General features: G+C 39.2%; 121 protein-coding genes, 2 riboswitches and 1 other annotated feature (1 of these 124 cut by a window edge). Of the genes, 23 read left to right on the plus strand and 98 right to left on the minus strand.

Features of this window, described 5'->3' with window-relative positions; genetic code table 11:
- Positions 1-2,337, minus strand: partial view of a vitamin B12-dependent ribonucleotide reductase gene (locus JFV29_RS19005; RefSeq protein WP_201185786.1) — the 5' portion only. The gene continues 234 nt to the left of window position 1, outside the view; the window shows 2,337 of its 2,571 coding nt (coding positions 1-2,337); the start codon lies at positions 2,335-2,337; the stop codon falls past the left edge of the window.
- 389 nt (positions 2,338-2,726) lie between these two features.
- Positions 2,727-3,563 carry a lipoate--protein ligase family protein gene (locus tag JFV29_RS19010; RefSeq protein ID WP_201185787.1) on the minus strand — a complete coding sequence of 279 codons (837 nt, stop codon included), beginning with the start codon at positions 3,561-3,563 and terminating at the stop codon, positions 2,727-2,729.
- 216 nt (positions 3,564-3,779) lie between these two features.
- Here JFV29_RS19010 and JFV29_RS19015 point away from each other — a divergent pair, with 216 nt between their 5' ends.
- Positions 3,780-4,163 carry a rhodanese-like domain-containing protein gene (locus JFV29_RS19015; RefSeq protein WP_053346934.1) on the plus strand — a complete coding sequence of 128 codons (384 nt, stop codon included), beginning with the start codon at positions 3,780-3,782 and terminating at the stop codon, positions 4,161-4,163.
- A 177-nt stretch (positions 4,164-4,340) separates the two neighbouring features.
- Here the strand turns inward: JFV29_RS19015 and gcvPB are convergent, their stop codons facing one another.
- The 3 genes from gcvPB to gcvT are packed head-to-tail and all read right to left on the minus strand — an operon-like array spanning position 4,341 to position 8,262.
- Entirely contained in the window at positions 4,341-5,798 is a 1,458-nt protein-coding gene (gene gcvPB, locus JFV29_RS19020) for an aminomethyl-transferring glycine dehydrogenase subunit GcvPB (RefSeq protein WP_201185788.1), read from the minus strand.
- A complete protein-coding gene (gcvPA, locus tag JFV29_RS19025; RefSeq protein WP_201185789.1) occupies positions 5,791-7,137 on the minus strand; it encodes an aminomethyl-transferring glycine dehydrogenase subunit GcvPA in 1,347 nt (448 codons plus the stop codon). Before gcvPA ends, gcvPB begins: the two co-directional genes overlap by 8 nt.
- A gap of 18 nt (positions 7,138-7,155) precedes the next feature.
- Positions 7,156-8,262, minus strand: coding sequence for a glycine cleavage system aminomethyltransferase GcvT (gcvT, locus tag JFV29_RS19030; protein ID WP_201185790.1), 1,107 nt, complete (start codon positions 8,260-8,262; stop codon positions 7,156-7,158).
- Positions 8,263-8,415: 153 nt separating this feature from the next.
- Positions 8,416-8,499, minus strand: a riboswitch (glycine riboswitch).
- A 3-nt stretch (positions 8,500-8,502) separates the two neighbouring features.
- Positions 8,503-8,590, minus strand: a riboswitch (glycine riboswitch).
- A 370-nt stretch (positions 8,591-8,960) separates the two neighbouring features.
- Between gcvT and JFV29_RS19035 the strand changes: the two genes are divergently transcribed.
- Positions 8,961-10,649: a DEAD/DEAH box helicase gene (locus JFV29_RS19035; protein WP_190271218.1), complete on the plus strand. Its 1,689-nt coding sequence runs from the start codon at positions 8,961-8,963 to the stop codon at positions 10,647-10,649.
- Entirely contained in the window at positions 10,627-11,424 is a 798-nt protein-coding gene (locus JFV29_RS19040; RefSeq protein WP_201185791.1) for a YqhG family protein, read from the plus strand. The genes JFV29_RS19035 and JFV29_RS19040 overlap by 23 nt, the downstream gene beginning before the upstream one ends.
- Positions 11,425-11,515: 91 nt before the next feature.
- On the opposite strand, the gene JFV29_RS19045 is transcribed toward JFV29_RS19040, so the two are convergent.
- The 9 genes from JFV29_RS19045 to JFV29_RS19085 all read right to left on the minus strand — a co-directional run bounded on the left by JFV29_RS19045 (position 11,516) and on the right by JFV29_RS19085 (position 16,535).
- A complete protein-coding gene (locus JFV29_RS19045) occupies positions 11,516-11,716 on the minus strand; it encodes a YqzE family protein (protein WP_053346940.1) in 201 nt (66 codons plus the stop codon).
- 231 nt (positions 11,717-11,947) lie between these two features.
- Positions 11,948-12,334, minus strand: a complete 387-nt coding sequence (gene comGG / locus JFV29_RS19050; protein WP_056526035.1) for a competence type IV pilus minor pilin ComGG — start codon at positions 12,332-12,334, stop codon at positions 11,948-11,950.
- Entirely contained in the window at positions 12,327-12,806 is a 480-nt protein-coding gene (gene comGF, locus JFV29_RS19055; protein WP_201185792.1) for a competence type IV pilus minor pilin ComGF, read from the minus strand. The genes comGG and comGF overlap by 8 nt, the downstream gene beginning before the upstream one ends.
- The gene (locus JFV29_RS19060; RefSeq protein ID WP_056526040.1) at positions 12,754-13,092 is read right to left on the minus strand and encodes a hypothetical protein; all 339 of its coding nucleotides are present in this window, start codon (positions 13,090-13,092) and stop codon (positions 12,754-12,756) included. Before JFV29_RS19060 ends, comGF begins: the two co-directional genes overlap by 53 nt.
- On the minus strand, positions 13,079-13,537 hold the full coding sequence (comGD, locus tag JFV29_RS19065; protein ID WP_201185793.1) for a competence type IV pilus minor pilin ComGD: 459 nt from the start codon (positions 13,535-13,537) through the stop codon (positions 13,079-13,081). The genes JFV29_RS19060 and comGD overlap by 14 nt, the downstream gene beginning before the upstream one ends.
- Entirely contained in the window at positions 13,530-13,838 is a 309-nt protein-coding gene (gene comGC, locus JFV29_RS19070) for a competence type IV pilus major pilin ComGC (protein WP_053346945.1), read from the minus strand. Before comGC ends, comGD begins: the two co-directional genes overlap by 8 nt.
- A gap of 108 nt (positions 13,839-13,946) precedes the next feature.
- Positions 13,947-15,005, minus strand: a complete 1,059-nt coding sequence (comGB, locus tag JFV29_RS19075) for a competence type IV pilus assembly protein ComGB (protein ID WP_201185795.1) — start codon at positions 15,003-15,005, stop codon at positions 13,947-13,949.
- The gene (gene comGA / locus JFV29_RS19080) at positions 14,965-16,050 is read right to left on the minus strand and encodes a competence type IV pilus ATPase ComGA (protein WP_053346947.1); all 1,086 of its coding nucleotides are present in this window, start codon (positions 16,048-16,050) and stop codon (positions 14,965-14,967) included. Before comGA ends, comGB begins: the two co-directional genes overlap by 41 nt.
- Positions 16,051-16,172: 122 nt before the next feature.
- Positions 16,173-16,535 carry a Spx/MgsR family RNA polymerase-binding regulatory protein gene (locus JFV29_RS19085; RefSeq protein ID WP_201185796.1) on the minus strand — a complete coding sequence of 121 codons (363 nt, stop codon included), beginning with the start codon at positions 16,533-16,535 and terminating at the stop codon, positions 16,173-16,175.
- Between the two features lie 215 nt (positions 16,536-16,750).
- Here JFV29_RS19085 and JFV29_RS19090 point away from each other — a divergent pair, with 215 nt between their 5' ends.
- Together JFV29_RS19090 and JFV29_RS19095 are read left to right on the plus strand one after the other, a co-directional pair.
- Positions 16,751-17,452 carry a helix-turn-helix transcriptional regulator gene (locus tag JFV29_RS19090; protein ID WP_201185797.1) on the plus strand — a complete coding sequence of 234 codons (702 nt, stop codon included), beginning with the start codon at positions 16,751-16,753 and terminating at the stop codon, positions 17,450-17,452.
- A gap of 85 nt (positions 17,453-17,537) precedes the next feature.
- Positions 17,538-17,780 carry a DUF2626 domain-containing protein gene (locus tag JFV29_RS19095; RefSeq protein ID WP_053346950.1) on the plus strand — a complete coding sequence of 81 codons (243 nt, stop codon included), beginning with the start codon at positions 17,538-17,540 and terminating at the stop codon, positions 17,778-17,780.
- Between the two features lie 56 nt (positions 17,781-17,836).
- On the opposite strand, the gene JFV29_RS19100 is transcribed toward JFV29_RS19095, so the two are convergent.
- The 4 genes from JFV29_RS19100 to JFV29_RS19110 all read right to left on the minus strand — a co-directional run bounded on the left by JFV29_RS19100 (position 17,837) and on the right by JFV29_RS19110 (position 21,027).
- On the minus strand, positions 17,837-18,934 hold the full coding sequence (locus JFV29_RS19100; protein ID WP_201185799.1) for a class I SAM-dependent methyltransferase: 1,098 nt from the start codon (positions 18,932-18,934) through the stop codon (positions 17,837-17,839).
- A gap of 118 nt (positions 18,935-19,052) precedes the next feature.
- Positions 19,053-20,246 carry a M20 metallopeptidase family protein gene (locus tag JFV29_RS19105; protein ID WP_207205153.1) on the minus strand — a complete coding sequence of 398 codons (1,194 nt, stop codon included), beginning with the start codon at positions 20,244-20,246 and terminating at the stop codon, positions 19,053-19,055.
- Positions 20,236-20,394 (minus strand): hypothetical protein, encoded by a 159-nt coding sequence (locus JFV29_RS30025; RefSeq protein ID WP_207205154.1) that lies wholly within the window; start codon positions 20,392-20,394, stop codon positions 20,236-20,238. The genes JFV29_RS19105 and JFV29_RS30025 overlap by 11 nt, the downstream gene beginning before the upstream one ends.
- A 6-nt stretch (positions 20,395-20,400) precedes the next feature.
- The gene (locus JFV29_RS19110) at positions 20,401-21,027 is read right to left on the minus strand and encodes an MBL fold metallo-hydrolase (RefSeq protein WP_201185800.1); all 627 of its coding nucleotides are present in this window, start codon (positions 21,025-21,027) and stop codon (positions 20,401-20,403) included.
- A gap of 233 nt (positions 21,028-21,260) precedes the next feature.
- Between JFV29_RS19110 and JFV29_RS19115 the strand changes: the two genes are divergently transcribed.
- Complete coding sequence (locus JFV29_RS19115; RefSeq protein ID WP_082527590.1) at positions 21,261-21,434, plus strand: DUF2759 domain-containing protein; 174 nt, start codon at positions 21,261-21,263, stop codon at positions 21,432-21,434.
- Positions 21,435-21,475: 41 nt separating this feature from the next.
- Here JFV29_RS19115 and JFV29_RS19120 read toward each other — a convergent pair whose 3' ends face one another.
- From JFV29_RS19120 to JFV29_RS19140, 5 genes are all read right to left on the minus strand, one after another.
- Complete coding sequence (locus JFV29_RS19120) at positions 21,476-22,648, minus strand: YqgU-like beta propeller domain-containing protein (RefSeq protein WP_201185802.1); 1,173 nt, start codon at positions 22,646-22,648, stop codon at positions 21,476-21,478.
- Positions 22,649-22,818: 170 nt separating this feature from the next.
- Positions 22,819-23,985, minus strand: coding sequence for a M14 family metallopeptidase (locus JFV29_RS19125; RefSeq protein WP_201185804.1), 1,167 nt, complete (start codon positions 23,983-23,985; stop codon positions 22,819-22,821).
- A 155-nt stretch (positions 23,986-24,140) separates the two neighbouring features.
- The gene (locus JFV29_RS19130; RefSeq protein WP_201185806.1) at positions 24,141-25,991 is read right to left on the minus strand and encodes an LTA synthase family protein; all 1,851 of its coding nucleotides are present in this window, start codon (positions 25,989-25,991) and stop codon (positions 24,141-24,143) included.
- A 225-nt stretch (positions 25,992-26,216) separates the two neighbouring features.
- Positions 26,217-27,188 carry an ROK family glucokinase gene (locus JFV29_RS19135; RefSeq protein WP_201185809.1) on the minus strand — a complete coding sequence of 324 codons (972 nt, stop codon included), beginning with the start codon at positions 27,186-27,188 and terminating at the stop codon, positions 26,217-26,219.
- A 13-nt stretch (positions 27,189-27,201) separates the two neighbouring features.
- On the minus strand, positions 27,202-27,411 hold the full coding sequence (locus JFV29_RS19140) for a YqgQ family protein (RefSeq protein ID WP_053346956.1): 210 nt from the start codon (positions 27,409-27,411) through the stop codon (positions 27,202-27,204).
- Between the two features lie 238 nt (positions 27,412-27,649).
- Between JFV29_RS19140 and JFV29_RS19145 the strand changes: the two genes are divergently transcribed.
- Complete coding sequence (locus tag JFV29_RS19145; protein ID WP_201185811.1) at positions 27,650-28,507, plus strand: hypothetical protein; 858 nt, start codon at positions 27,650-27,652, stop codon at positions 28,505-28,507.
- Here the strand turns inward: JFV29_RS19145 and JFV29_RS31480 are convergent.
- From JFV29_RS31480 to JFV29_RS19170, 5 genes are all read right to left on the minus strand, one after another.
- Positions 28,502-30,049, minus strand: a complete 1,548-nt coding sequence (locus tag JFV29_RS31480) for a rhomboid family intramembrane serine protease (RefSeq protein WP_201185813.1) — start codon at positions 30,047-30,049, stop codon at positions 28,502-28,504. The two genes, JFV29_RS19145 and JFV29_RS31480, sit on opposite strands and share 6 nt — an antisense overlap.
- Before the next feature lie 164 nt (positions 30,050-30,213).
- On the minus strand, positions 30,214-30,402 hold the full coding sequence (locus JFV29_RS19155) for a hypothetical protein (RefSeq protein WP_053346959.1): 189 nt from the start codon (positions 30,400-30,402) through the stop codon (positions 30,214-30,216).
- Between the two features lie 78 nt (positions 30,403-30,480).
- Positions 30,481-31,053 (minus strand): 5-formyltetrahydrofolate cyclo-ligase, encoded by a 573-nt coding sequence (locus JFV29_RS19160; RefSeq protein ID WP_053346960.1) that lies wholly within the window; start codon positions 31,051-31,053, stop codon positions 30,481-30,483.
- 202 nt (positions 31,054-31,255) lie between these two features.
- Complete coding sequence (gene rpmG / locus JFV29_RS19165; protein ID WP_028391797.1) at positions 31,256-31,405, minus strand: 50S ribosomal protein L33; 150 nt, start codon at positions 31,403-31,405, stop codon at positions 31,256-31,258.
- 109 nt (positions 31,406-31,514) lie between these two features.
- Positions 31,515-32,129 (minus strand): hypothetical protein, encoded by a 615-nt coding sequence (locus JFV29_RS19170; protein ID WP_201185815.1) that lies wholly within the window; start codon positions 32,127-32,129, stop codon positions 31,515-31,517.
- Between the two features lie 429 nt (positions 32,130-32,558).
- Here JFV29_RS19170 and JFV29_RS19175 point away from each other — a divergent pair, with 429 nt between their 5' ends.
- Positions 32,559-32,951: a hypothetical protein gene (locus tag JFV29_RS19175; RefSeq protein ID WP_201185817.1), complete on the plus strand. Its 393-nt coding sequence runs from the start codon at positions 32,559-32,561 to the stop codon at positions 32,949-32,951.
- Positions 32,944-33,435, plus strand: coding sequence for a hypothetical protein (locus tag JFV29_RS19180; RefSeq protein WP_201185819.1), 492 nt, complete (start codon positions 32,944-32,946; stop codon positions 33,433-33,435). The genes JFV29_RS19175 and JFV29_RS19180 overlap by 8 nt, the downstream gene beginning before the upstream one ends.
- 70 nt (positions 33,436-33,505) lie before the next feature.
- Here JFV29_RS19180 and phoU read toward each other — a convergent pair whose 3' ends face one another.
- From phoU to JFV29_RS19225, 9 genes are all read right to left on the minus strand, one after another.
- On the minus strand, positions 33,506-34,159 hold the full coding sequence (gene phoU / locus JFV29_RS19185) for a phosphate signaling complex protein PhoU (RefSeq protein ID WP_201185821.1): 654 nt from the start codon (positions 34,157-34,159) through the stop codon (positions 33,506-33,508).
- Positions 34,160-34,178: 19 nt separating this feature from the next.
- Complete coding sequence (gene pstB, locus JFV29_RS19190; RefSeq protein ID WP_242486921.1) at positions 34,179-35,012, minus strand: phosphate ABC transporter ATP-binding protein PstB; 834 nt, start codon at positions 35,010-35,012, stop codon at positions 34,179-34,181.
- 16 nt (positions 35,013-35,028) lie between these two features.
- Positions 35,029-35,907, minus strand: coding sequence for a phosphate ABC transporter permease PstA (gene pstA / locus JFV29_RS19195; RefSeq protein WP_056528691.1), 879 nt, complete (start codon positions 35,905-35,907; stop codon positions 35,029-35,031).
- A 3-nt stretch (positions 35,908-35,910) separates the two neighbouring features.
- On the minus strand, positions 35,911-36,849 hold the full coding sequence (gene pstC / locus JFV29_RS19200; RefSeq protein ID WP_446728258.1) for a phosphate ABC transporter permease subunit PstC: 939 nt from the start codon (positions 36,847-36,849) through the stop codon (positions 35,911-35,913).
- Between the two features lie 88 nt (positions 36,850-36,937).
- Positions 36,938-37,903, minus strand: a complete 966-nt coding sequence (locus tag JFV29_RS19205; RefSeq protein ID WP_053346968.1) for a PstS family phosphate ABC transporter substrate-binding protein — start codon at positions 37,901-37,903, stop codon at positions 36,938-36,940.
- A 355-nt stretch (positions 37,904-38,258) separates the two neighbouring features.
- The gene (locus tag JFV29_RS19210; RefSeq protein WP_201185825.1) at positions 38,259-40,427 is read right to left on the minus strand and encodes a peptidoglycan D,D-transpeptidase FtsI family protein; all 2,169 of its coding nucleotides are present in this window, start codon (positions 40,425-40,427) and stop codon (positions 38,259-38,261) included.
- A 198-nt stretch (positions 40,428-40,625) separates the two neighbouring features.
- The gene (locus tag JFV29_RS19215) at positions 40,626-41,840 is read right to left on the minus strand and encodes an MFS transporter (RefSeq protein WP_201185826.1); all 1,215 of its coding nucleotides are present in this window, start codon (positions 41,838-41,840) and stop codon (positions 40,626-40,628) included.
- A 907-nt stretch (positions 41,841-42,747) separates the two neighbouring features.
- Complete coding sequence (sodA, locus tag JFV29_RS19220) at positions 42,748-43,356, minus strand: superoxide dismutase SodA (protein WP_053346971.1); 609 nt, start codon at positions 43,354-43,356, stop codon at positions 42,748-42,750.
- Positions 43,357-43,497: 141 nt separating this feature from the next.
- Positions 43,498-43,983 carry a DUF456 domain-containing protein gene (locus JFV29_RS19225; protein ID WP_056528682.1) on the minus strand — a complete coding sequence of 162 codons (486 nt, stop codon included), beginning with the start codon at positions 43,981-43,983 and terminating at the stop codon, positions 43,498-43,500.
- Between the two features lie 163 nt (positions 43,984-44,146).
- On the opposite strand from JFV29_RS19225, the gene JFV29_RS19230 reads away from it, so the two are divergent.
- From JFV29_RS19230 to ispG, 3 genes are all read left to right on the plus strand, one after another.
- Positions 44,147-44,908 carry a DUF1189 domain-containing protein gene (locus JFV29_RS19230; RefSeq protein ID WP_201185827.1) on the plus strand — a complete coding sequence of 254 codons (762 nt, stop codon included), beginning with the start codon at positions 44,147-44,149 and terminating at the stop codon, positions 44,906-44,908.
- Positions 44,909-45,242: 334 nt separating this feature from the next.
- Positions 45,243-45,575 (plus strand): LysM peptidoglycan-binding domain-containing protein, encoded by a 333-nt coding sequence (locus JFV29_RS19235; RefSeq protein WP_201185828.1) that lies wholly within the window; start codon positions 45,243-45,245, stop codon positions 45,573-45,575.
- A gap of 208 nt (positions 45,576-45,783) precedes the next feature.
- Positions 45,784-46,896, plus strand: coding sequence for a flavodoxin-dependent (E)-4-hydroxy-3-methylbut-2-enyl-diphosphate synthase (gene ispG, locus JFV29_RS19240; RefSeq protein WP_180319946.1), 1,113 nt, complete (start codon positions 45,784-45,786; stop codon positions 46,894-46,896).
- A gap of 193 nt (positions 46,897-47,089) precedes the next feature.
- Here ispG and JFV29_RS19245 read toward each other — a convergent pair whose 3' ends face one another.
- Complete coding sequence (locus tag JFV29_RS19245) at positions 47,090-47,545, minus strand: DUF308 domain-containing protein (RefSeq protein WP_201185829.1); 456 nt, start codon at positions 47,543-47,545, stop codon at positions 47,090-47,092.
- Positions 47,546-47,713: 168 nt separating this feature from the next.
- Between JFV29_RS19245 and JFV29_RS19250 the strand changes: the two genes are divergently transcribed.
- A complete protein-coding gene (locus JFV29_RS19250; RefSeq protein ID WP_056528677.1) occupies positions 47,714-48,298 on the plus strand; it encodes a 5' nucleotidase, NT5C type in 585 nt (194 codons plus the stop codon).
- A 33-nt stretch (positions 48,299-48,331) separates the two neighbouring features.
- Here the strand turns inward: JFV29_RS19250 and JFV29_RS19255 are convergent, their stop codons facing one another.
- The 3 genes from JFV29_RS19255 to JFV29_RS19265 are packed head-to-tail and all read right to left on the minus strand — an operon-like array spanning position 48,332 to position 50,390.
- Positions 48,332-48,757 (minus strand): Fur family transcriptional regulator, encoded by a 426-nt coding sequence (locus JFV29_RS19255; RefSeq protein WP_056528676.1) that lies wholly within the window; start codon positions 48,755-48,757, stop codon positions 48,332-48,334.
- Between the two features lie 13 nt (positions 48,758-48,770).
- On the minus strand, positions 48,771-49,604 hold the full coding sequence (locus JFV29_RS19260; protein ID WP_053346978.1) for a metal ABC transporter permease: 834 nt from the start codon (positions 49,602-49,604) through the stop codon (positions 48,771-48,773).
- 21 nt (positions 49,605-49,625) lie between these two features.
- Positions 49,626-50,390: a metal ABC transporter ATP-binding protein gene (locus tag JFV29_RS19265; RefSeq protein WP_116820721.1), complete on the minus strand. Its 765-nt coding sequence runs from the start codon at positions 50,388-50,390 to the stop codon at positions 49,626-49,628.
- Positions 50,391-50,604: 214 nt separating this feature from the next.
- Here JFV29_RS19265 and JFV29_RS19270 point away from each other — a divergent pair, with 214 nt between their 5' ends.
- Positions 50,605-50,865, plus strand: coding sequence for a DUF2624 family protein (locus tag JFV29_RS19270; RefSeq protein WP_053346980.1), 261 nt, complete (start codon positions 50,605-50,607; stop codon positions 50,863-50,865).
- A gap of 107 nt (positions 50,866-50,972) precedes the next feature.
- On the opposite strand, the gene JFV29_RS19275 is transcribed toward JFV29_RS19270, so the two are convergent.
- Both JFV29_RS19275 and JFV29_RS19280 read right to left on the minus strand, forming a co-directional pair.
- Positions 50,973-51,869, minus strand: coding sequence for a deoxyribonuclease IV (locus JFV29_RS19275; protein WP_098176713.1), 897 nt, complete (start codon positions 51,867-51,869; stop codon positions 50,973-50,975).
- Between the two features lie 15 nt (positions 51,870-51,884).
- Complete coding sequence (locus tag JFV29_RS19280) at positions 51,885-53,198, minus strand: DEAD/DEAH box helicase (RefSeq protein ID WP_201185830.1); 1,314 nt, start codon at positions 53,196-53,198, stop codon at positions 51,885-51,887.
- A 790-nt stretch (positions 53,199-53,988) separates the two neighbouring features.
- Between JFV29_RS19280 and vrrA the strand changes: the two genes are divergently transcribed.
- The gene (gene vrrA / locus JFV29_RS19285) at positions 53,989-54,681 is read left to right on the plus strand and encodes a VrrA/YqfQ family protein (protein WP_201185832.1); all 693 of its coding nucleotides are present in this window, start codon (positions 53,989-53,991) and stop codon (positions 54,679-54,681) included.
- A gap of 116 nt (positions 54,682-54,797) precedes the next feature.
- Positions 54,798-55,742 (plus strand): 4-hydroxy-3-methylbut-2-enyl diphosphate reductase, encoded by a 945-nt coding sequence (locus JFV29_RS19290; protein WP_201185834.1) that lies wholly within the window; start codon positions 54,798-54,800, stop codon positions 55,740-55,742.
- Between the two features lie 45 nt (positions 55,743-55,787).
- Here the strand turns inward: JFV29_RS19290 and JFV29_RS19295 are convergent, their stop codons facing one another.
- The 26 genes from JFV29_RS19295 to rpsU all read right to left on the minus strand — a co-directional run bounded on the left by JFV29_RS19295 (position 55,788) and on the right by rpsU (position 80,280).
- Positions 55,788-56,906 carry a Nif3-like dinuclear metal center hexameric protein gene (locus tag JFV29_RS19295; RefSeq protein ID WP_201185842.1) on the minus strand — a complete coding sequence of 373 codons (1,119 nt, stop codon included), beginning with the start codon at positions 56,904-56,906 and terminating at the stop codon, positions 55,788-55,790.
- Positions 56,903-57,610: a tRNA (adenine(22)-N(1))-methyltransferase gene (locus JFV29_RS19300; protein WP_201185846.1), complete on the minus strand. Its 708-nt coding sequence runs from the start codon at positions 57,608-57,610 to the stop codon at positions 56,903-56,905. The genes JFV29_RS19295 and JFV29_RS19300 overlap by 4 nt, the downstream gene beginning before the upstream one ends.
- Positions 57,611-57,832: 222 nt before the next feature.
- Positions 57,833-58,198 carry a cytochrome c550 gene (cccA, locus tag JFV29_RS19305; protein ID WP_098177900.1) on the minus strand — a complete coding sequence of 122 codons (366 nt, stop codon included), beginning with the start codon at positions 58,196-58,198 and terminating at the stop codon, positions 57,833-57,835.
- 234 nt (positions 58,199-58,432) lie between these two features.
- Positions 58,433-58,963, minus strand: a complete 531-nt coding sequence (locus tag JFV29_RS19310; RefSeq protein WP_201185847.1) for a hypothetical protein — start codon at positions 58,961-58,963, stop codon at positions 58,433-58,435.
- 289 nt (positions 58,964-59,252) lie between these two features.
- Positions 59,253-60,386, minus strand: coding sequence for an RNA polymerase sigma factor RpoD (rpoD, locus tag JFV29_RS19315; protein ID WP_053346989.1), 1,134 nt, complete (start codon positions 60,384-60,386; stop codon positions 59,253-59,255).
- Between the two features lie 39 nt (positions 60,387-60,425).
- Positions 60,426-62,234 carry a DNA primase gene (gene dnaG, locus JFV29_RS19320; protein ID WP_053346990.1) on the minus strand — a complete coding sequence of 603 codons (1,809 nt, stop codon included), beginning with the start codon at positions 62,232-62,234 and terminating at the stop codon, positions 60,426-60,428.
- Between the two features lie 48 nt (positions 62,235-62,282).
- Positions 62,283-62,738, minus strand: a complete 456-nt coding sequence (locus JFV29_RS19325) for a YaiI/YqxD family protein (RefSeq protein WP_056528775.1) — start codon at positions 62,736-62,738, stop codon at positions 62,283-62,285.
- 532 nt (positions 62,739-63,270) lie between these two features.
- Positions 63,271-64,080 (minus strand): pyruvate, water dikinase regulatory protein, encoded by an 810-nt coding sequence (locus tag JFV29_RS19330; protein ID WP_056528772.1) that lies wholly within the window; start codon positions 64,078-64,080, stop codon positions 63,271-63,273.
- Positions 64,081-64,108: 28 nt separating this feature from the next.
- Positions 64,109-64,747, minus strand: coding sequence for a helix-turn-helix transcriptional regulator (locus JFV29_RS19335; RefSeq protein ID WP_056528664.1), 639 nt, complete (start codon positions 64,745-64,747; stop codon positions 64,109-64,111).
- A gap of 163 nt (positions 64,748-64,910) precedes the next feature.
- Entirely contained in the window at positions 64,911-66,980 is a 2,070-nt protein-coding gene (glyS, locus tag JFV29_RS19340) for a glycine--tRNA ligase subunit beta (protein ID WP_201185848.1), read from the minus strand.
- Positions 66,967-67,863: a glycine--tRNA ligase subunit alpha gene (glyQ, locus tag JFV29_RS19345; RefSeq protein WP_053346993.1), complete on the minus strand. Its 897-nt coding sequence runs from the start codon at positions 67,861-67,863 to the stop codon at positions 66,967-66,969. The genes glyS and glyQ overlap by 14 nt, the downstream gene beginning before the upstream one ends.
- A gap of 188 nt (positions 67,864-68,051) precedes the next feature.
- Positions 68,052-68,226, minus strand: a binding site (T-box leader).
- A 58-nt stretch (positions 68,227-68,284) separates the two neighbouring features.
- Positions 68,285-69,037 carry a DNA repair protein RecO gene (recO, locus tag JFV29_RS19350; protein WP_056528660.1) on the minus strand — a complete coding sequence of 251 codons (753 nt, stop codon included), beginning with the start codon at positions 69,035-69,037 and terminating at the stop codon, positions 68,285-68,287.
- Positions 69,038-69,070: 33 nt separating this feature from the next.
- The gene (locus JFV29_RS19355; RefSeq protein ID WP_083450815.1) at positions 69,071-69,214 is read right to left on the minus strand and encodes a YqzL family protein; all 144 of its coding nucleotides are present in this window, start codon (positions 69,212-69,214) and stop codon (positions 69,071-69,073) included.
- Positions 69,215-69,313: 99 nt separating this feature from the next.
- Positions 69,314-70,243 (minus strand): GTPase Era, encoded by a 930-nt coding sequence (gene era / locus JFV29_RS19360; RefSeq protein WP_053346995.1) that lies wholly within the window; start codon positions 70,241-70,243, stop codon positions 69,314-69,316.
- Positions 70,236-70,664: a cytidine deaminase gene (locus JFV29_RS19365; RefSeq protein ID WP_397443371.1), complete on the minus strand. Its 429-nt coding sequence runs from the start codon at positions 70,662-70,664 to the stop codon at positions 70,236-70,238. Before JFV29_RS19365 ends, era begins: the two co-directional genes overlap by 8 nt.
- A 9-nt stretch (positions 70,665-70,673) precedes the next feature.
- Positions 70,674-71,051: a diacylglycerol kinase family protein gene (locus JFV29_RS19370; protein ID WP_098177895.1), complete on the minus strand. Its 378-nt coding sequence runs from the start codon at positions 71,049-71,051 to the stop codon at positions 70,674-70,676.
- A complete protein-coding gene (gene ybeY, locus JFV29_RS19375) occupies positions 71,029-71,505 on the minus strand; it encodes an rRNA maturation RNase YbeY (RefSeq protein ID WP_201185850.1) in 477 nt (158 codons plus the stop codon). The genes JFV29_RS19370 and ybeY overlap by 23 nt, the downstream gene beginning before the upstream one ends.
- Complete coding sequence (locus JFV29_RS19380; protein WP_201185853.1) at positions 71,502-73,673, minus strand: HD family phosphohydrolase; 2,172 nt, start codon at positions 73,671-73,673, stop codon at positions 71,502-71,504. The genes ybeY and JFV29_RS19380 overlap by 4 nt, the downstream gene beginning before the upstream one ends.
- Positions 73,674-73,865: 192 nt before the next feature.
- Entirely contained in the window at positions 73,866-74,828 is a 963-nt protein-coding gene (locus tag JFV29_RS19385; RefSeq protein ID WP_057218726.1) for a PhoH family protein, read from the minus strand.
- Between the two features lie 3 nt (positions 74,829-74,831).
- Complete coding sequence (gene yqfD, locus JFV29_RS19390) at positions 74,832-76,019, minus strand: sporulation protein YqfD (RefSeq protein ID WP_201185855.1); 1,188 nt, start codon at positions 76,017-76,019, stop codon at positions 74,832-74,834.
- A gap of 15 nt (positions 76,020-76,034) precedes the next feature.
- The gene (gene yqfC / locus JFV29_RS19395; RefSeq protein WP_053347001.1) at positions 76,035-76,319 is read right to left on the minus strand and encodes a sporulation protein YqfC; all 285 of its coding nucleotides are present in this window, start codon (positions 76,317-76,319) and stop codon (positions 76,035-76,037) included.
- A gap of 124 nt (positions 76,320-76,443) precedes the next feature.
- Entirely contained in the window at positions 76,444-76,947 is a 504-nt protein-coding gene (locus JFV29_RS19400; protein WP_053347002.1) for a hypothetical protein, read from the minus strand.
- A gap of 22 nt (positions 76,948-76,969) precedes the next feature.
- Entirely contained in the window at positions 76,970-77,977 is a 1,008-nt protein-coding gene (gene floA, locus JFV29_RS19405) for a flotillin-like protein FloA (RefSeq protein WP_397328346.1), read from the minus strand.
- A 43-nt stretch (positions 77,978-78,020) separates the two neighbouring features.
- Entirely contained in the window at positions 78,021-79,340 is a 1,320-nt protein-coding gene (locus JFV29_RS19410) for an NfeD family protein (RefSeq protein ID WP_446728269.1), read from the minus strand.
- Positions 79,341-79,648: 308 nt separating this feature from the next.
- Positions 79,649-80,092 (minus strand): GatB/YqeY domain-containing protein, encoded by a 444-nt coding sequence (locus JFV29_RS19415; RefSeq protein ID WP_057218734.1) that lies wholly within the window; start codon positions 80,090-80,092, stop codon positions 79,649-79,651.
- A 14-nt stretch (positions 80,093-80,106) separates the two neighbouring features.
- The gene (rpsU, locus tag JFV29_RS19420; protein WP_028391853.1) at positions 80,107-80,280 is read right to left on the minus strand and encodes a 30S ribosomal protein S21; all 174 of its coding nucleotides are present in this window, start codon (positions 80,278-80,280) and stop codon (positions 80,107-80,109) included.
- A 235-nt stretch (positions 80,281-80,515) separates the two neighbouring features.
- Here rpsU and JFV29_RS19425 point away from each other — a divergent pair, with 235 nt between their 5' ends.
- The gene (locus JFV29_RS19425) at positions 80,516-81,448 is read left to right on the plus strand and encodes a Na/Pi symporter (protein WP_201185857.1); all 933 of its coding nucleotides are present in this window, start codon (positions 80,516-80,518) and stop codon (positions 81,446-81,448) included.
- A 29-nt stretch (positions 81,449-81,477) separates the two neighbouring features.
- On the opposite strand, the gene deoC is transcribed toward JFV29_RS19425, so the two are convergent.
- The 13 genes from deoC to gpr all read right to left on the minus strand — a co-directional run bounded on the left by deoC (position 81,478) and on the right by gpr (position 96,690).
- Positions 81,478-82,149, minus strand: coding sequence for a deoxyribose-phosphate aldolase (gene deoC, locus JFV29_RS19430; RefSeq protein WP_056528625.1), 672 nt, complete (start codon positions 82,147-82,149; stop codon positions 81,478-81,480).
- A 161-nt stretch (positions 82,150-82,310) separates the two neighbouring features.
- Entirely contained in the window at positions 82,311-83,648 is a 1,338-nt protein-coding gene (gene mtaB / locus JFV29_RS19435) for a tRNA (N(6)-L-threonylcarbamoyladenosine(37)-C(2))-methylthiotransferase MtaB (RefSeq protein ID WP_201185859.1), read from the minus strand.
- Between the two features lie 6 nt (positions 83,649-83,654).
- A complete protein-coding gene (locus tag JFV29_RS19440) occupies positions 83,655-84,407 on the minus strand; it encodes a 16S rRNA (uracil(1498)-N(3))-methyltransferase (protein ID WP_201187957.1) in 753 nt (250 codons plus the stop codon).
- A 144-nt stretch (positions 84,408-84,551) separates the two neighbouring features.
- Entirely contained in the window at positions 84,552-85,493 is a 942-nt protein-coding gene (gene prmA, locus JFV29_RS19445; RefSeq protein ID WP_201185861.1) for a 50S ribosomal protein L11 methyltransferase, read from the minus strand.
- Between the two features lie 32 nt (positions 85,494-85,525).
- Complete coding sequence (gene dnaJ / locus JFV29_RS19450; protein ID WP_053347011.1) at positions 85,526-86,644, minus strand: molecular chaperone DnaJ; 1,119 nt, start codon at positions 86,642-86,644, stop codon at positions 85,526-85,528.
- A gap of 326 nt (positions 86,645-86,970) precedes the next feature.
- Positions 86,971-88,806, minus strand: a complete 1,836-nt coding sequence (gene dnaK / locus JFV29_RS19455) for a molecular chaperone DnaK (RefSeq protein ID WP_053347012.1) — start codon at positions 88,804-88,806, stop codon at positions 86,971-86,973.
- 38 nt (positions 88,807-88,844) lie between these two features.
- Positions 88,845-89,441, minus strand: a complete 597-nt coding sequence (gene grpE, locus JFV29_RS19460; protein WP_053347013.1) for a nucleotide exchange factor GrpE — start codon at positions 89,439-89,441, stop codon at positions 88,845-88,847.
- A gap of 99 nt (positions 89,442-89,540) precedes the next feature.
- Complete coding sequence (hrcA, locus tag JFV29_RS19465; RefSeq protein WP_201185863.1) at positions 89,541-90,569, minus strand: heat-inducible transcriptional repressor HrcA; 1,029 nt, start codon at positions 90,567-90,569, stop codon at positions 89,541-89,543.
- A 125-nt stretch (positions 90,570-90,694) separates the two neighbouring features.
- The gene (hemW, locus tag JFV29_RS19470) at positions 90,695-91,846 is read right to left on the minus strand and encodes a radical SAM family heme chaperone HemW (protein ID WP_057218741.1); all 1,152 of its coding nucleotides are present in this window, start codon (positions 91,844-91,846) and stop codon (positions 90,695-90,697) included.
- A 79-nt stretch (positions 91,847-91,925) separates the two neighbouring features.
- On the minus strand, positions 91,926-93,761 hold the full coding sequence (gene lepA, locus JFV29_RS19475; protein ID WP_056528610.1) for a translation elongation factor 4: 1,836 nt from the start codon (positions 93,759-93,761) through the stop codon (positions 91,926-91,928).
- A gap of 181 nt (positions 93,762-93,942) precedes the next feature.
- Complete coding sequence (locus JFV29_RS19480; protein WP_056528609.1) at positions 93,943-94,266, minus strand: YqxA family protein; 324 nt, start codon at positions 94,264-94,266, stop codon at positions 93,943-93,945.
- Between the two features lie 20 nt (positions 94,267-94,286).
- Positions 94,287-95,486 carry a stage II sporulation protein P gene (gene spoIIP, locus JFV29_RS19485; RefSeq protein WP_201185865.1) on the minus strand — a complete coding sequence of 400 codons (1,200 nt, stop codon included), beginning with the start codon at positions 95,484-95,486 and terminating at the stop codon, positions 94,287-94,289.
- A gap of 85 nt (positions 95,487-95,571) precedes the next feature.
- Positions 95,572-96,690, minus strand: a complete 1,119-nt coding sequence (gene gpr / locus JFV29_RS19490; RefSeq protein ID WP_201185868.1) for a GPR endopeptidase — start codon at positions 96,688-96,690, stop codon at positions 95,572-95,574.
- A gap of 276 nt (positions 96,691-96,966) precedes the next feature.
- Here gpr and rpsT point away from each other — a divergent pair, with 276 nt between their 5' ends.
- Complete coding sequence (gene rpsT, locus JFV29_RS19495) at positions 96,967-97,233, plus strand: 30S ribosomal protein S20 (protein WP_034308554.1); 267 nt, start codon at positions 96,967-96,969, stop codon at positions 97,231-97,233.
- An 81-nt stretch (positions 97,234-97,314) separates the two neighbouring features.
- Here rpsT and holA read toward each other — a convergent pair whose 3' ends face one another.
- Positions 97,315-98,328, minus strand: a complete 1,014-nt coding sequence (gene holA, locus JFV29_RS19500) for a DNA polymerase III subunit delta (protein ID WP_056528604.1) — start codon at positions 98,326-98,328, stop codon at positions 97,315-97,317.
- A 343-nt stretch (positions 98,329-98,671) separates the two neighbouring features.
- On the opposite strand from holA, the gene JFV29_RS19505 reads away from it, so the two are divergent.
- Positions 98,672-98,806, plus strand: coding sequence for a YqzM family protein (locus JFV29_RS19505; RefSeq protein ID WP_081108861.1), 135 nt, complete (start codon positions 98,672-98,674; stop codon positions 98,804-98,806).
- 77 nt (positions 98,807-98,883) lie between these two features.
- Here JFV29_RS19505 and JFV29_RS19510 read toward each other — a convergent pair whose 3' ends face one another.
- The 3 genes from JFV29_RS19510 to JFV29_RS19520 all read right to left on the minus strand — a co-directional run bounded on the left by JFV29_RS19510 (position 98,884) and on the right by JFV29_RS19520 (position 102,493).
- Positions 98,884-101,190 (minus strand): DNA internalization-related competence protein ComEC/Rec2, encoded by a 2,307-nt coding sequence (locus JFV29_RS19510; RefSeq protein WP_201185870.1) that lies wholly within the window; start codon positions 101,188-101,190, stop codon positions 98,884-98,886.
- A gap of 17 nt (positions 101,191-101,207) precedes the next feature.
- Positions 101,208-101,768, minus strand: coding sequence for a ComE operon protein 2 (locus tag JFV29_RS19515; protein WP_053347022.1), 561 nt, complete (start codon positions 101,766-101,768; stop codon positions 101,208-101,210).
- Positions 101,769-101,851: 83 nt separating this feature from the next.
- Entirely contained in the window at positions 101,852-102,493 is a 642-nt protein-coding gene (locus JFV29_RS19520) for a helix-hairpin-helix domain-containing protein (protein ID WP_201185872.1), read from the minus strand.
- A gap of 105 nt (positions 102,494-102,598) precedes the next feature.
- Here JFV29_RS19520 and comER point away from each other — a divergent pair, with 105 nt between their 5' ends.
- Positions 102,599-103,429 (plus strand): late competence protein ComER, encoded by an 831-nt coding sequence (gene comER / locus JFV29_RS19525; RefSeq protein WP_223305467.1) that lies wholly within the window; start codon positions 102,599-102,601, stop codon positions 103,427-103,429.
- A gap of 101 nt (positions 103,430-103,530) precedes the next feature.
- On the opposite strand, the gene JFV29_RS19530 is transcribed toward comER, so the two are convergent.
- The 8 genes from JFV29_RS19530 to JFV29_RS19565 are packed head-to-tail and all read right to left on the minus strand — an operon-like array spanning position 103,531 to position 108,543.
- The gene (locus JFV29_RS19530; protein ID WP_057218743.1) at positions 103,531-104,274 is read right to left on the minus strand and encodes a class I SAM-dependent DNA methyltransferase; all 744 of its coding nucleotides are present in this window, start codon (positions 104,272-104,274) and stop codon (positions 103,531-103,533) included.
- A complete protein-coding gene (gene rsfS / locus JFV29_RS19535; protein WP_057218744.1) occupies positions 104,271-104,627 on the minus strand; it encodes a ribosome silencing factor in 357 nt (118 codons plus the stop codon). Before rsfS ends, JFV29_RS19530 begins: the two co-directional genes overlap by 4 nt.
- Entirely contained in the window at positions 104,627-105,199 is a 573-nt protein-coding gene (gene yqeK, locus JFV29_RS19540) for a bis(5'-nucleosyl)-tetraphosphatase (symmetrical) YqeK (RefSeq protein ID WP_116820732.1), read from the minus strand. Before yqeK ends, rsfS begins: the two co-directional genes overlap by 1 nt.
- On the minus strand, positions 105,189-105,758 hold the full coding sequence (locus tag JFV29_RS19545) for a nicotinate-nucleotide adenylyltransferase (RefSeq protein WP_053347026.1): 570 nt from the start codon (positions 105,756-105,758) through the stop codon (positions 105,189-105,191). The genes yqeK and JFV29_RS19545 overlap by 11 nt, the downstream gene beginning before the upstream one ends.
- 11 nt (positions 105,759-105,769) lie before the next feature.
- Positions 105,770-106,060: a ribosome assembly RNA-binding protein YhbY gene (gene yhbY, locus JFV29_RS19550; protein WP_053347027.1), complete on the minus strand. Its 291-nt coding sequence runs from the start codon at positions 106,058-106,060 to the stop codon at positions 105,770-105,772.
- Positions 106,054-106,896, minus strand: coding sequence for a shikimate dehydrogenase (gene aroE / locus JFV29_RS19555; RefSeq protein WP_201185874.1), 843 nt, complete (start codon positions 106,894-106,896; stop codon positions 106,054-106,056). The genes yhbY and aroE overlap by 7 nt, the downstream gene beginning before the upstream one ends.
- A gap of 19 nt (positions 106,897-106,915) precedes the next feature.
- Positions 106,916-108,025 carry a ribosome biogenesis GTPase YqeH gene (yqeH, locus tag JFV29_RS19560; protein WP_376102761.1) on the minus strand — a complete coding sequence of 370 codons (1,110 nt, stop codon included), beginning with the start codon at positions 108,023-108,025 and terminating at the stop codon, positions 106,916-106,918.
- Entirely contained in the window at positions 108,022-108,543 is a 522-nt protein-coding gene (locus JFV29_RS19565) for a YqeG family HAD IIIA-type phosphatase (RefSeq protein ID WP_056528576.1), read from the minus strand. Before JFV29_RS19565 ends, yqeH begins: the two co-directional genes overlap by 4 nt.
- A 464-nt stretch (positions 108,544-109,007) precedes the next feature.
- Here JFV29_RS19565 and JFV29_RS19570 point away from each other — a divergent pair, with 464 nt between their 5' ends.
- Positions 109,008-109,148: a sporulation histidine kinase inhibitor Sda gene (locus JFV29_RS19570; protein ID WP_201185876.1), complete on the plus strand. Its 141-nt coding sequence runs from the start codon at positions 109,008-109,010 to the stop codon at positions 109,146-109,148.
- Positions 109,149-109,205: 57 nt separating this feature from the next.
- Here JFV29_RS19570 and JFV29_RS19575 read toward each other — a convergent pair whose 3' ends face one another.
- Positions 109,206-109,991 (minus strand): phosphatidylserine decarboxylase, encoded by a 786-nt coding sequence (locus JFV29_RS19575; protein ID WP_056528573.1) that lies wholly within the window; start codon positions 109,989-109,991, stop codon positions 109,206-109,208.
- A 135-nt stretch (positions 109,992-110,126) separates the two neighbouring features.
- Between JFV29_RS19575 and pssA the strand changes: the two genes are divergently transcribed.
- Entirely contained in the window at positions 110,127-110,666 is a 540-nt protein-coding gene (pssA, locus tag JFV29_RS19580; RefSeq protein ID WP_056528566.1) for a CDP-diacylglycerol--serine O-phosphatidyltransferase, read from the plus strand.
- A gap of 64 nt (positions 110,667-110,730) precedes the next feature.
- Here pssA and JFV29_RS19585 read toward each other — a convergent pair whose 3' ends face one another.
- Both JFV29_RS19585 and sigK read right to left on the minus strand, forming a co-directional pair.
- The gene (locus JFV29_RS19585) at positions 110,731-112,521 is read right to left on the minus strand and encodes a M3 family oligoendopeptidase (RefSeq protein ID WP_201185878.1); all 1,791 of its coding nucleotides are present in this window, start codon (positions 112,519-112,521) and stop codon (positions 110,731-110,733) included.
- A 660-nt stretch (positions 112,522-113,181) separates the two neighbouring features.
- A complete protein-coding gene (sigK, locus tag JFV29_RS19590; protein WP_053347035.1) occupies positions 113,182-113,904 on the minus strand; it encodes an RNA polymerase sporulation sigma factor SigK in 723 nt (240 codons plus the stop codon).
- 192 nt (positions 113,905-114,096) lie between these two features.
- Here sigK and JFV29_RS19595 point away from each other — a divergent pair, with 192 nt between their 5' ends.
- Positions 114,097-114,288: a hypothetical protein gene (locus JFV29_RS19595; RefSeq protein WP_201185880.1), complete on the plus strand. Its 192-nt coding sequence runs from the start codon at positions 114,097-114,099 to the stop codon at positions 114,286-114,288.
- A 403-nt stretch (positions 114,289-114,691) separates the two neighbouring features.
- Here the strand turns inward: JFV29_RS19595 and JFV29_RS19600 are convergent, their stop codons facing one another.
- Positions 114,692-114,832 carry a YrzI family small protein gene (locus JFV29_RS19600; RefSeq protein WP_201185881.1) on the minus strand — a complete coding sequence of 47 codons (141 nt, stop codon included), beginning with the start codon at positions 114,830-114,832 and terminating at the stop codon, positions 114,692-114,694.
- Positions 114,833-115,343: the final 511 nt, after the last annotated feature.

The following is a 115,343-nucleotide window of genomic DNA, read 5'->3' on the forward strand; positions in this document are numbered from 1 at the left end:
AAGCGTAAGAACCTGACTGTCACGGCTTCCATCTACATATACCGTACCGCCTTTTGCTCCGCCTTTGTATAGACGTTCATATACTTTTTCTACTTGTTCAACGGTATATCCTTTAGGAGCGTTAACCGTTTTACTAATCGAACTGTCAATCCAGCGTTGAATAATGCATTGAACGTCAGCATGTGCTTCAGGAGCCAATTCCATTGCAGAAATGAACCATTTCGGAAGCTTTTCTGGATCCGCTTTTGGATGACGATCCAAGTATTCCTGTACGATGTCAGCCTTAACCTCAATGAATTTACCAAGACGACCGCTACGGAAATAGGTGAAAGAGAAATATGGTTCAAGACCAGTAGATACCCCAACCATCGTACCTGTACTGCCTGTAGGAGCAACAGTCAATAAATGAGAATTACGGATGCCATGTGCAGCAACACTTTCTCTGATATCTTCTGGCATTTTTTCCATAAACCCAGTTTGAGTGAAACGCGTTCTAAGCTCATTCGTTTCTTCATCAGTTGACCCGATTAGGAACGGGAAACTGCCCTTTTCTTTAGCAAGGTCTACTGAAGTCCTGTAAGCTGTAGTTGCAATCGTTTCAAACACCTTGTCTACCAGGATATTCCCTTCTTCAGATCCGTACTCCGTTTCACAATAGATTAACAAATCATGTAGACCCATAACACCAAGACCAACCCGTCTCTCGCCGAGTGCTTGTTTCTTGTTTTCATCTAAGAAGTAAGGGGTCGCGTCAATGACGTTATCCTGCATACGCACACCCACTTCTACGGTCTGCTTAAGTTTCTCAAAGTTAACTGTTTTGTTATCTTTATCAGCCATTTCTGCTAAATTGACAGCTGCTAGGTTACACACAGAGTATGGAGCCAGTGGCTGTTCACCACATGGGTTCGTTGCTACAACTTGTTGTCCGTATGCTTTTGCATTTGTCATCTCGTTAGCATTATCAATAAAGAAAATACCCGGCTCTGCAGAATAAGTAGCACAAATATTAATTAAGTTCCAAAGCTCTTTAGCTCGGATTTTACGGTAAACACGGACTTTGCGGCCCATTTTTTCCCACTCACGTACATCACCGACATTGTGCCATTCTTCATTATAAATCGCCATTTCTTCAGCATTATAGCTTTCAACATCCGGGAAACGCAATTCATATTCGCCATCTTGTTCGGCAGCTTCCATAAATTCCTTAGTCAAGCAAATCGAGATATTGGCGCCTGTTAGAAAATCGGCATTATGGACACTGTACGTTCCGCCTGTACGAACCTTTTCCTCGGCCTCTCTAATGATTTTCTCGCTAAATCCGCCTAAACCCGGAATCTCTTTATAGTTGATGATACCTTGGTACATAGCCGTTTCCTGTTCGGTATGCGGAGTGAATTTTAATTTATCTGTAGCGTACTTTTTGATGGTTTCATCTTTTGTGTTTTCCACTAAGTAGCGAAGAATCCGTGGATTTTGCATTTTCGAAATAATGAACTCAGCAATATCTGGATGCCAATCCGCAAGCATAATCATTTGTGCACCGCGTCTGCTTCCGCCCTGTTCAACAAGATGGGTCAATTTCGCAATATCATCAAGCCATGAAACTGAACCGGAGGATTTTCCATTTACCCCTTTTGCCAATGTATTTCTTGGACGAAGTGTCGATCCGTTCGTACCTACACCGCCTCCGCGGCTCATGATTTCCATGACTTGCTTTCTATGTTCGGAAATTCCTTCGCGTGAATCCGGAACAAATGGCATTACATAGCAATTAAAATAAGTAACATCCGTGTTAGAACCGGCTCCATATAATACACGTCCTGCTGGGACAAAATTAAGGTTCTTTAATTCTTCATAGAACTTATTGAACCATTCCGTTCTTTTTTCCTCAGTCTTTTCCACTGAAGCCAATCCCGTTGCATTACGTTTTGCAATTTGTTCATAGTATATTTCAAGCGGCTTTTCAATGATATCAAGCGGTCGATTTACAATCCCCGTTGCCACTTCTTCCGGGTTATCTAATGCTCCGCGAAATTCATCATCCACTAATACCTTAGCTTTTTTCGTTTCCCAATCTATTTCAACGATGTAACCAAGACCCCGTGCAGGGAATTTCGGATCTTCCTTAATCGTCAATACTACAAAATCGCCAGTCGAGAGCGTAATTTTTTCAGTATCCTTAAAAGAATAGCGGTCAAGCATAACTAGACGGGACACGCCTTTATGCGTCATTTTCATATCAGCTGTTACAGGATGGACCTGGGGAAATAAAGAAATATCCTTATTCAACCTTTCTAGATCAACCTTTAAAGCTTCTTTTATTACAACCGACATAATTCCCTCTCCTTTATATGTTTCAAGATCCGTTCTTGCTGCAAAAATTTATATGTAGTCTTACATGTCCGTTTCGCTTAACAAGTTACCCTAAATTTATCATAGCGAAACTCAAAAATCAATATATAGTGTCGTAATAAATATTTCGACTACTATATATTGTGTTTGTGTTGATTAACTTTTAATTTTGTCAAACGATAAATCAATTAATATAGTTAGTAAAAGGGAGGAAAATGTCGATTTATAATAATTTTTCATCAGATTTCAATTAATTTGAACCTTGCTTTTTCCCTGTCCTTGTTAGTGCTTATCGTTGCAAGGAAAAGCTTATTTGTTTGCAAAAATCTGAAAAAACATTTTTATTATCTGTTCTAATTATCCTGCTTCTTCTATCTCAAAAAATTCCATTCATCGCTTTCATATTTGCTTTCTGCAATGGCTTTCACTTCCAGCAATTGCTGTTCAGTGAGGACGTATGGCTCTAATTCGATCGAAAGTCCATCGGCAAAACCTTTTTCAAAAGCATCTTTTGCTTCTGGGATGGTAATCTTTCTTCCGGCAATGTCATTTATGGCCACGGCTTTGTTTTTTAAGTTTTTTTGCATTCTCTCTTTAACCCTGTCATTTGAGAATTTAAACACGCTAAAGAGCTTTTCATCATCAAGTTCAAGTAAAATGGCCCCGTGTTGAAGGATGACGCCCTTTTGCCTTGTTTGTGCACTGCCAGCTACCTTACGGCCCTCAACGACCAATTCATACCAGCTTGGCGCATCAAAACAGACGGAAGACTTGGGTGCTTTTAAAGCCGCTTTCTCCTGATCGGTTCGAGGTACAGCAAAATAAGCATCCAATCCAAGATTCCTGAACCCCATTAATATTCCTTCAGAAATAACTCGATATGCCTCAGTAACAGTAGTAGGCATTCCCGGATAGGATTCTGGGACAATTACGCTATAAGTCAATTCATGTTCGTGCAGTACAGCACGTCCTCCTGTTGGTCTGCGAACAAAACCGAGGCCCTGCCTTTTAACTTCTTCTATATCAATTTCAGATTCTGCCTTTTGAAAATAACCAATCGACAATGTAGCTGGGTCCCAACCGTAAAAGCGGATAATCGGTGGTATTTCCCCTTTACTCTGCCAGTTTAAAAGAGCTTCGTCCATCGCCATATTAAAAGCCGGTGAACAATATCCAGAATCTATAAATCCCCATTTTTCTTTTGTCATCCTTACCCCTCATTTCATGTAGACTGTTTAAAAGTAAGTCAGTAATTCCGTCATAAAAAAACTCACATTTAGTAGTTTAACAGACTTTAACACTCTAAAAAAGAAAGTACCATTAAGTCGATAAAGAATTTTACGAAAATATTTTTTGATTATTAGTTAAAGCAATTATATAATAAAGATTGTCTGTATTCGTTAGGTAGAAGGGAGTTTTTATGTTTGGAATTATTATATACACTGCTCATCATCATAGGAGTGGTTATTGCGTATTCACTTTTTAATTGGTACCGCCAGCGTAAAATCGTTAAAACGTTAACACAGGATGAATTTATTGCTAACTACAGAAAAGTACAACTAATCGATGTGCGGGAACCAAATGAATTTGATAATGGTCATATCTTAGGCGCAAGAAACATCCCTATGACTCAAATGAAAACACGCCTGGTCGAAATTAGGCCGGACAAGCCTGTATACTTGTACGCTCAAAGCGAAATCATCAGCGGAAGAGCTGCAGCCATGCTATACAAAAAAGGTTACAAAGAACTGTTTCACCTAAAAGGCGGTTTCAAAATGTGGACCGGTAAAATTAAAGCAAAGAAATAAGAACCCATCTCCGCATGGGCTCTTTTTAATTAAAAAGCTATCATACTAAAAATTGAAATGAAATGCCGTCTTAAAGCTTATTATGTCTTATTGTATATTCATTTCCAGCTGGTCATTCTCTATACATATAATGAATAAAAATCCCCGCTCAGATGGCGGGGATTTTTATTTAGGCTATTAAGCTTGATAACGGAGGACTGGTTTTCTTGCAGCAAGCGTTTCATCCAGCCTTTTAATAACTGTTGTATGTGGCGCTTCCTGTACGATCTCCGGAGTTTCTTCCGCTTCCTTAGCTATCTGAATCATCGCATCAATGAACGCGTCGAGAGTTTCCTTTGACTCCGTTTCAGTCGGTTCTATCATCATTCCTTCTTCCACGTTCAACGGGAAGTAAATAGTAGGTGGATGATAGCCGAAGTCTAGTAATCTTTTGGCAATATCGAGTGTTCGGACGCCCAACTTCTTTTGCCGGCGGCCACTAAGCACAAACTCATGCTTACAATGGCGATTATATGGTAAATCAAAATATGGTTCCAACCTACGCATCATATAATTCGCATTGATGACCGCATTCTCCGTGACAGCCCTAAGACCATCAGGACCCATAGAACGAATGTACGTATAAGCCCTCACATTTATTCCGAAGTTTCCGTAATAAGGTTTAACTCTTCCGATGGATTGCGGGCGATCATAATCCAGCATAAATTGCTCATCTCGTTTGACCACGAGTGGTTTAGGCAAGTAGGGAATCAAATCCGATTTTACTCCGACAGGACCAGATCCCGGGCCACCGCCACCATGTGGACCTGTAAATGTTTTATGGAGATTTAAATGGACCACATCAAAGCCCATATCACCTGGACGGGCTTTAGATAGGACTGCATTAAGATTGGCTCCGTCATAATAAAGCTTCCCACCAGCATCGTGGACAAGTTTTGCCATTTCCAAAATATTCTCTTCAAACAATCCTAATGTATTGGGATTCGTCAGCATTAAAGCCGCTGTATCCGAACCTACCACGCGCTTTAAATCTTCAAGGTCAACTAAGCCATTTTCATCTGATTTTACCGTAATCGTTTCGAGCCCCGCAACAGTGGCGGAAGCTGGATTCGTACCGTGTGCCGAATCAGGAACTATCACTTTCGTCCGTGCTGTATCGCCGTTTGCTTCATGGAAGGCACGAATCATCATTAATCCTGTCCATTCACCATGTGCACCTGCTGCTGGCTGTAAGGTCACTTGATCCATCCCTGTGATTTCTGTTAAATATTCTTGCAAGTCAAATAATAGTTCCAAGGCTCCCTGTACAGTCGCCGGATCTTGATATGGATGGATATGGGCGAAACCGTTAAAACGCGCCACATTTTCATTTATCTTCGGGTTATACTTCATCGTACAAGAACCGAGTGGATAAAAGCCCGAATCCACCCCGTGATTCCGTTTGGAAAGAGCTGTATAATGACGCATGATATCTAATTCCGATACTTCTGGAAGCTCAGCCTCTTCTTGACGGATGTATTCGGCAGGAAAAATCTCTTCAAGTGAAATTTCTTCAACATCCATTTCCGGTAGACTGTACCCTATTCGACCGGACGTACTGATTTCAAAAATGAGTGATTGATCTTGATTATTCATGTTGATCCCCCAATTCCTGCGCAAGTGCATCAATTTCTTCTTTTGTTCTAAGTTCTGTTACAGCCACAAGCATATGGTCTTTCAGCTGTGGATAAACAGTCCCTAAGTCGAAGCCGCCGATAATTTCTTTTTCAAAAAGACTTTGATTAATTTCTTGGTAAGATGCCGGCAGTTTAATGACAAATTCATTAAACGATGGTCCCTCAAACACCACTTCTATTCCTTTTTCCTTTATAGCTTTTTTTGCATAATAGGCTTTTTGTATATTATTCACTGCCATTTCTTTGACACCCTTTTTCCCAAGTGCGGTCATCGCAACAGAAGCTGCCAAAGCATTTAACGCCTGATTGGAACAAATATTGGATGTGGCCTTGTCACGACGAATGTGTTGCTCACGAGCTTGAAGCGTCAGCACAAATCCCCGTTTACCATCTTCATCCACTGTTTGCCCGACGAGACGGCCTGGCACTTTACGAACAAGTTTGTTCGTGACCGCAAAGTATCCGCAATGCGGTCCGCCAAAAGCTGCTGGAATACCGAATGGCTGAGCATCGCCTGTTACGATATCAGCACCAAGGGCACCTGGAGGGGTCAATGCACCTAGTGCAAGCGGGTTACTCGAAACGATAAACATGGATTTCACATCATGAATGATTTCTTCCATTTCTTTCAACGGTTCAATACGTCCAAAGAAGTTTGGATATTGCACAATGACTCCCGCAATATCGTCTTTCGCCAATTCCTTTAAGGCAGCTAGATCTGTCACACCATCTTTAAATGGAATTTCAATGACTTCCACTCGCTGACCTTTCGCATACGTCTTAACGACTTCCCTTGATTCAGGATGTACTGCCGCTGAAATTAGAATTTTCTTACGTCGTGTATGACCGGATGCAAGCATCGCTGCTTCCGCTAATGCCGTCCCTCCGTCATACATGGAGGAGTTGGCTACATCCATGCCTGTCATTTCACAAATCATCGTTTGATATTCAAAAATGGCCTGAAGCTCCCCCTGTGAAATTTCTGGCTGATAAGGGGTGTAGGCTGTATAAAACTCCGAGCGGGAAAGAACATGATCGACGATGACCGGTGAATAATGGTCATACACGCCCGCACCAAGAAAGGAAGCATAGTTTTTAAGATCAGCATTCTTAGAAGCAAGTTTTGATAATTCTTTCATTAAGGCTGGCTCTGATTTAGCTGGTTTAATGTCATATTCGCCTTGAAAGCGGACACTTTCAGGAATATCGTTGAAAAGGTTCTCAACAGAAGGGACCCCTATTACCTCCAGCATTTGTTGTTTATCCTGCTCTGTCATGGGTAAGTAACGATGTTTCATCTTAATGACCATTCCTCTCTATTTACGTGGTTTTTTATAAAAAGGTGTTTGTATAATAACAGCTTTCAATCGTTTTGAACGAATTTCCACTTCGACTTCAGAATCCATCACTGAAAAATCTTTATCGATAAGTACCAATCCTACATTTTTCTTCAATGTTGGTGATTGAGTGCCAGTCGTAACTTCACCAATGACTTTATCCCCACTGTATACCTTATAGCCATGACGAGGAATGCCGCGGTCAATCATTTCAATTCCGACAAGCTTACGTTGTGCCCCTTTTTCCTTTTGTTCAGTAAGAACGGCTTTCCCGAAAAAGTCGGCTTCCTTATCCACTTTAACCGCAAAACCAATCCCGGCTTCAATTGGGGTAATATCCGGTGAAAGCTCCTGTCCATAAAGCGGAAGTTTAGCTTCAAAGCGGAGTGTGTCACGTGCCCCTAAACCTATCGGCTGTATCCCTTCTTCTTTTCCTGCATCTAGAATAGCTCTCCAAAGGGCCGGGCCATTTTCACTGTTGCTATATATTTCAAAACCATCTTCACCCGTATATCCTGTACGTGAAACCATCGTGGAAAGCCCATTTATCAGGACATTTTCCTTGAATTTAAAAAAGCCAATTTCACTCAAAAGTGTATCATTAGATAGTTTTTGTAATATTTTCTCTGCCAAAGGTCCCTGCAGTGCCAACTGTGTATAATCGCTTGATACATCCGAAAGTTGGACATCCTCTGAACAATTAGCTTGTAGCCAGTTAAAATCTTTTTCTGTATTGGCGGCATTGACCACGAGCAGATAGTCGTCTTCTGCCTTTTTATAAATGATAAGATCGTCAACAGTACCGCCGTTTTCATAACACATAGCCGTATAAATTGCTCCGCCCTGTTTTAGCTTTGATACATCATTGGTCATCATTTTTTGTAAAAAGGCAAGACTCCCTGGGCCCTTCACATCAACCTCACCCATATGGGAAACATCAAATAAGCCAGCTTTTGTACGAACTGCTTCATGTTCGTCCTTGATACCCGAAAATTGGACAGGAAGTTCCCAGCCGCCAAAATCGATCGTTTTTCCTCCGTATTCACGATAAACCTCAAATAGTGGCGTTCTTTTTAAATTGGTCAAAAAATGACCCCCCTTAGATTTTTTAGATTTACTTTGCTCACTTTTCTAAAAGCTTCTTTCCATTTTGTCAAATCTTCTTATACTTCTCAGCCTGATTCATAATGTGGAAAAAAGGGCACAAAAAAGGACAGAGAAAGCCCTAAAGAGCTTTTTCTCTGTCCTGAAACCTGAAAGTTTACCTATATAATAGGTTTTCCCCTTTGGTGGCCGTCCTGCAACGAGCGGCGCTCTCCAGAGTTGCGTCCAATAAGAGTTCTTTTGCCTGAGAGATTCACTGCTAAGTTTGCTCCTTCGGCGCTACATTCGTAGTCTCTCCCCTTATCTTCACCCGCATATAAATGTGTCTCCACCAATTAGGAAAGTAATTAATCCTACTGATAGTTAGTAAAACCTCTGTGCATTTACAAAATGCTTTCTCTACCAACTCTCCTTAAAACTTCAGAACTTAATGAATGATCTCTAGTCTGTTAATCTGGGATAAAGTAAGAGGCGGTTGCCCATACTATGAAAAACATGAACTACATTCATCTTTTAAGCGTTTTGGGAAATTGGAATTTTCTAAATATACTTACATCCTACCTTAAGAAACTTTTCTCTGCAATATCTTTTACAGAGAAATATTTTTCTTACTTCACATATAAAATGTTCGGGTTTCAACCTTAAATAAGAAAATTATGATTTTAGAAGGAGTAGTTTCAATGAAAATTAATATATCCTTCAGTTCTGATTGGAATGACGAGTTTCTACAAAAGATGGAAAATGACGGTCCATGGGGTAATTGGGAGCTTTATAAATTGGCTGTTCAAATGGAAGAAAACCTCATTATTCCTGATTTTGAAGGTTTACAGGCACCCAAGCATCTTCCACAGCTCACCCCGCTTCCCCACCAATTGGAAGCGGCAAAGCAGGTAGTTGAAAAGATGAATGGAAAAGCCATTTTAGCTGATGAAGTAGGTCTCGGGAAAACAATCGAAGCTGGCTTGATTCTAAAAGAATATATGATCCGAGGTCTTGTTAAAAAAGTATTAATTCTTGTCCCCGCTTCACTTGTAAGTCAATGGGCTTTTGAATTGAATACCAAGTTTCATATTCCGGCTGTTGTTCAAAGAAAAAGCTATGTGTGGGAATCATGCGATGTTGTTATATCATCCATTGATACAGCGAAACGAGCTCCCCATCGAGATATCATTTTTAATCAGCAATATGACTTTATCATTATTGATGAGGCTCATAAACTTAAAAATAATAAAACGAAGAACTATGAATTTGTCCAAAATCTGAAAAAGAAATTTTGTTTATTGCTGACAGCTACGCCAATTCAAAATAAAGTCGAAGAAATTTTCCATCTTGTTTCGTTATTGAAACCGGGACACTTGGGAAATGCAACACTCTTTTCTGAGAAATATAAAGGCAAAGGCCGAAATGTTATTGAGGATGAGCACCTAAAGGAACTCGTCAACACTGTTATGATTCGGAACCGACGGGCTGATACTGGAATTGAATGGACAAAAAGGCAGGTGGAAACAATCATCATTGAATTTTCTCCAACTGAACAAGCCTTGTACGACGCTGTTTCCAAATTTAAGCCTATTTCAGATGGATCGAAGGGAAGTTCTTTTTCAGCACTCACCCTCCAAAGAGAAGCATGCAGCAGCAGAGAAGCCGTTTTTTATACATTGAAAAACATGAAAGCCAAATATGAACAGCCTTCCCCTGACTTTTTAGCAAAGCTAGATGAGCTGTTTGAGAAGGTAAATGAAACAGAACAAAACTCCAAGGCTGAAAAAGCTTTAGAACTCATCAAGAAAATTGATGACAAAGTGATTATCTTTACCGAATACAGAGCCACTCAGCTATATTTACAATGGTATTTACAACAGAATGGAATTTCCTCAGTTCCCTTCCGCGGCGGCTTTAAGCGTGGAAAAAAAGACTGGATGAGAGAATTATTCCAAAAGCAGATTCAAGTTTTAATTGCTACCGAAGCCGGTGGGGAAGGAATAAACCTTCAATTTTGCCACCACTTGATTAATTTTGACCTGCCATGGAATCCAATGAGACTTGAACAAAGAATTGGACGGATTCACCGACTTGGCCAGGAAGAAGATGTCATGATATATAACTTTGCAACGAAAAATACAGTTGAAGAACATATTTTGAAATTATTATATGAAAAAATCCATTTGTTTGAAAAAGTAATTGGTGAATTGGATGATATTTTAACGAAGCTGGATATTACCAACATCGAAGAATATTTAATTGACGTGGTCGGCGAGTCCCGAACTGAGGGTGAAATGAAAATCAAGATGGATAATTTTTCATCGATGATTCAATTCGCTCAAACTATGAAGGAAGGTGAGATTCATGCAGCAACAGGAAATTCATGATTTTTTAATAACTTTCTTTGAAGCTAATGATTGTGAAGTACTAGAGAATGCCCCATCCCATATCACTGTTCAACTGACGATTGAAATGGATAAAGAGTTAATGAATCGTCCCTTTTATTGGCATTATCTTGAAAAAACTGGCGGGATTCCAAACCCAGCCCAGATTACTTTCATTACTGATCCTGATCAGGCTCCACCCAATATGAAAGGAGAACGAATTCACTTTGGTTCGCCCCGTCTCCATCAAATTATCGAATCAACAAAAAGGCTGGCTGGATATACTAGACTTTTCGAGGATACACTCCCCTCAAATGGTCGCCATAATCCATTGTTCCCCTGGCTTACACTAAATGTTAAAATATCTTATCAATGTGATCGAAAAAAAGATACCTTTATGTCTGTTGGATTGAATTTAATCTCCGGGGAGATCATGGAAGGATTTCACAATCGTGTTTTACCGGTTAAAGTCACCCCAAAGATACCGGATTACTCCTTCACCCTCTCACCATTAATCATGCCAAAGAGTGGGTTAGCAAGACTTGATACATATATCCGAACCAGCTTCGAGAACGATGACCATTCTTGGGCGGAAGAAGCCATGGAGCGCTGGCAGAATGACTTAAATTTATTGGAGCATTTTTATAAGGATATGGATGAAAAAAGCGAAAGTTATTTCACTGAAAAACAGGCATTACAGTCCCAATATGAGCCAAATATCCTAATATCAATCATCAATGGCGGTTTATTTTACTTATCAGATAGAGCGTTAGGATAAATGGATCTATTTTTTCAGAAATGATTTCTCTACTACAACCGCCTAGCTAGGTTTGCCTGACTAAAAAAAAAAAAAACAGATGTCCAAAAGCTTAGGACATCTGTTTTCTTTTTTTGATTTTTTTTCTTACAAACATCGACAAAGCGAAAGGGACAATACCAAACCAGTGGGACACACCAGTATTTTTATCCTCTTTCCGATGACGACGTTTTTCTTTCCGTTCTTTCTTGGTCAAATTAAAATATTCGACAAGCTGCTGTGTAAGATATTTGATATAAGCGTTAGTAGACATACAATATCACCCTAAATAAAGTATGCCCCGCTTATGCTTCTTTTATTCTTTCTAGTTTACCCGAGATGGTTACTATTTGGGCCTGCTTGTTGTATCGATGGCAAGTTCCTCTTTTCCATTTAGTGGAAACCTGACATTAGTCTAATCATTCCGTTCGATATCCCATTCTCAGTCAGCCAAAAACGTTTTCATCCTTCCTGAATCCGCACCATCAGGTTGCCTTCATACGTGTTATACGGACTGTTTTTCTATCCATTCTACAACTCTACCTAACTCTTTGTCATATTGAATAATGATTCTACCAACTCGGTTATCTTTAGTCGAGGAAGCAAATTCAATAAAGGCATAACGGGCATCTTGTTTCGTTAATATATAATGGACATCACCATTGGGATATGAGATATCCCCCTGAAGGTTCTTCGGTATATCTTCACCCCATCCAGCTGTTACCTCATTAACGGCTAGATGCACTAAATGATCGGCCACAAGCGTTTCTTCCACTTCTTTATAAAATTTTTTATCGATGACAAATTGATCGATCATTAATATCGTGAACATGATAAAAACACTCGCTACAATCATGACCATCGGGAAAACGACCCCTTTTTGATTATTCATCAACTTTCGTCTCACTTTTAAAGAAAGGATGAAACCTGCGAATAACAGTATTCCCTGCTTTATCCGTTATATTTAACACAATGATCTTACCATCCTTCTCAACCTTAAATTTTGAAATGTTCTGCAGGATGACCTCATGACCTTTTCCATTCACTCGCCTACGGAGCTTATCTTCATATTGTTCAATAAAAGATAACTGGTCACCTGAAAGTAAATATAATTTATTTTCTATTACATCCTGACTTTTAGCACCCCTGACCTCCTGTTGCATTTGCATCGTAAAGATCTCCCACTCTTTAGGATGCAATTTGTCTTTTGATTCCAACTGTGTGTGAATAATTGAAAAAAGTTGTAAGATGAAAATAGAGGTGGTCATTAATATCATTAAAGAAAAAAGCATTTCAATTATTGTAAAGCCATCATTTTTTCGCAGCATCACAAATGGATTCTGATTTACCCACTTCATTTTCATATCGTACACATCCTTCAATCATACCTGGGAAATCCTTCTGTTCCTTCCATGTTAGTTCATACAATCTTTTCTGATAATGGATTTCCTGGTCGACAGCATTTACCTCCCCATCCATGAAGGCAGTCAATCTTTCATATAACAAATAGTGGGCTTCTGTCCTTAAGACAACATTTTTCCGATTGGTCATTATCTCCTCAAGTATCGGCAGAATCGAAATGACCAAGACTATACAAATCGAAAAAGCGGCTATCATTTCTAAGTAGACGTAACCTCTACTGTTTCTCAATCCTAAACCTCCCTTTACCGATATTAAGGATTAACTTGTACTTCACTTTTGTCGTATCAATCATCATCGTCCCTGCTTTTGAAGCATTTCCATACTGATTAAAATGAAACGTAAGTCCTAATGTTCCACTTAAGAACTGTATATCCTTTGGTATGCTTCTCTCAAGCACAACCCCCTCCTTATAGGATGTTACCGTGTAAATCCTATTCGTATTATCCATATGAAGGTAAATCAGACTTTCATGGCTGATGGCATACTGCTGCGCATAGAAAATGTCCTCTTTCAATTGAGAAATGAAAATCTTATTTTCCATTCCTTTAATAAAGCTTGGATATAAATTTAGACCGATGCCACTTAGCAGTACAAAAATAACGAGGACGATGAGGGTTTCTGACAGGGTATAACCTCCACAGGAAGGCCGCACAATCAATTTGCTGCTATTCAATTACCGTAACCTTTCCCTTGTTATCCAGACTAATACCATCCCCATTCGGACATGATTTTTGTTTAAGATACCCTTGACTTTCCATTTCATCAATACTAGCAGGAAGTTTGCCATTATCTATTTCATAGGCTTGCACCTGTGCTTGAGCCATCTTAACAAACGCTTCACAACCTTTAGAGTGAATCGTCGATTGATGCTTTGTTATATTTGGGATTGTAATAATCAATAGAATGGAAATTACGAGTAAAACAATAAGCATTTCAATTAATGTAAAACCTCTTTCATTCAACACTTTCTTCATATCATTCTGCTTCTAAATAAATGAAAATAGATTAGAAATTTCACACACCTATCCTATTTCCAAAATTATTTAAGCGCAGATTCACCTCCAGAATTTATTAAGAATATTCTATATCCCCTCGAGCAGAGAAAACATTGGCAGTAAGACCGCTAAATAAATGGAAACAATCAGCAGACCAATCAATGAAAACATAAGAGGCTGAATGATTTTCAAGATTGAATTCATTCTTTCTTCAATTTTCTCTAGCAAAAAACGACTGTAATGAAGTAACTCTGAATCAAGCCTGCCGTACTTTTGACCATTTGCGGCTATTAATGGTAAATTTCTATCAAAGTAAGGCAGCTCCTGAAAAATCATTTCTAGCGATCTGCCTTCAATTAAATCATCTTTAATAATTGAGCAAAGTTTCTGGTAAAAAGGCTGCTGCTGATTTATGGAGAATAATTTGATGCTTTCGTTAATGGAAAGCCCTCCAGAGAGTAAGCCACTGAATTGGCTTGCAAAAAAATACGTTTCATATAACTTAATGAATGTGCCTGCGAGAGGAATGTTTAATAATATTCTTCGCTGCCTTAAGGGGCATAACTTGTTAAACCAAAATTGTTTGAGTAAAAAAAAGAAAAGGAGCAATGCGAGCAAGATGAAGGGGATGACAGGGAGGATAACTGAAGAGGCTACCAGTAATTTCAGGATGATATTCTGTTCAACATCCATCGTAAAAAAGATTGTCTGGAATTTTGGAAGGAGGACACTCTGCAGGATATAAAACACGATGTTCACAAAAAAGAATAAGAAAATTGGATACACCATCAACTTTTTCACTTTATCCAAACCTTCTGTCCTTTTCTTCCAGTATCTACCTCCTTCTATCAACGCCCTATTGAGGTCGCCGCATTGTTCTCCATAAAATATATAACTTACAAGTTGTGGATGAAAATTAAGATGGGTTAACACTTGATGCAACGGATGCCCGTTCCTTAAATCCTGAATAGCCTGAGTAAAATCCTCAGCTTTCTTCTTTGATTCCTGAAACTCCAGAAAATGTATCGCCTCGGCTAAGGGATAGCCATGACTTAATAATTCCCCCAGCTTCGAGATAAAGACAGCTTGTTCTTTTATCCTCCATTTACTTTTTGCCTTCATCGTATACCAGCCGTTCAAATTCATGTGAATCCACATAGCCCATTGCCACCGCTTTTCCTATCTCATCCTTTAATTGGCGGTAGGAGACCGTCCCCTTCCCTTTTTCCTCTTTCGTCATCTTCAATACTTCTGCCAAGCTTTTTCCATATAGCAGTTCATACACACTTGCCCTTTTATTACGAGCAATCATTTGGCAAGCAGATGTACAAACCTCTTTACATTGCAGACATGTTAGTTCAACTAGCCGCTGAGCGGTCACACCAATCAAGCTCTGTTCTATCTCAAGCAAGCTGATTCCAAATTCGAGCAACCTAGAGATAGCTCCTTGTGCATCCCTTGTATGCATGGTCGTGAGGATTAAATGACCCGTTAATGCAGCGCGAACTGCAATTTTTGCTGTTTCAGAATCCCTGATTTCCCCGACCATAATCACGTCAGGATCATGCCTAAGCACAGCTTTTAGACCAACAGAGTACGTAATACCTGCCTTTTCATTAATTTGAACTTGTAGGACCTTTTCTGACACATTTTCAATGGGATCTTCAAGGGTAATGATGTTCCGGTTGATCATCTCTTTTGAATGATGAAGCAAGGAGTATAATGTCGTGGTTTTCCCGCTACCAGTCGGACCGGTAAATATGAGCATGCCATGGGAATGTTTCAGAAGGGCAACCAGTTTTTGAACGGTGTTTGGAAATAGGGATAATTGTTCTAGAGGAAGGATATTCTGCTGGGGAATCAAGCGGATGACCAAACTTTCGAGATGTGCAGTTGGTAATGTGGAAAGGCGAAGTCCAACCACTTTTTTTGATAAATTGACGGTAATTGAACCACTCTGAGGTCTTCTTTTCTCACCTATATCCATAGCGGCAAGGAACTTTAAATGGGAGATCAGTCGTTCCGTTTCAAAGAATGACAATGTTTCCTGAGGAACGAGTTTGTTGTCAATCCTGAATTGAATTAGAGGGCCCTCTCTGCGTGGTAAAACGTGAATATCCGATGCCGATAATTGAATGGCACGGGAAAGGATTTTTTCTGCTTTCTTTTCAATCGATATCAAATCTTTCATCACCTCCTAAGTATCTTGTAGTAGTGTTTCGACATTGCACGACAAATTCCTCCTTATAAAATAAAAAAATCCCCGAAAAAAGATTCGAGAATAAACCATATGCTCATTTTCAAATTTTGCTTTTATGAAACCAAATTTCTTAACGCATCTTCATTATGTCCAACCACAAGCTTTTCTCCATAAATGAGGATGGGTCTTCTTAATAATTTAGGTTCTTTTGTTAATAATTGGATGACATCAGAAAGTAGCATTTCGTCAATATTAACGTGTAAGCATTTATAGGCTTCACTCCTTGTTGCTAAAACCTCATCAAGTCCTTCCGTTGTCAATTCAAGGATTCTTTTTAACTCTCCTTCTGTTGGAGTTTCTTTGAATAAATGACGTTCATCAAAGGATACTTGATTGGTTTTTAACCATTTTTTTGTTTTTCGGCAAGATGTACAGCTTGGGTATGAAAAGAAAGTTAACCGTTTTAACCGTCCCATTCTTAACACTCTCCGTTCACATTTTGTTTTTTAAAGATTCTATAAAACAATTGTATAACATTTGTTTAAGTTTTGTATATTAATTTGTACTATATCTCTGTTTGAAATGTGAACTTTTTCTTAACTTAAGGGAGATTGCTGTTTCTGTTATTCCATTTTTTCTGCCTGTATTATAATGGAATATAGTTAAACTATTGGAACAGCAGGAGGGTATAATGGAACAAACGTTAAGAATTACAAACGTGTTAGCAGATCCCACCCGATATTATATATATCAATATATCGTTAACAACCATCAAGATGTATCTGTACAGCAAATTGCCGATTCTTTTAAAATTCATCCAAATGTAGCACGACTACATTTATCTAAACTTGAAGATGTGGACATGCTTACCTCGGATGCACGTAAGACAGGGAAAGGGGGACGCCCTAGCAGGCTTTATCGATTATCCGATAAAGTCATTCAACTTCATTTTCCATACAGGGACTATCAGCTTCTTTCAAGAATTGCCATTAAGACGATGATGTCATTAGGAGAACAAGGAAAAAAGGCTCTTTATGAAACAGGGAAGGTATTTGGCGAGGAATTAATGAATCAGCAGCTAACCCTAAGCTCAACGTCGATTGACGATCTGACTTTTGATGAAAAAGTCAGCATGCTTAAAAATGCAGCTACCATTGCTGGGTTCTCGCCTGAAATACAGGCAAGCGAAGAAGAAAACAGCATTCTCTTTCGAATCTTCAATTGTCCTTTTAAAGAAGTTACCAATGTCGAGCCTAGTACGATCTGTGCAATGCACAACTCATTCTTAAAAGGTATGTTTGAAGCATTGTTTGACAATGTCAAGATTGTGGAATTAGGAAATATGATGGGAAATTGTGTAGCATGTTCTTATCAGGCTTCGGTTCTCGCATAGAAACAAAAGGCATCCTTTACATTACCTTACAATTTCATTTATAATTATTTTGAATGCACACGACTAGACAAAAGGAGGGATTCGGATGGAACGCATGTTCAGAGTATGTGGTTTTTGGACAGGAATTATGGCAATATTCTTTTATCTTGGCCATATGCATCAAACTTCTTTACTTTTCTTCGCACAAACCGGCTTTTTTGTACTCTTAAGTTATTTAAAATTATCTGAGCGCATGTATATTTATGTTTTTGGCGCCTATCTTACCGTTTTCTTTGCAGGATTTTCCTACTGGAGCGTATTTATGATGACGCCAGGTACTGCACATTAAGGAACAGAGCAATTTACATAACCCATGAATCTTGATTCATGGGTTTCTACATGTCCTTATTCAGGAAATAGTCTCACTTTCTCGGCTAAATTCTTCGATTGCAGCAACACCCTAAAATACTCACTATGGCCACCAGGAACAATTAACCCCCGTATTGCTCGGTTCCGCTTTGCTGTTATTGAGAAAGGATCCGTCTCTTGGTGGTCTTTCAGTTCTTCAAGAATCCCTGTTTTGAGTAAAAATTCATTTTGCTGAAATAGTCCTTCCATAGAAAAATTCACATTTTTTCCGCTTTCGATTAATGTGTCAAAATGAATATGTGATGTCAGATCCATCTCACCCGGATACTCAAGTACTTTTTTCATCATTTTATGCTGATAATACCCTCTTAAGCTTCCCTGAAGATGGGCTGGTTCCTTCCACTCCTGTTCCGTATAGCCATAATCGATTGTAAGAAGAACACCTGATTGAATATGCGAAACGATTTTCTCATATTCTTGTATCATTTTAAGTGGTACTTCATAGCGCTGTTTTTCATTTAACATGATATTCTTTTTTGATAGGTAGTTAAGAATATCTTGATTTTTCAAAGGTTCCTTTATTTCTACTAATTGTCCTTCCTCTACAGTGATAAATACCTCTACTAGCGCTCCCTTATACATTTCAATGACATGTACAGGCAACGCATCAAAAAGTTCATTAGAGAAGACAATTCCATTTACATTCGGCAAATTTTCTAAACTATCCATAAAAGCAACCTGGTTAAACACCCCTACACGCTCTTGCTGAACCTTTCTGTGGTAAGGGCTACTGTCTACTAGGATATAGGTGAGTGAGCTCCACAGCACCGGCTCTGTTTCTTTTATAAAGGCCAGGATATCATAGGCAAGCTTCCCATCCCCTGCACCGATTTCGATTATTCTCGGAGGCAATCCGCATTCTTTTATCAAATAGATAAACCACCTGGCTAGTGCCCTCCCAAATGCATCCCCAACATTACCAGAAGTATAAAAATCCCCAGTTGTACCGATTTTCTTCTTTTCACGCATATAATAACCTATATTTGGTGTATATAAGACGGCTTCCATATAATCATGATAGGAAATTCTATCTTGGGGACTGTTTACAATCATTTCTTTCAGGAGATTTTTCATTTTAACACCTCTTCTTTGATCCCCTTCCACAATAAGCTCATGCACAAAATAGTTTTTGATTATATTACTTCTTTGTTCAATAAACGTGTAATTTGATCTGCTCAAAAAAAAAGCAAACTCAGAACATATCTTTTGATACTATAGCTATAAAAGCCTTCCCCGTATCTATTAGTGCGATTTCGTCAAAATCAAATCGAGGATGGTGATGAGGAAAATGGGTGTTGTCATCCTCATTTCTTGCACCGATTTTAAAATATGTACCTGGTTTCTCTAGTAAGAAATAAGAAAAGTCCTCTGCTCCCATGGAAGGGGAAAATTCAACTACAGCTTCTTCAGAAAAAGTATTCACAAAAATGTTTCGAACCATCTTTGTTTCCTTCCTATGGTTGTATAAAGCAGGATAACCATTCAGATAGTCAATTTTATAGGCTGCATGATTTGCCTCGGTAATCCCTTTCACTATCGAGCGAATTTCTTCTTCGATTTGGAATCTTACTTCTTGATTAAATGTACGTACAGTCCCTTCGAGTTTGGCCGTATTCGCGATGATATTAAAGGCCGAGCCAGCATGAAAAACTCCTATAGTTACAACCGCAGATTGTAGAGGGCTTATTCTTCTGCTCACGATTTTTTGCAATGCTTGGACAATCTCACTTCCAATCACAATCGAATCAATGGCTTCCTGAGGTCTAGCCCCGTGACCGCCCTTTCCTTCAATGGTGATTTCAAATGCGTCCACTGCAGCCATTTTGTACCCGCTACCCACCGCTATTTTCCCTACAGGTATATCTGTGGCTAAATGCGCCCCATAAACGGCATCCACGCCCTCTAAGGCCCCATCTCCCAGCATATCCTTCGCACCGCCTGGTGGCTTTTCTTCTGCATGCTGGAAAACAAAAATAATACGCCCCTTTAATTTTTCACGGAACTTGCTTAATGTTCGGGCTGTTCCTAATAGAGCCGCAGTATGACCATCATGACCGCACGCATGCATAACTCCTGATTTTAAAGACTTATAGGGTGTCTCTTTTTCATCCTGAATGGGCAATGCGTCAAAATCCGCTCGCAATGCAATGGTTTTACCAGGATTCTCCCCGGATAATATGCCTATCACACCATTACCACCAACATTTTTCCTAACTTCTAATCCAAAACTAATTAGTTTCTCTGCAATAAAATGCGAGGTTTCCGTTTCTTGAAAAGATAATTCAGGATACTGATGCAAATGCCTTCGCCAATTTACAATGTCAGTAAAACCACTTTCTAAATCTAACAAGGCCTTCTCCAATATACCTTTGTTCTCACTCTCCATAATCCCAACCTCCTTTCATGTTTTTAAAACCTAGAAAAGCAGCACGATTTATTTTAATATTCAGTATAATTGCGAAAGTAATATTTTTCAATAAATTTACATTTTTAAATTCAACAATAAAAAAAGGTGCCAAACCTGGCACCTGCAAAAGTTTTTATCTCAAAAAGGGGTTTGTATTCTTTTCATCTAAGATCGTCGTAACTGGCCCATGACCAGGAAAAACAATAGTATCATCAGAAAGCGTTAGCAGTTTTGTATCAATGCTTTTTAAAAGCACTGCTTCGCTTCCGCCAATTAAATCGGTTCTGCCAACACTTCCCTGGAACAAAACATCCCCGGAAAAGAGCAACCGCTCTTCCTTCGCATAATAAGACACGCTGCCCGGTGAGTGCCCAGGGGTTTCGAATACTTCAAAAGTGAACCCACCAATAGTAAGTTCCTGCTCATTTACGAGAATATGGTCGGCCGGCTTCATCCGCATTGGGTTTTCCGGGAACCACTTCTGTGAACCATTTAATGCAGGATCAAGCAGCCACTTTGCTTCCTTTTCATGAATATACGCAGGTATCTCATAATAGTCGCGGATTGCATCAAGTGCTCCGATATGGTCAAAATGAGCATGTGTTAATAAAATCGCTAGCGGCTTTAACTTTTTAGTTTGTATGTACTGAATAATTTTCTGCGGCTCCTCACCCGGATCGAAAATAATGCAGTTCTGTCCATCGGAAACTACATAGCAATTCGTTTGCAGCGGGCCTAAAGGAATTTGAGTCCATTTCATTTTCATCAACTCCATTATGATTTTCTACCCTTATCTTACACCAATTTAAGCTGCTATTGTTAATCCAGTTTACTCAAGCCATAGAAGTGTCACCTTTTAAACCTCGACAAACAATTGAAAAAATATTAAAATATTAACAAATGCAATCTTTTCTACATATTTTTGGTAGTTACTTTATTCTCTGGGTATATTATTAGAGATTAGGTTTTCATTACTTAAAAGGGGGTTTTGATATGATATTAATGGTTGTTTTCGGACTTGTGGCTATCCTAGGTGCAGCAGCTGTGGTTACCTCATTAAAACACAGAAACTTCTTAGGATTCATTTTTGCAGCAGGTAGTGCAGTCGTGTTTGGTTGGTTTACTGTTATGACTGTCATCAACAGCGGTTTTCCTGTTGCACATTAAAGAAAAAAGCTCGCCATGCGGCGGGCTTTTGTTTTAGGTCATTAACTTTCTTTAAATAATCTCTGTATTTGATGGGTTTTCATATCAATGATTTTCTCAAATTGATATCCATATAAGCATAGGCTGCCATCAAGCGAACAGCTTAATGGTTCATTTTCCATGTCCTTCATCAATTCTTCTTGTGTGCCTTTTTCCCAATTTAATTTAGTTAAGGTAAACCTGCCATCATATTGGTCAACATCTTTTGATTCATTAGGAATAAAGGTTATAAATTCCTTATTTTTTTCAATGAAATCATAGGATGGAATCACCCAATCTGAAAAGCTTTTCAATAGCGGTACGGAAAAAGAGTGGATCGGTTTGTTTGTCTCATCATAAAAAGCATATGTACCCCGATCTTGTTTTTCTGTCTCCACTTGAATCGTCATTAGCGCCTGTTTCATTTTTTTAAAGTGAATAACATCGAGCATTAGGCTTTCTACTCCATCATCATTCAGCGCTTTTCTTTCTAAAGGAGCCGTCAAAGCGGGTTCTTCCCTATTCCAATCAAGAAACATCAGTTCTTTTTCACTTGACCACTGAGCAAATGGCTGCGGAAAGTCGAGCGTTTCCATTGTTTGCTTTTCTGGATTTAACACATAACTGCTGTATGTCCAGTCTTCATTAAAACTAGATAAAAACAACATGCCATCTTGATATGAATTCCACTCATAAGTTAATTCATAGGCTGGTATTGCCACAGAATACAGCGGATTTCCTGTTTGATCAAGGATCGCTATTGATGCTTTACCTGAAGACGTGAAGGACGATACCAAAATATGCGTACCAGCTGGACTGATTGATACTTCAGAAAGCGCAAAAGACGGCTGATAAAAAATGGAAGTATCATTCGTTTCCAAATTCCATACCATCAACTGTGATAAATCATTACCATCCTGCTTCACAGAATATAAAATGGTTTTAGAATCAAGCCATCCATAAATAGCTTCGATCTTTTCTGTTTTTGAAGCTGGGATCTTTAATGTGCTTAATGAAGTTTCTTGGTTAGATTGGGAGTGTTCTTTTTCCGTATCATTTACGGGTTTACTAAGGTCCTTGGAAGGCTCACAAGCCGAGATAAGTAGGATAGTGGAGATAAATAATGCGACGAAACACAACATCTTACAGATAGACAGCTGCTTACAAAGAGCTGCTTTGGATACTTTAATCTCCACACACCTCCCACTTCAAAACTAAAACGCCTGGCATATGTGAGCGAGACATTAGAAAGAGTAAAGATTTCCAATCGAAACCCTTACGACTTTCATTATAAAGTAAAAAAGAGAAAATGTGGCGAATAATTATCTTATATTTTCGTGGAAGTATATTCCTTCGAAAATCGTCATCACATATACAGCCCTGCCATTAAAATCTTCACTGAATCTTCATATATGGTAGGCATATGCGATAGTGGAAGTGGATTAATTCCCTTACCCAATTCAATTGTGAATCCTACCCGCTTGAACTCCTGAATAAACCAATCCTTATACCCTGCATGGCTGTCAACATATTGGACAGCACGGTATCCGCTCCTCTCCTCAAACTCTTTTGCTATATTTGCTGCCTGCTCTGGTTCATGTCCTTCATATCCCCAATAAAACTCTTTTCCCTGTGTATGAAGCGCTATCACTCTTTCAAAATTTCGTCTTTCAGCCAACTCCTTCATGGCCACTGCTTCTGGCTCTGATAAACAGGTCTCTCCTGGAAAATCCCTCGGTGCAGGCGCCTTTGGAACCTTCCTCTTCTTTTCAATCTCCCAATTAGCTGGATATTGATTATTCAGATCTACTCCACGGATATTGGCTTTCCAGGCATAAAATGCAGGGTTATCATTATTTATTTTCAGCACATCAACCTTTTCCTCTGCAGCCACCGCCCCCTTAAGAACAAGATCAACCCCATCCGGGTTTACCATTGGAACCATCGAAATAGTCACATCTCTATAGAAGGGCAGGCAATCCATTCCGCAAAGAGAACTACCATTCGTAACTGAAAGTAGCAAATCATTCAACCATTTCATCAAGACCGCCGATGTAATCCATTCATTTGCATGAAAAGAACCGTTGTAATGAATAACCTTATCACCTTTACCTATTCTTACTTCAAGGAGCTCTTTCCCTAACACACTCACACCTATCGATTCAACTTTTATAAAAGGGTAATGAAAAGATAAAATTTCTAGGTCATCAAGAAGCGACTGATAATCATAGAGCTTTTCGGTGACAAGGAGAGGTTCCATGATTCGAACGGGTACAGAAAATGGTCTTTGTTCAACATGATTTACCATTAATAACGCATCAATAGGCAGTTGATATTGTAAAGCAATAGCTGCTAAATCGATATCTAGCCGGGTTTCCTTCTGAAGAATGAAACCGGGAATTTCCACATCCAGGCCTTCTGGCAAAATTCCTTCATGAATATCGGGATTGGCATCCTCAATTAATTCTTTTGGAATTTGAAACAAATCACTGTAATACGCCAACCTATCACCGCTTCTGCTCACAACTCTCATAGCCTTCGCCCCTTTCATTGTTTAATCTTTATGAAACGAAAAGCCGAAAGATGTTCACCAAGCTCCAGCGTTTTATAAAAGGATACGGTTACCCTGAATTCCAGTTGAATTATCTTTGAAAAACAAAAAACCTGGTTTTCACCAGGTTCCTTACATCAATGCTCATAAAATCGAAGCAAATCTCCGTATATGATTTTGTCTGAGTATTCAAGCTCTTGCTTTGCCTTTTCCAAATAGCTTTCACATGATTCCTTTTCCGTAGGCTCTCCGGTTTTTTTATCATAGCAGGTATCCATAGTATAGAGATAATTCTTCATGATGAAGCTGCTATCGCGAAGAACGGTAAAATCAATTTTCTCCTTAGAAAATAAGTCTTTTCCGAATTCGATATAATCATCATTTTCAATACCCAGTAAATGAAGGAGAGTAGGCCTTACATCAATCTGACCAGAAACGGTGGAAATGGTTTGTCCCTTCTCCCCAGGAATATGAACGATCAATGGGACACGCTGAAGTTGAATGGATTCGAACGGCGTGATCTCTTTCCCAAGGAACTGGCTCATCGCTGAGTTGTGATTTTCCGAAATTCCATAATGGTCGCCATATAATACAATAATAGAATCTTCATATAAACCGTCACGTTTCAAATCCGTGATAAATTGTTCTAGCGCTTCGTCAGTATAGCGGACAGTCGGAAAATATTGATTCAATGTTTTGGAATTAGAATTGTATTCTTCCAGTGTCCTGTCTTCTTCATTCAAAGTAAATGGGAAATGATTGGTTAAAGTTATGAACTTTGCATAAAAAGGCTCCGGCATTCCCTTTAAGTGAGCAATTGATTGCTGGAAAAATGACTTATCATTCAAACCCCAATTGACCGAATTTTTTTCTGAAACCTTATAATCATCACTATTATAAAAACGCTGGTACCCAAGAGATTCATACATCAAATCACGATTCCAAAAACTTTTGTTATTGGCATGCAAGGAAGCTGTATAGTAGCCATTTTCCTTTAATATTTCAGGAGTAGCTTTGTATTCATTCTGGGCATGTGTAAAAAATACCGCGCCTCGTCCTAATGGATAGAGAGAATTTTCAATAATGAACTCGGAATCGGACGTTTTTCCTTGACCAGTTTGGTGATAAAAGTTATCAAAGTAATAGCTCTCTTTAATAAATTTATTCAAAAACGGGGTGATTTCTTCACCATTCACGGTTTTATTGATGACAAAGCTCTGGGTGGATTCCAATGATACAAGAATCACATTTTTTCCTTTGGCAAGCCCATAGAAGTCATCATTCTCTGCTTTATGATTGGCGCGAACATAATTTTCAATCTCAGTCAATTCACTGCCATCTGCTAAAGCACGCTGAGCCGATGATTTTGTCTGTAATATTGCATCATACAGGTGGTAATGGTACGTACCGATGTTTTTAACGAGGATTTCACGGTCAAAAGTACGAGTAAGGAGTTCAGGACGCTCCGCTTCTGCTAACGCTAGGTTAAAAAACGTAATTCCTATCGTCATTAGTAAATAGAATTTCCGATCCTGCAGATTGTTCGCTCGATTATAGAATAATTTCAGTTTGGATTTTAAAAGTATTATCAAGAAAAGAAGATCAACAAAATACAAAAGGTCACTCGCATTAATCAGTTCATGAACACTGCTTCCAAGGTCGCTCATATTGCTCGTCTGAAAAAGCACTGGAATGGTTAAAAAATCATTAAAAAAGCGAAAAAAAACAAGGTTGGCAAACAGTACTAAGGTAATTAAGAAACTCATGGTTAACAAATAGGCTGTTCGTCTGGTTTCTTTCAAAAAAATATTTACGCCAAGAGCAAGCAAAAGGAAGCTGACCGGATTAATGAATAATATGATTTCCTGAATCCAATTTTCAATATCTATCTCAAAACTTGTTTTATAAGCGATGTATGTTTTAAGCCAAAGTGATAAAAACACAACCCAAAATAACGAATATTTCTGTTTCTTGAAGTCCCTTTTCAATCTGGTCCCTCCTAATAAAAAAAGCGTTGGAGCTATAATCTTTTACTTCCAAACAACAAAACACTTTCCATCACGATTCATTGTTCACTTACAACTGATAGTTAGTAGAAAAATTGAACTTCATAACTGAGATGAAGCCTTACAATTTGTTAGATGCACAAACTTATTTGAAAATTGCATTAATTAACCTTATAACCCTGTTTGTACAGGGTTATAAGGAAAGAATCATGGATTTAATTGATTTTTAATAAGCCAAGCTGCTCCAATTACCCCTGCATCATTGCCTAGTGTTGCAAGGCTAATTTCCGTTGATTTACAAACCCGCTTAAATGAATATTTTTCAAATGCCGAACGGACATTGGCGAGCAGAATGTCTCCGGCTTGTGAAACGCCTCCACCAATAACGATTTTATCTGGATTCATGACATTCCCAACATGTGATAAGGCTAACCCTAAGTAATTGCATACCTTATCTACCACAGCTTTAGATAGAGGATCACCTGCATTTGCACATTGGAATAACAATTTAGAAGAGAGCATAATTCCCTCGTTGATTTTCTGCTGAAGAAGGGACATTTGCTCGGAATTGTGCAAAGCCTCTAAAGCCAGTCGGACGATTCCTGTTGCTGAAGCAACCGTTTCCAAACAACCCGTTTTCCCGCAATTGCATGGAGCTCCACCATCTGTTACAACGGTTATATGTCCAATTTCACCCGCCGCCCCACTTGTACCATGGACGATTTGCCCATTATGGATGATTCCGCCACCTACACCTGTTCCAAGAGTAACACATACAAGGTCCTTGGCTCCATTACCCGCGCCTTTCCACATTTCCCCCAATGCTGCCATATTGGCATCATTATCGATTACAGCTGGAAGAGATGTCTCCACTTCCAATAGATCTTTTAAAGGATAGTCTTTCCATCCTATATTGATGGCTTCATAAATGGAACCGTTAACAAATTTCACAGGACCAGGGGCGCCCATTCCTATACCTAACACCTTACTTTTCGGTTCATTGAGTTCTTCAAGCTTCGCATCAATCGCTTTGGCTATGTTCATCGTAATGAATTTGCCATTTTCGGAGATGTCAGTGCTGATTTCCCATTTATGAATAATCTCTCCGTATAGATTAATTAGAGCAAGCTTGGTAGTTGTACCGCCTAAATCGACACCCATCAGCCACTTTTCCATCATTCTCACCTTTTTATCAATTTTTTTTCTGCTTTTCCCTTTCAAGAGACAATTGCTGCCTAATTAAAAGTATCGCCATTTGATAGTCTTTTGTGTCCATCATCTGCATTCGATGAATTTCTCTGATTTCTGCTTCCATCAGTTCAAGCTCGGCTAAACGATCACCAATATAAATAAATGTCCCGAATCTTTTCAAATATTGTTGAAGATCATAAAATGTTTTCATAATAAACCTCTTTACTCTATTCTATAGGAAAGTATAACGAATCCGCCGCTATGTAACAAGCGCAGATTTCCCCTTATGATAATTTTTCCCATCCCCTCATAGATGTCCAACTCTATTCATATGATGAAACATTAGGAAAGTGAACGTTCATTGAAGGTCTTTTGAAATTTCCATATTTCATTATTCGAACCAACCTAGTATTTTGAACAGACATCATACGTTAAAACGGAGGGGAAAAATGAAACTACAATTGAAGTATACTGCTTTATTAGTATTAACTACCATTTTTGTCATCCTTTATTTTTCAAATAAAAATCAGGTAGAGGAAACCATTATTTATTTTCCTATCGATACCTCTCTCCATTTTGAACAAGCTGCCACTCATTTGACGCCGAAAAAAATAGGAGATTCAACATACTCTATAACTTGGAAGGTCAATTCTTCGTTGGACCGGTCTGCCTACCTACGCCAAGATGTCTCCCTGCTATACAAAAATGGGAAATTGACTGGATCTTTAAAAAATTGGAGACAAAATAAACAAGGACTCTCCCAAAAAGCTAAATCCAAAGAAAGCGAAAGCGGGCGTTATGAAGCCGTAACTTTTCACTATGCCGAGGTACACCCAACTGAAACCATTTTTACCAGTGCTCAACAACTAAGTAAAGATAAACTTTATACCGTAACTACACCAACTTTTCAATATTTCCATAGACCTCTTTCCGAAGTACAGAACGAATGGAAAAAAACGCTGGACAACTTGACCGATGAAATTACTCAAAACAGTTTGGAGGAAGCTAGTAATACATTTCAAATTAATCAAGATCAGTACAAAATTATCTCATTAACCGAGTTACCCTCAAAAAAAAACCAATGGCTTTCTGCCTTTCCCCAATTCCAACGTGAAGAAATTGTAGGAAAGCTTTGGGAAGGACTTTATAAAAATTATGTGTTAGGCGTAAAAAAGGAGGACGGCTCTACTGTGAGTTCACAAGGTAGCACCATCCCCCAATTGCTTGTAGCAAAGAATCAAAGTGAAATACTTGTCTTGTTTACACTGGAAGACGGTACCCCTATTATGCTACGTCAGAAGCTATAGTTGATTTTCAATTTCTGTTAACAATTTAGTATATGATTTTTTCTCTGGAGCAAGCTCAATTGCCTTTTGAGCTTGTTCTTTAGCTTGATCATACAACCCTAGATTCACATAAACTAAGGCCAGATTGTAATGGGCTTCATGTAATTCAGGGTTTTGTTCAATCGCTTTTTCATAATAATCACGAGCCTGATTTATATCCTCTGCACCAAAAGATAAATTTCCTAGTATAAAAAGTGAAAGCGGTGCGTCAGAATTTTCATTCACATATTTGACCAATATATCCTCCGCTTTATCTTCTTCTTCATTGTCAATGTATTCCAGGGCCAACCTAGCCATGGTTTTATCATCTATAGCTGCACTATTCTGATGGTTAAAACCGAATTGCAGCAAGATATATGTCAGTATTGCCGTTCCTATTAAAAAGGCCAGCTGACGCAAGAGATTTTTAGCTTTTGGAAGGTGGACCACTCCAGCAGCCAAGAAGCCGCCAATCAATCCGCCAATATGCCCTGCATTGTCAATGCCTGAAACAGTGAAACCATAAACCAGATTAATAATAATTAAAACGATGACCGAAGAGCCCATAGATCGCATAAATAATTTCGGATATACAATTCCAAAATACAGAAGTGCCCCAAAGCAGCCGAAAATAGCACCGCTCGCTCCTGCTGAAAGATTTGGTGTCATAATAAAGCTGCCCAAAGTCCCGGCAAACCCAGCAAAAATATAAATGAATAAGAACCTGGCGTTTCCATAAATCCTTTCTACTTCAGCACCGATTAAATACAACGAAAATGTATTCATAAGTAAATGGATAAAGCCAATATGAACGATCATCGGGCTAAAGAATCTCCACCATTCCCCTTGCATGATGTAGGGAGAATATTTAGCTCCAAACTCAATCAGCGTCTTCGAATTGGTGCTTCCACCATTGAACTCCATCAAGATAAAAACAGCTATTTGTATCGCAATGAATATATATGTAAAGAATGGTTTAGAATTTTGAAACACTTTTTGCTCAGCCTTAGTCTTTTTAACGGATTCTGTGATGGCGGCCTGCTTTAACGTGAGAACTTTTTCTTCATCTAAATCTTCAGCTTTCAGATCGTGAATGATTAGCGGTTTTTTTAGGACATGCTCAAGATTTTGTAACGAAGCGGGAAACGTTTCACAAGCTAAAATAAACGTGTTAACCTTCGTTTTTTGAAATGATGCAGGCTGCAAACTAAATTCATAATCATCTACTGGAGCAAATTTACTCACGTAGATACTTAATATCGAAATAGGTTTTTTGTATAATTTCCTTCGGATTTTTTCCCCATTCTGCAAGGTTCGGTCAATATCGCGTTTCAGCCAGTTTGCCCAATCCAAATCATGACGAATAAGTCTGATGACCGGGAACTCCTTATTTTTATCGCTTTCGAGCCAAATCTCCTGATGATTTTCCGTGACAGTGATCATTCGATAATCATATTGGGTTGACAACTGCCTTACAGTCTCCCAAAACAAATAATCCTCTTTAAATCCCAATACCTTCCCCACTTTCCAATGAATCTTTTCCTTCTAAAATTCCTGTTTCATTTAATTAAAACTATAGACGAAATTAAGAAAAAAGTAAAAAAAGAGACTGTTTAATTCCAATCTTTATCTCCTTTTAAATAAAAAAGGAACCCTTATTCAGGTTCCTTTTTAAAAGGCTGACATCATCATTTGGTCTGACTGAACATGCTTTGCATCATTTTATCCCTGACAATTGGCATATCCAAGGATTTGGTCACTAGAAACCTTCTTACTAAGCCGTTAGATAGCGCAACATTTATCAAGCGATACCTGTTTTGATAGCCTGCATAAACCACTAATCCAACCAAGAAAATCTGAACAATTAATCGAAGCATAACAATCCCTCCTACCGTTAGTGTGATACAGGATAGGATTTTTATGAGCTAAAAATGATAATTAATGAACTTCATCTTCTAATGGGCATATGTCCGTAAAACCTTTGTTGGGGTAATAAGTTTACCCACCGCGATATCATGCACCTCAATAGGCAGATCATCTATTATTTGAACTTCGTATGTAAGAGCTAATGTAGCTCCTCGGTAATAAGAGAGAAAACGGTCATAATAGCCGCCCCCAAACCCCAGTCGATATCCTTCTTTTGTAAAAGCAAGACCTGGTACAACTAATACATCTAATTCCTCAATAGTAGCTTTATTTGTTTCAGCTACAGGTTCAAGTAGTCCATAATAAACAGATTCCAGCTGATTAAAGGACATAATCTTTTTGAACTCCATCGTCTTCTTTTCAGGGTCACATTTTGGAACGGCTACTTCTTTTCCCTCACTCCATGCTTGCTCGATAATACGGACAGTTGGAACTTCCGGAGGAATTGAAATAGTAATCCCAATGGTTTTAGCTTTTTTCCATTCATCAAGGGAAAATAAGTTTTCAGCAATTTTATTCGATAATTCTTCGTGCTCCTCTTTGGTTAGCTCCATTAAACGAGATCTAACTTCCTGCCGGAGCTTTTTCTTATGTTCTCTCATCTTTTCCGACTCCTTTAGTCTACTTCTATTATTATCTCATAATATTTATTCATTTACTAAATACGAAGTAGAAAATTGTCGAATTATTCCGTGCATATTAGAAAAAGGTTTAATAAAAGGGGCTAGATTCTTTCAAAAATCGAATATTAAAGCGGAGACAATCAAAAAAGCATAAAAAAAACAACAGGAAAAATCCTGTTGCTTACTTTGTTTCACGGTGAGTGGTGCTGCGTTTTTCTCTTGAGCAGTATTTTTTAAGCTCAAGACGGTCTGGATTGTTACGTTTATTTTTTTTAGAAATATAGTTACGGTCTCCACATTCAGTGCAAGCTAACGTAATATTCACGCGCATGTGTATTTCCCTCCAAACATATTGACTTTTTCACATAGGACTTTTCTATAATAGCATTATTTGTTGTGAATTGCTAGTATGTTTTCGGGAAATACAACATAAACTTTTTTTATAGTTTATTACCCATGTTTTGCATCGCCAGGAGAAGCTGATTATTTATGATTTTCGCTTCTTCTCTAGTTTCAGCATGAATGGCCCAAGCGACTGCCTCTACACATTCCTTCGGCAAGATCTCCGTCTCTAAGGTAAACATACTCGTGACCTCTCCCTTGGCAAGCGGTGAATAGGCAAGTAGTCCTTCTTTCAGTGATTTAAAACACCCCTCTTGATAAAGGCTTCCTTTACCTTGAATGCAATATTGCGAGATACTTTTACCCTTTACCAATCCCCCTAATAAAGCAATCGATTGAGGAGCAACATGTAAAATTGCCCTTTCATTTGGACTGTAAAAAGCCACTGCCTGCCTTTCGAAAGCGTTTTCATAGTGAAAAAACACCTTCGGATGTTTAGGCTCAAATGAGGTATTCCTTATCGTAAACTTTGAAAAGGTTACCTGTCCCTGAGTATAAGTTTGTACAAGCGTCCGTATCTCCCCATTAGGATGACTCATTATATCCTCTTCAGGATACCAATCAAAACTCTCGTCCATCCATAGCCCAGCCTTTAACCCCTTTCGATATAATTCCTGGTTATCCTGCGGCATATACGCGGATAGTGAACTCATACAATCATCCCTTTCTCTAATTAATTTATATATAACTTATCGTTAGGCGCTGACAGCGAAACTATCCTTTTTAGATTCTGCACACCATATTCTTCTTTGGTTTTCACTTATAATTAACTATTCAAAATATTTCGTCTTTTCTTTTTATTCTATCTTCATGTTAGCATTGAATTGGCTTATGAACAATAAACACATTTTGTCGAATTTTATTTAAGTTGGCTAGCAAAGGGTTTTTCCCTGTTTTAAAATCAAAAATTTTCCACCTCAGTAAAAGGCATCATGCTTTTCGACAAAAATTCGATACAAAAAAAACTTAATATGAAGTTACATGTTATTTTAGTTGATATAAAAATATGAAAATCACCAATTTTTTAAAAAATATGTGTAAAATATAAGTAAATGTCGAAAATTCTCTTCTGAGGTGAAAGCATGGAAGCCCTTATTATTCTATTATTCTCATTAGCCATCGTTATACTAATGATATCTTTTTTCAAACAAGATAAGATTGCCAAGTTAGAAGAAGATCTAGAGCAAATGACCTTAACCTATATGCAGGATATCTACCAATTAAAGAAGAAAGTGAAGATTCTTGAGGAGGAATTTGTTATTCAGGATGAGCTGATTAATCCTGAATCCAAATTCCAACATGCTGTTTCTACCAATGAATTGGAGCCTATTCATAAAATTTTAAAAAGCCAGGTTCTTTCTTTATACAGCCAAGGCCTTTCTTTGAATCAAATCGCTAAGCAATCCTCTTTAACAAAAGAACAAACCATCTCTGTCATCGAACAACATAGATTGCGGGGAAACGAAGATGAATAAAGCAACACTGCAGGGTCTTTCCGCCGGTATCATTTTTTCCACCGCAATCTTTGCTGGCTTTTATTATGGCACAGGGGCGAATGCAGGCCACGCTCCGACTACGGAGGAAGCTAAGGAATTGCTCGTAAAAAAAGGATTTATCGTGTCATCTCCGACGGATGAAGGCGAAATAGCGGGCAAGCCATCGAAGAATGAGGACAAAGAAAAACAGAAAAAACAAGATGTAAGTCCGATTCAGGAAACGAAAGAGAAAGAGGTTTCCAAAAAGGAAGACACAATCGTCCCCTATACTTTAAAAGTGAAATCGAATATGACCACTACAGAAATTACCCAGATTCTAGCTAAAGAGAAAATCATCGATGATGCTGCTGGCTTTGAAGCTTATATGAATGAACATGATTTCTCTAAAAATGTTCAAATCGGCGTCTTTGTCGTTACAAATAATATGACATACAGACAGTTGGCCCATACTTTAACTCATTAAAAAAAAGAGAGACTTTTTAATTGGACTTTGTCCGAAAAAAAAGTCACTCTTTTTCCATTTAGGAATGTATTCATTCATTCCTGCCAATATATCTCCCTCTTACCAGAAAGTAGATATTTTCAGCTATATTCGTTGTATGGTCAGCCGTTCTTTCTAAATAACGGGCAATTAAAGAAAGCTGTGTGATCTGCTGAAGGTTTTTTTCATCTGAAAGTCGAAGGAGACTTCGAATCATCTCTCCATAAAAGCGATCGACCTCATCATCCATTTCAATGATTTCTCTTGAAAGAACAACATCTTCCTTCTCAAATGCATCTATCGAAAGTTCAATCATCTTTAATGTAATATCATGCATCTGCTTTAATGGTGTTAAAGGCAGAATAAATGGCTGGTCACCGATTCGGATGGCTGATTTAGCGATATTGACGCCAAAGTCCGCCATCCTTTCAATATCTGAAGCTATTTTTATAGCAGCAATGATTCTCCGCAAATCAATCGCAACCGGCTGTTGCTTAGCAATCAGTAAAATCGCAAAGTCATTAATTTCCTCTTCTAGTAAATCAGCTATTGTATCATTATCAATAACTTCAAGAGCCTCTTCAAGATTCTTGTTTTCCAAAGCGGTGAATGATTTTGATATCGCACCTGAAGCTAAATTAGCCAACTTCACTATTTTCTCTTGCAATTCTTTTAATTGAAGCTCAAAATTTTCACGAACAACCATTGTCGCATCTCCCTTTCATTCAGCCAAAACGTCCGGTAATATAATCTTCTGTTCTCTTATCATTCGGGTTCGAAAAGATGGTGTTAGTGTCTGAATACTCGATGACTTCCCCATTTAAGAAGAAGGCCGTTTTATCAGAGATACGAGCTGCCTGCTGCATATTATGAGTAACGATGATTATACTGAAATCTTTTTTTAGCTCTTGGACTAATTCTTCTATTTTCAAAGTGGAAATAGGATCAAGAGCAGAAGTCGGTTCATCCATTAAAATGACATCAGGTTCAATCGCCAGACAGCGAGCGATACAAAGGCGCTGTTGCTGTCCACCAGAAAGTCCATACGCATTTTCATGCAGACGGTCTTTCACTTCATCCCAAATGGCTGCCCCTTTTAAACTCTTTTCTACGATTTGGTCTAGAATCTTTTTATTTTTGATACCGTGGATTTTTGGTCCGTATATAACATTTTCATAAATTGATTTAGGGAAGGGATTAGGTTTTTGGAAAACCATACCAACCTGTGTCCTTAAATCTTCTACCTTGTAAGACTGATCTAGAATATTACGGTTCCTATATTTAATCTGCCCAGTTGTTTTAACATCTGGAACAAGTTCAATCATCCGATTTAACGTTTTGATGTAGGTAGATTTTCCACATCCTGAAGGCCCGATAATGGCGGTCACTTCATTTTGATACATATCTAGATTAATATTTTTTAAAGCATGGTTTTCACCGTACCATAAATTGAGATTTGACGTTTCATACACCGTTTCCTTTAAGAAAACAGAATCTGCATTTTCATTTTCTATTCCAACTGTTGGAGCCTTTTTGGGTCCCGTTAATGTCATATTCATTCTTTCCTTCCTCCAATCAGTATCTTTTCTGGAATTTGTTACGGATTATGACAGCTATCGAATTCATTAAAATTAACAGGGCAAGTAAAACGATGATACCTGCAGCCGCAACCTGCTGAAATTCTTCCTGTGGCCGGGATGTCCAGTTATAGATTTGCATCGGTAGCACCGTAAAAGTATCCATGACCGATTGCGGTAAAAAGGCGATGAACAACGGGATACCAACCACCACTAATGGAGCCGTTTCGCCAATCGCCCGGGATAAAGCTAGTATTCCACCTGTCAAAATACCAGGTATCGCAGCTGGAAGAACCACTTTTAAAATTGTCTGCCACTTTGTTGCACCCATTCCATAAGAAGCTTCCCTTAAGTCACGCGGTACAGAACGTATGGCTTCCTGAGCTGCAACAATGATGACTGGCAAGACGAGTAGGCTCATCGTCAAACCTGCTGCCAACACGGAGCGATCCAAGGCTAGAGCCCTAACGAAAACCGTCAAACCGAGCAATCCAAATACAATTGACGGAACACCTGCCAGGTTGGATATATTCAACTTAATAAAAGATGTGATCCAATTCTTTCGTGCATATTCCTCTAAATAAATCGCCGTTCCCACACCGAGAAGTAGGGAAACTGGGGTAACGACAGCCATTAACCATATCGAACCTATAAGAGCTGCCTTTACACCAGCCTCTTCCGGTCTCCTTGAAGCGAAATTCTGGAAGAAATCAAAATTTAAATGACCAATTCCTTGAGTCAATATCCGATAAAATAAGATGGCCAATACCAGAAGGCCAAATAAGGTTGCTAAGAAGAATAAGCCTTTACATATCGAGTTAACCGCCAGCCGAGTGGGCATTTTTTTTACAACATGATTTTTGTTTATCAGTTTCATGTTTTAATATTCCTCCCTGAACTTGCGGGAGATGAACTGCGCCAATAAATTCATAATAAGCGTAAAGACGAACAGTGTCATTCCAACCGCATATATGCTGTAGTAAATCGTCGTCCCGTACCCTGCGTCTCCAGTACTCACCTGTACGATATAGGCAGTCATCGTTTGAATAGAATTTGTGACGTCCATACTCATACTTGGAGTCGATCCACCTGCGACACTTACGATCATGGTCTCTCCAATTGCTCTGGATAAAGCCAGGACAATTGAAGCAACGATACCGGACATGGCCGCTGGCAATACCACTTTAATCGTCGTTTCCAGCTTTGTAGCACCTAGAGCATACGCACCTTCACGAATCGATTTCGGTACTGAGACAAGTGCATCTTCCGATAAAGAGGCAATCATCGGCATGATCATGATTCCTACCACAATCCCAGGACTTATAGCATTGAACATGTCAAGGGAAGGGAATATATCCCGCAATACTGGCGTTACAAAGGTTAAGGCAAAGAAGCCATAAACGATAGTAGGGATTCCAGCTAAAACTTCTAAAATCGGCTTAATGATTCTCCGTGTTTTCTCTGATGCATATTCACTCAAGAAAATGGCGGTTGCAAGACCTATCGGAACTGCAACTATCGCCGCTATTACCGTTACCTTTAATGTTCCAACAACAAGTGGCATAACCCCAAATGAAGGCGTGGATGCAAAGGGTAACCATTTATGTCCTGTTAAAAACTCCACGATGGACACTTTCTCAAAAAATATAAAAGTTTCAAAAATCAACGTAAGGACTATCCCAATGGTTATAAATACAGAAATCACTGCTGTAAGGAACAACAGCTTAGGAATGATTTTCTCTATATTCCATCTTTTTTTGCTTTTTTTTTCTAGAATTAATTGCTGTACAGAATAGGTATCTGTTTGTTTCGGTTCCAACATGTATCCTCCATTTCAGACACGCAATATTAAGGGGCTACCCAATCCCTCTATTTATACTAAGAGATTGGGCAGCCTGTTAAACTGATTATTTTTTTAGTTCGTTCAATTTTTCAAGATCCTTCTTGTACTCTTCTTCCGGTAAGCTGACGTAGCCTACTTCTTCAGAAAGCTCTCCAGCATTTTCAATGACGAATTGAGTATAATCAGCCACTTGTTCTTTTTCAGCTACACTTTTATTGGATACATATGTGTACAAAGGACGAGACAGTGGTGCATACTCTCCGCTTTTAATCGTTTCATGTGTAGGCTCAACAGCACCCTTACCATTATCGATGGATACAACTTTTAATTTATCCTTATTTTCTGCATAGTAAGCAAATCCGAAGAAACCAATCGCATTTTTGTCACCTTCTACCCCTTGTACAAGAACGTTATCATCTTCAGAAAGAGTCGCATTTTCGACCATTGGTTTTTCCTCTAAAATAACTTCGTTGAAATAATCATATGTGCCAGAATCAGTTCCCGGAGAGTAAAATTTAATTTCTTCCTTCGGCCATTCCGGACGTATATCAGACCATTTCTTCACTGATCCATTGTCAACCCAAAGCTTTCTTAGTTCGTCAACTGTCATTTTATCGATGAACTCATTATCTTTATTGACAACGATAGAAATACCATCAAACGCAAGCTTCATTTCTGTATACTTAACTCCCTTTTCATCAAGTAACGCACTTTCTTCGTCTTTGACTGGTCGGGACGCATTAGTTAGATCCGTTTCTCCAGCGATGAATTTTTTAAATCCTCCACCTGTTCCCGATGATCCTACAGATACTTTAACATCAGGTTGTGCCGCCATATATTCTTCAGCAACTGCTTCCATAATTGGAAATACAGTCGATGAACCATCCATAATCACTTCGCCCTTGAGTTTATCTGAAGCCGTTTCATTTCCTTTACCGCTGTTTGAAGTATCATTAGATCCACATCCAGCTGCCACTGCTATTACTCCACCCATTACTGCAGTCATTGCCATAAATTTGAAACGTCTCATTTGTAAATCCCCCTAAGAATTTTATATGAATATTTTGTCCTACAAACACATCATACGTTTTGACTGTAAATCCCGTTTAAAGCAATTGTAAACATTCAGTAAATAATTGTTTATCTATTGTAAAGGTAGTCAGAAAGTAATATGGTACTAATTAACAACAGGATCTTTTACATTAATCACTCTCTTATTTTGTGCCCAGTGGCTGTTTACATGAGGGGAAATTACTCCAACTCCAACTGAAGTGATTATAATTCTTTTTCATAAGGGGAAAGTGCAAAGGTCGAGGCAGAGCAATTTTACTTTATGACAAAAAAACACGCTTTCGGTTTTACCCAAAAACGTGTTTTATGACTTTTTATTCATTTTCCTGACTATTTCTTATTTCAGCCTGCTCTTTTTGAACGTCTTTACCATTCTCTACCTTCAACTCAGTCGTTTCTTCAGTCTTCCCTTTCTTAGCACGCTCTTTTTTCAGTTTGAAATAAGTATCCATAATCTCTTCGCCAATTTCTTTACTCATATTATGTCCCGAATGGCCCTGGTACGCCCACGGGACAACAACAGCAAAAGCAACTTCAGGGTTTTCAGCAGGTGCATAGCCGACCAACGTGATATTCATCGTATCTTGAGGTTCGCTATAATCCGCTCGGTTCGGACCATCATAGAACGCTTGCGCCGTCCCAGTTTTAGCCGCTACCGTATATGATTTATTCCCAAAGTAAGTATATGCTGTTCCGCCTTGTTCCATCGAAACTTTCTCGAAACCGCTCTGCACACGTTCTATCCATTCTTCCTTCATTTCAAGACGATTAAGGACAGTTGGTGAAACGTCTTCCGCAACAGGACCCAATTCCTCATTATTATCAACAGGATCACGGATTTCCTTAACCATATGCGGCTTCATACGATTTCCACCATTCGCAATGGCTGAAACATACTGCACAAGCTGCATCGGTGTGTACGTATCATACTGTCCGATTGCGAGGTCAAGCAGCTTACCTGGTGACGTTTCCGAACCTTTGAATCCACTCATTTCATTCGGTAGGTCAATCCCCGTACGGACACCCAAGCCAAACTGGGCAAATGAATTACGCATGGTTGAAAAGGCGCTTGAACTTATATTTAATGGTTCGTTCGGAACATAATTTGCACCTGCAATATTAATCGCTGTCCTAAACATATAAACGTTCGAGGATACTTTTAAGGCGGTTAAATCATTAATATTCCCGAAGTTACTGTAAGAACCTTTAGGCTTGGTACCTTTGATTTTCAACTTCGTATCATAAAAGTATGTACCCGGTTGGATAGCTCCTTGCTGATAACCTGTTAAAACGGTAGCACCTTTTACTGAGGAGCCCATCGTATAGGAAGTCGTAATATTCCCTAATGCAAAGTCCTCTATGGAAGATTTCCCTGTTTTTGAATCCTTCTCATATTTCTTACCAGCCATCGTTAAAATTTCCCCTGTATTAGGATCCATCATAACGACAAAAGCTCTATCCAAGAACTTAGTGTTGCCCATTCTTTTCTTAGCAATCAATTGCTTTTCAATGATTTCCTCTGTTGCAAGTTGTAAATCCATATCAACTGTCAATATAAGATCTTTTCCTCGCGAACCTTCTGTAATCACTTCGGAATCCACAATGTTCCCTGATTTATCGGTCACATTCCTTACCTTAGCTTTCTGTCCTTGAAGAATATCCTCATATTGCGCCTCAATATAACTCTTACCAACTCGGTCATTCCGACTATAATCACGTGCTAGATAATAGTTCAAACTCTCACTAGGCAATCCTTCTTCAGAGGAAGAGACCTTCCCTAACACAGACTTGAGTGTTTTATTATACGTATAGAAACGATCCCAATCCGTTGATACATCAACCCCAGGAAGCGAATCAAGGTGTTCACTCACCTTTGCAAATTCTTCCTTCGTTACTTTCTTGTTTTTCACAATTTGCGGAGTCAGAGCATATCCGCTTGCGAATTCTCTATAGATAGCAAGGACTTCCATTTCTTCTTTAGGAATCTCCATTTCTTTCTCAGTAATTCGATCAAGCTGAAGCTTATACAAATCACCTTCTTCAAGCTCGCCCTCTTCTACTTGTTTTCTCTCTTTATCCGTAATCTTTTTCTCGGCAAGCTCTGGATTATTTAAAATCCAAAAATCCTTTTTATCACGATCCGTCACTTTATCCGTTTCTTTATCAATCAACTTCGCAAGTTTCTCAGCCGTTTCGACCATTTCTTTTTGTTTCGTACCTTGCTTTCTTGTATATGTAATTGCATCCAGTGGTTGGTTGTCGACCATCAGTTTTAAATTACGGTCATACATTTTCCCACGGGGCACCGAATTATTCACGGTCACTTCCTCTGTTCTTTCAATCTCGCGCCGGTAATCATCACCATACACAATCTGTACAACACCCAAACGCAAAATTAAAGCAGAAAACAAAACAAATACTAAAAAGAAAAGAATATTCAATCTGAAAGGCACATGCGTCTTTTTCTTTTTCTTTTTATTCACACTAAGCCACACATCCTTTTTACATAGTCATAATAGTCCTATACCATTCTATAGAACATTTATATTTTTTTCTACCTTAGTGTTCTAGAAATATTAAACATCTAACGAACTTTACATAAAAAGTGACTTACGGCTCATAATTTCAAAAATCGTAAGTCTTAGATATTGAAAAGAGGCCTCAAAGGCCTCTTTTCAATTTTAGTCATTGATGTCGATTTTCCGCACAAACCAATAAATCATAGTATGCCCCGCCCCGACGATTAGCAGATATATTGGCAGGATCTGTTTTAAATCGAAAAACTTGACTGACAAAATAAATCCTAATATAGAAACGATTCTTCCAAAATGAACGAACAGCTCACGAACTACGATATATTCAATTCTCATTTCTGCGGCATTCCAAGCACGGCCTATAATATCATAAGTCAATGATATATACGGTACGAGTAGAATTGGGTAGGCGATTGCAACGATTGCCCCATAAATGAGAATCTTTCCAAATGTGATATCAAAAGCAATTAGCAAGATTCCTGCATACAACAGGATTCCCCCAACAAGAATTGCTTTTTTTCGCATCGGCTGTTTTATATATCGAGAAGCAACAAAATAAGCAATAAAAGATATAGCTGAATTTAAGAGCCCATAACTGCCCAAAGCAAGTTCACTATCCGTCTGAATAAAAACAATAATCGAAATGATAAACATGAATGTTCCTTCTCGTATCCCCTGAAAAAAGTGAGCACGAGTTATTAAAAGCCAATTGCGATTATTTTTTCGTTCCTTCATTATCCGTATGAAAAAGTATTTCCCATGAGCCGGACGCCTTTTTAATGAAAAGCTGAGAAACACTGCTATGGAAAACAAAAGTAACGATAATCCAAAAACAATAGAATAACCTGTGAATTTCTCGAGCCTCGAAATAATAAACCCTGAAAGAATGGGACCAATCATCCCTCCAAATGAAGATAAAATCCCTAAAAATCCATTGAAGAAGTCTCTTGTTTCCGGTTCCGTAATCTCAAAAGTCAACACATTATAAGCAAGCCAATAGAACCCATACCCAATCCCTAACAGTGCACCAAGTAGCCAAATGAAATCCGTGGCCCGTGTGCCGACCAAAAGAACTGATAAATAAAATAGGGCCAAAAAGATAACACCCAAACGCAGGACAATGATCCGGTCTACTTTTTTCGCTAATCTGCCAGCGAATACAAAGGTTAGCGGTTGAAAAAGCACCACGGTTAGATTATATACGGCAATATCAACAATTTGACCGGATTGTTTCCACAGATACACATTAACGAATGTATTGGATAAAGCGATACTGAGGCTGTACAGGCCGCCAATCAGCAAGAGGAGATGCAAATCCTTCTTCGCTCCCGCTTCACCCATCCATCTCTCTAAAATACCCATTGTTTTAACTCTCCTTTAAATTCCACTCTAGTGTTTGAAAAAACAAGGGTATTTATGTGGAAAAAAGTAAAGAAAACTCTTCGATTGGCTAGCCTGTAAGGCGTAGACAGAGATGTAGTTGAACTTACACTTGTTACCTTAACCCGTTACTTCCTCGAATTTCCTTCCCCACTACGGGTTATAAGAAGTGTAAAGAAAACTCTTCGATTGGCTAGCCTGTAAGGCATAGACAGAGATGTAGTTGCCCTTACACTTGTTACCTTAACCCGTTACTACCTCGAATTTTTTCCCCACAACGGGTTATAAGAAGTGTAAAGAAAACTCTTCGATTGGCTTGCCTGTAAGGCGTAGACAGAGATGTAGTTGAACTTACACTTGTTACCTTAACCCGTTACTTCCTCGAATTTCCTTCCCCACAACGGGTTATAAGAAGTGTAAAGAAAACTCTTCGATTGGCTTGCCTGTAAGGCGTAGACAGAGATGTAGTTGAACTTACACTTGTTACCTTAACCCGTTACTACCTCGAATTTTTTTCCCCACAACGGGTTATAAGAAGTGTAAAGAAAACTCTTCGATTGACTAGCCTGTAAGGCGTAGACAGAGATGTAGTTGAACTTACACTTGTTACCTTAACCCGTTACTTCCTCGAATTTCCTTCCCCACAACGGGTTATAAGAAGTGTAAAGAAAACTCTTCGATTGGCTAGCCTGTAAGGCGTAGACAGAGATGTAGTTGAACTTACACTTGTTACCTTAACCCGTTACTACCTCGAATTTTTTTCCCCACAACGGGTTATAAGAAGTGTAAAGAAAACTCTTCGATTGACTAGCCTGTAAGGCGTAGACAGAGATAAACAAAAAACGGGAATCCCCGTAAAAGGGATTCCCGTCTTTTTAATTCCTACTAATTATTTAGCTGCGCTGTAACGTTTTGCAACTTCATCCCAGTTAACAACATTCCAGAAAGAATTGATGTATTCAGGACGACGGTTTTGGTAGTTTAGGTAGTAAGCATGCTCCCAAACATCCAATCCAAGAAGTGGAGTTTTACCTTCTGATAATGGGTTGTCTTGGTTCGGTGTGCTTGTTACTTCTAACTCACCGTTGTTTACAGCAAGCCATGCCCAGCCAGATCCAAAACGAGTAGTAGCCGCTTTAGCGAACTCTTCTTTAAAGCTGTCAAAGCTGCCAAATTTAGAAGTGATAGCATCAGCTAATTCACCAGTTGGTTGTCCGCCACCGTTTGGTGAAAGGATTTCCCAGAATAATGAGTGGTTAGCATGTCCACCACCATTGTTACGTACAGCTGTACGAACAGCTTCAGGTACTGCATCAAGATTAGCAACAATTTCTTCAACGCTTTTGCTTAGAAGTTCTTGGTTGCCTTCTAGAGCATTGTTCAAGTTTGTCACATACGTGTTGTGATGTTTAGTGTGGTGAATGTTCATTGTTTCTTTGTCGATGTGTGGTTCTAATGCGTCATATGCATACGGTAATTGTGGAAGTTCGAAAGCCATAATAAAATTCCTCCCTATGTAAGCTGTTTTTTTGAGGGCTCTAGTTCTCTTAAGATACCTAAAGCTCGCTAGCAATAGAGTATCAAATTTTTGAAACGGTTTCAAACCTTATGCCTCATTTTTTCAATTCAATTCTATTTCCTATGAGAATACCACGAATAAAAAATACGCAATCATCAAAAGTTGGATGATACCTTTTGTAATCACACTGCTTATAAATCCGATAACGGAACCAAGGCCGATTTTAGATGCAGTAATAGGGTCTTTTTTATGGACTATGATTTCTGCCAGGAATGCGCCTATAAAAGGCCCTATTAATATCCCGACAAATGGTATCACAAATGGTCCGACAAGAAGCCCGATTGTACTGCCCCAAACCCCCGCTTTGGTCCCTCCATATTTTTTGACCCCGACCATGTTTGCGATATAATCTGCTGCGAATAAGAGAATGACAAATAAAATTTGGACTGTCCAAAAGAACCATCCAAAAGGTTCAAAGGAATAAAATAGCCCATATAACAAAATCCCCCCAAATATAAATAAAACGCTTGGAATAACTGGAAAAATCAATCCGACAAAGCCCACTATGAACATCAGGACTATAATTATCCAAAATATTGTATCCACAATTAAAACGCCCTTTCACATTTCATTTATAATTTGCCTCTATCTCTTCATAATTACCTGTTTACAGATATGTGAAACCATTGAAGTAGAATACAGGTTGTTTTATTTTTACCATGTAGTTAAAATTGGATAGGTATATTACAATAGATAGGTGCTGAAAACATTGAACATATTCAAACAACTATGGGTAAGCTTGTATTCACCTAAAGATATCGCTTCCTTTCAAAACCAAGGAATTGGAAAAACGATTCTATTTGTATTTTTATTAAGCCTTGTTGCCTTTCTCCCTTCAGCTTTTTACTTCGGTACAATGGTTGCGGATGGGATTGATGCGATGCACGAAACAGTATCTGAAGATTTGCCGGAATTTGAAATTAAAAATGGCACATTAACGTCTGAAAGTAGCGAGCCATTTATCTTGAATAAAAACGGATACCAAATTTTTGTAGACGGTTCAGGGACCTTGACCCCAGAAGATGTGGGCTCTAAAGCTGATGAGGCAATCGCCCTTTTAAAATCTGAGCTGGTTTTCGTTTCTGGTGGTAACGTTCAAACTTCTCCTTATTCCCTTTTAGAAGGAAATAATCAGGACATATCCATTTGGCTTGATTCAGTCGATTCTGTGCTGCCGATTATCCTTTCGCTACTGCTTCTCATATTATACCTGTTTACTGCTTGTGGAACATTCATTAAAGTGACAATTCTAGCCGCTTTTGGTCTTCTTTTCAAAAGCACTCTTGGTCGTTCGCTTGCTTATAGGCATCTATGGAGAATTGGTGCATACAGTATTACACTTTCCACTATTTTCTTTACCATCATGGACATCTTTAAAGCAAATGTTCCATTTGCTTCGCTCCTTAGCTGGTTTGTGACATTAATTATGATGTACTTATCGATTAAAGAAACATCAGCTGTTAAGGAATAATGAATTATATGCTAATGAATTGCAAAAAACCCGCGCCGATAAGGCCCGGGTTTTCACTTTGGAAATATCACTGTTAAACAATCACTCAGTTGTTATTTATTAGGTTTATTAACCTTTAATCGTAATAATAGAGGCAAAAAAAGATTGATCTGACGCCAAAGGAAATCCGCTACTTTCTTAACACCAATTCATATAAAAGGGCTTTTACACTACAAAATAAAAAGTCGTACAAGCAAGTACTAATTTTCATTTGAAAAATCTGCCCAATTTTAGGCATAATCTTTAAACCTTCCAAGTATATATGTATTAAAGACAAGCTTGGGAGGATGGAAAAATGAAACGGCTACTGCTTTTTATCTCATTCTGTTTCATTATATTTATTATTTATTTTGATTTAACAACAGGTACACTGCCGGATTCCCATCCATCAACCACTTCAGTCGAGCCATCTGTTCCGGCAAGTAAGCCTGTATCTGTCCCTTCAGTGGCTTACAATGAAATCACCATCAAACCTGGTGATACATTACTCTCCATCGTTGAAAAGGAAATCGGCGCATCAAACCAGCCGATTGAGACAATTATATCTGACTTTCAAGGACTGAACGAAGGGTTGAAGCCCGAACAAATGCAAATTGGCAAAACATATAAAATTCCTGTTTATAAATAGCTATCAAAGGGTCCACGGTTTCAAAAAGCGCCTTAGACTTGTCGTAAAGCATCCAAATACACCAAAAACGGAATACTTTCTTGATACAAAAAAGATAATACATCCTATTCCTTGTAAAGCGGTATGTACATTGATACAATATTTTAGAGAAATAAATTAAAAATCAAAACTGATTTTTTCCTAAAGGAGAGAATTCCACTTGAGTGAAATCATACATCGCACTAAGACGCGGCCAATTAAAGTCGGAAACTTAACAATTGGCGGCAATAATGAAGTTATTGTACAAAGCATGACTACAACAAAAACACATGATGTTGAAGCAACAGTTGCAGAAATTCTTCGTCTTGAAGAAGCTGGTTGCCAAATCGTACGTGTCGCCTGCCCAGATGAAAGAGCAGCTGATGCCATTCCTGAAATAAAAAAACGGATAAACATCCCACTTGTAGTTGATATTCATTTTGATTATAAGCTGGCTCTTAAAGCAATAGAAGGCGGAGCAGATAAAATCAGGATTAATCCTGGTAACATCGGACGACGTGAAAAAGTTGAAGCAGTTGTTAAAGCGGCGAAAGCAAAAGGAATTCCGATTCGTATTGGAGTCAATGCTGGTTCTCTCGAGAAGAAGATCCTCGATAAATATGGATACCCAACTGCCGATGGCATGGTTGAAAGTGCCTTACACCATATCAAGATCCTGGAAGATCTCGATTTCCATGACATTATCGTTTCCATGAAGGCTTCTGATGTAAATTTAGCCATAGAAGCATATGAAAAAGCTTCAAAAGCATTCGATTATCCTCTACACCTGGGGATTACGGAATCAGGTACACTGTTCTCCGGAACTGTAAAAAGTGCTGCCGGACTAGGTGCCATCCTAAGCCAAGGTATCGGAAGCACGATGCGTGTTTCCTTAAGTGCTGATCCTGTCGAAGAGGTGAAAGTGGCAAGGGAGCTTCTAAAAGTATTTGGACTTGCTTCTAACATGGCTACTTTAATTTCTTGTCCTACATGTGGACGTATCGAAATTGATTTAATCTCAATCGCTAATGAGGTTGAAGAGTACATCCAGACGATTAAAGCACCAATTAAGGTATCTGTTCTAGGTTGTGCGGTAAACGGCCCTGGTGAAGCTCGTGAGGCGGATATCGGCATTGCTGGAGCACGTGGTGAAGGTTTACTGTTTAGAAAAGGACAAATCGTACGTAAAGTGCCTGAAGAAACGATGGTCGAGGAACTGAAAAAGGAAATTGACAAAATCGCTGAAGAGTACTATGAAAAACAAAGAGCAGAAGCTGCTGCTGCTGCAGCCTTAACTAAATAAAAAAAGTCCCGAATTTTATTTTCGGGACTTTTTTCTTTTTAATTCACTAATTGCACTAAATTCAAATAAATATAACTCACCATTAGTCGATAAGCCATTAGAAAAGTGTTAAGCATAAAATTTGTACTGATTACAAACAAAAAAAGCGCCTTCAATGTCATGAAAACGACATCGAAGGCAAGCATATGCTCCTTTAAAAGAACGGCAGAATAAATATGCCGACAATGATGGAGACTGCACCAATAACTATGGCCCATGTACCCATTTTCGATCCTCGAACGCGAGCAAAAATACCAACAATTATCCCTAAAGCCCCTAAGATGAAGGGCATCATAAATAACGATATTATGGAGATGATTAAGGATATAACTCCAACAACGTTTCCTCTTGAAGTTATCCCTTCAGAATCAACCGACTCGTCATTATATCCTCTGCTTCGCTGAGGCGGTGTTGATATTTCGGCAGAAGTTTCTTCACGATAGCGGTTATCCGTCTTTACATTAGACTCCCGATTTTCATATCGCCTGTCATCTGCAGCTGTATCTTCATTATAATAACGCTCATGATGCTGATCATCTACAACTGCTGGTACACTTTCCTCTTTAGATCGCATCTCATCGTCAATACTGGAGTATTCATCTTTTTCCATTCGTGCATCCCTCACTTTCATTTGTAGGAGCATTTATAGTGTATGTACAATCTAAAGAAACTACCGTGAAAAAGGTTTCATGTCTTGGAAATAAATATGGTTTTTTTCCATTGCTAAGTTGGTATATGGTACACTATTACAAGTATTGAAAATGAGGAGAGATTCATCATGAAAAAACGTTTTGGCATTGATATAGATGGGACTGTTACAAGACCTGATACCATGGTCCCCTATTTAAATAAAGCTTTTCAACTGAATTTAGCTTATGAAGATATTACTGAGTATGACTTATTCCCTTTTGTAAATGTACCAAAAGAAGACTTCACCAAATGGTTCATAGAAACCGAGCCACTCATTTATTCCGAGTCTATATTGGCTGAGGGAGCAAAAGATATATTGGAAAAGTGGACAGACCAAGCTGACTTATATTTTATCAGTGCCAGAAGCAACCGCCTGCTAGATGTAACAAAGAATTGGTTTTCAACGAATAAGGTCATTTATAACCACCTAGAGTTGGTTGGTTCACACGATAAAGTTGCTACAGCCAAAAAATTTGCCGTCGATCTCTTTTTGGAAGACAAGCATGATAATGCGGTGGCCATTTCTGAAGAGTGCAAAATACCCGTAATTTTATTTAATACCCCTTATAACCAAGATCCTGTGCCCGATAGAGTGATACGAGTCAACAATTGGCAAGAAGCCTCTCACTGGGTGAATAATTGGATGGCAGAAAAGCCCCTTACTATAAAATAAAAAGAAAAACCATTGACTGAAGTCAATGGTTTTTTACGCTTCTACAGAAACACTACATGCAGGACAGCGTCCGTAAATTTCAAATTTATGTCCCGAAACATCATAGTCCTTCAAACTTTCCTGAAGTTCCTGCATCGGGCATAATTCGATTTCCTTCGTTTTACCGCAATTCAAACAGATGAAGTGGTGATGGTGTGAAGAATGTCCGCATGTAAAGCGAAAATGCTTTTCTCCTTCCAACTCGGTCGTCTCAAAGATTCCGAGTTCGACAAACAAGGAAAGATTACGGTAAATCGTATCGAAGCTTAAGCCTGGATATTCCTGTTTCATATTCTCCAACACATCTTTAGCGGTTAAATATTTATCGCTGGAAGAAAAAAGCTGAAGCATTTCTTCTCTCTTTCCTGTATGTTTAAAGCCTTTATCTTTTAGTAATTGCATGGCAGTTGTTACGTTCAAAACATCACCCCATCTATCGATTTTTCCACTTATCAAACAAAATTGACAAGATGAGAATTAGCACTGCGATAATAACAATTGTCCCACCTGGAGCGAGATTAAGGTTGTATGATAAAAATAATCCGCCGACAACGGAAATTTCACCGAATAATACGGAATAAACAATCATCTGCTTAAAACCCTTCGCAAAGCGGAGGCTAGCTGCAACTGGTAGCGTCATGAGCGATGAGACTAGCAATATTCCAATAATTTTCATCGAAGCAGCAATGACCAATGCTACCATGACAATAAATATAAAGTGAATCGCTTTATAAGGTATTCCAGAAGCTTTAGCATGCTCTTCATCAAATGATAACAGAAATAGTTCTTTATACAATAGGGTAAGCATCAAGGAAACTACTATTCCCACTGCCAAAATGACATACAAATCTGAACGGCTGACTGCACTGACACTTCCGAATAAATAACCATATAAATCCGTATTGAAACCATCCGCAATTGAAATAAAAATTACACTCAGACCCATGCCACCGGACATAATGATTGGGATTGCAAGTTCTTGGTAATGCTTGTACACCCCTCTTAATTTTTCAATAAATAAAGAACCCCCTACCGAAAAAGCCATCCCTATATATAGCGGATTCAATCCAGCAAGTGATAGAAAGCTCTTTTGAAGCAATAAACTAAATGCTATTCCAGCAAGCGCTACATGACTAAGTGCATCGGAAATCATCGACATCCTTCTTACCACGACAAAAACGCCTACTAATGGCGCAAGCGCTCCGATGATGATTCCAGTCAAAAAAGCGTTCTGCAAAAATTCAAATTGCAATATCCCCGATATCATTGGGCTATCCTCCAAAACATTTTAATGATTATGATTTAACAGTTGGACGCCGTGCCCATAAATTGATGACAGTTCTCCCTCATCCAAATCATTATATTCACAGGCATCCCCATGAAAATGAAGCTTTTTATTCAAGCAGGCGACATGTGTGACTTTATCGGTCACCGTACCAACATCATGAGTGACTAAAATTAGGGTAATTCCTAATTTTTCATTTAACATTTCCAGCATTTCATAAAATTGGTGGACGTTCTTTGAATCCACTCCGACCGTAGGTTCATCCAGGATCATCAATTCCGGCTCACTGACAAGTGATCGGGCAATGAATACCCTCTGCTGCTGGCCCCCGGATAATTCACCGATATTGCGGCTCTGATAATCGAGCATGTCCACAGATTCCAAAGCTTTCTTTACCTTTTGCTTATCCTCTTTACTTGCAAATTTAAATAAACCGATTTTTTTGGTCAAACCGCTTTGAACCACTTCAAATACAGTTGCAGGGAATCCTGAGTTAAAGGAGTTCGCCTTTTGTGACACAAACCCGACCTTTTGCCAATCTTTAAAGCGTCGTATATCTTCCCCAAATATTTCAATTTTTCCTTTTTGGAGCTTAAATAAACCAAGTAGCAACTTCAAAAGCGTGGACTTACCGGATCCATTTGGTCCGACAATTGCTAAAAAAGCCCCTTTAGGGATTTCAAGCGAAACATGTTCCAACACTAGATCTTTTGTATATTTGTAAGATATATCTTCTAATTTAACAATGGGGTTTACTACATTATCCAAAGAAATCACCTTTTTTTTAAGAATCATTACGATTAACAATGGTTAGTATAAATCAAAGAAGTTCAGATGTAAAGAATCCGGCTCTCTAATCAAGAGCTTTTTCGCCCTGAAATACTAAAATTCATTATTTAAATCAATTTCTCGAGAATCAAACAAAGTTTCATGTTCACATACGTCTACCTTCTTCATATGTTTTAAAAAAGGAGGAGATCGTATGAAATTATTTGAAATGATGGTTAATCATAAAATTAACAATATACGACCCGATGAACTACTTTCCCTTGCGAGGCAGCACCAGGTTTCACTAACTCAAAAACAAGCACAAGATATCAGCGCACTTCTAAAAGGTAAAAACATTAACATTTTTGATATACGTCAAAGACAGAACGTTCTTGGTCAAATTACTAATGTTGCCGGAGCCAGCACAGCTAGGGAAATTGAAACCCTCTTCAACAATCTTACTTCCAATTTTTAAATAACTCTGCCGGCTGTCTGACTTAGTTACCTAGGCATTCGTCCACATTGTAAGTAAAATGAAAGGACGATTCATCGTTATTTCGATGAATCGCCCTTTCAACATTATTATTTTTGTAACATGATCTTTTCCAATAAATCTTCTTCGAATTGATTGTTCTTAAACATATCAATTTCAAATTTATAAGGTGCCTTTTTGTCTTTCTTGTCTTCTCCTACATAAGGTGTTTCCAGTATTTTCGGAACATCGCTTAATTGCGGATGATGGACAATATAATTCAACGCATTAAAACCAATATGGCCAAAACCAATATTTTCATGGCGGTCTTTACGCATACCGCGTTCGTTTTTGCTGTCGTTGATATGAAGGACCTTGATGCGGTCAATACCGACTAGTTTATCAAATTCATTTAGAACACCATCGAAATCCTCGATGATATTATATCCAGCATCATGAGTATGGCATGTATCGAAGCATACCGATAACTTATCATTATGGGTTACACCGTCGATGATCATCGCTAACTCCTCGAAAGAACGGCCACATTCAGTTCCTTTACCAGCCATCGTTTCAAGGGCAATTTGAACTTTATCATCGGCAGTGAGCACTTCGTTTAAGCCTTCGATGATTCTCTTGATTCCGAGTTCACTGCCTGCACCAACATGTGCACCTGGATGAAGAACAATCTGTCTTGCACCTAACGCTTCTGTCCGGTCGATTTCACTACGTAAAAAGTTGACTCCCAGCTCATATGTGGCTGGATTCGTCGTATTTCCGATGTTGATGATATAGGGGGCATGGACCACAATATCACTAATTCCATTTTCTTCCATATGCAATCTACCGGCTTCGATATTTAAATCCTCGATTTTTTTACGTCTTGTATTTTGAGGGGCTCCCGTATAGATCATGAATGTGTTGGAGCCATATAAAACCGCTTCTTGACTCGCAGCAAGAAGCATATTTTTCCCGCTCATTGAAACATGCGATCCAATCTTCAGCATCTAATTACTCCCTTATTATTTCTTTCTCTGTATACGACGTTCACGTTTTTTAAAGTTTTCCACATCACGTTGAATTTTCTTCTTGTAACCAGGCTTAACTTTAGTTGGCTTCTTAACATGCCTACTTGCTTTGACATCAATATCAGATTTTTGTTTCTTACGGTTTTTCCGTTTATTACGCTCGTCTATATTAATCCAATCGCCGTTTTGGATATCGGCATCATGAAATTCGATTCCCATTTTTTCAAGACGGTTCAATGAATCTTCATCAGATGTATCATAGATCGTTGCGGCGATACCTGAATATCCTGCACGAGCTGTTCTTCCTGTTCTATGGATATAAAAGTCCAAATCTGATGGCAATTCATAGTTAATGATATGGCTGACACCTTCAATATCGATTCCACGCGAAGCCAAATCTGTCGCAACAATAAATTGATATTCCAAATCTTTAATTTGCTTCATCATTTTTTTACGCTCACGCGGTGTTAAATCTCCGTGAATACGACCGACATTCAACCCTTTTTCAATCAAAGAATTAGCCACATGATCTGCCATTTTTTTGGTGTTTGTGAAAACAATCGCCAAATACGGATTATAACGAACAATGATATCATGCAGTAACTGCTCTCTGTTACGATGGCGGAGCGGAATTAAGACATGTTCAATTTTTGCAGCAGTCGCCTGTTTAGGGTTCACTTGAACATATTTCGGATTCTCCATATATTTATTCAAAAATGGCTTTAATTTTTCTGGTATAGTTGCCGAGAAAACAAGCATTTGAATTTTTTCAGCCATACGTGAAGCAAATAAATCGACATCTTCAAGGAATCCCATGTCAAGCATTAGGTCCGCTTCATCGACTACAAGCATTTTTGCTGTATACACTTGTAAGGCCTGAGCTTCAACCAAATCCTTAATCCTACCAGGAGTCCCAATAACCAGTTGTGGCTGTATCTTCAATTTATCAATCATTCGCTGTTTATCAGTACCACCGATAAAGCAACGGACTTGAATCTGCTCATCCTCTGGGAAATGGTCTGCAATTTTCAAAGCTTCTTTGTAGATTTGGTTCGCTAACTCACGGGTTGGTGCGGAAATAATCGCTTGAACTTCATTTTTACCAGCATCAAGCTTGTTCATAATTGGCAGCAAATAGGAATGTGTCTTACCCGTACCTGTCTGCGACTGTCCTATTAAGCTACTTCCCTTTAAAAGCGACGGAAGCACACGTTCTTGAATTTCCGTCGGCTTATCGAACCCTAAAGTACGAACCGCATCTAGAATGTAGCTTTTCAAATTAAATCGTTCAAATTGGTTTTGTTTCATCAAAAAACTCCTTTATCCTTGTCAGTCAATAGACATGTCCTATTATTATAATAAATTTTATACAAAAAGCGCAAGCGCCTTGGGTAGCTCGTGAAGAAAATAGGGATTGACCCATAAGGCGATTTTTGCCTTTTGAGGTCCATCATCTTTTTCACAACGAGCTAGGCGCTGAAGCTAGATTATACAAAAAGCGCAAGCGCCTTGGGTAGCTCGTGAAGAAAATAGGGATTGACCCATAAGGCGATTTTTGCCTTTTGAGGTCCATCATCTTTTTCACAACGAGCTAGGCGCTGAAGCTAGATTATACAAAAAGCGCAAGCGCCTTGGGTAGCTCGTGAAGAAAATAGGGATTGACCCATAAGGCGATTTTTGCCTTTTGAGGTCCATCATCTTTTTCACAACGAGCTAGGCGCTGAAGCTAGATTATACAAAAAGCGCAAGCGCCTTGGGTAGCTCGTGAAGAAAATAGGGATTGACCCATAAGGCGATTTTTGCCTTTTGAGGTCCATCATCTTTTTCACAACGAGCTAGGCGCTGAAGCTAAAAAAATATAAAAAGCGCAAGCGCTTTGGTTAGTTCTCTTAAATGGACTCTTGCAAACGAAAAGCCCCTGTCCTGGCCATAGCGTATCCCCCGCAGACATGGAGCTAAAAGACTACCGTTACCATCTTACCTTCTTTCCGGTTACTTCACAACAGCCCAGTCATTCTTTCCTCAAACCTTTTTTGTTGAACTGCATAATTTATATAGAAGAAAACACCAGCATATAAACTTAGAGGAGGTGAAACCTATGTTCCCAGGTAGAAATCGGCCACCCGGACCCGGTTTTCAACCACCTAATGGAAGGCGAATGCCGCAGCCACCAGGCCCATTTAGAGGACCCCAGCAGCAAAATCCAAACGCTTTTCAACAGATGCGTCGACCTGTTGCACCAAATAGACCTCAACAAATACCTCAAGGTTTCCGTGGCCCATTCAATCAGCCACAGAGGCCGGAACAGCCACCTGCGAAGAAAGAAGGATTGTTATCAAGAATTCTGGGTAAGTCCAAACAGAATGCAGCTTCCCCAAACTTATTTGCGCCAGCTGCTTCTTCTACCAACCAAAATTCTTCAAGAAGTAGTGGAGGTGGGATTTTAGAGACATTAAAAAACCCTGATTCCCTGAACAATATGCTCAACAACACGCAAAAAGTGCTGCAGGCAGCCGAACAATTCACTCCAATGGTAGAGCAATATGGCCCAGTTATTAAAAACTTGCCGTCCATGTGGAAGGTTTTCCGAAGCATATCATCCAGTGATGATACAGTGAAATCAGAAGGTGAAAGTGAAGTTGAAACAAAAGCAAAAGATGTGTCACCAAATACCAATGAGATAAAGGAGGATACAACTAAACAAGAAACCGTTACCCCTGAAAAACCAATCTCTAAAGTTCGTCCTGAAACCACAAGGGTAAGGTCTTCTGGCCCTAAGCTTTATATTTAAAATTCTAAAAAAGCTAATTTTAGGCAAATAGGATGTTTTGTAATATCATCTATGGTCTTATATAATAGAAAGGTATAAATAGTGAGAGTTTCTTGCCTTTGAAGGAGGACACATAGATGAAAGTGATTAAAATTTCCCCGCGCGGCTATTGTTATGGCGTTGTCGATGCCATGGTCATCGCCCGAAATGCGGCTTTAGATAAAACCTTGCCACGTCCTATATACATTTTAGGTATGATTGTTCATAACAAACATGTAACTGATGCTTTTGAAGAAGAAGGAATCATCACGTTAGATGGCAGTAACCGTAACGAGATCATCGAACAAGTGGACAGCGGAACCGTTATCTTTACTGCTCACGGTGTTTCCCCTGAAATTCGGAAGATTGCTGAGAAAAAAGGGCTTGTTACACTCGATGCTACTTGCCCTGATGTTACCGCAACACATGACTTAATACGGGAAAAAGAAGCTGAAGGGTATCAAATTATCTATATCGGCAAAAAAGGCCACCCTGAACCAGAGGGCGCAGTTGGAGTTGCCCCCGATGTCGTTCACCTGGTTCAAAAGGATGAAGATGTTGAAGCCTTAACTTTGAACAGTGAAAAGATTATTGTGACCAATCAAACCACCATGAGCCAATGGGACGTATTGGATATCATGGATAAGGTTAAAGAAAAGTTTCCACACGCTGAAGTCCATAAGGAAATCTGTTTAGCCACACAGGTACGTCAAGAAGCAGTTGCCCAGCAAGCTGGAGAAGCCGATGTTTTAATCGTTGTTGGTGATCCGAAAAGTAACAATTCTAATCGTCTTGCACAAGTATCCCAAGAAATTTCCAGCACAACCGCTTATCGCATTGCTGACATTTCCGAGCTGAACCTCGAGTGGCTAAAAGGTGCAGAAACCGTTGCTGTTACTTCTGGTGCTTCTACACCAACACCGATTACAAAAGAAGTTATTGCATTCATAGAGCAATATGACCCAAATAATGAAGAGACCTGGAATACGGAAAAGAAAACACCATTGCATAAAATTTTACCTAAAATTAAAGTAAAGAAATAAATTCTCAAAAAAAGGCAGCCATAGTGGTTGCCTTTTTTCGTATGTTTAAATAAATCGAAAAGGGTCGGTATTTATCTCAGATGGAATGAACTCTACATCGAAGTTTCTTTCGTGACACATTTCTTTTAGGATTCGCGCAACGCCTTTTTTCATCACTTTTTCAACATTGTGGCCAGGGTCCACAATATTCAAACCAATCATCATCGCGTCATGGGCCGTATGATAATACATATCACCTGTAACATACACATCAGCACCCTTAAATTTCGCGGTGGTAAAGTATTTATTACCGTCTCCTCCAAGAACTGCTACTTTTTTTATCGGACTATGCAAATCTCCGACGACACGTACCTTATCAACATCTAGTGTTTGTTTCACATGTTGTGAAAATTGCTCAAGTGACATTTCTTCTGCAAGCACACCAATTTTACCTAATCCAAGTGATTCTCCTTTGTTCTCCAGCTTATAAATATCGTAAGCGACTTCTTCATACGGATGGGCTTTAATCATCGCAGAAAGCACTTTCTTCTCGATATTTTCCGGGAATATCGTTTCAACCCGAACTTCAGCAACCGCTTCAAGCTTCCCTAGTGAGCCAATTGCCGGTTCACTGCCTTCACCTGGTAAAAATCGTCCAGTACCTTCACCTGAAAACGAACAATAGCTGTAATTTCCGACTGCTCCTGCTCCAGCCTTACCTAAGGCTTCTCTTATCTTTTGTTCATCAGCCTTAGGCACATACACGACCAATTTCTTTAGAGCTGTTTCATGAGTAGGAATAAGTACCTCTGTATCCTGTAATTGAAGAGCATCTGCAAGTAAATCATTTACCCCGCCCTTAGCAACATCCAAATTAGTATGTGCAGCATAAACAGCAATATCATGCTTGATCAGCTTTTCTATGATACGTCCGCCAGCAACGGTTGTATCTATTTTCTTTAATGGACGGTAAATAAGGGGATGATGGGCAATGATTAGTTCCACACCACATTCAATTGCTTCGTCCACAACCTCTTCTAGCACATCAAGGGCAATCATCACTTTTGTAACCGGCTTATTCAATTGTCCGACATGTAATCCGATTGGATCTCCATCCATCGCATATTGCTTTGGAGAGAACTGTTCAAACATCTCAATGATTTGAAAACCATTTGCTGTCTTCACCCTTTAAGCACCTCCTCAATTACAGAAATTTGAGCTTCTAATTCATTACGCTTCGATTCTAAGCCGCTTCGGCCGCTTTCATCCAATTGTTCGATGATTCTTTCCAAATGTCTTTTCTCAAGCTGCCATTTTTTTATGAAAGTGTCACTGAATTGCTTTGTCAAGAACGGCCCAAACATGAGGCCAATTTGCTTATTTACACGATAAGGTTGAAGCGGGTCCCCCTTTTCAGCAATTAAGATTTCGTAGATTTTTCCATCTTCCTCGAGGATTTCTTCTCCAGTTAATTCCCAGCCGTTATCGATTAGCCAGCTACGAACATTTGCTGCACCAACATTCGGCTGAAGGATAAGCCTCTCGGCCTTGCCCAGTTTTTCTTTTCCACTTTCCAATATACTTGAGATTAATGTCCCGCCCATGCCTGCAATCGTAATGCATGTAGCTTCATCAGGATTCAACACCTCAAGTCCATTTCCTTTACGGACCTCAATCTTGTCCTGAAGCCCTGTTATAGCCACTTGCTTGCGAGCTGACTGATATGGTCCTTCTACAACCTCCCCGGCTATAGCCTGGTCACACAGTCCATTACTCACTGCATAGCAAGGCAAGTACGCATGGTCTGAACCAATATCTGCAAGGATGCTTCCTTTTGGTATATGTATAGCAACACGTTCTAATCTCATCGATAGTTTTTCATGATTCATATTATCAACTCTCTTAACTCAAATAATGTCTTACATAGTTTAGTTTCCCATTCGATTATAACAAGTTCTATGGAAAAATTACAGAACGAGAGAAATATGGCTCTCTCTCAATCACTAGACAAAGGACAACTTCCATCATTGGAATCTTTGTTTTGCGGAAGAAAAGAAAAACTGACTCAAAAAGCTCGCCTTCCAACGATTTTTTGAGTCAGTTTTCATAAATTATTTCAGTCCGTGAATATACTCGGCCATGGCATCAATGTTTTGCTCTTCGACTAAACCTGGTGGCATGGCACCTCGTCCATTAGTAATTACATTTTTAACTTCGTCTACTGATAGACGATCGCCAACTCCTTTTAGAGCTGGACCGACACCACCCTGATAGGCATCACCATGACAAGAGATACAGGTCTGCTTATAGATGTCTTCAGGTGATGCTGAGGCACTTTCTGTTTCTTCTGTCTTTGCGCCGCCTTCTTTTTCCTTAGCAAGATCTTTGGCATCACCCAAACCTTTAAACGAAAGTAAAAACATAAGTCCAATACCAAAAACCATGATAATAATAAAAGGCATTACTGGATTTTTCATAGTATTTCCTCCCCTATGTAGAACCTAAACCTACCATATTTAATATTATATACAAACAGCTATATATTATTTTACTTGAAAAGAGTTTCAAGTAAAAGCCCAAAAATAGAAGATATTATATAATTTCTTAAAATTGTCAAAAACTTATGTATATTTCCAAACAGTTTTTTCTTTTATATATATATTCCATAATACCCTAAAATTTCTATTAAAACACTTTATTGTCCATTTTAATTATATTAATAAAAAGTAAATAGTGATAATAACCCCTAGACACCCCGATATGGAGAAATAGATCAGCTTTAGCTTTTTCCCTATTAAAATCCAGAGCCCGCAATGGATAAACAAACAAGTATTAAGAATACTTTCCTTGCCAGGGGCAATTAATTCAGTCAATTTAACTGTAAATAAAAGCATTAATAATGCCATTCCTATTAACGTCAATTGAAAAACAATCTTTTTGTTAATAAAGCGGCGAACTAAAAACCCAAAGATGATGATAGAAATTGTTGTCACAACAATTTGCATTCTTATGGGTATTTCAGTAAAATAATTCAAAAATACAATAAATACAAAAAAGGCTCCTATTATCAGCCCTGAAAGAATGTCTTTTTTATCGCTTCCTGTTTTATTCGAATAAGCAGGTGGTAATTCTCCTTGACAGTATAATGCAAGTAAGTAATTACAATATTGCTCCGGAATCATATGACTTTCCTTCCAGGAGTTAATTTCTTGAATGATAATTTTCTTTCTCGTCTCATCCATGAATACACATCCTCATGCCCGTTTGTTCTTTATATCGGCTAATAAAGCGATTCATTTAAGATTGATTTTAACATTTTGCTCGGCACTAAGGGGAACGTTCGTACGATACCAGTGGATACCTATGTTCCGATTATTAGATATTTAATGTACTGAATCTCGTCTCCATTATATAGATAAGTACATAAATATTGTCCTTATATGTATATTTTTACATTTAATCACGTGAAAAAAAGCCACTCCCGAACGCTTGGCATTCAAAGAGTGGCTCTTGTGAAAGGCATATTTATTTCTATTCTAAGAAGTCTTTCAAGCGTTTGCTGCGACTTGGGTGTCTCAGCTTACGTAATGCTTTCGCTTCAATTTGACGGATACGCTCGCGGGTAACTCCAAACACTTTACCTACCTCTTCAAGCGTCCGTGTACGGCCGTCATCAAGTCCAAAGCGAAGTCTCAAGACATTTTCTTCACGATCTGTCAGTGTGTCTAATACGTCTTCAAGCTGTTCTTTCAATAGTTCATATGCTGCATGTTCAGATGGAGAAGTCGCGTCCTGATCTTCAATGAAGTCACCTAAGTGGGAATCATCTTCTTCACCGATTGGCGTTTCCAAGGAAACAGGCTCCTGAGCTATTTTCAAGATTTCACGAACTTTTTCCGGAGTTAAATCCATATCCTCTGCAATTTCTTCTGGAGATGGTTCACGTCCAAGATCCTGAAGAAGCTGCCTTTGAACACGAATTAATTTATTGATGGTTTCAACCATATGCACCGGGATTCGAATCGTTCTTGCTTGGTCAGCAATGGCACGAGTAATGGCCTGGCGAATCCACCATGTTGCATACGTACTAAATTTGTATCCCTTGCGATAATCAAATTTTTCTACCGCTTTGATAAGTCCCATATTACCTTCTTGAATAAGGTCAAGGAAGAGCATACCGCGTCCAACATAACGCTTAGCAATACTGACAACTAGACGCAGGTTGGCTTCAGCTAAACGGCGTTTTGCTTCTTCATCTCCTTCTTCAATTCGCATCGCTAAAGAGATTTCCTCTTCGGCTGATAAAAGGTCAACGCGACCAATTTCCTTTAAATACATACGGACAGGGTCGTTAATCTTTACGCCAGGAGGAACACTTAAATCATTTAAGTCAAACTCTTCTTCTTTTGCAAGTTTCTTCTCATCGGGATCATCTTCATCTTCGTCTTCCTCACCATCAGTGAGTATTTCGACTCCGTTTTCAGTTAACACCTCATAGAACTCATCCATTTGATCGGAATCTAACTCAAAACCGCCAATTTTTTCTGCGATTTTTTCTAAAGTTAAAGAGCCCCGTTTTTTACCTAGCTCTATTAATTTTTCTTTCACCTGCTCAAGGCTAAATTCATTATCAACTTGTTTGGAACGTGCTGGTTTTTCAGCCATTAGTTCCCCTCCTTCCAGGACTTACACCTAAACAACTTACTACAACAATTTACGCAATTTGATGATTTCCATGGCAATTTGTGCAGCAGTTACATAATCACTACGTCTGACTGCATCTTTTTCTTCAACTTGTTTTTCTTTTATCTTTAACAACTTTTCATATTTCAACACTTGATTTATACAATCGGTCAGTTCTTTTTCGGTAACTTCCTCATTCACTGACATCATTTCTATTTCCGAAACGATCCTTCTCAAGTTTGGATCCGGTAAATAAGTAAGGAAAAAGCTTGTATCCGGCTCGTGTCCATCTTCATAGAACGCATATAAATAGGTGATGATTGCCTGATGTTCATCTACATGAAAGACTGTTTGCCCAAGCAACTGCTGAATTTTGAAAGTCATATCCCTGCTTTTCAGCATATGGGCAATTAACTTAGTTTCAGCATTATGGTGAGCTGGCTTTAACTTATGCTCATATTGCAGGGTCATTTTCTTTTGTATTGCAGGCTGCGGCAGTGTCCCCTTCTTGCGTTCTGCAAAAAATACCTGTCGCTGCTGCTGTTCCAACGCATCCAATGATAGAGAAAATTCAGAGGATAACTGCCGGAGATAATGATCCCTCTCCACAGCATTGGGCAATCGCGAAATTTCTCTAAGAACTTCTTCGATATATTGAATTCGATCTCCTTCATTATTTACGTTTTTTCCTCGTCGTAAATAATGCATTTTGAATGCCATGTAGGTTAAACTGGCCCCTATTACTTCAGAAACAAAGCTTTTTTCACCGAATTCCTTTATGTAGTCATCGGGGTCCAAGTTATCAGGCATCAGCGCGACCTTAACTGTAAAATCGTTGTCCTGTAACATATTAACTGCACGGTTTGCCGCATTCAATCCCGCAGAGTCCGAATCGTAGCAGATTAGTATCTGATCAGTATTTCTTTTTAATAGCTGGATATGCTGATCGGTTAGGGCGGTCCCCATCGTAGCGACCGAATTCTCTACACCCGCACGAACAGCTGAAATACAATCGGCAAAGCCTTCAAAAATAACTACTTGTTCTTTCTTTCGTATGTGAGGTCTTGCATGATGAAAATTATATAAAGTTTTACTTTTATTGAAGATTGGCGTTTCGGGACTATTCAAATATTTGGGCTCATCGTCCCCCATTGCTCTTCCCGAAAACGCAATCGTATTCCCTTGGTGATCCATAATTGGAAACATGACTCTATTTCTGAAACGGTCAAAATATGACTCGTCTTTTTCCCTAAAAATAATTAGCCCTGCTTGCTCCATAAATTCCGCTGGAAACCCACGTTTTAAAAGAAACTTGGAGACAAAGTCCCATGAATCCAATGAGTAACCAATTTGGAACTTTTCTATCGTCTCTTCTGTAAATCCGCGTTTAAGAAGATATTCAAGAGCTTCTTGACCCTCCTTCGTATTTACGAGGAGATGGTGGTAAAACTTTCGCAACAAGTCATGTGCTTCAAACATTTGCTGCGAGCCAGCAGGCATATTAGAACGCTGTGAGTCCTTATTTATTTCAACATCTAAAGGAACATTTCCTTTTTCAGCTAAAACTTTCGCAGATTCCACAAAATTGTAGCCTTCTATATCCATTAAGAAAGTGAAAATATTCCCGCCTGCCCCACAACCGAAACAGTGAAAGATTTGCTTTTCAGCTGAAACGGAAAACGACGGCGAGTTTTCACCATGAAAAGGACAAAGGCCAAAGTAATTTCGCCCTTGCTTCTTCAGCTGGACATATTCTCCAATTAAATCAACAATGTCAACAGCTTCACGAATTTGGTTTATTTTCTCATCTTCTATACGGCCATTTGTCATTTTTCCACCTTGCAATTTTGGTGATAGTTTCTAATTCGATACCGACTTCTAATTCCCTGCAAAATTCGACAAAGTTTTCAAAAGTTTATTTGTAAAACATGTTCGATCTTCCTTTGTGAATGCTTTCGGCCCTTTCGTATGTTTACCCTGCCTGCGAAGTTTCGCTGACTGATAACGCATATCTAGGAGCATAAAAATATTCTCGTCTGTGTATTCTTTTCCCCTCGGTGAAAGAACATAAACGCTTTTTGGAAGCAGGGTTCCAGCCAATCCAATATCTGCAGTTACAACGATATCACCCTTTTTTACTGAATTTACTATATAAAGATCGGCCGCTTCTTTGTCCGCATCGACATATACCCATTTACCTTCAGGGTTGTTCATCATATTTTTATATGACGCAACAAAACAGACTTCGACATCGTGCAATCGTGCACAATGAAGGATCTCGTCTTTCACCGGACATGCATCGGCATCGACGTGTATGGTTGGTTTATTATTCATACCTTTTAATTCTACATCTTTCTGCATAATCCTTTTTCTCCCCTAAACTTTATCGAGATATAATGTAACTTTCAGCCATGGGTCAGAGAATATTCTCTAAAAGAGCCAACCTTTTTAATTCAAGGAATCTCTTCTTAGTAAAGTTACAATGCTGCTTTTACCTTGATTCAGAGTCAGCCAATTTAAAATTATACGGAACATGTCGAATTATTTTTATGATAAAAACCTTGACTTCTCATTAACCTTTAGTTTATTCCTTATTAATTAAGTCTAAACCTTAAGATTACTTTTTTCTCACAATTTTTTATTATAGTCTATTTGATTAGAAGATGCCAACATTTAAATTCCGATTCTTATTTTATACAAATCGATGGAATTTCAAATGTAAAAAGAGAAGAAATTTATGTAATTATTTCCTATTTCTGTGCGAAATTCCCTTAAATCCCCTTAGCATTAAAATGTGAGCTGACACTTAAAGTGTCTAGCTCACATTTTGGTTTACCTTAATTTAAGAATTAAATAAATCCACCTATCAACGATCTTTTTTTTGAAGGATATTGATAATCAAATTGGCTGTTTCTTCAACAGCTTTATTCGTAACATCAATGATTGGACAATTCAACCTCGAAATGATTGTATCAAAGTACGTCAGCTCTTCTTTTATCCGTTCCACATTTGCGTATATAGCATGATCATTAAGCCCCAGGGACTTTAATCGCTCTTTACGAATATGGTTCAGCTTTTCCGGACTAATCTTTAAACCAATACATTTTTCAGGTGGGACCAGGAATAATTCTTCTGGTGGTTCCACTTCAGGCACTAAAGGTACATTAGCCACTTTATAACGTTTATGGGCCAAATATTGAGATAGAGGTGTTTTGGAAGTGCGTGATACACCTACAAGGACGATATCTGCTCGTAAAATACCACGGGGATCCCGCCCATCATCATATTTTACCGCAAATTCAATGGCTTCGACTCGCTTGAAATAATCATCATCAAGCTTTCTAACGAGACCAGGTTCATTAAGCGGCCCTTTTGGCGCTCTTTTCTGAAGGATGTCCATGAGCGGCCCTAAAATGTCATAAGCAGACAGATTTTCTTTTTCGACCTGTGCTTTCATGTAAGCTCTAATAGTTGGCTTAACAAGGGTATAGGCAATGATTGCTCCATCTAATTTTGCCAGTGAAATTACTTCATCCACGTTTTGTTCATCTTCAATATACGGAATCCGTTTTATGGAAAAAGCAGATCCCGAGAACTGGCTTGCAGCTGCTTTAGTAACCAATTCCGCTGTTTCCCCCACTGAATCCGATACAACATATATAATAGAACCGTTCATATTCTCCGTCATTCCTTTTGCAAGCCCCCTAATAGCCTTCATCAGCTAAAGCTACGAATGCTTTTGTTATATTGGTTTTTGTAATTCTTCCGATTACTTCATAGCCTTTTTCTGTTTCTTTGACGACCGGTAATGAGTCGATTTGTTTATCAATCAATTTTTTGGCAACATCAATCAATAAGTCTTCTTTTGAACACATCGTAATATTGGGCATCCTAGTCATAATAATATTGACTGGAATGGAGTTAAGTTCTTGCTTACCTATACTTGCACGCAACAAGTCTTTCCTTGATAAGACACCAACTAGCAGAGCATGCTTATCGACAACAAACATGGTACCGACATCTTCTAAAAACATCATGACGATTGCATCATATACGGAAATGCCTTCATCAACAACCACAGGGATCGATTGATAGTCTCGTACATAAAGATGGTTCAAACTATCTGTCAAAAGCTGTGTTCCTGACCTGCCTGTATAAAAATACCCGACACGCGGCCTCGCATCAAGAAAGCCTGCCATCGTTAAGATAGCAAGATCCGGACGAAGTGTCGCTCTTGTAAGGCTCAGTCTATCGGCAATATGTTCACCTGTAATCGGTCCATTCTCTTTAACAATTTGTAAAATATGCTCCTGACGCTTATTCAATTGGATTATAATCACCACCCCACTGCTTTCGCAGAGAAAAGTAACAAAAGTTATTCATCTAACAATTATATACTATATTATTTAATAAAAGCGAGGTTTGTCCTATTTATTGACCATTTAATATTTTAAGAAATCGGAAACCTTTATATAAAGTGTCTCCGATTTCGATGAATCCTTTCAATTATGAAAGGATAATTTTATTCATAGCCGCAAAGCCTGAAACTAAATCGCTAATTTCTTTCATTAGGGATAAGCGGTTATTACGGATTGCTTCATCATCTGCCATGACCATTGTATTCTCGAAATATGATTCTATTTCCGATTGAAGCGAGATAAGATGTTCAAAACGCTCTTTCTCTTTTTTAGTTTCAGCATATCGCAATGCTACTGTTTGATATTTTTCATAAAGCGCTTTTTCCTGCTCATTTTCAAAAGCATTCGGGTCAACTGTCACTTTATGGTCACACTTTACAGCAATATTCATAACACGACTTAATGCTTCGAGGCTTTCTTTAAAGCCTGCTTCATCTTTTTTCGCGTCCAATACATGAGCACGTTCTACTAAAGAGTGTATAAACCCAATCTCGTCGATCAGAACAGCATCAATTAAATCATAACGAATCTGCTGTTCTTGAAGTAAATGTTTTACCCGCGCTTTAAAGAAGGTAAACATGTCTGCTTTTACTTCCTCTAAATCGCGTTTTAGAAGACCTTTTGATTCAAGTCCTTTAAGTCCTAGAGTAATAAGCTCTTCTAAAGAGATATTCCATTTTTTCTCCGCTAAAATTTGAACAACACCGCTTGCCTGTCTTCTCAATGCGTATGGATCCTGGGAGCCGGTTGGAATGACGCCAATAGCAAAGAATGATGCGAGAGTATCAATTTTTTCGGCTATACTTACAACTGCTCCAATAACAGAAGGCGGCACATTGTCATCCGCATGTCTTGGCATGTAGTGTTCATTGATTGCAGCCGCTACTTCTTTTGCTTCTCCTTTTAGGAGCGCATACTTCTCACCCATATACCCTTGCAATTCGGGGAATTCATAAACCATATGACTGACTAAATCAAATTTAGCAATTTCAGCAGCACGAAGCGCCAGATCCTTTTCTGCCTTTAAATTCAAAGCATCTGCCAGAACGCCTGTCACCGCTGTTACACGGGCTGTTTTCTCAGCTAAGGTACCTATTTCTTCATGATAAACGATGCTGTCGAGTTTTTTCAAAGCATCTGCTATCTCTTTTTTCTGATCTTCTTTAAAGAAGAATGCCGCATCCGATAAACGCGCACGCAACACTTTTTCATTTCCTTTAGATACCTTTTCTAGATGACGGTCATCTCCATTACGAACGGTTACAAAGAATGCAAGTAACTTGCCGCCTTGATCTTTAACTGGGAAATAACGTTGGTGCTCCTTCATTGAAGTGATCAAAACTTCAGCTGGAAGTTCAAGGAATTCTTCTTCAAAATGGCCAAATAACACCGTTGGGTACTCTACCAAATTATTGACTTCTTCAAGCAGATCTTCATCAACTGGGATGATCCAGCCTTTTTCCTGCTCAAGACTTTTAATCTGTTCTAAAATAACACTACGACGTTTTTCTGGATTAGCCATGACAAACTGGTCTCTTAACGTTGCTTCGTACTGTTCAGGATCCTCTATCCTTGCAGCTTCTCCTAAGAAGCGATGTCCCTTTGTTTCACGGCCAGTTTCAACATCAGCTATGGAAAATGGCACTACTTCGTTGCCGAATAATGCAATCAGCCATTTAATCGGACGGACAAAACGAAGGTCTTGGTTGGCCCAACGCATATTTTTCGGGAACGTCATCCCGCTGATAATTTCCTGTAACTCAGATAAAAGCTGGGAAGTCGGTTGTCCTTTAATGAATTTATTTACATGGGCATATTCAATACCCTTAAGTTCTTTAAAATAAATATCCTCAGCGGTCATCCCTTGGCCTCTAACAAACCCTAATGCTGCTTTAGACCAGTTTCCTTCACTGTCCAAAGCAATTTTTTTAGCTGGTCCTTTTGCTTCTTCTTCGATATCTTTTTGTGATTCTGAAACGTCTTTTACCAATATGGCCAAACGTCTTGGTGTGGAAAAAGCTTCAACCGCTCCGAATTCAATTGCTTTTTCCTTAAGCCATTTCTGTACTTTATCTGACAACTGTTTCATAGACGCTGTCACAAAACGAGCCGGCATCTCTTCCAATCCAATTTCCAATAACAAATCACGCTTGCTCATTTGTATTCTCTCCTTTCACTTTTAGAATCGGGAAGCCTAATTTTTCCCGCTCTTCATAGAAGGTTTTGGCAACCTTACGTGCTAAGTTACGGCAGCGGGCTATATATCCCGTTCTTTCCGTTACTGAAATCGCACCTTTTGCATCCAAAAGATTAAATGTATGTGAACATTTTAAAACATAATCATAGGCAGGATGTACAAGCCCTTCTTCCATTTGGCGATGTGCTTCCTTTTCATACATTGTGAAAAGTTGAAATAACATATCAAGGTCGGATGTTTCAAACGTATATTTTGAATGCTCGTATTCCGGCTGTCCAAAAATATCCCGTACTGTAAATCCTTCTGTCCATTCTAGATCAAACACATTTTCTTTTTCCTGAATGTAGGAAGCAAGACGCTCGATTCCATATGTAATTTCCACGGAAACCGGCTTACACTCAAGACCGCCTACCTGTTGGAAATACGTAAATTGTGTAATTTCCATTCCATCAAGCCAAACTTCCCAGCCAAGACCAGCACAACCTAATGATGGGTTTTCCCAGTTATCTTCTACAAAGCGAATATCATGCTCAAGCGGGTTAATACCTAATGCGCGCAATGAATCCAAATACAGCTCTTGGATATTGTCTGGTGATGGCTTCATGATTACTTGGAATTGATGATGTTGATAGAGACGGTTAGGATTCTCTCCATAACGACCGTCTGCTGGACGGCGGGATGGCTCCACATAAGCAACACTCCACGGTTCAGGTCCAATTGCTCTAAGGAACGTATAAGGGCTCATCGTTCCTGCCCCCTTCTCGACATCATAAGCATTCATTAATATGCAGCCTTGTTCAGACCAATGCTTTTGTAAAGTTAAAATCATATTTTGAATATTCATCGTACACCTCCAGATTATTTAAAACGCCTCTTTATGAAATTAGGGACGGGAACTCCTATACCAGTAATTTTGAATCGTTTATCGGCCACGCATGCATTTCACCAATTAATTCAAGTGTTTTACCGGTCCATTCATTGTTATTCTTTCGCATTTTTGCAAACAAAAAACTCCCGTCTCTATGCGAAATGCATAGGGACGAGAGTTTACCCGCGGTTCCACCCTAATTGCCGTTAATAAACCGGCCTCTTTTCAAAGCTACATGCTCCGGAACGCCTTCCCTGTAAATCCATACCCCGGCTTTCACCATCCCGGGTTCGCTTTTTATGGAGAATGACAGATACTCTTTTCCATCAACGCAATCTTCTTATTTTAATGATTAGAATTTTATACAATCAAGCCTGGAATGTCAATAGGTCAAATCTTAAAACATATCTTTCATCGTATCAATCTGTTTTAAGAACTTTTTTGATTTTAAATGGAGGCCTGAATACTCTTCATAATAAGCATCAATGATTTTCTGCAGTTCTTTTTTCGTTTCAGGCTTAACCGAAATGTTTCCGAGCCTTGATAAATCCAAATAATAAAATATTCGCAGCAATTTAACGGCTGCGGGTGAAATTTTATAGTGATATGGGTCTTTTCCCAGACAGCGGTGACAAATAAAACCACCTTCCCGTAGCGAGAAGGAGAATTCTCCTTCTGTTTCACCACAAACAGCACATTGATTTAGTACTGGGTTAATCCCGTTGACGGGCAGCATCTTCATTTCGAAAATAAATTTCAAAACCTCCGCGTCATATTCTTCGTTTATGTAATGCAAGGTTTGCGAGAGTAATTCAAACAGATATGGATTTGGTTTCTTATCATCTACGCTTTTATCAACCAATTCAACAATGTATGAAGCATATGCAGTGGCAAAAAGGTCCTCCCTTATAAAACGAAGGGAGTCGACCATTTCTCCTTGTTGAAGACTTCCGAGTCCGCTTGATGTAGAAACAAGGAAATACCCGGAGCAAAAAAGTTGGGTGACGGCAGCAAGCCTGCTATTAGGTTTACTGGCTCCTCTAGCCATAACTCCAATTTTCCCTAGCTCACGGGTATAAATAGTAATAATTTTGTTGTTTTCTCCATATGCAGTCCGTCTTATGACAATGCCTTCACATTTTTGGAGCATACCAAGACACCACCCATGCTTGCCAAGACTATCTTATGAAACAGGAAAATCAATATCTGCTAGCTCATCACTCAATACTAAGGGTCTTTCCTGTCTTTCGACTTCTATCTCCTTAAACAGCAAATAGGTGTCCACATTACCTGTTTCACTAAATAACTCCCAGGTAAAATCCAACATATAAAGCCCACCTTTCATTTTTAACTAGCAATATAAATATCCGACCATATGATTAGCTTGACCTTTTTCCACACTTTCATGAAGCGTAAATTTTGCTAATTAATACTCACTTTCATTGAAACCATAATCGCGAAGTTGGCTCGCTTTGTTACGCCAATCCTTCTGTACCTTCACCCATAGTTCCAGGAATACTTTCGAGCCTAATAAATTCTCGATATCAACCCTCGCACGGCTACCGACTTCTTTCAACATTTTCCCTTGCTTACCAATAACAATACCTTTTTGTGAATCACGTTCTACCACAATCGTAGCCATAACATTAATTGTATCACTGTTATCCATTTTTTTTATTGAATCGATAACAACAGCCACTGAATGGGGAATCTCCTCCCTAGTCAGGTGCAGAACTTTTTCGCGGACCAATTCAGAAATAATAAAACGCTCCGGATGATCAGTTACTTGGTCAGCTGGATAAAACTGTGGACCTTCAGGAAGATGCTCCTTGATTTGCTCAAGCAGTGTATCGACATTATTGCCTTCAAGCGCTGAGATTGGAACCACGGCCGCGAACGGATAAAGCTTTTGATATTTCTCAATAATTGGGAGTAAATCATCAGGGTGCATAGCATCAATTTTGTTGACTACAAGGAAAACAGGTGTTTTTACGGTTTGTAGTTTTTCAATGATAAACTCATCACCACGTCCGTATCCTTCTGTCGCATTAATCATGAAGAGAATCAAATCGACCTCTTTCAATGTATTTGTTGCTACCTTCATCATAAAGTCTCCAAGCTTATGCTTCGGTTTATGAATCCCCGGTGTATCAATGAATATCATTTGTGAATCGTTTTGTGTAAGTACACCTTGAACCTTGTTTCTCGTTGTTTGCGGTTTATCACTCATAATGGCAATTTTTTGACCAATAACCCGGTTCAAAAATGTACTCTTGCCAACATTAGGTCGTCCTATAATCGAAATAAAACCTGATTTGTAACCTTTTACTTGTGTTTCGTCAAATAGTTTATTCATTTAAATCCTCCGGTGAAAAAGCTCCTGGAAGCAATTCCTGTACTGTTAGTTCTTTAATATCCCCGTTTAAGTTGGTTAAAACAACCAACATATCTTGTTCACATAGTTCTGAAATAACCTGCCTGCACGCTCCGCATGGGGAAACAGGACGATCAGTATCTGCCACGACTGCTAGTTTTGTGAACTTCTTATCATTATGAGCATAGGCACTGAATAAAGCGGTTCTTTCTGCGCAATTGCACATACTATATGCAGCATTTTCTATATTGCACCCATGATAAACCTTACCATCGGCAGTTAATAAAGCAGCCCCTACTTTGAATTTTGAATAAGGTACATAAGCCTTTTCCCTTGCTTTTTTAGCTTCCTCAATCAATTCATTCGTATTCAATTCACATCTTCCTTTCAAATTGGATACCATTTCAACCACCTATAGTCCAAACTTCGGCAAAAAGATAATCAATCCAACTATTATAGAAAATATAGCATATATGAATACAGCTCCGGCTGCAATATCTTTTGCCTGCTTAGCAAGGGGATGGATTTGGTCTGTTACCAGGTCTACAACTCTTTCAATCGCTGAATTAACGAGCTCTAATGTAATCGTACCAGCAATGGCAGCCAAAATGAACAGCCATTCCATCCCATTCAATGAAAAATACCAACCAAAGAATACGACGATTACTGTTAATACGAAATGAATCTTTATATTACGTTCTGTTCGAACTGCTTCCAAAATCCCCTGACAGGCAAAAGAGAAGCTTTTTATTAAAGGATACTTTTTTTTACCCTTCTCTTGAAAGTCCATATTCTTCCAAGATCTCCTTTTGTTTAGTAAACATCACTTTTTCATCTTCTTCAGTCATGTGATCAAAGCCTAGTAAATGAAGAAAACCATGAAGAGCTAAAAACCCAAGTTCACGGTCAAAAGAATGTCCGTATTCTTCTGCCTGCTCCTTAGTACGCTCAATGGAAATAATAATATCACCCAGCATACGAGGCATTTCGGCCCCGATAATTTCTACTTCATCTTCACCCATCTCTTCCAGTGCAAAAGAAATGACATCGGTAGCTGCATCTTTATGGCGATATTCTTTATTGATTTCCTGAATTCTTCTATTATCTACAAAAGTGACAGACAGTTCCGTATCTTCTTCAATATTTTCTTTTTTAGCCGCAAATTGCAGAATACTTTCAACAAGGTTCTGAGCTTTTTCCGTAACTTCGTTCGTTTCATCCATTAAATCGATTGCTAAAATCATTCTTTCACCTTCTGTCCTAATTTTTCCGGCTCCGGATATTCAATCCTGGAGTGGAAGATACCATTAAGCGATTCACATAAGGAATGCTTCACGATACTTAATTCTCTCATAGTAATGTCACATTCATCAAATTGACCGTCTTGAATTCTGTCCTGAATAATAAAACTTACCAGCTCTTCAATCTTCTCAGGTGTAGGGTGCTGCATCGATCTCACCGCGGCCTCTACACTATCAGCAATCCCTATGACAGCGACTTCCTTCATTTTCGCTCTCGGGCCTGGGTAACGGTAACAGGCTTCAACTGTCGTATCATCCTGCTTCTTCGCCTTATGATAGAAAAATTTCAATAAAGTAGTCCCGTGATGCTGCTCCGCAATATCAACAATCTCTTTCGGGAATTTATGACTGCGCAACATCTCACCACCATCAACAGCATGGGCAATGATGATATCCCTACTCGTTTCCGGCTGCAGTCGATCATGCGGGTTTTCCTCATTCATCTGATTCTCGATGAAAAAATGCGGACGTTTCGTCTTGCCTATATCATGATAATAACTGCCGACCCTTGCAAGCAATCCATTTGATCCAATAGCTTCACAAGCTGATTCCGCTAAATTGGCCACCATTACACTGTGATGGTAGGTTCCTGGTGCTTCAATTAAAATTTTTCGTAGTAAAGGGTGGTTTGGATTTGAAAGTTCAATTAGCTTCATCGATGATAAGATCCCGAAACCTGCCTCAAAAAACGGTAACAGGCCCATTGTCAAAACAGCTGAACCCACTCCCGATCCTATTGCTGCAGCAGCATAGTACAAATACTCCATTTTAGTATAATGCCCGTCCATTATAAAGATAAGCGAAAATACAAATGCCATATTGATTAAAGACATCAGAAGTCCTGCAATCAGAACTTTTGATTTGAAATTGGGGCGCGATAATATAATGATTGCCGCCAAACCCCCGAAAATAATATAAAGTCCCATAGAGAAATCTAGATTTCCAGGTGTATCACCATTAAATATAATCGTACCATACGAACCTAATAAAATAATCATTGCTACAGCTAGCTTATCATTCAATAAAATCTTAATAAGCATAGCCGCCATGGCACCTGGGAAAATGTATTCTAAATTCGAATTTTTAAGATCTGCGAAAACACTGACAGTTTTCATAGTTGCCATCGAAAGGATAAAGACAAGACTGAAGATCAATAACTGATTGTATTTGTTATCCCTTTTGGAAATTGAAATGTAAAAAAAGTAATAAAAAGCTCCAAAAGTTAAAAGGATAAATAGCAGTAGCCCAATATAAGGATAAATGGTAGACTCTGTACTTAAAAAACCTGCCAGTTCAAGTTGCCTGTACACATCCCGGTCTACTAACTGATTTTCTTCAACAATAATCTGCCCCTGAAGAATTCTAATAGGCTCTACGCTTTCGACTGCTTTCCTACGTTGCTCCTCGGTTTTATCCTTATCGAAAAACACATTTTGGATGATTGCCGTGCGTGCAAGGGAATTAGAGGCTTTTTTCATATCGCTATTAATGCTCATATACCCTAATTCTTCTACAACCTTTTTCTTGGCATTTTCGACATCACTGGCCGCAATTCGTGAGCTCATCACATTATTAACAGCCGTGATTGTTGAGTCTTTTGCAATTTCCAGCTCATCTTCATTCGCCTGCACTAAAGCAAGGAAAACAGAATCCTCAATATTTCTATTGACTTCATCTGTCAATTTTTCTTTTAAAATGGAAACCTTCTGAGCATCAGTTTTTATCGGTTCCTTTTTATCTTCCTTTCCTTCCTCTTTTTTATCTCTTTCAGGATCTGTTTCTTTATTCACCTCAATCGCCGAATCAAAAATGGATGAAATCAGATCGACTTTATTTTTGGCGTATTCTTTTTTTAATGTATAGACATCCGCCACTTGTTTTGAAATCTCTTCTTTTTCTTGTTCGGTCTTATATGTATCTTCTACAGTCTTTGTTGAACGAATAGTTTGTTCTGCCGGCTTAAAAAGCTCTACCTGGACTTTTTCCGGTTTGACATTGGAAAACATTAATCCATACGTAAACAAACCAAGTATCAGAAACAACAGTACTTGAAAAAAACGATGGACCAATAGCCCCTTTATTTTAGTAAAAAATTTCTGGATACGATTCAAGGAAGGTCCTCCTATAAAAAAGTGATGTAATATTCTAGATATGTAAAATCATAACAGTTTTCTTGTTAATTTTCACCCTGGTTATGATAAATGTAAAGCTTCTTCCGTTCTATTTCTACTTTTTGCTAATAAAGACACACAATCTACACACAGCACGAAAAATCCGCCGAGTGGAATTGGCGGATTTTTTTCTTATTCCTTTGCCTGCTCGTAAGCAGTAATGATTTTGGCTACAAGTGGATGTCTTACAACATCACTTTGTTCAAAATAAACAAATGAAAGACCTTTAACATTTTTCAAGATTTCTTCAACCCGAACCAAACCAGACTTCATTCCTTTGGGAAGGTCAATCTGTGTACGGTCTCCCGTAATGACCATCTTTGAACCGAATCCAAGCCGAGTTAAGAACATCTTCATTTGGGCTTCAGTCGTATTTTGTGCCTCATCCAAGATGACAAATGCATCTTCAAGCGTACGTCCCCTCATGTAGGCAAGAGGAGCAATTTCAATCGTTCCACGTTCTATCATCCTTTGGGTCTGTTCCATCCCCAGAAGGTCATGTAGGGCGTCATATAACGGCCGTAGGTACGGATCTACTTTTTCCTTCAGATCTCCTGGCAGGAAACCTAGGCTTTCACCCGCTTCAACAGCCGGTCGAGTCAGGATAATTCTTTTAACATGGCCATTTTTTAATGCATTAATCGCCATCACTACAGCAAGGTAGGTCTTCCCGGTTCCAGCAGGCCCAATTCCAAATACTAAGTCTTGCTTCTTTATAGCTTGAATATAGTATCTCTGACCGATTGTTTTGACTTTAATGGATTTCCCTTTAGCTGTTTTAGCGATTTCCTCTTCATATAATTCACCGAAATATTCCAAGGTCCCTTTTCTAGCCAATTCAATTGCATATAGAACATCCCTGGAACTGATTGTAATTCCTTTTCTAATTACTGTTAATAGTGCTTTCAATATTTCCTGACCCATTGTTACCCGCTCGATTTCTCCAGCAACACTGATTGCTTCACCTCGGGTAATAACTGAAATTCCAAGCTCTTCTTCAAGCACTTTTACATTTGAATCCCCATTGCCCAATAAAGCAATTGCTTCATTAGGTGATTCTATTTCTAGCTTAATTACTTTCACATCATCTGCCATTCGTTAGTCTCCTTGAATGATTGGCTGTCCAATCGCTATATCTTCAATAACTTGGTAATGTATAGATAATTTAACTTTACCATTCTCTATGCTTTCGTGCAAAATTTTTTCTCCCACGATTTCATCTTCCTCATCGAGCAGTTTTTGCAAATCGGCTCGGGCCATTTTTTTACCTTCCTTTATCGCTTCTTCCTTCGTATAACTTCGGACAATATCATCCTTGCTCCTTAAGGTCACAACTTTATAGGAAATAGGCAGTTCCCATTGAAGAAAGTGAAACGGCCTCACAGTCGTTTCTTTTTCCTGTTTTTCATATCCCGGATCTTTGAAACCCCAGATTGGCAAAGAAAAGCCACTCATTTTTATATAGTGCTTACTCGTTTCATTTCCGTTTAAAACAGAAAATTTAGTTTTCAATGGAACCTTCACTTCCGCTTTATACCAGGTTTTCCCTTTTATTACTCCCTGAGCTGATACAATTTCCGGCTTGTCTTCTTTCCCAATCACACCTGAAACAAGAAGCTGCCCTTTGCCGACATAATCATTTACGTTTACTATAGATTGTCCTTTTTTTACGAACAAATCAGTGATTATTGCTTTTTTCGAAGCTACCAAATTCTGTGGAGACGTTTTCTCGATTTCTTTCGGCTGCCGTTTTTCAACAACTCTAAAATGGTAAGTTGTTCCCTTCAGCTCAACTCCCACCCACGTTAATGCACCAATCCGATCAGATAATTTACGCTGGATTGTATCCACATCATCAACAAAAAATTGCAACTTACCAATTTTCAAGCCCATCTTGTCCAACTCTTTTCGGATGGCATGCTCGGTTGCCGGCTTTGCATCTTGCACATCAATGCCCCAAACCATATTGGAAAGTACAAAAATGCAAAGCAGAAAGGCAATTAGACCAGCCAAAAACCCGCTATTTTTCATAACTCTCTTCAATAGGAACGGAACGCCTTTTCCCTGCATGAACTTTACTTTGCAGTCACTTTTACGCATAACCTGACGGAGCTTTGGAATATCTCTAAAATCCATATGAAAAATTAGAGATTCACTTCCAACACGCTTCACATCCCAGATATGAAGCCCTCTCCTTGTCAGCATGTTAATCAACCGTTCCGCACCTCTGCCATAAGCCTTCACTTTAACATAGCCTGTATAGTAGTTTGTCCATTGGTTTTTCATGGAGACCTCCCGGGATCATTCATTGATAAAATATACCTTGTCAATCTTGCCTTCGAGCATGATTTCTTCCGGCAAAATCGTCTTAATGACAAAGGCTGTTCCCTTTATTAGCAGCTGACCATTTTTCAGCATCAATCGTACTTCACTGTCAGTAAAAGCTAATAAGCCACGATGATTTTCAATATAAATATGTAATTGTCCGATCATAGTAATTCGCGGCAGGTCCATCATGACATCTTGCGGAAGGTCCATTGTTTTGGTCATAAGCTGTTTCATTTTTTTTCCCCAATTACGAGCCATAAAAAAGAACCCCCTTTCATCTCAATGTATGAAATGAAAGAGGGTTCTAGCACAAAATTATAAAGGAACAAAAGTCTATTTTTTTATTGCATCAAATACATAATGCAAACAGGTCCCTATCGAGTTATCTCCTTGACCTCTGAAGACTTCGCTTCGCCCTTGGCGGTCCCAGCACTTCTGACATGATGATGCCATCAATCAGCTGTTTTTTGCCAAAAGACGGTCCTTTGCGATAGACCGGACTGTTATTATCAGATATCGCTGATGTAATTTGATCCGCCTTCGCTTTTTGATATAAACGCTCTTGATCGTACTTCTGCTGCAGACGCCTAAGCTCCGCAATCCTTTTGTTAGCTTCAGTTTTCGTCTCATCGATTACTTCAGCAGCCTGTGCTGCCTGCTGTTCGACTTTCCTTACGGGAGCAGGTGCAGGCCTTTGCTGTTGATTACCTTGTGCCATTTCACCTTGAAGCTCCCGGATGACCTCCTGCCATTTCTTTTTCGGAGGCGTGTTTGGATCATCACTTTGCTGAGGCTGCTTTTTCTTTCCTAACATGGACGTTAAAATACCGATCAAGACAATGATAAGGAATGGGTTCTTGAGAAAGAAATCAATAAAATCTCCCATTTAAAGACCTCCCTTTCCTGATCTAATTATTATTATTGTTATTATTATTATTATTGTTAATGTTGTTATCTTTTGGATTGTCGGATATTTTACTGATGGAATCACGCATATCCGTATCAGCCGTGATATTTTGGATATTCATATAATCCATCACTCCAAGGTTTCCACTTTTTAGTGCATCTGCCATAGCCAACGGAACTTCTGCTTCGGATTGGACAACCTTCGCTCGCATTTCCTGAACACGGGCAACCATTTCCTGTTCAAGCGCAACAGCCATGGCACGTCGTTCTTCTGCTTTTGCCTGGGCAATTTTCTTATCCGCTTCGGCTTGGTCTGTTTGCAAGATCGCCCCGATGTTTTTCCCGATATCCACTTCAGCGATATCAATGGAGAGAATTTCAAATGCTGTTCCTGAATCCAACCCTTTTGATAAAACTGTTCTTGAAATCAAATCGGGATGTTCCAGTACATCCGTGTGCATTTTCGAAGCACCAATTGTCGATACGATCCCTTCCCCTACACGGGCAATGATCGTCTCTTCACCGGCACCACCGACTAGACGTTCAATATTGGCACGAACCGTGATCCTCGCCTTCGCTTTTACTTCAATCCCATTCATTGCTACACCAGAGATGAACGGAGTTTCGATCACTTTCGGGTTAACGCTCATTTGAACAGCTTGCAGTACATCACGACCAGCAAGATCAATAGCCGCACCTCTTTCGAAAGGTAACACGATATTCGCACGTTCCGCAGCAATTAATGCGTTCACGACGCGATCGACATTACCGCCTGCAAGGTAATGGCTCTCCAATTGATTCGTTGAAACATTGATTCCAGCCTTATGGGCCTTAATAAGAGGATTGACAACTCTGCTTGGTATAACGCGGCGAAGCCTCATCCCAACTAATGTAAAAATACTGATTTTGACTCCTGCCGCTAAGGCGGAAATCCATAACATTACTGGTACGAATGTGAAAAATACTGCCAATACGATGATAGCAGCAATCACTGCCAGTACAATAAAAATCGTTCCTGAACTTATCACTTAATGATTCATCCTTCCTGTATCTTTAATTTGATTCCGGAATTTCCCGGACGACAACCCTAGATCCTTCAACTTTAACAATTATGATTGCCGAACCTTTGGAAACAAAACTTCCTTCAGTCACGACATCAACTCTTTCATCATTAATCAAAGCTGTTCCTGAAGGCCTTAAATCTGTAAGGGCCTTCCCTTCAACACCTAATAAATCCACTCGATTCGGATTGCTCACATACCCTTGTTCCGTTTTTGTTGCATCGGTTAATATCATTTTCCTGAAAAATTTCATCTGTTTTCCAAACACCTTTACAAGTAGGATGAATACCAAAATGGATACGGTAATCGCAATTAGCAAGGAAATCGTCATATGAACAGGATCACCTGATGCGAGGAATAAACTTCCCACAATCGAGGTAAACCCAAGCAGCCCGATAATCCCCCCTGGGACAAAAAATTCTACTAGTACAAGAATGATTCCAATAATGAACAATGCTAACGATTCGTACCCGGTGATACCTGCGACAAGATGGCCATAAAAGAACAACACAAGACTGGAAATCCCTATAACACCCGGAATTCCAAAACCAGGTGAAAACAATTCAATCACAATCCCGATTCCTGCTATTGTTAATAATATAGGAATGACAATTGGATTGGTCAAAAAGCGGGCAAGTTTCTCAGGAAGGCTTTCTTCGATAGATCGAATATCGGCATCCTCAACCCCAAGTATACTATACAGCTCTTCTATCCCAGAAACGGTACCTTCACTATAGCCAGCCTTTTTAGCCTGTTCCGCTGTAAATGTCAGCAGCTTTCCGGTTTCTGCACCATATTCAGGAAGGTTGATGTCTTCATCCGCCATCGCCTGGGCAAAAATCGGATCGCGTCCATTTTGTTCAGCAGCAGTCGTCATGGCAGCAAGCCAATAAGATTGCGCTTTCTTTCCTGCAGCGTTTCCTGATGAATCAATAACGGCTGCTGACCCCATTGTCGCACTCGGAACCATATAGATCTCATCGGCACTCAGAGAAATATATGCGCCTGCAGAAAGAGCTCTGTTATTGACGTAGGCAACTGTCTTTATTGGTGAATCGGACACTAACTTAGCAATTTTCCCTGCCGCATCAACAGCACCACCAGGGGTATTCACCTCGAAAACGACAAGATCTGCATTAGCGGCTTCTGCAGTGGTCAACGCACGTTCTAAAAAAGCAGAGAGTCCCTTTTCCACCGTTTCTTCAATTGGAACATGGTAAACGATCTTCTCCTTTGCAGAAACAGCCGGCACCATCAGTGAAGACATGGTAAACAGCAATCCAAATAAGAGCAAAGAAATATAACGCCAAATTTTCAACGGAACGCCTCCTTTCCCGTACTTAACGCTGTAAGCCGCCTCCGATTTCCGAAGAATACTTACCAGATAAATTCAGCCCGTAACTAAAAATTGAATAAGAGGCCCCTGCAAATGAAGCTACCCTTTACTCTGTTCCTTAGTTATTACGTATGTATATGAAAAAGGTTTCAAAAAAAGCAAATAAATTTAAAAGTATCCATAATATCTCACCATTTGTCCCAATAATATACGCATAAATATTGTAATCTAATCCTTTAATACACAAAAACCACAGGCAATTTGCCTGCGGTTAGGTTTCGAGTTTAAGATAGATGTTGTTGTACTAAGTTGTTTACTAGAGAACCATCTGCTTTACCTTTAACTTTAGGCATTAAAGCTCCCATAACTCTCCCCATATCTGCTTTGGACGTTGCATTGACTTCTTCAATTGTTTGTTTAACAATTTTAGAAATCTCTTCTTCTGAAAGTTGCTCAGGCATATATGCCTCTACGTATACTAGTTCGGTGCGGACTTTATCCACGAGATCGGAACGACCTGCGTTTTCAAACTCCTGGAGGGAGTCTTTGCGTTGTTTTAATTCGCGAGAGAGCACTGTCAATTCTTCATCATCTGTTAAATCTTGTCTCAGCTTTAGAGCTTCGTTTTGAATAGAAGCTTTCAGCATCCGAATAACAGATAGTTTGTCCTTTTCCTTGTTCTTCATCGCTTGTTTCATATCATTATTTAAACGCTCGAGAAGACTCATCTTTCCACCCTCTCTTAGAATTTACGTTTTCTTGCAGCTTCAGACTTTTTCTTACGTTTTACGCTTGGTTTTTCATAAAATTCACGCTTCCTAGCTTCCTGAAGCGATCCTGCTTTAGATACAGTACGTTTGAAACGACGAAGAGCATCTTCAAGCGATTCGTTTTTACGAACGACGGTTTTAGACATCTCTTTCCCTCCCTCCGAAAACAACACACTAACTCAAGTTGTCAACATGTTATACATGTACTAAACAATTATAATATATCATCTTTAACAGGTCAACCAATAAAATCAAACTTATTTCGAATATTATCATGTTTATGTCATAATTTTTCACTAAACAATCATTCTAGAGCAAAGAAATCCTTTTTATAGCATGTCTACCCCCTTTGGACCATAAGCTGATTAAGGGGTGAGAGTCATGTATGAGCTAATTTTATTTCTATTATTCATTGCGATATTTTTAGCCGGTATGGCTGTTTTACGTATCGGATTGTTCAATATGTCCGGTGCTGTATTAAAAACTTTCCTCTCAAAGGTAACAGATAGACCCTGGAAAGGTTTTTTTGCCGGTACCATTTTTACAGGAATTCTCCAGAGCAGCTCAGCGGTCATGGTTATGACGGTCGGCCTCGTTTCTGCTGGAAGTTTAACTTTCCCACAAACAATCGGTATTATTCTAGGAACAAATATCGGTTCTACCTTCACAGCAGAATTTATGACCATTTCCTTGGATCGTTGGATAATTCCTGGTGTCATCAGTGGTGCTATTCTTTGTTTAATGCCAAAAGTATTATCGAAAAGCGCTGGGATGTGCCTGATCGGTATCTCAGCTATCTTCGCAGCGATGAGTGGCTTTAAAATGCTTTCGAAACCTATTGCAGTCTATCCATCAGTTCAGACTCTAATCAGCAACATAGAGGATCATATGAGTATTGCTCTATTGGCTGGTATCTTGTTAACGGCAATGATTCACTCTAGCTCCGCGACTATAGGAATAGCAATGAGCTTTTTAATGAGCGGGGAGTTATCCGTCGCTTCCGCCATTATCATGATGCTCGGCTCTAATATAGGCACTTGTATCACCGGCTACATGGCCAGCATCGGTTCTGGTAGACAAGCTGCTTTTACAGCTTATGCACATATTTGGTTAAATGTAATCGGAGTTGCAGCTTTTCTCCCTCTTGTGGACGTCCTAGAACGAACAGCTGCTTTTTTCACCGATGATAAGGGTACACAACTCGCGCATGCTAGTGTTATTTTCAATATCGTGACTTCCTTGATCGTTTTACCATTTGCACGCCAATTTTCCAACTTTATTTTATTGATCCATCGTCCGCATATAAAAAAATAAGCCGCACTCTTAAGAATGCGGCTTGTAAATTAATAATCAGAGTCAGCTGTTAAGCCCTTTAAGATGGAGACACCTGCACTCGCTCCAATTCTTGTTGCACCCGCTTCAATCACTTTCTGAGCATCACTCGTGTTACGAACTCCGCCTGAAGCTTTAACGCCGATATCTGGTCCTACTGTTTTTCTCATAAGCGCAACATCTTCAACTGTTGCACCGCCAGTTGAAAAACCAGTTGAGGTTTTAACGAAATCCGTTCCCGCTTTTACGGCAAGTTCGCAAGCACGGACTTTTTCTTCCTCAGTAAGTAAAGAGGTTTCAATAATTACTTTTGACAGAGCTTTACCTGTCGATGCCGCTACCACAGCTCGAATATCCCGCTCTACCAATTCATTATCCTTGTCCTTTAATGCGCCGATATTGATCACCATATCAACTTCGTGTGCGCCATTACTGATGGCGTCTTTTGTTTCAAAAGCTTTAGTTTCTGGTGTAGTGGCACCCAAAGGGAAACCAATTACCGTACAAACTTTTACTTCTGAGCCTTCTAAAAGCTCACTTGCATACTTCACCCAAGTCGGGTTTACGCATACTGAAGCAAAATTATACTCTCTCGCTTCTTCACATAATACCTTTATTTGTTCTTTCGTTGCATCTGCTTTTAATAAAGTGTGGTCAATTAAACCTGCTACATTTTGTGACATTTATATTCCTCCTTAAAAACATTTTAAAACTAGTTGTACGTACCTCTCATCATACCATAGTTCTTCCATTTTGACGATATATATAGTCTTTACCCTAATGTACTAAGAAAACACGTTAAACAAAGGATTAAAAAAAAAAAGACAGCGAAAAAATCGCTGTCTTATATATTAGCTACTTGCTGCAACGGAATATCTTTCACAACCGTCACGAACTGTCCTTCGCTATACGGATAGCCAGACTTTGTAATTTTCACTTTTACAATGTCACCAACCATTTCCTCTGTAGCCGGGAAGACTATTTTCATGTAATTATCCGAGTAGCCTTCATAAAGACCATTTTCCAACTTAGTCTCAGGAATGACTTCAAGCACTTCTCCCTCAAATCGAGAAGCGTACTCTTTTGCCAACTGATCCGATAACGAAATCAGACGGTGAACGCGTTCGTTTTTCACATCTTCATCCACTTGGTCTTCCATGCGTGCGGCAGGAGTCCCTGTCCGTTTTGAATACGGGAAGACATGAAGTTCGGAGAATTTATATTTTTCTATAAAATTATACGTCTCCAAAAATTCTTCTTCGGTTTCACCCGGGAAGCCTACGATTACATCAGATGTAACAGCAAGGCCTGGCAGTGCAACTTTTAATTTTTCAATTCGATCACCGAAGAAAGCCATTGTATATTTACGTCTCATCCGTTTTAAAACCGTATCAGAACCCGATTGGATAGGAATATGCAAATGACGAACTACCTTTTTCGAATTCGTCAGCACTTCAATGATTTCATCTGTAATTTGACTGGCTTCAATGGAAGAAATACGGATCCGCTTTAGCCCATCAATTTTTTCCAAGTCACGTAGTAGCATCGCTAAATTATAATCCTTCAAGTCATCTCCGTAACCACCGGTATGAATGCCCGTCAAGACGAGCTCTTTATATCCTGCCTCGACAAGCTGCTCAGCTTGATGAATGACTTCCTTTGGATCACGGGAACGCATTAAACCACGAGCCCATGGGATGATACAGAAAGTACAGAAATTATTGCAACCTTCCTGAATCTTTAGTGAGGCGCGAGTACGATCAGTAAATGCCGGTACATCCAATTCTTCGTAGACACGATTTTTCATAATATTTCCAACTGCATTGATTGGTTCACGTTCTACCTTGAACCGCTCGATGTATTCAAGCAATTTAACCCTGTCCTGTGTTCCAACAACAATATCTACACCTGGAATTGCCATGATCTCTGCAGGAGATGTCTGTGCGTAACAACCCGTTACTGCTATAACAGCATTCGGATTTTTACGGATTGCACGACGGATGACCTGACGGCTCTTCTTATCGCCAGTATTCGTTACCGTGCAAGTGTTGATGACGTATACATCTGATGTATTTTCAAATTCAACACGATCATATCCCTCTGTCTTAAATAATTGCCAAATAGCTTCTGTTTCATAATGATTTACTTTACAACCTAATGTATGGAAAGCGACCGTTGCCATTTTTCATCACCTCAAAAGTTCTACATGATAAGAAACAGCGGAAAGTGCATATAAAGGTGCTGTTTCAGTTCTTAATATTCTAGGTCCAAGACCACAAGCTACAAATCCGGCAGCCGACAATTTTTCGATTTCCTTCTCTGCCATGCCCCCTTCAGGACCAAACACGAATAAAATCGATTGTCCGGCAGTGATATCTTTCAAAACAGAAGCAAGTACAGACGTTTCTCCACGCTTTGCTTCTTCTTCAAAAGCAATTAATCTATGATCGAAACCAGAAGCATATCCAGCTAGCTGATCTGCCGTCATCGGTTCCTTGATGGCAGGGATAACTGTGCGGTGGGACTGTTCGGCCGCTTCCTTTGAAATCTTCTGGAGTCGTTCCAATTTCTTACCAACCTTTTTGTGGTCCCATTTTACCACCGAACGAGCAGCAATAAAAGGGATAAATTCAACTGCACCTAATTCCGTCCCCTTTTGAACGATATATTCTAACTTATCCCCTTTAGGCAGACCGCTCGCTATCGTAACTCTTACCGGAAGTTCCTTTTCTTCATTCTTCCATTCAATAATGGTTCCTATAACAGCGTCATTTGTTATTTCAGAAATTTCCGTGACCGCAGTCATTCCGTTGCCCTTTACGGTGATGATTTGCTCCCCAGGTTCCATTCTCATTACCCTGGAAATATGGTGAAAATCATCGCCTGATATCGTCACTGTTTTACCATTAAAGTCTTCCTCGTTAAGAAAATACCGTTGCACACTGCCACCTACTTCGTCTAGTCTAAAAAAACTCACAGGCTAGCAGTCAGAGGCTTATTTTCCGATTGCGCGCCATGCAAAAACTCAAGCTAAAAAAAGGTACTCTGACTATCCAAATATACGATAATCAGAGTAACTTTTCATTTAATCATTTCTTTTCGCGATGATTGCTACCCAATCTTCCATCAAAATGGTTTCCTCAACTGTGAATCCGGAAGCTATAATTGCATCCTTCACATCCTGTTTCTTTGGCTGGATAATCCCAGAAGCTATAAAATACCCACCAGGTTTAACCACTTTTGCTACATCATCTGTAAAGAGCATAATGACTTCAGCTAATATATTAGCTACAACGACATCTGCTTGTTCGCTTACGCCGTCCAACAAGTTACCTTGAGAAACAGAAACTCTGTCTTGAACGTTGTTAAGTTCTACATTTTGCTTAGCAGACTGTACAGCTACGTCATCCAAATCAAGCGACTGAACTTGTTTCGCCTCTAATAATGCCGCTGCAATACTTAAAACACCGGAACCCGTTCCTACATCAACAACTAAGTCACCCGGCTGAACTGTACGTTCAAGTGCTTGGATACACATAACCGTTGTCGGGTGGGTACCTGTTCCAAAAGCCATACCAGGATCAAGTTCAATGATTAATTCATCACTGCTTACAGGAGTGTAATCTTCCCATGTAGGAACAATAGTAAAACGTTCAGAAATCTTGACCGGATTATAATATTTTTTCCAAGCCGTTGCCCATTCTTCTTCATTCACTTCACTAATTGAAACAACATTCTTCCCAAGATCGATATCAAAAAGAAGGAGATTATTAATTGATTCCTTAATAGCATCAACAGTTTCGCCAAGGAAGCTGTTAACCGGCAAATATGCCTTAATCAACACACCTTCATCCGGATAATCAGCTGGGTTTAGGTGGTAGATTTCGCCAAAAACATTTTCACGTTCTTTGACTAATTCAAGGGGATCCTCAATGACAACACCGCTTGCACCTGCCTCATGAAGAATATTTGAAACAGGTTCAACCGCTTCATTTGTTGTATGGATTGCAAATTCAGACCACTTCATAATCTACCAGCTCCCAATTTCTTTACTTGTCTTCACCTATCTTTAAAAGCACGCTTTACCTTTGAGAAAAAGCCATCTTCTTGTTCATCTATACCTGATTGTCCGCTGATATCGTTGAACTCACGAAGAAGGTCCTTTTGTTTTTCACTTAATTTTTTAGGTGTAACCACTAATACGACCACATGCTGATCTCCTTGGCCATATCCTCTTACATTCGGAACCCCTTTTCCTTTTAAACGGAAACGCGTGCTTGTTTGTGTTCCTGCAGGTATCTTCAACTTAACTTTACCATGCAAAGTAGGAACTTCAATTTCATCTCCTAATGCTGCCTGAGCAAAAGTAACCGGCATTTCACAATAAATATCATCGCCATCTCTTTCAAAGAATTCGTGGCTACGAACATGGAAGACTACATAAAGGTCTCCAGCTGGACCACCATTGATTCCAGGCTCGCCTTGACCGGATACACGCAGTTGCTGGCCATCATCGATTCCGGCTGGCACCTTGACTTGGATTTTTTTGCGTTTTTGAACTTTACCGTCGCCGCCGCAAGTTGAACATTTATTAGGAATGATTTTTCCTGTTCCTTGACAATGGTGACATGCTCTCCGGTTCACAATACGTCCGAATGCCGTGTTTTGTTCAACATTTAATTGGCCTGTTCCATGACAGTGTGAACAGTTCTCCACTTTTGTGCCAGGCTTAGCACCCGATCCTTTACATGTATCACAATTCTCTTCACGCGGAATTTCGATTTCAGTATCTTTTCCGAATGCAGCCTCTTCAAAAGAAAGCGTCATCGTATACTGTAAATCAGCCCCTTGGCGCGGTGCATTAGGATCTCTTCTACGTCCGCCTCCTCCAAAGAAACTACTGAAAATATCTTCAAAACCACCGAAACCGCCAAAGTCCTGGCCACCGAAGCCCTGATTTGGATCTGTATGTCCAAATTGGTCATAATGAGCCTTTTTCTGCTCGTCGCTTAATACCTCGTAAGCTTCCTTAATTTCCTTGAATTTATCCGCAGCATCTTCCGCTTTATTAATATCAGGATGATATTGTTTGGAGAGCTTTCGATACGCTTTTTTGATTTCATCCTTCGAAGCACTCTTCGAAAGGCCTAACACCTCATAATAATCACGTTTACTCATATCTAAAATCCACTCCCGATTCGATTCACATAAAGGTAATATTATCACTGAACGAAGATAATAATCAACTAGAAAAGTACAAACGGCTTGAACACTTTTTCGTAAAAGAAGACATCTGCCTCAAATTTGCACCTATTTTTCTCCATAGTCTTATGATTCCCCACTAGCGATTGTAAGAATAAAAGAATACCAGCTGCCATTACTTCCGGACTTTGATTTCACCCATTGTAAAAAAGCCAAAGCCAAGATAACCTGACTTTGACTTTTCTACAATTACAGGCAGAAATCCCTGCCCAATATATCAGCGTCCCAACAGGGTCACTTTTTTATTTTTTCTCTTCTTCGTTTACTTCTGTATATTCTGCATCAACTACATTATCGTCTTTTGCACCAGCTTCGCCAGCACCCTCTTGGCCTGCTTGCTGAGCTTTTGCAGCTTCTTCATAAAGCTTCATTGTCAAAGCTTGAACGATTTCGTTAAGTGCATCTTTTTTCACACGGATTTCTTCAAGCTCATTTTTCTCGATTGCTGCTTTCAGTTCATCCTTCGCTTCGTTTGCTTTTGTTACTTCCGCTTCGTCTACTTTACCTTCTAGATCTTTAAGCGTTTTTTCCGTTTGGAAGACTAGTTGATCTGCTTCGTTACGAAGTTCAACTTCTTCTTTACGTTGTTTATCACTATCAGCATTTTCTTCTGCTTCACGTACCATGCGGTCGATTTCTTCATCAGAAAGTCCTGAAGATGATTTGATTGTGATTGCTTGTTCTTTGTTTGTGCCAAGATCTTTTGCACGAACGTTTACAATACCATTTTTATCAATGTCGAAAGTTACTTCGACTTGTGGAATTCCGCGCGGTGCCGGTGGAATGTCACTCAATTGGAAACGACCAAGCGTTTTGTTGTCTGCTGACATCGGACGTTCACCTTGAAGAACATGGATATCTACAGCTGTTTGATTATCAGCCGCTGTTGAGAATACTTGTGATTTACTTGTTGGAATTGTTGTATTACGGTCGATTAATTTCGTGAACACGCCGCCCATTGTTTCAATTCCAAGTGAAAGTGGAGTTACGTCTAAAAGAACAACGTCTTTAACATCCCCTGTTAATACGCCACCTTGAATCGCAGCACCCATAGCTACTACTTCATCAGGGTTAACACCTTTGCTTGGTTCTTGACCGATTTCCTTTTTGATTGCTTCAACAACCGCAGGAATACGCGTAGATCCACCAACAAGGATGACTTTATCGATTTCAGATGCTGAAAGACCTGCATCTTTCATCGCTTGACGAGTAGGTCCCATTGTACGTTCCACAAGACTTGAAGAAAGTTCATCGAATTTAGCTCTAGTCATTGTTACGTCTAAGTGAAGCGGGCCAGCATCTCCAGCTGTGATGAATGGCAATGAAATTTGTGTAGAAGTTACACCTGAAAGATCTTTTTTCGCTTTTTCAGCTGCATCTTTCAAACGTTGAACTGCCATTTTGTCTTTAGAAAGATCGATTCCATTTTCTTTCTTGAATGCTTCTACTAGGTAATCAATGATGACTTGGTCGAAATCATCTCCACCTAGACGGTTGTCACCAGCAGTGGATTTAACTTCGAATACGCCATCGCCAAGTTCCATGACTGATACGTCAAATGTACCGCCACCAAGGTCGAATACAAGAATTGTTTGGTCTTCATCTGTTTTATCTAAACCGTATGCAAGTGCTGCAGCTGTCGGTTCGTTAATAATACGTTCTACTTCAAGTCCAGCAATTTGACCAGCATCTTTCGTTGCTTGACGTTCTGCATCATTGAAGTAAGCAGGTACAGTGATAACCGCTTTTGTAACTTTTTCACCAAGATACTCTTCAGCATATGATTTTAAGTATTGAAGGATGATTGCAGAAACTTCCTGCGGTGAGTATTCTTTTCCTTCAATTACTTCTTTATGATTAGTACCCATATGACGTTTAATAGAAATGATCGTGTTCGGGTTTGTAATTGCTTGGCGTTTTGCCACTTCCCCTACTTGTCTTTCACCATTTTTGAATGCCACTACGGATGGAGTTGTACGGTTTCCTTCTGGATTCGGGATAACTTTTGGTTCCCCGCCTTCAAGTACAGATACACAAGAGTTTGTTGTACCTAAGTCAATACCAATAATCTTGCTCATAGTTTCACTACCTCCCAATTATTTGTATGTAATTTCTATTATTCGTTTACTTTTACCATTGCAGGACGAAGCACTCTGTCTTTAAGAACATATCCTTTTTGGAACTCCTCGACAACGATGTTAGAACCAAAGTTTTCATCTTGAACTTGCATGACCGCTTGATGTAAACGCGGATCAAATTCTTCACCAACCGAACTAATTGGTTCGATGCCTTCTTTAGTCAATGCATCAATAATCGCTTTGTAGACCATTTCCATCCCTTGAAGCAGGGATTTTGTCTGTTCATTATCAGCTTCGATTTTTGTCGCTCTTTCAAAATTATCAAGAGCCTCGACTAAATCACCAGCAATACTTTGAACTCTATATTTTTGAGCCGCTTCCATATCAAGCTTGGCACGGCGTCTTGAATTATCAAAATCGGCCTGCAGACGAAGATAACGGTTATCCATTTCTTCGATTTTAGCCTGTAGCTCAGCAATCTTTTCATGAGCCAATTGAAGTTCATCTTTCTCAACCGGAGTTTCCTCCTGATTTTGTTCCGCTGGAATTTCCTCTTCAGCAAATACAGCTTCTGCAGCGCTTTCCTCGATTGTTTCATTTTCTAATGTTTGTTCTTCGTTTTTATTTTCTGTCACAATCTCACCTCCCTAAAAGGGTTATACAATTTATGCTTAAGTAATAAGTCAGGCTGGGGAATTTACATCCCCGCCACCTTAACAATATTACCTTTGCTCCTATTTTTGATACAGTTTAGTCATCAGAGTCGTTAAATCTTTCGAGAAAAACGAAAGCAGACTGATTACTCTCGAATATTCCATTCTCGTTGGACCTAGTATCGCTAATGTGCCCACTTGTTCATGTCCGATTGAGTAGGTTGCGGTAATTAAGCTGCAGTCATCAAGTACCGTATTTTGATTTTCACGGCCAATCTTGACGTGAATGCCCGCTGGATTTTGAGTAATAAGATCATAAAACCCTTGTTCCTGCTCAATCATCGATAAAAGTGTACTTACCTTTGCAATGTCATGGAACTCCGGCTGCCTTAGCATATTCGTTTTCCCGCCGAAAAATATTTTTTCAGGCTTTGTATCCGTCAAGGTATCCGCTAGAACAGAAACAATCGATCCATAATTATGAATGTGGTGGCTTAATAGAGCAGCCACCTCCTTATAGATCTTATCTTTTAAATCAACAAGCGGAACATCGACTAAACGGGCATTTAAAATGTTCACCATCTTTTCAATTTCATTTATATCAAAAGAAGGGGGCAAGGAAATCATTCGATTTTCCACATGACCTGTATCAGTAATAATGATTGCAATTGCAGCATCCGGACTCAATGGTACGATCTGAATTTTTTTCAACTTATGTTCATTGACTTTTGGACCTAGTACAATTGCCGTATAATTCGTCAGTTCAGAAAGAATTTTTGCTGACTTTTGAACAATCTTTTCTAGCTCATAGATTCGCTCAACAAAAACAGATTTTAACAATTTCATTTCATTCTTTTTCGGAGCTTGAGGAGAAAGCAAATGATCCACATAATATCTATACCCTTTTTCAGAAGGTATTCTACCAGAAGATGTATGAGTTTTTTCTAAAAAACCCAATTCTTCAAGATCAGACATTTCGTTACGGATTGTGGCAGAGCTGAACGTAATTTCATCTTTCTTCGACAAGCTTCGCGACCCGACTGGCTGGGCAGAATGGATAAAATCCTCGATTATCACTTGCAGAATCAATAATTGACGATCAGTTAGCATGTATGATCACCTCTGTTAGCACTCTGTCTCTTTGAGTGCTAATATACTAATAAATTATCAAATGAAGCTTATGATGTCAACAATGAAAACCGCTAATTCATTGATAAAATAACAAGAGATTTCCATCACTCGGAATCAGCAACGCCTAAAAACGATTGGAACACTTCATTACCAAGCAATTTCCCCTGCTCAGTCAATCGGACAAACCCACCTTCAATCGTAAGCAGACCCTTTGCCGATTCTTCTTCGAGCGATTTCCCGAAAATTTCCGTCATTTCAACAGAAAATTTATTCTTGAAGTTTTCCAATGAAACTCCTTCTGTTTTTCTAAGTCCTAAAAACATCTCCTCTTCCATCTTTTCATGGAGTGGTACAGGATGTTCTTCCAAAACAGGTAACTCGTTCACCGTCAATGGCGTAATGTATTTTTTCACTGGCCCATGATTGGCCACTCTTTTTCCCCCAGTATAGCCATGTGCTCCCGCACCAATCCCATAATATTCTACATTATCCCAATATGTTAAATTGTGTCGGCTTTCAAATCCAGGACGAGCAAAATTACTGATTTCATATTGATGCAGACCATGTTTCTCCATCTCTTCCATCAGCCGTTCATACATGGAAGCCTCAAGCTCCTGAGGCGGAAGATTTAATTTCCCTCTTCTCATTTGATTATAGAAAACCGTCTTAGGCTCAACAATTAATGAGTAACTGGAATAATGAGGAAGCTGTAGTGCAAGGGCCTTATCTAGCGTATCCTTGAAGTCTTCCATCGTTTGACCTGGCAATCCATAAATCAAGTCGATACTTATATTTGTAAAGCCAACCTCTTGAGCCAAATGAATCGTTTCATATACTTCAGATGCCCGATGTGTCCGACCAATTCGCTTTAATAATTCATCATTGAAGCTTTGCACCCCAAAGCTAAGCCTATTCACACCGGAATGAAATAGTATTTCAAGCTTTTCTTTTGAAAGATCCCCAGGATTAGCCTCGAATGTATATTCAGCCTTCTTTGAATCAAAAGGAAGGGTTTCATTGATTGCTTCACATAAGAATGCAAGTTGTTTTTCATCAAGAGAGGTTGGTGTCCCTCCGCCGACGAAAACCGTGTCCAATCCTGTTGTTGGATACTTTGCAAGTTGCATTTCCATTTCTCTTTTCATCATCCGTAAATATTCGTCGACTGGCTGCCCCTGCAAAAACACTTTATTAAAATCACAATAGTGACAAATATGTTCACAAAACGGTATGTGGAGGTAGGCACTTTTAATCATTGTGTTCACAACCTTTAATCGATTGAGTCGATAGAAAAAGAGGCTAGATCTTCTCTACCCTCTTTTTTCTATCTATCATTTATTTTTTTGGAGTCGTATCATCCATTTTCAAAACAGCCATGAAAGCTTCCTGCGGTACTTCAACAGAACCTACCTGTTTCATCCGCTTTTTACCTTCTTTTTGTTTTTCAAGCAATTTACGTTTACGGGAAATATCGCCACCGTAACATTTAGCGAGTACGTTTTTACGCATTGCACTAATAGAAGAACGAGCCACGATTTTTTGTCCAATAGCTGCTTGAATTGGAACTTCAAACTGTTGTCTTGGAATCAATTTCTTCAATTTCTCAACAATAACTTTACCACGCTCATAAGCGAAGTCCTTATGAACGATGAAACTTAAAGCATCGACCGTCTCAGCATTCAGTAAAATATCCATCTTCACAAGCTTGGACGGTTTGTAGCCGATTAATTCATAATCAAATGAAGCATAGCCCCTTGTATTTGATTTCAATTGATCAAAGAAATCATATACGATTTCCGACAATGGTATTTCATAGTGAATACTTACACGTGTCTCATCGATATATTCCATATCAATGAAGTTCCCGCGTTTATTCTGACAGATTTCCATGATTGTGCCTACAAATTCTGTTGGTGCCATCATTGTTGCTTTTACATATGGCTCCTCAACACGTTCAATCTTTTGGGCATCCGGCATGTTAGATGGGTTATCAACCTTCAAAACCGTTCCATCAGTTTGAACGACATCGTAAATAACACTTGGCGCAGTAGTAATTAGATCAATTTTGAATTCACGTTCAATACGCTCTTGGATGATTTCCATATGAAGAAGTCCTAGGAAACCGCAACGGAAACCAAAGCCTAATGCTTGAGATGATTCCGCCTCAAACTGCAGCGCTGAATCATTCAATTCCAATTTCTCTAATGCATCCCGTAGATCATTGAATTTCGATGCGTCAATCGGATACAAACCGCAATATACCATCGGATTCATTTTCCGATAACCTGGCAGCGGCTCTGTCGCACTATTCACAGCACTAGTAATCGTATCACCAACTGTCGTATCACCAACGTTTTTAATAGCTGCTGTAAGGAAACCAACATCACCTACGTTTAGTTCATCAAGCAGTTGTGTTTTTGGATTAAAGACACCCAATTCCGTGACATCAAATTCTTTGCCTGTGGACATCATTTTAATTTTGTCGCCCACTTTAATAGACCCTTCAACAACCCGGATATAGGCAACTACACCCCGATATGCATCAAATAGCGAGTCAAAAATAAGCGCCTTAAACGGTGCTTCAGGATCTCCTTGTGGTGCCGGTACTAATTCAACGACCTGCTCCAAAATCTCCTCGATTCCGATACCGGCTTTAGCTGAAGCCAAAACTGCATCAGAAGCATCCAACCCGATTACTTCCTCAATTTCATTACGAACACGTTCTGGATCAGCACTCGGCAAGTCAATTTTATTGATGACCGGGATGATTTCCAAATTGTTATCCAATGCTAAATATACGTTTGCAAGCGTCTGGGCCTCAATACCCTGCGCCGCATCGACAACAAGGACTGCACCTTCACACGCAGCAAGGCTTCGCGAAACCTCATACGTAAAATCGACGTGCCCTGGTGTATCAATAAGATGGAAAATGTATTCTTCGCCATCTTTCGCATTATATTTTAATTGAATTGCATTCAATTTAATCGTAATTCCACGCTCACGCTCTAAATCCATGGAATCTAACAGCTGACTCTTCATTTCACGTTGAGTCATAGCGTTCGTTTTTTCTATGATACGATCCGCCAATGTAGATTTACCATGATCAATATGAGCGATGATGGAAAAGTTACGAATCTTGGATTGTCTTTTTAATTTTTCTTCTCTATTCATAACGTTCACTCCCACTAGTCGACACAATACACTATTTTTTATTATATCAATAGAAAATGCAAGATTCAACAGAATAGTTACAAAAGAAGCATCATTGTAGTGCCAGGGATAAAAAAAGGCTGCATTCCGAATTCTCGGATGCAGCCTTTCGACAGAGTTATTCGACTTTTCTTGCGCAAGCTTAAATCATATTTATAAGCGCTTGAAAGGCCGCTGATATCGTTTCGCCGAGAGTCTTGCCAAGAGATGAGAAAAAGTTGAAAGCCTTCATTTCTTCAAGCTTTTCTTTTTTCGTCTCTAAATCATGACTTGTTACTTTTTCACCAAGGATATCCGCCTCCATCTCCCCTTGGTCCGATTGGTTGATAATAAATGCACTATTCAAAGAGGGGTCTTCATATCCCTTCATTTTTTTCATGCCGTCATTCGCCTGCTGCATTCCAATAAGGACGCCTAAAAATAATACGAGTATAATCCCCGTGCATTTTAACCAAAATCGAACCATGTTAGAGAACTCCTCTCAAATTACTTCGCTTCTGATTCTCCAGTTGTTTTATCCACCGCTTTAGCATCCCAATAAAATTCACTGAATACATCGGTAAATGCATCAACGGTTAAATACATTTCTTCAAACGTATTATCAACACCGCCAACTTCAATGAGCATGGCATTGCCTGACAAATCCTGATTGTATACTCCATTATGACCCGCTCCGCCTTGTTTCATAACCCCTCGTGAAATGCCAGGGTATTTTTTTTCCAGAGCTTTATGAAGTTTATTGGCAAGCGCTGCATTTTTCTCAAAGTTCGGGTTATTTCCCCCAATGACGAAGGCAATCTTGGCATAATCTTTACCGTTAATGTTAATGGTCGTATGTTTTTTTCGTTTTGAATCACGATGGATATCAATCATATATTCTAGATCTTTGTTGGTAGCCAATGCCGTTTGAACGGATTTACGAGACTCTTGATAGGATTTGTTGTAATTCAATCCCTTATTATTCAAATTGCCCATAATATCCGTATTATCAAGCGATGAGCCTATCCCGTTATCAGCCAAGTCCTCCACCATTCGTGCCCCGAGTTTTGTAATATTGATTTTAGAGTGATAGGCGAGATTAGGATTTGTAACCCCTTTTAAATAAGGGAGATATGACTCCCGATTATGGCTATGATAAATTTCAACAACTTTTCGCCCATTGGTTGTCTGATTTGGCTGATTAGCCACTCCTTTTTCAGGTTCTTCGATCTCATCCAGATTTTGCAGGGACGCATCCCTTTCTTCGTTCAGGACATCTACCGGCGGCGAAGATTCATACGGCATATTCGTATAATTGGTTCCTTCACCAGCAACAAGGATTTCATTATCAAAAATCGAGAAGCCTGGAAGTTCCCGACCAAGCAAGCTTCGCGGATCCTCCATAGAAATATTAGTCGAGATTTTTATCAATTGATTTGTGATCACCGATTCTTGTTTACCTTCAGGCAGGGCATTAAAAAAGTAATGATTTTCATTAGCCAGCATCGAGAACAGCATTTTCCCTGAAAATTGGTTCGCTACGGTATGTACGGAATCCGAAGATATCCGATACTCCGGTCGTAGAGACGTCATGACCCCGCTGACGGAAAAAACAAAAAGAAGCAAGGCGAGAATACCTAGAAAAGTTTTTACTATAGTTGAACCGTGAATAGCTGTTATGATCCCTGGGGAATTTCTTCTTTTCATCCTTCCACCCTCTCTATAGCTTGTCTATTAATACCTATGACTTTGCTAGAAAGGGTAGAACACCATTTTTGGGCACTAAAATGAACTAGCGGGTATAGTAGCCAGTATTTTCTTGATTAATTGACCCATGCAACGCTGCATTCAATCCATTGGCTATCAAATTGGCCATGTCCTCAATGAAAACATCGACTTCTTTTGGTGTAACCATTAAATTTTGACCGAGCGGTGAAAGCACTTCATAAATCAGTTTCCGCTTTTCTTCGTCCGGAAGGACACCAATCATGCCCAAGAAGGTTTTCCGTTCCTTTTCACCTGGCATATCCTCATCAGTCAACTTTTTACGTTTCCCAAAACTAAATCCTGCGGGGGCTAATGAACGTGATGGGCGGTCACCCTCATTCAGTTCCTTGCCAAAGTGCTTCAAAATATAATCAATCGAGTCGCTAGTAATTGATACAGCATCAACGACGGTAGGTATTCCAATTGCTATAACAGGAACCCCCAGTGTCTCCTGACTCAATTCCTTTCGTTTATTTCCAACACCTGACCCTGGATGAATGCCTGTATCAGTTATTTGAATCGTTGAATTTACCCGATCAATCGAACGGGCTGCCAAGGCATCAATGACGATGAGAAAATCAGGATTGCTTTTTTCAATGACTCCTTTGATAATGTCGCTCGTCTCGATTCCTGTAATCCCCATAACACCTGGAGAGATCGCACTTACCGGCCGATAACCTTCTTTAACAGACTCTGGTTGCAACTCGAACAAATGCCTTGTGACTACCAGGTTCTCGACCACGGCTGGCCCCAAAGCGTCCGGGGTCACATTCCAATTACCGAGGCCGACGACTAAACAACTGCTTTCTTTCGTAATATTATTTCTTTTTAAGAAGTAGGCTAGCTCTTCAGCAAACACCTTCTCCACTCGTTGCTGTGTGTCCGTATCCTGTTGGCGGATACCCTGAACTTCAATGGTTAAATAGCTCCCCTGTTTTTTACCAATCTCTTTTTCTCCCTCAGCCGTGACCTCGACTAAGGAAATTTTCAGATCATCCACTTCTTTTTCCTTTATTATGACCCCTTCGATATGGGAAACATCAACTTCTTCAACAACACCCTTATTTTCAAGAGCAATATCTTTTGCTTCAATCGCCAAATCTGTCCGAATTCCGAACTTACTAAGGTCCAAATGATTTTCCATAGCGGCCTCCTGATGTTTGATTTGTATCTAACTCTAGTAATTTCCATAGTCTCTCTTAAACATTCTGTCGTTTTAGCTTTTTTATTATTCATTTTTTTGGTACAATGAAATATGACGAGATGAATTTATTTACTGAAATTATAATTCCTTTTCGATTCTCAATCTGAAGTATTGCATATTCATGAGCAGTCTGATAGAATATCACTTGTGCTATTTGATATGGATTTGAAAAGTCGAGTTCATATAATCTCGATTTCTTTGTAGGAGGTGAACGGAATGCCAAACATTAAATCTGCTATTAAACGTGTGAAAATCAACGACAAAAAACGCGTTCATAACATTACTGTTAGATCAACTATGCGTACTACAGTGAAAAACGCTGAAGTTGCATTAGCTGGTGAAAACGTTGAAGCTGCTAAAGAAGCTCTTTTAACAGCTGCTGTAAAATTAGACAAAGCTGCATCTAAAGGATTAATCCATAAAAATGCGGCAGCCCGTAAAAAATCTCGTTTAGCGAAAAGACTTAACGCTCTTAACGCATAATGACAAAAATTAAACGATCCTTATGGATCGTTTTTTTTTACGCACCAAAAAGGTGACAGGAATTTCTGTCACCTTTTATTGTTATCTAATTTTCAAAAGCAGCAACTCAAGTGTGATCGCCTTATCGGCTTGACCCGATTTCATCTTATAATCCGCTTCAGCTAAATCGTTCATTATACTCAACAACTCGCGTTCCTGGAATTTCCCCGTTTTTTCTAGGGCTAGCTTTACTCGGTATGGATGCACCTTCAATTGCCCTGCAATTTTTTGCTGACTATACCCTTGACGCGAAAGCTCCTTCACTTGATACATAAGTCGGATCTGTCCGGCCATTACACTCAAGATTTTAATCGGCTCTTCATTCTGCCGAAGAAGATCGTGAAAAATCGTCATAGCACTTTCCATTTTTCGCTGCAAAACATGATCAACAAGTGTGAAGATATTCTGTTCTAGAGATTTAGCGACTAACTTTTCAACAACCTCAATGGTAATTCGTTTGTCAGCTTCTACATAAAGTGCCATTTTATCAAGTTCATTTGTCAACATCATCAGATTCGTTCCTGCAAGTTCGAGCAAAAGTTCTGTGGCTTGTTCATCTATTTGGACAGAATAAGCTGCAACGCGCTCCTTAACCCATGCCTTTAATTCATGATCGCCAAGCTTTTTCGCTTCAACGAGAACCGCATTACGCTTCAGTTCTTTGGTAATCTTTTTCCGTTCGTCCAGTTTTTCATAAGGAGCTGTCAGAACAACAATAGAATAAGGAACTGGGTCAGCCAAATACGCTTCCAGTCTTTTTACATTATGTTCAACTTTTGATTTCGTTTTTTCAGCTGTCAAAAAAAATGGATTTTGCATGAAGACAAGGCGTTTTTCCCCGATAAAAGGAAGAGTTTCAACGTCCTCAAGCGCTGTTTCAATCGGCGTCTCTTCTAAATCAAATTGAGAAAAGTTAAAATCCATTTCATCTTCGTGAAGGACATGCTCAATCAAAAGCTGCTTTGTTTCATTAATTAAATAAGCTTCTGTTCCATATAACAAATATACAGGCGCGAATTGCCCTTTTTTAATACTTTTCCATACGTCTAATACCAATAGAATCCGCCTCTTTTTTATGTATTCTTCTCTAATGGTATAGGTGGATGAACCATTTGACAAGCTATAAAGGGAACTAGCCCTCTAAAGGACTAATTCCGGATCTATATGAACACTTTCAAGAAAGGCCCGGGTAAACTCCCTTGAAAGCGGGTAAAGTATTCATGTAGAACAAAAAAGTGAACTTTTCTTTTTCGCTTGCTTTGTTTGTACCTTTATTTTGACCTCAAAATTTCAAACTATTTGTGACAACTCTTGTCAGTAAAGGAAATGAAGAAATGTGGCCTGTAGATTTTTTTTTGGTAATGTTTTATACTATTAGCAGAAATAGGAGGGGTAAACAATGAACGAATTCGAAAAGAATGTTCAATCAAAGACTGATGACGTCGCTGATTCCGCTATGGGATTCATCGGTTCTTTTGTATTTTTCGCTGCCATGTTCACCATTGCTGTCGTCATTAAAGCAGTCGGATCCTGATTTCATTTTTCAAAATGCACTTATTTTTCCCTGAAGGAGGCTGCTGATGCAGTCTCTTTCTTTTTGATTTCTACATACTATGGAATAGTCTTCCGAAAGGTTCCTTCACTTTTGTAATACTTGTAAATAATAGAACCATCTTCATCCGTCCTAAACAAATAAATATTATATTCTTTCAAGGCCTCAATAACTTGTTCATGTGGGTGACCGTACCTATTCTCTTTTCCAACTGAAATAAGCGCTGCTTTTGGCTGCAATTGTTCGAGAAAAGGCTTCGAGGAAGAAGTCTTACTGCCGTGATGACCGACCTTCAAAATATGCGCCCGCAACTGAGGGTAAGTATCCATCAATTCTTTTTCCCCCTCTTCCCCCATATCTCCGGTAAATACCCAGGACAATCCCCCTAACTCTGTATATAAAACAATGGACGAATCATTCTTATTTTCTTCTTTTTTATGTGGATCTAGAACGAAAAACTCAGCTTCCCCAACTTTCCAATGTTCGCCCCTTTGTACGACTGTCACTTTTACCCTCTTATCTCTTGCAATGGAAACAAAGTCTTTATCTCGATAATCGTCCTCACTCCAACCTCCAATAACTATCTCCTTAACTTTGAAATTTTCAATGAGTTCTTTTGCACTTCCTATATGATCAGCATCGGCATGCGTTAAAATCAGCTTGTCCAAATGGTGAATGCCCTTACTTTTCAGCAGCGGGATAATGATATCATCAGCCGTATTATAAGTCTTTCGCTTTTTTTTCCACATTTCCATAGGAAAGGTAATTTGTCCCCCCGTATCAATCAAGTAATTTCCTCGGTTAAACGGAAGAGTAATTAAGATTGAATCACCCTGTCCAACATCAATTACCTGTACTTCACCGAATGGAGATAGCTTTTGTAGATTGTATTGAAAAAGTAAAAGTAAAATCATTATTCCACACCAGATTTTACATTTACTAAAAGATTTCTCCCAAGTCAGGAACAGTCCTAAAACTGCAACAACAAGCAACAACATCATAATGAAAAGTGGTTTTCCAAACGGAATGGAGGCAAGAGGAAGATTCGATGCAGCATCGGCGACTTTATTACTGAGCAGGAAGGTGAAGTTTAATAACGAAATAAGGGGTTGACCTAAAACAGGAAGTAACAGATGGATAAAGAGGGTGATTAGTGAAAAAGGCAGCAAAATGATGGAATAAAGAGGCACATACAGTACATTTAGAAGCACACCAAGGAAAGATACTTCATAAAAGTGAAAAAGTAAAATCGGAAGGGCTGCCAATTGGCAGATTGAGCTGACAATGAAAAGTTGTAGTGTCTTTTGTGGGTACTGCAAAAAGATTTTCGAAGACATAATGATTGAAAAGGTGACAGCGAAAGAAAGCTGAAACCCAATATTATAGAGCATAAGTGGCTGAAAAAATAGCAGGGTCATATAGACCGCACCGATTGTGGCACCTGCTGAAATTCGTTTCTTGAAAAGCATGAGCAAAAAGAATACCATAGCCATCAAACATGATCTCATCACTGACGGGCTTGCTCCTGAAAGTATCATGTAAATCGGAAGAAAGATAAGGATGGCAATCATCATTCTCTCGCGAGTAACTCCGAAGCGGATACCAAGATAAAACAACATTCCCGTTAAAAAACTGACATGAAGTCCCGAAATCGCCAGTAAATGAACAAGACCTAGACGCTGATAGTTAGTAAGATCCCCTTCATCGATATCCGTCTGATCACCGAAAATTAGGGCTGTGACAAATCCACTCGATTCTTCTGGGAAGTGTTTTTTTATATACGAAATTCCTTTCATCCGCAAATTTCGAATTGAAACGACAATCGAGTTTCCAACCTTTTTGCATTTCGAAAAAGAAATAGAACTCGCTTTAAATATCCAATGAGTGTTTTGCTGGAGGAGATAACGTTGATAATCGAAGCTGTTTTCATTACGGTGTTTGTCAGGAACCTGCAGATTTCCCTCGGCCGGACAAGATAAACCGATGCGAAGATACTGATTCAGCTTTTCCTTTTCTTGTTCGGAGGCTACTTTATATCGAAGCATCAGCCGTTCACCTTGTTCACTGATGATGAAACCTTTTAATAGATTTCCATCTATTTTCGGTTGGTCTGTAAATGTAATAACAAAACGACTTTCCGTTCCCTGATAAGAAGAGATGTTTCGATGTTCGGAGGCAGTAGCGGACCCTAAAAAAATCCCCATAATCACCACATGAAGTATAAGGGTCTTCCCTTCACCCGCACTCGAATAATAAATAAAACAGAGGAAAATAAGGAAAACGATTAAAAGTCTTACACTAAAAAATGAATGGGCCGAAACGCCAAACGTGGCCGAAACGGCTAAAAAGAGAAGTTGTCTTGCCATGCCAACCCCCTGTCTAATTATTTGTTAAATAACAGTTTTGCCTCCTTTTCTAGCTCCAGCACAGCTTCTTTCTCTAAACCGGATTGTTCTAGTTGACCTAGCAACGAACGTACAAAGTCCTGTTTTTCTTTTCCGTATACATCGATGGCTCCTCTTGCTTCAACCTTTTCCGTTTTGACCCCAGCCTGCTCAAACAATTCAATTGCATATGGATGGTTTTTATAATCCTCTGCATAATAAACAGCTTTGATTCCAGCTTGAATGAGTGATTTACAGCATTGCAGGCATGGAAAATGCGTAACATATATTTCCGCCTCTGCCGTCGGCACACCGAATTTGGCACACTGTAAAAGTGCATTCATTTCAGCATGTATCGTTCTAATACAATGATTATCTATTACATAACAACCATCATCAATACAGTGCGTTCCCCCGGCAATCGAACCATTGTAGCCTCCCGCAATAATCCGGTTATCCCTAACGATTGTTGCGCCTACAGTTAGTCGTGTACATGTGCTTCTTAAAGCTAATAAATGGCTTTGAGCCATGAAATATTGATCCCAGCTAATCCTGTTCATGTTGTGGTCCCCTTTTACTTAATAAAATTGATTTTCTTCAATTTTACCTTCTTCCTGTCCATTTGTGTAGAGAATTCAATCAATCATTTTACGGAAATAGAATCCTTTAATTTTTCAAATGTTTTATCACCGATCCCTGATACATTCTTCAATTCATCTATCTGCTTGAATTTCCCTATCGTATCTCTGTATTCAAGGATGGCCGTTGCTTTTGATGCGCCAATCCCAGACAGGGTTTCTAAATCCTCCTTTGTGGCTGTGTTCAAGTTAACCTGGCCCCTTGAACTCTCAGATGCCCCTCCAGTAGCCGCAGTTCCGCTCGAGGCGGCTGATGCATTCCCGGGAAGTTCTATGCCTTCTTCACCTATTTTGGGTACGTAAATGACCATTTGGTCCTCAACAAGTTGGGCAAAATTCACTTTATCCTTATCGGCCTTGTCTGTAAAACTTCCCGCTTTCGAAATCAAATCAATCACCCTGTCACCTGCCTCCGCAGTAAATATACCAGGTGCCTGTACCGCTCCCTTAACATCGACTTTAATGATAAGAGGTTCTGCCTTCGTTTCAGTTGTCATTTCTTCAATGCCATCGTTTGCTGATACTGCAAAGATATCTTCTGATTCATCCAGTTCCTTCCCAGGTTGAAAGAAAAAGTAAACTCCTATCGCCCCAGTAGCTACTGCAGCGGCAATCATCGCCATTTTCTTTTTTAATATTTTATCCATTTCTTAGCCTCCTTCTTTGATTTCGAGCATTACATTGTCATAGGACAGATTAAAAATACATAGTGTTTTTAGGAGATTCGCTTTTAGTGAGAGGAGTTGAAAGTATTGAAGAAAATCGGTGTAATTGGAACAGGCAATATGGGAACGATTTTAATCGAAGCGTGGCTGGAGGCTAAAATACTAAATCCGGCTGATCTACTCATTACAAATAGAACGCTCTCCAAAGCATTGGTGCTGAAAGAAAAGCATCCCGGTATCGAGGTAGCGAAAAGCGCCGCCGAGATCGTCCAACAGGCAGACTTTATTTTTCTCTGCGTAAAACCATTACAAATTCACAGCCTTTTACAGGGCATCAAACACCATATAAAAAGAGAACAACTACTTATCTCCATTACAAGCCCGCTTTCAGTGGCACAGCTTGAATCAGAAGTGAATGCTCCATGCGCCCGTTTTATCCCAAGCATAACGAACCGTGTGGGATCAGGGGTATCGTTACTGAGCTTCAGCAAAGGGTGCAGCAAAGAGACACAGCAATCCTTATTTAATCTGGCATCTGCCATATCGGCACCGGTCATCATTGAAAATGATATCACCCGGGTAGCTTCCGACATTGTAAGCTGCGGACCTGCCTTCTTTAGCTTTTTAGCACAAGCTTTTATTGAAGCCGCATGTCAAACAACGAAGATAGATAAAGAAACCGCAACGACTTTGACCGAGAACATGCTGATTGGGTTAGGTGAATTGCTTGGTAAGGGAGTTTACACATTACCGACCTTACAGGAAAAGGTTTGCGTAAAAGGTGGGATCACAGGGGAAGGAATTAAGGTTTTAGAAGCTGAAACCGGAGAAATGTTTCATCATCTGTTTCAAGCGACACACGAAAAATTCGCAGAAGATCTTCACGAGGTTGAAAAACAATTTGGCCATCCTTATTAATATTCGCATTCGAAATCTATTCTCCTTCTAAAAATATAAAAAATAAAGGGTCAGGCCTCCTTTCGCACAGTGGTGTACGATAGGAGGCCTGACCCCTTGATTTATTTTCTGGCTACAAATAAGATTCTTTCGGTTTCTTTACCGACCGGTGCTTCTTCAAGGTCCGCCAGAAGTTCAGAAACTTCAAAACCTGCTTGTTGCAACCATTTTTTATATTGCTCAACCGGATAGGTACGCTGATAATGCAACTCATCAAAACGGTCGTACAAGCCACTATCATTGTCCCTCACGAAAAAACTTAAATCATGTTCAACACTGTATGCTTCTTCACCCGGGAAGCAATCCCAAATATAGGAGACCTCTTCATCATTGACGGCAAACGTATTATTGTGAAAGATTTCTTCCATCTTATAAATAGTATGAACATCAAACAAAAATAATCCGCCATCTTTTAGATGTTCATGCACCCTGGAGAACGTTTTTACAATATCCGCTTCCTCACGAAGATAGTTCAACGAATCACAAAAAATCGTGACACAGTCATATAGACCAAGCCCTTCGAGTTCTGCCATATTCTGCTGAAAAAAGGGAATCGATAACCCTAGCTTCGCCGCTTTTTCATTGGCAACCATCAACATTTCATCAGACAAATCTACACCAGATACATCAAATCCATGCTGCGCCAGTTCTACTGTTATTTCCCCTGTGCCGCATGCTAAGTCCAGGACTTTCCTTCCACCAATTCCGTACTGTTCCAGCTTCGCCGTCAGGATCATCAGCCATTTTTCATATGGAGCGTCCTTCATCAATTCATCGTATACATAGGCAAAGCGTTCGTAAGTCATGGAGTCAATTCACTCTCTAGATCTTCAAAAGGTGCATCTCCCCATAAACGTTCAAGGTTATAATAGTTTCTTTCATCCTTATGGAAAATGTGGGCTACAACATCTCCAAGATCTACAAGGACCCATTTCGCTTCGTCAAAACCTTCAAGGCGTTTTACATTAATCCCTGATTCGTCTGCTTTGCTCTTCATTTCTCGAGCTATAGCTTGTACTTGTTTTTCAGAATTACCATGACAGATTAAAAAGTAATCCGCCACCAAAGAAATACCTTGCATATTTAGAGCAACGATATCCTCCGCTCTTTTATCGTCCGCCGCTTTTGCTGCAATTACAAGAAGTTCACGTTCAGTCATTACATCTTCTCCTTCAAATTCATGATTAAATCATTATATGTCTTAAATGTATCAGGGTAAATTGCCTGATTTCTTTTCATTAAAAATACAACTGTATTCCTTAAAGCTTGAATGACAGCACGATCCAAGCTTTCCTTTGCTGTCTGCCTTACTTCGTCGACTCCAGGAAAAGAACGCCCAGGCTCAATATAGTCAGCAAGATATACGACCTTATCCAAAAGGCTCATACCGACCCTGCCTGATGTGTGATAGGCAATCGCATCCAATATTTCACGGTCAGTGATCCCGGCTTCTTTTTCTACCAGATAAGCCCCTACAGGAGCATGCCACAGTTCCATATTGAATTCAAGTAAATCCGGCGCCATTTTTTCAGAGATTATTATTTGTTCCATTTCCTCTTTTGGACGAAATTTTGCATAATCGTGGAAAATAGCTGCCAGTTCCGCTTTTTTGACATCTGCACCATACAATTCGGCAAGTTCTATTGCTGACTCGACCACGCCCAACGTATGAATATACCTGCGCTCGGTTATTTGTTCTTTGACGAGCGCTAATGCTTTCTCACGATTCATATAAACCATTCCCTTTAATATACTTCACCACTGGATCTGCTATTAAATATTTCACGGTTTTTCCTGTTCGCAATTTCCTTCGTATCATAGAGGAAGAAATGAACATTTGTGGAACCTTCACCATCGTGATTGGATATTCTGTCTTTTCATTATAGCCGGGACGTTTCACTCCGACAAAATTAACTAGGTGCATAAGCTCGTCGATCCGGTGCCAATTAGGTAAATACTCAATCATATCTGCACCTATTATAAAATAAAATTCATTGCTTGGTTCGCGTTCTTTCAGCAATTTAATCGTATCATACGTATAGGATGTGCCTTTTCTTTCTATTTCAATATCCTCAATATAAAAAGATGGGTGTCCAGCTATGGCATTTTCCAACATAGCCAACCTGTCCATATCGGTTACTTCCTCCGTTTTTTCCTTGTGAGGAGGAACATGATTTGGCATGAATCTAATTTCATCTAACTCTAGAGCATCCAGCACTTCATTAGCTATAATTAAATGACCGATATGAGGAGGATTAAATGTACCGCCAAGAATTCCAATTTTTTTCATAGATAGGTTCCTTAAGGTAGTTTAAGTTGTTTGTTTTCTTTTGATTCTTTATATAACACAATTGTGTTACCGATAATTTGAACCAATTCTGCTCTTGCCCCTTTTGATAATGCAAGACCCACATCATTACGGTCTTCTTCACAGTTTTGCAATATGCTAACCTTGATTAGTTCGCGTACTTCTAGCGCCTCACCAATTTGTTTAATGAGATTATCATTAACACCGCCTTTTCCAACTTGAAAAATTGGATTTAGGTGATGGGCCTTTGATCGTAAAAATCTTTTCTGTTTACCTGTTAACATGTGTTACCTCCTAGTTTGTTCGAGACAATATCTGTCATTCTTGCTGTATTAGGCATGATGCCCGTCCATATCTCAAAAGCGAGCGCACCCTGGTAGACAAACATACCAACACCATTTTGCGTTTCCGCCCCTTTTTCCCTCGCTTCACGAAGCAATTTCGTTTGCAAAGGGTTATAGATGATGTCACTGACAAATGCACCAGCCTTCAACTGGTCCAACTTCAACGGAGAATGTTCAATGTGCGGACTCATTCCAGAAGAAGTTGTTTGGATGATTAAATCATATTGTGATAAGCCTTCTTCCGCTTCGGCAATCGTGAGCGCCTTTGATTCTTTATCATATGGGCAATCAGAAACAAGGTGGGCTGCTGTTTCCTTTGTCCGGTTTGCAATATCAACGTGCTTTACACCTTCTTTTACAAGAGTAAAATAAATCGCACGTGCAGCACCGCCCGCTCCGATCACTAACGTTTTTTTAGCCTTAATGTCACCTGATATTTCATCGCATAAAGATTTATAAAATCCTATTCCGTCTGTATTATACCCTATAAATCGTCCATTTTCGTTAATAACTGTATTAACCGCCCCAATTGCAAGGGCCAGTTCATCTACTTCATCAAGAAGTGGGATGACCGTAGTTTTATGAGGAATCGTGATGTTAAACCCTGCTACACCAAGGGCTTTCATACCCTGTACCGCTTCAATCAAGCTCTCTGGTTTTACATGAAAATGGTGATAAACCGCTTCTATATTTTCTTTTTCAAATGCATCATTATGAATGTCCGGAGACATCGAATGCGCAATTGGATCTCCTATTACCCCATATATCTTATTCATAGACAGACGACCCCTATATTTAGATTAAAGATTTTCGAACTATGACGTTCACACCTTTTGGAACGTGCGCAACGATCTTCGCACCTGGTTCATTGACAGTTACCCAGCCAAGGCCTGAAAACACAATATCCATTTTACCATCTTTTAAGGAGAATTCATGAGGAACAAGCTTCGGAAATTCTTCCATCTGTTCAGGACGCGGAGGCGTCAGCAATTCTCCTGCATGATTTTTATATAATTCATCCGCTTTTTCCAGTTTTGTCCGGTGGATATTTAATTCATTCGAAAGATAGCAAGTCAGCGAGCGTCTGCCACCCGAAACATAGTCCAACCGAGCCAAACCGCCGAAAAATAGCGTTTGCTCTTCATTCAGCTGATACACTCTCGGCTTGATTTCCTTCTTCGGCATAATCACCTTGAAATCACGTTTATCTACATAATGAGCCATTTGATGATGATTAATGATTCCTGGTGTATCGATCAAGGCCTGTCCATCATCTAGAGGAATTTCAATCATATCCAAAGTTGTGCCTGGAAAATGAGAAGTCGTGATGATATCCCCTTCACCACTCACCTCTTTAATAAGACGGTTGATGAAAGTCGATTTACCAACATTCGTACAGCCAACAACATAGACATCTTTATCCTGACGATACCGTTCAATCGCATCAGCAGCTTCAAGAATGTGCTTTCCTTTTTCGGCACTGACAAGGAGAACATCAACCGGATTCAATCCCAGTTCCTTCGAAGATTGTTTCATCCAATTAATCAATTTGTTCGGCTTTACTGATTTGGGCAGTAAGTCCACCTTATTACCAATTAAAAGAACATCATTTCTGCCTACAAAGCGATGAAGGCCTGGCAGCCAGCTTCCATTGAAATCAAAAATATCGACGATTTTGACGATTAATGAATCAGTTTCGCCTACTTTATTCAAGATTTTCAAGAAGTCATCGTCTGTTAAGGAAACATCCTGAACTTCGTTATAATGTTTCAGCTTAAAGCAGCGCTGACAAACAATGCTCTCTTTTTCAAGTGCTGATTTAGGCGCAAAGCCTAATTCCTTCGGATCTTCCGTCTGGACCTTAACGCCGCAGCCGATGCACACTAATTCTTGATGATTGTTCAATTGTGATCCTCCCATTCTATCATTCCTTTTCGTTTAAAAAACGCCATAATCTTTCTTTCAAAATAACGATTGATTTTCGTTCTGAATTCGTCAGTCTGTGCGACAGGGACCACTAGGATGGTATGAAACCCACCTCTATTTCCGCCCAATACATCCGTCAATAACTGATCGCCGATTACCACTGTTTCCTCTACCTTCAATCCCATCGTCTTACGGGCTTTATGGAAAGCTTTCGCCATCGGCTTTCTAGCCTGAAAAATAAATGGAATATGAAGCGGATCGGAAAAAGCACGTACCCGTTTTTCATTATTATTGGACACAATCGTCACTAAAATCCCATGGTCCCGCATATTGTCAAACCATTTGATTAAATCAGGGGTAGCGGTTGGCCTGTCCCATTCAACGAGTGTATTGTCTAAATCAGTAATAACTCCCTTAATCCCTCTTTTTTTCAAATCTTGAGGATCTATATTAAAAATGCTTTTAACATGTTCACTCGGCAAAAATAATTTAAGCATATTGACACCTCTATAATTTTCATAAAATTTACCGTCTCCATCATATCGAATTTTTGGCTTACTTTCAAAAAAAATTAGGAACGAAGGGCTATCGGTAAAAAATCATCATAATGTAAGTTTTCTAATATGGAAAGGCATTTTTCGAAAAGACTAGAAAATCCAACTGTCTGAACAGACGAAAGAACTAATTATTACTAAAAGAATTCGACAAAAATTTCATTAACCTGACCTGTGGATAACTTTACTAACATTTTCCATACTGTTGTGTATCTATTCGTTCACCTTGTAAACAACTTAACCACAGGTTATCCACTTTCAACTGTGGATAACAGAACGATTGTTCTCTACGTTTATTTCTGATACAGTAGGGGTACATCATGGATGACCTACTAATATATGCAAGTAATTACAAAAATATTCCTCGCAATCCCTACTGGAGGTGAGCAGCCGTAAATGGCGTTCTGATGCAAAAACTATCTGATGATCTGTTGCTGGAATCCTATTTTAAAGCGCAATATTTAAAGTTAAGTACCGATTTCATCCGCCTCATAGAAACGGAAATTCATCGAAGATCTTTGACACATAAAATCCGATCAATATTTTAAAATGAAATACATAGGCTGACAAAACATGTCAGCCTTCTTATTTTTATTTGATGATTATTAAACGACTCTCATGTACCCAATCTTTTCACCGACACGGACATCAGCGGGAATAGATAAGTTTTCATCGAGTTGATAACTGTTTTTCTCAAAAAGCATCACGACTGTTGAACCAAAACTGAAATAAGAAAATTCCTGTCCTTTTTCTAAGTGATTCGATTCATCAGTAATAACGATGGAATTAATATACATGGCACCGACTTTCACCATTGCTAAACATCCCGCCTCATTTTGAAGCTCTGTTATTGTACGATAATTTTTCGATAATGGCTCTTTTCCATATTTCATTCCCCATTTATTAACAGGGTAAGATTTCTTTCCAAGCGTCCAACGTTTTACCACAGAACCCGAAATAGGCGCATGAATCCTATGATAATGACTCGGGCTTAAGTATAACACGAGATATTTACCACCTAGGTACTTTTCTAAAAAAAGCGCGTCCCCTAGCATTTCCTCTATCGAATATACTTTTCCCTTTACTACAATTTTTTTATCAGCTCGAATTTCCCCTGCATCCTCGAGCACACCATCTACAGGACATGCTACTGCAGAAGATTCCACCGTAATTGGCCTTGCCTCCCGCTTTAAGTGTCTTGTAAATAACTCATGCAGATTGTTGTACGTTTTTAGGTCCTTACCAAATTCTTGTTGATTAAGGTTAAAAGTTTTTACATAAAATAAAATCAACGGCTTACTCCAACGAGATTGGCTAAAATGCTTTAATATACCTGACGAATACCTTCCATTCGTCAGTTCAATAAGAATACGATAAAAAGATTGATACAAACAAAACCACTCCAAATTGTAAAATAATTCTAAAACCCCTTGCATAAATTGTGTTAAATAAAATATTATTATATAATAAATACTTATGTTTACTATATTTTGTTTTTATTTGTTTTATTTGAAAGGAGTGAAAAGATGTTTTTATTACACGCCCTAGATCAAACCATTAAAAAAGTGAAAGCCCAAACAGCAAATATACTTACTTTAATGAATTTATCCCTTGGTGGATTTGCAATAATTGCCGTGATGCACGGCCAATTGAATTTAAGCTTGCTTTTAATTTTCCTAGCTGCCCTTGCAGATCGCTTTGACGGTATGGTTGCCAGGAAGTTTAACATTGAATCGGAATTAGGTAAGCAACTTGATTCCATGTGCGATATTATTTCTTTCGGCGTTGCACCAGCTCTATTATTATACCAAGGAATTTTAATAGAATTCGGAGCTCCAGGCACACTATTTACGGTTTTTTACATCGGCTGTGGCGCATTTCGTCTAGCCCGTTTTAACATCAGTGAAAGCAATGGATATTTTACCGGCGTTCCGATTACCGTTGCAGGCTGTTTAGCCACCGTTAGTTATTTAGCCATTCCTTATCTCCACCCGGTCTTTTTCTTATCCCTCATGATTATATTATCATTACTTATGGTCAGTCCATTTAAACTGAAAAAAGTTTAAATGGGAAAGCGGATGTCCTAAACCGGACATCCGCTTTTTTGTTCTTATTTTAACTAGACCAAGTTTATGCTTTTTGAACTAGAGGATCGGTCAAACGGATGAACTCTTCGACATCCTCCAGACAGGCAGTAACCGCTTCTTCCCAAAAATCACGGGTAGTTAAATCCACGCCTAAATGTTTCTCTGCCAAGTCCTCGACCTTCATGGAACCGGTGTCCTTTAGTAAAGCAATATATTTTTCTTCAAACCCAGAAGGTTCTTTAAGCGCATTCGCGTAAATGCCTAACGAGAACAAGAATCCGAATGTGTATGGGAAATTATAAAACGGTACACCTGTTATATAGAAATGAAGCTTTGAAGCCCAAAACGTTGGATTATACTCACTTAGCGCATCACCATAGGCTTCTTTTTGCGCTTCAACCATTAGTTCATTTAAGCGTTCGGCACTGACATATCCCTGTTTTCTCTCATCGTAAAATCTTGTCTCAAATAAGAAACGAGCATGGATATTCATCAACAATGACACAGAACGTTGAATTTTATCTTCTAAAAGAATCAGTTTTTCTTCCTCATTTGTCGCTTCTTTCACTGCTGCATCCGAAACGACCATCTCTGCAAACGTAGAGGCTGTTTCTGCCACGTTCATTGCATATGATCGATTCAATGGATGGATATCCCTCATCGCATATGAATGGAAAGCATGCCCCAATTCATGAGCCAATGTCGACACATTCGAAGGGGTGCCCGAATACGTCATAAAAATCCGGGATTGCTTATCCAAAGGGAAACTTGTGCAAAAACCGCCTGGCTTCTTTCCTGGTCTGTCTTCTGCTTCAATCCAGCTGTCTTCAAATGCTTTTTGAGTGAAGTTCGCTAACTGAGTTCCAAATTTAGAAAATTGCTGCACGATAAAATCTGCACCTTCTTGATAATTCATTACCTTTGACTCTGCTGTAACAGCGAGAGGAGCATCCAAATCAGCCCAACTTAATTTCTCCAAATCAAGTAATTCCGCCTTCCTATGTAAAAACTTCACTAGCGGCTCCTTATTTTCGGCAATTACGGTCCACATGCTCTCGAGGGTTTCTTTCTTCATCCTGCCGATTTCTAGCGGCTCCTTCAAAATATCATCCCAGCCTCTTTTTTCATTCACACTGAGACGAAAGCCTGCTAAATGATTCAAAGTCCGGGCAAAAAGATCACTTTTTTCATCCCAAGCCTGTTCCCAAGCAGTAAACAATTCATTCCGGACGTTTTTATCCGGATCAGAAAATTTATTAGCCGCCTGACCAACAGAAAGTGCTTCACCCTTAAATGGGATGGTCATCGAGCCCACAATTGTATCATACATTTGGCTCCAGCCTTCAAACCCGTCCATGGATAGTTGGGTGATTAGTGACTCTTCCTTAACAGAAAGCCTTTCCTTCGCTCTTTCTCTACGTTCATTCAATACATATTTCAGTTCATTCAACGGTTCTTTATTGAGGATACTCTGAAAAAACACCTCATCAAGCTCCACTAGCTTTTCATCCAGTTTACTTACCACCATTTTTAGTGACGCCACACTCTTCAATTGTTTTATTCGCAGTTGACCTGCCTTTTTATCCTGTGCATTTTGAGCTTCCAGGCATCCTATAAAGGCGCTAGCCTGTCTCGATTTCATATTTAAATTTTTATAAAGATCAAATGCCTGGATCAAACTGATTTCATCATTTTCTTCTGAATTTATCTTACTTACAAGACGATCAAATTCTTGAACCTCTTGATTGATTTCATCTAAAAAAAGCAGGAATTCCTTAGAAGAGCTTCCTCCTTTAAAAAAGATATCCAAATCCCATGTTAAAGAATATTCCATTTTCTGTTTGCCCCCTTTTATCAATAAACCTATTATAGAGGTTTTACCTATATTTTTCTAACTAAAAAGAATTTTCAGTAATTTTTCAAAACATTTTTCTATATCCATAATTAAAAGCATGTTATGATGTTTATATCCTTAGGAAAGGGGAAGGTTTACATGAAACTATTTATCCAGCTGTCAGCCATTACCCTGCTTCTTTGGACACTACATATACCTCTTCAACATCACATACAGCCATTAAACCTTGAAGAACACACTGATGTTCATCACTGGGATAAGGCCGAGAAAAAGCTCCCGTTCATACCTTTCTTAGGTTCCTGGCAGGACGTTATCCTTTTTCTTACTTTCGAATTTTGCATTTTTAATTTTCTTTATTTTCACTCAAATCTTCGACGGAGATTTCTCAGTCCAGTCTTTTTCCAGGCGAATTACGTATCCACAAACTCTAAGATTTTATAAAAAAATAAAATCGAGGAGTGATGAACATGTGGTTCCGCCTAATAATGATTGGTGTCTTTTCTTTAACTGCTTCACGTCTGTTCCTTTCCCAAGGTATTGAGATTTATCATGCCTTTGCAGAACTATTCAGAAATAAATATTAAAACAAAAAGAGTGCGGGAAGTTTGACCGCACTCTTTTTGCTTTAAAAAATGATTTTTATCCTTTTGCTTTCTTTTCTTTCTCTTTTTCCGCTCGATAAAACTCATGGAACATCTTCATCAAGGCACGTTTTTCAATACGCGATACATAGCTACGGGAAATCCCAAGTTCTTTAGCAATTTCCCGCTGGGTTTTTTCCTTTTTTAAATCTAATCCGAACCTGCCAACAATGACTTCCTTTTCCCGTTCATCCAAAATATCAATATACTTTTTCACCTTTTCAATTTCCATATTGAGCTGAATCGTATCAATGACATCTTCTGATTCTGATTTCAACACATCAATTAAACTGATTTCGTTTCCTTCTTTATCCTGACCAATCGGGTCATGTAATGAAATATCCTTTTTCGTTTTTTTTGTTGCTCGTAAATGCATCAGGATCTCGTTCTCGATACAACGTGCTGCATATGTGGCCAGCTTCGTACCCTTTCCATCGGAATAACTTTCAATGGCCTTTATCAAGCCTATTGTCCCAATCGAAATCAGATCCTCTGTATCTTCGCCTGTATTCTCGAATTTCTTGACGATATGGGCAACAAGCCTGAGGTTATGCTCGATAAGAATGTTACGGGCATCACCATCACCCTCACCCATGAGCTTCAGGTATTTCTTTTCGTCCTGGGATGACAAGGGCTGGGGAAAAGCGTTGTTTTTTACATAGGAAACTAATAAGTAAAATTCTTTGATAATATAGCCTACAGCTGTAAGTATTCCGGGCATTGGTCTCATCCTCCCGTTTCTTTGGTTTCCCTATTCATAACTATGCAACAGTGGGCTTGTTCGTGTCTGTACCACTAAAAGAAATCATGAAAGTAAAAAAATGTCTAAAACAAGAATGGTTGAAATCCCAATCGGACAAATACAAAAATTCATATAATGATAGTGAATTTTTAGGGAGAGGGGGTTTTTACTATGGGATATAACTATGGACCATACGGGTACAACTATGGTTATCCGGGTCCAGCACCTTATTATGGAGGAGGATGTTACGGGTTTGGGTATGGCCTCTTTATTGTCCTCTTGATTTTATTGCTCATATTCGGCTTTTGGTGGCTGCCGGGATGTGGGTTTGGAGACGGTGGACTCGGTCCCTGCTGCTGTTAAAAGCATATAAAAAACTCGGCTGAAATGCCGAGTTTTCTACTTTACATTATTACTTCAAACTGTGAAGCGGCTGATCGGCATCGACGGAAACATTTACAGCGATTACAGTTCCGATGACAGTAGTAAAAATAAGGATCATTACCATTGAGAACATCAAGAATCACTCCCCATATCTAACTTATCTTCAATTTATCATGTTTCCGCTGCTCTTAACCGTTGCTTATTTGAACAATTTACATACAAACAATGGCAGTACTGTGAAAGGTAAACAAATCCATTAGCCGGTATCCTTCTCATTCCAATAACAATACTTATCTCCTTTTATATAAACCAATTTAATCATATTTACCTCCACCTTTCCTAAAATTTATAAATCCTAACGGATAACCGTACATATCAAGTCTTAGAAAAAAGGACGATGCTTCATTGCATTGTTTAAGTGCTCTTCACGAAGCTTGTTAATTCTCTCCTGTTGCAAACATTCTTCAGCAGTCATTTTTTTCATTTTTATTGTGATTGTAAAAAATAGCATATTCAGTGTCATAATATCACCTCCTTTAAGGGAGCGGCTTACCAAAAAAGGCATAAAAAGGCCGCAGAAAGTTACTTCCTCCTGCGGGATTTTTAAGAGAATATAAAAAGACCGCAGGATAAAAGACTTCTCCCTGCGGCCGCTATGTCTGAATGATTAATAAAGCCAAAATTGCTTTAGAAATATTCCGCTTTGCACAGGTCGAATAGTATGTGATTGTTATTTGAAACAGTCCAGCCAATCTGATTAGTGATGGATCCTTGTAGATACAATTTCATTTTCATCGACCTCCTTTGGAATATTTTTTATTACCTGGTAAGTATATCCACAAATGGCATTTTTGTAAACGGCTTTTGCCTATTTTTTTGAAAGTTCTTTCTTTTTTCCTATTTTCATTAGAAATTCACAGCTAAGGGAGGAAATTAGTATGAAAAAGCAGCCCTATCCTGTTATTGATTTTCTCTAGATGTTTAAAAAACAAAAAAGCCTGATTCTCCGTCAACATCTACGAAGAATCAGGCTT

It is taken from the genome of Peribacillus sp. TH16 (genome assembly GCF_016651095.1).
GTDB lineage: Bacteria > Bacillota > Bacilli > Bacillales > DSM-1321 > Peribacillus > Peribacillus butanolivorans.

What these genes read in the sequence shown, in the direction of transcription:
- JFV29_RS19010 (WP_201185787.1), bottom strand. Translation starts at nt 3,563, where the DNA reads ATGACAAAAGAAAAATGGGGATTTATAGATTCTGGATATTGTTCACCG.
- gcvPB (WP_201185788.1), bottom strand. Translation starts at nt 5,798, where the DNA reads ATGAATAATCAAGATCAATCACTCATTTTTGAAATCAGTACGTCCGGT.
- gcvPA (WP_201185789.1), bottom strand. Translation starts at nt 7,137, where the DNA reads ATGAAACATCGTTACTTACCCATGACAGAGCAGGATAAACAACAAATG.
- JFV29_RS19035 (WP_190271218.1), top strand. Translation starts at nt 8,961, where the DNA reads ATGAAAATTAATATATCCTTCAGTTCTGATTGGAATGACGAGTTTCTA.
- JFV29_RS19040 (WP_201185791.1), top strand. Translation starts at nt 10,627, where the DNA reads ATGCAGCAACAGGAAATTCATGATTTTTTAATAACTTTCTTTGAAGCT.
- JFV29_RS19045 (WP_053346940.1), bottom strand. Translation starts at nt 11,716, where the DNA reads ATGTCTACTAACGCTTATATCAAATATCTTACACAGCAGCTTGTCGAA.
- comGG (WP_056526035.1), bottom strand. Translation starts at nt 12,334, where the DNA reads ATGAATAATCAAAAAGGGGTCGTTTTCCCGATGGTCATGATTGTAGCG.
- comGF (WP_201185792.1), bottom strand. Translation starts at nt 12,806, where the DNA reads ATGAAAATGAAGTGGGTAAATCAGAATCCATTTGTGATGCTGCGAAAA.
- comGC (WP_053346945.1), bottom strand. Translation starts at nt 13,838, where the DNA reads ATGAAGAAAGTGTTGAATGAAAGAGGTTTTACATTAATTGAAATGCTT.
- comGB (WP_201185795.1), bottom strand. Translation starts at nt 15,005, where the DNA reads ATGAATTTGAACGGCTGGTATACGATGAAGGCAAAAAGTAAATGGAGG.
- comGA (WP_053346947.1), bottom strand. Translation starts at nt 16,050, where the DNA reads ATGAAAGATTTGATATCGATTGAAAAGAAAGCAGAAAAAATCCTTTCC.
- JFV29_RS19085 (WP_201185796.1), bottom strand. Translation starts at nt 16,535, where the DNA reads ATGGGACGGTTAAAACGGTTAACTTTCTTTTCATACCCAAGCTGTACA.
- JFV29_RS19090 (WP_201185797.1), top strand. Translation starts at nt 16,751, where the DNA reads ATGGAACAAACGTTAAGAATTACAAACGTGTTAGCAGATCCCACCCGA.
- JFV29_RS19095 (WP_053346950.1), top strand. Translation starts at nt 17,538, where the DNA reads ATGGAACGCATGTTCAGAGTATGTGGTTTTTGGACAGGAATTATGGCA.
- JFV29_RS19100 (WP_201185799.1), bottom strand. Translation starts at nt 18,934, where the DNA reads ATGAAAAATCTCCTGAAAGAAATGATTGTAAACAGTCCCCAAGATAGA.
- JFV29_RS19105 (WP_207205153.1), bottom strand. Translation starts at nt 20,246, where the DNA reads ATGGAGAGTGAGAACAAAGGTATATTGGAGAAGGCCTTGTTAGATTTA.
- JFV29_RS19110 (WP_201185800.1), bottom strand. Translation starts at nt 21,027, where the DNA reads ATGAAATGGACTCAAATTCCTTTAGGCCCGCTGCAAACGAATTGCTAT.
- JFV29_RS19115 (WP_082527590.1), top strand. Translation starts at nt 21,261, where the DNA reads ATGATATTAATGGTTGTTTTCGGACTTGTGGCTATCCTAGGTGCAGCA.
- JFV29_RS19125 (WP_201185804.1), bottom strand. Translation starts at nt 23,985, where the DNA reads ATGAGAGTTGTGAGCAGAAGCGGTGATAGGTTGGCGTATTACAGTGAT.
- JFV29_RS19135 (WP_201185809.1), bottom strand. Translation starts at nt 27,188, where the DNA reads ATGATGGAAAAGTGGCTGATGGGTGTCGATTTAGGCGGTACAACTACC.
- JFV29_RS19140 (WP_053346956.1), bottom strand. Translation starts at nt 27,411, where the DNA reads ATGAAAACATTTTATGATCTTCAACAATATTTGAAAAGATTCGGGACA.
- JFV29_RS19145 (WP_201185811.1), top strand. Translation starts at nt 27,650, where the DNA reads ATGAAACTACAATTGAAGTATACTGCTTTATTAGTATTAACTACCATT.
- JFV29_RS19155 (WP_053346959.1), bottom strand. Translation starts at nt 30,402, where the DNA reads ATGCTTCGATTAATTGTTCAGATTTTCTTGGTTGGATTAGTGGTTTAT.
- JFV29_RS19160 (WP_053346960.1), bottom strand. Translation starts at nt 31,053, where the DNA reads ATGAGAGAACATAAGAAAAAGCTCCGGCAGGAAGTTAGATCTCGTTTA.
- rpmG (WP_028391797.1), bottom strand. Translation starts at nt 31,405, where the DNA reads ATGCGCGTGAATATTACGTTAGCTTGCACTGAATGTGGAGACCGTAAC.
- JFV29_RS19170 (WP_201185815.1), bottom strand. Translation starts at nt 32,129, where the DNA reads ATGAGTTCACTATCCGCGTATATGCCGCAGGATAACCAGGAATTATAT.
- JFV29_RS19175 (WP_201185817.1), top strand. Translation starts at nt 32,559, where the DNA reads ATGGAAGCCCTTATTATTCTATTATTCTCATTAGCCATCGTTATACTA.
- JFV29_RS19180 (WP_201185819.1), top strand. Translation starts at nt 32,944, where the DNA reads ATGAATAAAGCAACACTGCAGGGTCTTTCCGCCGGTATCATTTTTTCC.
- phoU (WP_201185821.1), bottom strand. Translation starts at nt 34,159, where the DNA reads ATGGTTGTTCGTGAAAATTTTGAGCTTCAATTAAAAGAATTGCAAGAG.
- pstB (WP_242486921.1), bottom strand. Translation starts at nt 35,012, where the DNA reads ATGAATATGACATTAACGGGACCCAAAAAGGCTCCAACAGTTGGAATA.
- pstA (WP_056528691.1), bottom strand. Translation starts at nt 35,907, where the DNA reads ATGAAACTGATAAACAAAAATCATGTTGTAAAAAAAATGCCCACTCGG.
- JFV29_RS19205 (WP_053346968.1), bottom strand. Translation starts at nt 37,903, where the DNA reads ATGAGACGTTTCAAATTTATGGCAATGACTGCAGTAATGGGTGGAGTA.
- JFV29_RS19215 (WP_201185826.1), bottom strand. Translation starts at nt 41,840, where the DNA reads ATGGGTATTTTAGAGAGATGGATGGGTGAAGCGGGAGCGAAGAAGGAT.
- sodA (WP_053346971.1), bottom strand. Translation starts at nt 43,356, where the DNA reads ATGGCTTTCGAACTTCCACAATTACCGTATGCATATGACGCATTAGAA.
- JFV29_RS19235 (WP_201185828.1), top strand. Translation starts at nt 45,243, where the DNA reads ATGAAACGGCTACTGCTTTTTATCTCATTCTGTTTCATTATATTTATT.
- JFV29_RS19245 (WP_201185829.1), bottom strand. Translation starts at nt 47,545, where the DNA reads ATGGAAAAAGATGAATACTCCAGTATTGACGATGAGATGCGATCTAAA.
- JFV29_RS19250 (WP_056528677.1), top strand. Translation starts at nt 47,714, where the DNA reads ATGAAAAAACGTTTTGGCATTGATATAGATGGGACTGTTACAAGACCT.
- JFV29_RS19260 (WP_053346978.1), bottom strand. Translation starts at nt 49,604, where the DNA reads ATGATATCGGGGATATTGCAATTTGAATTTTTGCAGAACGCTTTTTTG.
- JFV29_RS19270 (WP_053346980.1), top strand. Translation starts at nt 50,605, where the DNA reads ATGAAATTATTTGAAATGATGGTTAATCATAAAATTAACAATATACGA.
- JFV29_RS19275 (WP_098176713.1), bottom strand. Translation starts at nt 51,869, where the DNA reads ATGCTGAAGATTGGATCGCATGTTTCAATGAGCGGGAAAAATATGCTT.
- JFV29_RS19280 (WP_201185830.1), bottom strand. Translation starts at nt 53,198, where the DNA reads ATGAAACAAAACCAATTTGAACGATTTAATTTGAAAAGCTACATTCTA.
- vrrA (WP_201185832.1), top strand. Translation starts at nt 53,989, where the DNA reads ATGTTCCCAGGTAGAAATCGGCCACCCGGACCCGGTTTTCAACCACCT.
- JFV29_RS19290 (WP_201185834.1), top strand. Translation starts at nt 54,798, where the DNA reads ATGAAAGTGATTAAAATTTCCCCGCGCGGCTATTGTTATGGCGTTGTC.
- JFV29_RS19300 (WP_201185846.1), bottom strand. Translation starts at nt 57,610, where the DNA reads ATGAATCATGAAAAACTATCGATGAGATTAGAACGTGTTGCTATACAT.
- cccA (WP_098177900.1), bottom strand. Translation starts at nt 58,198, where the DNA reads ATGAAAAATCCAGTAATGCCTTTTATTATTATCATGGTTTTTGGTATT.
- JFV29_RS19310 (WP_201185847.1), bottom strand. Translation starts at nt 58,963, where the DNA reads ATGGATGAGACGAGAAAGAAAATTATCATTCAAGAAATTAACTCCTGG.
- rpoD (WP_053346989.1), bottom strand. Translation starts at nt 60,386, where the DNA reads ATGGCTGAAAAACCAGCACGTTCCAAACAAGTTGATAATGAATTTAGC.
- dnaG (WP_053346990.1), bottom strand. Translation starts at nt 62,234, where the DNA reads ATGACAAATGGCCGTATAGAAGATGAGAAAATAAACCAAATTCGTGAA.
- JFV29_RS19325 (WP_056528775.1), bottom strand. Translation starts at nt 62,738, where the DNA reads ATGAATAATAAACCAACCATACACGTCGATGCCGATGCATGTCCGGTG.
- JFV29_RS19330 (WP_056528772.1), bottom strand. Translation starts at nt 64,080, where the DNA reads ATGAACGGTTCTATTATATATGTTGTATCGGATTCAGTGGGGGAAACA.
- glyS (WP_201185848.1), bottom strand. Translation starts at nt 66,980, where the DNA reads ATGAGCAAGCGTGATTTGTTATTGGAAATTGGATTGGAAGAGATGCCG.
- glyQ (WP_053346993.1), bottom strand. Translation starts at nt 67,863, where the DNA reads ATGAATATTCAAAATATGATTTTAACTTTACAAAAGCATTGGTCTGAA.
- recO (WP_056528660.1), bottom strand. Translation starts at nt 69,037, where the DNA reads ATGCTCCAAAAATGTGAAGGCATTGTCATAAGACGGACTGCATATGGA.
- JFV29_RS19355 (WP_083450815.1), bottom strand. Translation starts at nt 69,214, where the DNA reads ATGTTGGATTTTACCTGGGAGTTATTTAGTGAAACAGGTAATGTGGAC.
- era (WP_053346995.1), bottom strand. Translation starts at nt 70,243, where the DNA reads ATGAATAAACTATTTGACGAAACACAAGTAAAAGGTTACAAATCAGGT.
- JFV29_RS19365 (WP_397443371.1), bottom strand. Translation starts at nt 70,664, where the DNA reads ATGGTATCCAATTTGAAAGGAAGATGTGAATTGAATACGAATGAATTG.
- JFV29_RS19370 (WP_098177895.1), bottom strand. Translation starts at nt 71,051, where the DNA reads ATGGACTTTCAAGAGAAGGGTAAAAAAAAGTATCCTTTAATAAAAAGC.
- ybeY (WP_201185850.1), bottom strand. Translation starts at nt 71,505, where the DNA reads ATGATTTTAGCAATCGATTTAATGGATGAAACGAACGAAGTTACGGAA.
- JFV29_RS19385 (WP_057218726.1), bottom strand. Translation starts at nt 74,828, where the DNA reads ATGGCAGATGATGTGAAAGTAATTAAGCTAGAAATAGAATCACCTAAT.
- yqfD (WP_201185855.1), bottom strand. Translation starts at nt 76,019, where the DNA reads ATGAAAAACCAATGGACAAACTACTATACAGGCTATGTTAAAGTGAAG.
- yqfC (WP_053347001.1), bottom strand. Translation starts at nt 76,319, where the DNA reads ATGGCTCGTAATTGGGGAAAAAAAATGAAACAGCTTATGACCAAAACA.
- JFV29_RS19400 (WP_053347002.1), bottom strand. Translation starts at nt 76,947, where the DNA reads ATGGGAGATTTTATTGATTTCTTTCTCAAGAACCCATTCCTTATCATT.
- JFV29_RS19415 (WP_057218734.1), bottom strand. Translation starts at nt 80,092, where the DNA reads ATGAGTCTTCTCGAGCGTTTAAATAATGATATGAAACAAGCGATGAAG.
- rpsU (WP_028391853.1), bottom strand. Translation starts at nt 80,280, where the DNA reads ATGTCTAAAACCGTCGTTCGTAAAAACGAATCGCTTGAAGATGCTCTT.
- JFV29_RS19425 (WP_201185857.1), top strand. Translation starts at nt 80,516, where the DNA reads ATGTATGAGCTAATTTTATTTCTATTATTCATTGCGATATTTTTAGCC.
- deoC (WP_056528625.1), bottom strand. Translation starts at nt 82,149, where the DNA reads ATGTCACAAAATGTAGCAGGTTTAATTGACCACACTTTATTAAAAGCA.
- mtaB (WP_201185859.1), bottom strand. Translation starts at nt 83,648, where the DNA reads ATGGCAACGGTCGCTTTCCATACATTAGGTTGTAAAGTAAATCATTAT.
- prmA (WP_201185861.1), bottom strand. Translation starts at nt 85,493, where the DNA reads ATGAAGTGGTCTGAATTTGCAATCCATACAACAAATGAAGCGGTTGAA.
- dnaJ (WP_053347011.1), bottom strand. Translation starts at nt 86,644, where the DNA reads ATGAGTAAACGTGATTATTATGAGGTGTTAGGCCTTTCGAAGAGTGCT.
- dnaK (WP_053347012.1), bottom strand. Translation starts at nt 88,806, where the DNA reads ATGAGCAAGATTATTGGTATTGACTTAGGTACAACAAACTCTTGTGTA.
- hrcA (WP_201185863.1), bottom strand. Translation starts at nt 90,569, where the DNA reads ATGCTAACTGATCGTCAATTATTGATTCTGCAAGTGATAATCGAGGAT.
- hemW (WP_057218741.1), bottom strand. Translation starts at nt 91,846, where the DNA reads ATGATTAAAAGTGCCTACCTCCACATACCGTTTTGTGAACATATTTGT.
- lepA (WP_056528610.1), bottom strand. Translation starts at nt 93,761, where the DNA reads ATGAATAGAGAAGAAAAATTAAAAAGACAATCCAAGATTCGTAACTTT.
- JFV29_RS19480 (WP_056528609.1), bottom strand. Translation starts at nt 94,266, where the DNA reads ATGGTTCGATTTTGGTTAAAATGCACGGGGATTATACTCGTATTATTT.
- spoIIP (WP_201185865.1), bottom strand. Translation starts at nt 95,486, where the DNA reads ATGAAAAGAAGAAATTCCCCAGGGATCATAACAGCTATTCACGGTTCA.
- gpr (WP_201185868.1), bottom strand. Translation starts at nt 96,690, where the DNA reads ATGGAAAATCATTTGGACCTTAGTAAGTTCGGAATTCGGACAGATTTG.
- rpsT (WP_034308554.1), top strand. Translation starts at nt 96,967, where the DNA reads ATGCCAAACATTAAATCTGCTATTAAACGTGTGAAAATCAACGACAAA.
- JFV29_RS19505 (WP_081108861.1), top strand. Translation starts at nt 98,672, where the DNA reads ATGAACGAATTCGAAAAGAATGTTCAATCAAAGACTGATGACGTCGCT.
- JFV29_RS19510 (WP_201185870.1), bottom strand. Translation starts at nt 101,190, where the DNA reads ATGGCAAGACAACTTCTCTTTTTAGCCGTTTCGGCCACGTTTGGCGTT.
- JFV29_RS19515 (WP_053347022.1), bottom strand. Translation starts at nt 101,768, where the DNA reads ATGAACAGGATTAGCTGGGATCAATATTTCATGGCTCAAAGCCATTTA.
- JFV29_RS19520 (WP_201185872.1), bottom strand. Translation starts at nt 102,493, where the DNA reads ATGGATAAAATATTAAAAAAGAAAATGGCGATGATTGCCGCTGCAGTA.
- JFV29_RS19530 (WP_057218743.1), bottom strand. Translation starts at nt 104,274, where the DNA reads ATGACTTACGAACGCTTTGCCTATGTATACGATGAATTGATGAAGGAC.
- rsfS (WP_057218744.1), bottom strand. Translation starts at nt 104,627, where the DNA reads ATGACTGAACGTGAACTTCTTGTAATTGCAGCAAAAGCGGCGGACGAT.
- yqeK (WP_116820732.1), bottom strand. Translation starts at nt 105,199, where the DNA reads ATGAATCGTGAGAAAGCATTAGCGCTCGTCAAAGAACAAATAACCGAG.
- JFV29_RS19545 (WP_053347026.1), bottom strand. Translation starts at nt 105,758, where the DNA reads ATGAAAAAAATTGGAATTCTTGGCGGTACATTTAATCCTCCTCATATC.
- yhbY (WP_053347027.1), bottom strand. Translation starts at nt 106,060, where the DNA reads ATGTTAACAGGTAAACAGAAAAGATTTTTACGATCAAAGGCCCATCAC.
- aroE (WP_201185874.1), bottom strand. Translation starts at nt 106,896, where the DNA reads ATGAATAAGATATATGGGGTAATAGGAGATCCAATTGCGCATTCGATG.
- JFV29_RS19565 (WP_056528576.1), bottom strand. Translation starts at nt 108,543, where the DNA reads ATGCTTAAATTATTTTTGCCGAGTGAACATGTTAAAAGCATTTTTAAT.
- JFV29_RS19570 (WP_201185876.1), top strand. Translation starts at nt 109,008, where the DNA reads ATGCAAAAACTATCTGATGATCTGTTGCTGGAATCCTATTTTAAAGCG.
- pssA (WP_056528566.1), top strand. Translation starts at nt 110,127, where the DNA reads ATGTTTTTATTACACGCCCTAGATCAAACCATTAAAAAAGTGAAAGCC.
- JFV29_RS19585 (WP_201185878.1), bottom strand. Translation starts at nt 112,521, where the DNA reads ATGGAATATTCTTTAACATGGGATTTGGATATCTTTTTTAAAGGAGGA.
- sigK (WP_053347035.1), bottom strand. Translation starts at nt 113,904, where the DNA reads ATGCCCGGAATACTTACAGCTGTAGGCTATATTATCAAAGAATTTTAC.
- JFV29_RS19595 (WP_201185880.1), top strand. Translation starts at nt 114,097, where the DNA reads ATGGGATATAACTATGGACCATACGGGTACAACTATGGTTATCCGGGT.
- JFV29_RS19600 (WP_201185881.1), bottom strand. Translation starts at nt 114,832, where the DNA reads ATGACACTGAATATGCTATTTTTTACAATCACAATAAAAATGAAAAAA.